The organism is Plantibacter sp. ME-Dv--P-122b (assembly GCF_030209375.1).
In the GTDB taxonomy this organism is placed as follows: domain Bacteria; phylum Actinomycetota; class Actinomycetes; order Actinomycetales; family Microbacteriaceae; genus Plantibacter.
In genome coordinates this window covers 114015-197559 of record NZ_JARVSC010000011.1, presented here as the reverse complement: position 1 = coordinate 197559, position 83545 = coordinate 114015, and the positions used below count along the sequence as shown (strand labels likewise).

Sequence of the window (83545 nt, the reverse complement as noted above, 5' to 3'; positions counted from 1 at the left end):
GCACACCGCGTGATCATCACCGCACTCACCTCCTTCCCCGTACTCGCGCCAGGTCTCCTGGCGGAAGGGCTGTCATAAACCATGTCCACCACGCACACGCTTCCCGCCCCGGCGGAACCCGAGCAGGAGCAGGACCACCACCACGAGCCCGCGAAGGCCGCATTCGGTCCGGCGCAGCTGCTCGCCGCGACCCCGGGCGCCTTCCGCAAACTCGACCCGCGGCTCATGGTCAAGAACCCGGTCATGTTCATCGTCGAGGTCGGCGCGGCGCTGACCACCGTCCTCGCGATCGCCGAGCCGTTCCTCGGTGGCGCGCAGGAGTCGGGCGGCTCGGCCGTGCCGGCGTCGTTCACCTGGGGCATCGCCATCTGGCTGTGGCTCACGGTCGTCTTCGCGAACCTCGCGGAGTCCGTCGCCGAGGGTCGCGGCAAGGCGCAGGCCGACAGCCTCCGCAAGACGCGCACCTCGACCATGGCGAACCAGGTCACGGACTACGACGCCTCGGCGGATCCGTCCGCGGAGCACACGGCCACCGGCCAGGTCTCCTCGGCGGACCTCACGCTCGGCGACATCGTCGTGGTGACCGCCGGCGAACTCGTCCCGGGCGACGGCGACATCGTCTGGGGCATCGCCTCGGTCGACGAGTCGGCGATCACGGGCGAGTCGGCGCCGGTCGTCCGCGAGTCCGGCGGCGATCGCAGTGCCGTCACGGGCGGCACCCGCGTGCTGTCCGACCGCATCGTCGTCCGCATCACCTCGAAGCCCGGCGAGACCTTCGTCGACCGCATGATCGGCCTCGTCGAGGGTGCGGCGCGGCAGAAGACGCCGAACGAGATCGCGCTCAACATCCTGCTCGCGAGCCTGTCGATCGTGTTCGTGGTCGTCGCGCTGACGCTCAACCCGATCGCCTCCTATGCGGCGGCTCCCGTCAGCGTCCCGGTCCTCATCGCCCTCCTCGTCTGCCTCATCCCCACGACCATCGGCGCCCTGCTCTCGGCGATCGGCATCGCCGGCATGGACCGACTCGTGCAGCGGAACGTGCTCGCGATGTCCGGCCGCGCGGTCGAGGCCGCCGGCGACGTCACGACCCTGCTGCTCGACAAGACCGGCACCATCACCTACGGCAACCGCCAGGCGGTCGAGTTCATCGCCCTCCGCGGTGTCACGCCGGAGGAGCTCGCGCAGGCCGCAGCCCGGTCCTCGCTCAGCGACCCGACGCCCGAGGGCAAGTCGATCGTCGACCTCGCGGCCGAGCGTGGCATCCACCTGGACGGGTCCGGGGCTGGCGAGATCGTCCCGTTCACCGCGCAGACCCGCATGAGCGGCCTCGACCAGCCGGACGGCGCACAGATCCGCAAGGGTGCCGGCTCGGCCGTACTGGCCTGGGTGGAGTCGTTCGGCCCCCTCGCCGAGGCGACCCGCGCCGAGCTCCAGGAGCACGTCGAGGCGGTGTCCGCCGGCGGCGGCACCCCGCTCGTCGTCGCGCAGACCGACACCACCGGCACTGCGCGGGTGCTCGGCGTCGTCCGCCTGAAGGACGTCGTCAAGGCCGGCATCGCGGAGCGGTTCGCCGAGCTGCGCGCCATGGGCATCCGCACGGTCATGATCACCGGTGACAACCCGCTCACCGCCAAGGCGATCGCCGCCGAGGCCGGAGTCGACGACTTCCTGGCCGAGGCGACGCCCGAGCAGAAGCTCGAGCTCATCCGCAAGGAGCAGGAGGGCGGCAACCTCGTCGCGATGACCGGTGACGGCACGAACGACGCTCCGGCGCTCGCGCAGGCCGACGTCGGTGTCGCGATGAACACGGGCACCTCCGCTGCGAAGGAGGCCGGCAACATGGTCGACCTCGACTCCGACCCGACGAAGCTCATCGACATCGTCCGGATCGGCAAGCAGCTGCTCATCACGCGAGGCGCCCTCACGACGTTCTCGATCGCGAACGACGTCGCCAAGTACTTCGCGATCATCCCGGCCATGTTCGCCGGGGTGTTCCCGGGGCTCGCGCTGCTCAACATCATGCAGCTGCACTCCCCCGCGTCGGCGATCCTCTCGGCGATCATCTTCAACGCGATCATCATCGTCATCCTGATCCCACTGGCCCTCCGCGGTGTGAAGTACCGACCGCTCAGCGCCTCGAAGGTCCTCAGCCGGAACCTGTTGGTCTACGGACTCGGCGGTGTGATCGCGCCGTTCATCGGCATCAAGCTGATCGACCTCGTCGTCACTCTCATCCCCGGCTTCTGAGCCCCACCCAGCACACGAAAGCAGACAGATCATCATGAGTGCCTCCCGCAGCGGCATCGCCCAGTACTGGGTCGCCATCAGGGCCATGCTCGCCCTCACCGTCGTCCTCGGCGTCGGCTACCCCCTCATCGTCACCGGCATCGGGCAGGCGACGATGTCCTGGCAGGCGAACGGATCCGCCGTCACCGAGGGTGACAAGACGGTCGGCTCGGCGCTCATCGGGCAGTCGTACACCGACGCCGACGGCAAGCCGCTGCCGCAGTGGTTCCAGTCGCGTCCGTCGGCGGCCGGCGACGGCTACGACGGCGGTGCGTCGAGCGGCAGCAACCTCGGGCCGGAGAACCCCGACCTCGTCGCCTCGATCGAGGAGCGCCGCGCCGCCATCGCGTCCTTCGAGGACGTCGATCCGTCGAGCATCCCCGCCGACGCACTGACGGCCTCCGCGTCCGGTCTCGATCCGCACATCAGCCCGGCCTACGCACTGCTGCAGGTGCCCCGTGTCGCCGCCGAGCGCGGCCTCGACGAGGGCGAGGTCCGTGCCCTCGTCGAGCGCCTGACGCAGGGCCCCGACCTCGGCTACCTTGGGGAGTCCACGGTCAACGTCCTGCAGCTCAACCTCGCCGTGGCCGGACTGAACGGATAACACCATGCAGCGCGGACGACACAGCGCGGCCCGAGGGGCCGGCAGGCAGAGCGCCATGCTCCAGGAGAACTGAACACCATGCAGCGCGGACGACTCCGGGTGCTCCTCGGCGCGGCCCCCGGGGTCGGCAAGACCTACGCCATGCTCGAGGAGGGGCACCGCCTCGCCGGGGAGGGCGTCGACGTGGTCGTCGCGGTCGTCGAGACCCACGGTCGGGCCGCGACCGCCGCCCTGACGGAGGGGCTCGAGACGCTGCCGCGTCGGGGCGTCGAGCACCGGGGTGTGACGCTCGACGAGATGGACCTCGAGGCCGTCCTCGCTCGCCGCCCCGGACTCGCGCTCGTCGACGAGCTGGCCCACACGAACGCCCCCGGCTCCACGAACGACAAGCGTTGGCAGGACGTCGAGGCCCTGCTCGCCGCCGGTGTCTCCGTGCTCTCGACGGTGAACATCCAGCACATCGAGTCGCTGAACGACGTCGTCCGGCAGATCACCGGGGCGCCGCAGCGGGAGACGATCCCCGACGCCGTGCTGCGGGCGGCCGACCAGATCGAACTCATCGACCTCGCTCCACAGGCCCTCCGCGACCGGCTCGCCGGCGGCCGGGTCTACCCGGCCGAGCGGATCGATGCCGCCCTGTCGAACTACTTCCGCCTCGGTAATCTCACGGCCCTGCGCGAGCTGGCGCTGCTGTGGCTGGCGGACGAGGTCGACTCCGCCCTCCGCGACTACCGCGCCGAGCACGGCATCGACAGCACCTGGGAGGCGCGCGAGCGGGTCGTCGTGGCTCTCACCGGCGGTCCGGAGGGCGAGACCCTGCTCCGACGCGGCGCCCGGATCGCAGCCCGCTCCTCCGGTGGCGAGCTCATCGCGGTGCACGTGACGACGCAGGACGGCCTCCGCACCGCGAACCCCGGCGCGCTCGCGCAGCAGCGAGCGCTCGTCGACACCCTCGGCGGCACCTTCCACCAGGTGGTCGGCGATGACGTACCGCGCGCGCTCGTGGACTTCGCGAAAGCGGCGAACGCGACGCAGCTCGTCATCGGTGTCAGCCGACGCAGTCGCCTGTCCGCCGCCGTCACGGGGCCCGGCATCGGCAACACGGTCATCCGCGAGTCGGGGAACATCGACGTCCACATCGTCAACCACGAGGCGGCGGGCGGCCGGTTCCGTCTGCCGAAGCTCGGCGGCGCTCTGAGCGCACGGCGTCACATCGCCGGCTTCGCGCTCGCGCTCATCGGCGGTCCGCTCGTCACCTGGCTGCTCCACCTCGCCCGCACCGAGGAGTCGATCACGAGCGAGGTGCTCTCCTACCAACTCCTCGTCGTGCTCGTCGCGCTCGTGGGCGGGTTCTGGCCGGCGGTGTTCGCGGCCGTCCTGTCCGGGGTCACACTCGACTTCGTCTTCGTCCAACCGCTCTACACCGTGACCATCGACGATCCGGCGCACCTCGTCGCACTCGTGCTCTACGTCGTCATCGCGGTCATCGTGAGCGGGGTCGTCGACCTCTCGGCGCGACGGGCTCGCACGGCCAGGCGCGCGGCGGCGGAGTCCGAGCTGCTCGCGACGGTCGCGGGCAGCGTGCTCCGCGGCGAGGGTGCCCTGCAGGCGCTCGTCAGCCGGACCCGCGAGTCCTTCTCGCTCGCCGGGGTGCGCCTCGTGACGGGTGAGCAAGTCCTCGCGGTCGACGGCGAACCGACCCGCGGCGGCGATTTCACGAGCATCCCGATCGGCACCCGCGCGGTGCTCGAACTCCACGGCGGGGTGCTCGCCGCGTCCGACCGCCGTCTGCTCGCCGTCATCGCGGCGCAGCTCGACGCCTCGCTCGAACACACCGATCTCCGTGCGACCGCCCAGGAGGTCGGCCCACTGGCCGCGACCGACCGGGTGCGGAGCGCGCTGCTCTCGGCGGTCAGCCACGACCTCCGGCGCCCCCTCGCCGCTGCGACCGCCGCCGTCACCGGCCTGCGCGCGACCGACGTCGAGCTCACCACGGCGGACCGCCGCGACCTCCTCGAGACCGCGGACGACAGCCTGCGCACGCTCGCGGCCCTCGTCACCAACCTGCTCGACGTGAGTCGTCTCCAAGCCGGCGTGCTCGCCGTGACCGTCGCGCCGATCGACGTCGAGGATGCGATCCTGCCGGCGTTCGACGAGCTCGGCATCGGGCCGCAGGACGCCGAGCTCGACCTCGCCCCCGGCCTCCCGCCCGTCCTCGCGGACGCCGGCCTCCTCCAGCGCGTCATCGTGAACCTCCTGACGAACGCGCAGCGCTTCAGCCCGGACGACACCCCCGTGCGGATCGCGACGAGCGGGTTCCGCGACGTCGTCGAGATCCGCATCGTCGATCACGGCCCGGGCATCGCGCCCGACCGACGGGAGGACGTGTTCGTCCCCTTCCAGCGGCTCGGCGACACCGACAACCTCACCGGTCTCGGCCTGGGACTCGCGCTGTCGAAGGGCTTCATCGAGGGGATGGGTGGCACACTCGAACCCGAGGACACGCCGGGCGGTGGCCTCACCATGGTGGTCTCACTGCCCGCAGCCCGAACCGAGGAGTCGACGCGTCGATGAAGATCCTGATCGCCGACGACGACCCGCAGATCCTCCGGGCCCTGCGCATCACCCTCACCGCTCGCGGCTACGAGATCGTCACGGCCGAGGACGGCACCGCTGCGCTCAACGCCGCGACGACCCACCGCCCCGACCTCTACCTCCTCGACCTCGGCATGCCTGGGCTCGACGGGCGGCAGGTGATCGAGGGCCTCCGCGGCTGGACCGATGCGCCCATCCTCGTGGTGTCCGGTCGCGCCGGCTCGACGGACAAGGTCGAGGCACTCGACGCCGGAGCCGACGACTACGTGACGAAGCCCTTCGCGATCGACGAGCTGCTCGCCAGGATCCGCGCGCTCACCCGACGGGTACCCGGCGCCGAGACCGAACCGACCGTGCGGTTCGGCGACATCGTGGTCGATCTCGCCGCGAAGCAGGTCACCAAGCAGAGCCCCGGTGCGTCCCCGGCCACCGTCCGCCTGACGCCGACGGAGTGGCAGGTGCTCGAGCTGCTCATCCGGAACGCCGGCAAGCTCGTGACCCGACAGATGCTGCTCACGGAGATCTGGGGTCCGACACACGTGACCGACACCGGCTACCTGCGCCTCTACATCGCGCAGCTGCGGAAGAAGCTCGAGCCGGAGCCCGCCACCCCCCGCCACCTGCTCACCGAGGCCGGTATGGGGTACCGCTTCCAGCTCTGAACGAGCGCTCGCGGCGAGCCGGCCAGGGTAACAGGTTGCAGCGCCCGAGGCCATGCCCCCGGAATCGCAGCTTGCACGCGTACCGTCGCAGTCGCGTCCGGGCTTTCCGGACGAGACCCATGCAGGTACCGCAGAACCAGAGAGGATGGCGCCCATGACCCAGGTCATCGAAACCATCGACGTCGACGTTCCCGTCTCCGTCGCCTACAACCAGTGGACCCGCTTCGAGGACTTCCCCAAGTTCCTCGACGAGGTCGACTCGATCACGCAGGTCACCGACACCCTCACGGAGTGGACGGTCAGCGTCGCCGGACAGACCCGCACCTTCGAGGCGGAGATCACCGAGCAGCACCCCGACGAGCGCGTCGCCTGGAACAGCACCGGCGGCGAGGCGGACCACGCCGGCGTCGTCACCTTCCACCGCCTGGAGGACGCCAAGACGCGTGTCACCGTGCAGCTGGACTGGGAGCCCAAGGGCCTCCTCGAGCACCTCGGCTCAGCCGTGGGTGTGGCCGGTCACGCGGTCAAGAAGGACCTCGGCAACTTCAAGCAGCTCGTCGAATCCGAGGGCCAGACCGGACAGGGATGGCGTGGCGATGTCGAGTGACGGCCCCCGCCCCGGTCCCCCGCCCACGCACGACGACGACGTGAAGCACGACGTGCCGAAGCCCGAGGAGGTCGACCCCGAGACGGGGACCGACGCCGACGGCGACCCCGTCGAGAACCCGTCGGGCTGATCGTCCGGCGTCGGCCCGTCCGAGGCGCGCACCGCCCCGAGACGGGGACCGACGCCGAGGGCGACCCCGTCGAGAACCCGTCGGGCTAGCAACACGCCCGTCACACCGCATCACCGCCTCTAGGCTCGGAGCATGAGTGCTCGCGCCGGTCAGGCGAACCCCCGCCCCGCGCTGTCCGCCCCTCTTCGGCGGCGGCGCGGGGCGATCTTCGTCTTCATGCTCACCGTCGGCGTCGGCCTGTCGTCCTTCATCGTGCGGACGCCCGCCGTCCGCGACCTCGTGCACGCGAGCACCGCCGAGATGGGTCTCATCCTCTTCGGCATCTCCGTCGGGTCGATGACGGGCATCCTGTCGTCCGCGGCGCTCGTGCGCCGGTTCGGCGCGCGTCGCCCGATCATCATCGGCGGAGCGGCGTTCGTCATCGGGCTCGCCCTCCTCGCCCTCATGGCGGGTGCCGGGCAGGGCGTCGGCGTCTTCCTCGGTCTGATCGGCATCGGCCTGGGCTTCGGTCTCGCCGAGATCGCGATCAACATCGAGGGCGCGATGATCGAGCAGTTGTCCGGGCGGTCCATCCTGCCCGTGCTCCACGGTTGTTACAGCCTCGGGTCCGTCATCGGCTCCGTGGCCGGCATCGCGCTCACAGCGATCGCCTTCCCCGTGACGATCCATCTGCTGATCGTCGCGGCCGTCGCACTGGCGGCGCTGCTGTGGGCGATCCCGAAGATCCCGGCCGAGACCGGACGACAGTCGGACACGGGTGCCGGCTCCCCCGGGATCCGTGCGCAGCTCGCGGTCTGGCGGCAGCAGCGCGTGATCTTCCTCGGGCTCATCGTGCTCGCCCTCGCGCTGGCCGAGGGTGCCGCCGGCGACTGGTTGCCGCTCATCATGGTCGACGGGCACGGCACCACGGCGGCCGTCGGATCGATCGTCTTCGCCGGGTTCGCACTCGCCATGACGATCGGTCGCTTCGCCGGCGAGCCGCTCCTCGCCCGCTTCGGCAAGGCCAACGTGCTGCGGGTGAGCGCGCTGGTGTCGGCGGTCGGGATCGCGCTCGTCGTGTTCTCCGACAGTGTGCTCGTCGCGGGGCTCGCGGTGCTGCTCTGGGGGCTCGGTGCGGCGCTCGGCTTCCCGGTGACCCTCTCGGCGGCGGGTGAGAGTGACGATCCGACGACGACCGTGGGGGCGGTGGCCTCGGCCGGCTACGTCGCGTTCCTCGTCGGTCCGCCGCTGCTCGGCTTCCTCGGGGAGCACTTCGGTCTGCGCGGCGCGATGATCGTCGTGCTCGCCGTCGTCGTCCTGGCGTCGTTCCTGACGTCCGCGGCGAAACCCCAGGAGCGGCAGCGGACGGCCTCCCCTACCGGCCCCTGAGGGGAAAACCACCGGTCCTTGAGCCTGTCGAAGGGCGGCCCCACCCCTGTCCCTGAGTAACAACCGCTGGTCCCTGAGCCTGTCGAAGGGCGCACTTCGACAAGCTCAGTGACCGGGGACCGCTCAGTGGCCGGGCTGCTCAGCGCGGGTGGCGCTTGGAGCGCCGGATGTACCCGGGCAGCAGCACGCGACCTGAGACACCCGTACGGCGCGCGAGCAGCTCGCCGAGTGTCACCCCCGCTGCGAGGGCGAGACCGGTGAGCCCCGCCTGCAGGAGCTGCTCGGACCCCTCGGATCCCTGCTCGCCGTTCACGAGGGCGAGCATGCCGCGGTAGATCGCGAGCCCGGGTAGCAGTGGAACGATCCCGCAGATCGTGAGGATGATCGCGGGGATCCGCAGCCGCGGGCCGAGGGCCTCCGCAGCGAACCCGATCACGAGTGCGGCGAGCGCACTTGCGGCCGCCGGGGCGACGCCGCTCCCGGAGACGAGCACGAAGACCGAGAATGCGATCGCCCCGGCCACCCCGGCGAAGAACGCCGCCCGCAGCGCGGCCTGCGACGCCATCGCCCAGGCGGCCGAGGCCACGGCGGCGCCGACGATCTGCACGGCGATCGGCCAGGGGCTGACGGGGACGTCGAACAGCACGAGCGAGATGCCCAGGCGCCGGGCGAGGTCGAGGACGCCACCGATGCCGACGACGATCCCGATGGTGAGGAGCATGACTTCGACGAGGCGTCCGCTGGCGGTGACCGGGAACCCGTTGATCGCGTCGTCGGCCGCTCCCACGAGGGACGCACCGGCGAGGAGGACGACGATGCCGGACGCCACGACGAGGGCTGGCGGCAGGGCCGAGAGGTCGGCCGGGACGTAGGGGCTGAGGATCGAGATGAGGACGGCGACCGTCGTGGCGATGGCCGCTCCGGTGAGCTGGAGGAAGAAGACGGGCAGCTTCCAGACGTTCAGTGCCCGGAACGCGCTGTCGATGAGCGCGGTGGTGGCGGCAGCGAGCAGCATCGAGACGACGCCACCGCCGAGGAGGACGGCGACGGCCGCCGCCATGGTCGACAGCAGCACGGTGACGAAGCCGCGGCGGTAGGTGCGACGTGCGGTGAGGATGCGGTCGAGCTCGCGATGGGCGGTGCCGAGGCGGGCGTGCAGTTCGTCGAGCACCTCCGCCTCCTCGTCGCGGGCGACGTCGGTGACGGTCATGATCGGCTCGGAACGCCGGGTGATCCCTTCGGCGACCACGACGACCTTCGCGAGCCGGTCGAAGTCGGCGGAGGGCGAACGGACGACGCGCAGCACCGTGACCCCCGGTGACCGCTCTGAACCGTCGTGGGCGATGAGGATGGAGGTGAAGGTCAGGTCGACCTGGCATTCGAGGTCGAACGCCCGGCACACGCGGCGGATGGCGTCGGTGACCTCGGCCGCTGCGGCTCCGAGCGCCAGCATCGACTCGCCGATCCGGCCGGCCAGCTCGAGCACTTCGCGCACGGGCCGTTCCGCGTTGAGGCGGACGATCGCCTGCTCGTCGACACCTTCCGGCGCCGCTCCTCGGACTCCCCCGGCCAGCTGACTCAGCAGCGAACGCATACCCACCCGCTCATCGTACGAGCCACCGGTGACGGCGCGATCGCCCTGGTGTTCGACGGTTGTCTGTGCGACGCGATGGGAGCGGCGGGGCAGCCCGGACGCTCCTGATCATCTCGAATGTCAGTGGTCCGTGGTGGACTGGAGTCATGACCGAGACCGCCACGATCCAGGGCCCCGAGGCGCACGAGCGCACGGGCCGTCTGGAGCACTCCGAGCACCCGAGCGACGTGTTCGCTGCTCGGATGGCGTCGTTCACCGATCGGTTCGTCGACCTCGCCCGGCGTCGCGCGGCACTCGACGCCGAGGAGGCGCAGTTGCTCGCCGAGGCGTCCTCGTACGCGGACGCGACTGCTCCGACCCTCGTCTCAGCGAACACCTCGTCGCACGACGCCCGCGACCTCGCGAGGCGCTCGATGTGCGCGTCGCTCGCGATCGCCACGAGGATGTCCGAGCCGACGCTGCAAGCGCGGGTCGGCGACGCCGAGGCGCTCGTCCACCACGCACCCAGCGTGCTCGAGGCGCTCGCGGAGGGTTCCATCAGCGGCGGTCACGCCCGAACGATCACCGACCAGCTGCGCGACGTCCCGGCGGAGGGCCGCGCGGTGTTCCTGGAGCAGGTGCTGCCCGTCGCCCTCCGATCGACGACCGCACGCCTGCGTCAGCGCGCGAGGGTCGTGCGGGAGCGGCTGCACCCCGAATCGATCACCGCCCGACGCACGCGCTCGATCACCGACCGTCGTGTCGAGCTCGAGGCCGCGGCCGACGGCATGGCTTGGCTGCACCTGTTCACCACAGCACCGCTGGCGCACGCGATCAGGAACCGCCTCGACGCCGTCGCCGTTCCCGCACGGGTCGCCGGCGACACCCGCACACTCGCGCAGTTGCGCGCCGACGCCCTGGCCTCCCTCGCCGTCGCCGGCACGGTGCGCGACGACGTCGGCCCCATCCCCGTCGACCCGGAGACGACCGGGGCGTTCACGTGGCTCCCCGGTTCCGCGCCGCTCGACGACGCTGCCAGGATCGCGGAGGAGGCGGTCGCCGCCGGAGCCGAGCCCCTGCTCGCCGAGCCCGTCGGCATCGAGGCCCGCATCCGGGCCACCGTCCAGATGACGGTCCCGGCACTGTCCACCCTCGGCGTCACCGACGAACCCGGGGAACTCGACGGCTACGGCCCGATCGACCCCCACACCGCCGCCCGACTCGCCGTCACGGCGCCGTCGATGATCCGCATCCTCACCCAACCGGAACGGGAGCCGTCGTGTCCGTCGGACGCGAGCAGTACCGGGTACCGGCCGACCTGGCGCGTGCCGTCCGCCTGCGAGACACCACGTGTCGGGCTCCGGGCTGCGGACGAGCCGCCCGGAGCTGCGACCTCGACCACTCGGTCGCCTGGCAGGACGGCGGCACGACAGCTGTCGACAATCTGGCCTGTCTCTGCCGACATCATCACCGACTGAAACACCTGCCGGGTTGGAACCTCGAACATCGTCCCGGCGGCATCCTCACCTGGACCACACCCGACGGCCGACGACACGAGACCAGACCGGAGCTCGCCGAGACGGGGTGAGGGCGAGCGCGCCGAATGCTCCTCGCACCCACGGTTACCATGGATACCCGTGACTGATCGCCGACTCCCGCTCCTCGCGCAGCTGCGCCGGCGCATGCCGCTCGTCCGACTCGGGACGGATCCCGCCGAGTCGGGGACGTCGCTCCGCCGATCGCTCGGCGTCTGGCAACTCACGATGATCAGCGTCGGCGCGACGCTCGGCACCGGCATCTTCGTCGTCCTCGGCACCGCCGTCCCGCTCGCCGGACCCGCCGTCTGGATCGCGTTCGCGGTCGCCGGACTCGCGGCACTCCTGTCCGCGCTGTCCTATGCCGAGATGGCAGGGTCGGTGCCCGTCTCCGGATCCAGCTACTCCTACGCCTACGCGACGATGGGTGAGGGCGTCGCCTGGGTGTGCGGGTGGTGCCTCGTGCTCGAGTACGGGGTCTCCGTCGCGGCGGTCGCCGTCGGTGCCGGGCAGTACGTGAACGAGGCGCTCGCGGTGTTCGGCCTGGGACTGCCGCCGGCACTCGCGAACCCGATCGGCGTCGCCGGCGGACTGATCAACCTGCCGGCCGCCGCCCTCGTCCTGCTCGCGATGCTGCTGCTCGTCCGCGGTGCGAAGGACAGCGCCTGGGCGAACACGATCATGGTGTTCGTGAAGCTCGCCGTACTGCTCGTCTTCGTCGTCATCGCGTTCTCGGCGTTCTCGCTCGGCAACTTCGAACCGCTCGCGCCCATGGGGGTCGCTGGCATCGCGGCAGCCTCCAGCCGACTGTTCTTCTCCTACATCGGCTTCGATGCGGCGTCGACCGCCGGCGACGAGGCGACGAACCCGCGTCGCGACCTGCCGCGCGCGATCATCCTGTCGATGGTGATCGTCACCGCCGTCTACATCCTCGTCGCCATCGCCGCGATCGGCGCCCGGCCATGGACCGAGTTCGCCGACGACGAGTCCGCGTTCGTCGGCATCCTCACCGAGATCACCGGACAGCCGATCGTCGCGCTCTTCTTCTCCATCGGCGCGGTCATCGCGATCGCGAGCGTGGTGCTCACCGTCTACTACGGGCAGACGCGCATCCTGTACCGGATGGCACAGGACGGCATGGTGCCGAGGGTGTTCTCGCGCGTGGGTCGCCGCAGCGGGACGCCCGTCGCCGGGACCGTCATCGTCGGTGCGGTCGTCGCGGTGGTCGCCGCCCTCATCCCCCTCGGCGAGCTCGCCGACGCCACGAGCATCGGCACGCTGTTCGCGTTCGCCCTCGTGAACCTCTCGGTCATCCTGCTGCGTCGCCTGCGCCCGGATCTCGACCGCAGCTACTCCGTACCGCTGTTCCCGGTGGTCCCCGCGCTCGGCATCGTCATGTGCCTCGGGTTGATGGTGTCGCTCGGCGGGACGACCTGGATCGTGTTCCTCATCTGGATGCTCGTCGGCGCCGCGCTCTATCTCGGATACGGGCGCCGGCACTCGACGGTGGGTGCGCTCAGCGACGCGGAGTACGCCGAGGCGATCGCGGCGGAGGACACCTCGCACAGGTAGCGCCCTGCGCCCAGATGACGCCCTGTTACGTGCGAGGCCGATTGCCAGGCGACGCCGGGGACTCGTGATGCAGGATCGTCCGTATGACCCGACAGATCCGATTCAACGCCTTCGACATGAACTGCGTCGCCCACCAGGCGTCGGGGATGTGGCGTCACCCCGACGACCGCTCGAGCACCTACAAGGACCTCTCCTACTGGACGGACCTGGCGCAGCTGCTCGAGCGCGGGAACTTCGACGGCATCTTCATCGCCGACGTCCTCGGCACGTACGACGTCTACGGCGACAGCAACGAGGCCGCGATCCGCAACGGCGCGCAGGTGCCGGTGAACGACCCGATCCTGCTCGTGTCGGCGATGGCCGCGGTGACGAAACACCTCGGCTTCGGGGTCACGGCCGGCACCGCCTACGAGCACCCGTACCCGTTCGCGCGACGCATGTCGACGCTCGACCACCTGACCAAGGGGCGGGTCGGCTGGAACGTCGTCACCGGCTACCTGCCGAGTGCGGCACGCAACATGGGGCACGACGACCAGCTCGAGCACGACGAGCGGTACGACGTCGCAGACGAGTACCTCGAGGTCCTCTACAAGCTGTGGGAGGGCTCGTGGGAGGACGACGCCGTCGTCCGCGACCGCGAGACGGGCGTCTTCACCGATCCGACGAAGGTCCACGAGATCGGCCACTTCGGCAAGCACTACACGGTGCCCGGCATCCATCTGTCCGAGCCGTCCAAGCAGCGCACGCCGGTGATCTACCAGGCCGGTGCGTCGCCGCGCGGCATCCAGTTCGCCGCTGGCAACGCGGAGGCGATCTTCGTCGGCGCGTCGACGAAGGCCGGCTTGAAGGCGACGGTCGGCCGCATCCGTGACGCCCTCGAGGCCGCCGGTCGCGACCGGTACTCGGCGAAGATCTACACGCTGCTGACGATCATCACCGACGAGACGAGCGAGAAGGCCCAGGCGAAGCACGAGGACTACCTGCAGTACGCGTCGCAGGAGGGTGCACTCGTGTTCATGTCGGGCTGGATGGGCATCGACCTGTCGCAGTACGACCCGGAGGAGCCGATCGGCAACGTGAAGAGCAACGCCATCCAGTCGGCGGTCGCCAACTACCAGGCGGCCAACGAGGAAGGAGGCGAGTTCAAGGTGAAGGACATCGCACGCATGGGGGCGATCGGTGGGCTCGGTCCGCGGATCGTCGGCAGTGCGTCGGAGATCGCCGACACCCTGCAGGAGTGGGTGGAGGAGACCGACGTCGACGGCTTCAACCTCGCCTACGCGATCACGCCGGGCACCTTCGAGGACATCGTCGAGTTCGTCATCCCGGAGCTGCGTCGTCGAGGTGCCTACCCCGAGGAGTACGTCGAGGGCAGCCTGCGGCACAAGCTCCACGGTCGTGGCGACCGTCTCCCCGAGGAGCACACCGGGGCCCGCTACCGCTACGCGAAGTAGGACGAGCCACCGGTCCCTGAACCCCAACCACCCCGGTCCCTGAGCCCCACCCCGGTCCCTGAGCCCCAGCCACCCCGGTCCCTGAGCCCCACCCCGGTCCCTGAGCCTGTCGAAGGGCACCACCCACCCAACCGACTACGTCCCGCTCCCCCAGCCCCCGGTCCCTGAGCCTGTCGAAGGGCACTAAGGACACACCCGGCCCTTCGACAAGCTCAGGGACCGACGAGCACTCCGATCAGCGCGCTTCGAGCCACTCCCGCACAGCCGCTTCGAACGCTTCCGGCGCGACGTTCCACTCCAACCCGTGCGGCGCCGCGTCGACCTCGACGAGCTCGAACGAGGGCGAGCGGCGAGCGACGGCTCGCGTGAGTTCCACGGGGATCGTCGTGTCACCGGGCGAGTGGATCGCGAGCGTCGGCAGACCGTCGATCGGCCCGGCGGACAACGCGCGGACCGGAACCGCGCCGCGCACCCCGGCCGATCGCGCGAGTACCGGCGTCGAGAGCACGGCGAGCGCCGAGTGCACGAGCACCCGCGGCACCCCGGCGACCGCGGCAGCGTGCAGCACCGTCTCACTGAGGCCGAGCATCGGCGAGACGAGGATCGCGCCCTGCACCGCCTCGGGTCGCTCGCGTGCCGCCGCGAGGCTCAGGGCGGCGCCGTAGGACCACCCGCAGACGATGACCCGTCGCGCACCGAGGGCCACGGCGTCGTCGATGGCCGCGACGACGCGCTCGACGTCCGTGGCGTCGGCCCCGGAGCGACGCTCGGCGAACGCGGACCCGAGGCAGGTGACGAGCGATGGCAGACCCGCGTGCTGCACGGCCTGCACGGAGCGGAGAGTCGCGAGCGGCGATGCCCCGAGCCCGTGGGTGTGGACGACCCAGGTGTTGTCATGGGCGGCGCTGTCGGCATCGCCGTCGAACCGCCATGCCCCCGAGGGCGTCCTCGGCACGCGCACCTCGTCCACCCCGAGGTCCGTGGGTGTCACGGCCGCGCCGGTGAATCGAGCACGAGTCACCCCTGCGGGAACGCGACCGCTGAGCACCGTCCGCATCACCGAACCGTCCGTCGTCTCGCGGCCGATCACCGGACCCACGATGACCCGCGACCCGTCGTCGAACTCAAGCCCGTATCGTCCCGGCAGTACCGCCGCTGCGTTCCGTTCGAGCCGCACGGTCATCGGCGACGAGGTCGGCAACACCTCGCTGTCGTGCACACGTCCTGCTCCGATGACGCGCCGGGCGACCATGGCACTCGCGGCTCCGAAGCCTGCGACCGCGACGGTGGCAAGGCCGGCCACGACGACACCTGCACTGCGCTTCACGTCACACCATCAATCCCGTCCCGCCCGGGGAACGGTGAACCAGCCTAGCTCCGAGTACTGGGCTGCTCACTGAGCCGACCCTCGTCACCGAGCCCGCCCCGTCTCTGGCCAGTACTCGCCCCGGTCCCTGAGCCAGCACCAGCCCCGGCCCCTGAGCCTGTCGAAGGGCCCACGACCACACCCCGCCCTTCGACAAGCTCAGGGACCGGACGGCGGCCGCACGCAGGGACCGGACGGCGCCCGCACGCAGGGTCCGGACGGAGACCGCACGCAGGGTCCGAACGGAGACCGCTCGCAGAGGCCGGACGGAGGCCCGCCGGGTCATGTACGATTACTCAGGACGCTCCGGCGCCACGCGGATGTAGTTCAATGGTAGAACTTCAGCTTCCCAAGCTGATAGCGCGGGTTCGATTCCCGTCATCCGCTCCAATTCCCGTGTGGGGGTTCGTCGTAGAGTCGACGACATGCCCTCGATTCGAAACATCTCCGTCGGCCTTCCTCTCCGAGACGGTCACGTTCTCGTCTTGAACGGCGTGGACACCGTGAAGAACCAGGCCTTCCATCGCGCGATCGGGGGCGGCATCGAGTTCGGCGAAACCGCTGAAGCCGCCGTGCGCCGAGAGTTCGTCGAGGAGCTCGGCGTCATGCTGGGCCGCGTGACCCTGCTCGACGTCGCGGAGAACATCTTCGAATACGAAGGTGAGCCGGGCCATGAGATCGCCCATATCTTCGCCGTCGAGTCCGCCGAGATCGACGCCATCCCGCTCGACGCTCAACTGCACGTCCTGGACGAGGGCAGTCCGGTTCGATGGGTGTCGATCAGCGAGACCGATCGCCCCTTCTACCCGGCAGGTGTCACACGCCTCCTCAGCTCGTCCACGAACTGACGACAAGCGGGCTGCGCAAGCTGGGAGGACTCCTGGGTGGCCGTTGCTGCGCTCGTCCGGCGCTCACGGCCTCATCGCGCCAGGTCGTTCTTCACGTCGACTCGCCGTGACAACACCTGGCCCGGCCACGCGTCAGCCCCGTCGCCGACCGTGAACGTCGCGTCACGCTCATAGCCGGAGGCCTCGTAGAACCGGACGAGATCCCCCGAGCCACCCGCGTAGCAGTCCACCCGCATGCGACCGACCCCGGCGGCCTGCGCACGCTCCTCGGCGAATGCCAGCAAGCGGCGACCGGTGCCCTTCACCCGTGGGTCGCGCGAGCCGATCAACACGCGGACGTAGACCTCCGGCTCGGTGGTGGCCGGCACGTACTCGAGCGCCTCGCCCAGCACGAGCGCTCCGCAAACCCCGGCCGTGGGGTGCTCGGCGACCCAGGCATCGGATGAGGCACACCACTGCTCGACACGCGTGATCCAGCGCTCCTGCCCAGATGCAGGTTCGGTACCCCACTGCCGTGTGTTGCCGATCCGCACGAACCAGGCGATTGCTGCGTCGAAGAGCGCCAGCACTGCGCCTGCGTCCGCCGGGACGGCCCGACGGATCCTCAACTCGTCCATCAACGCGCTCAGCTGTGCGTCGTGTTCGCCCGCATCTCCTCGACGGTCATCTCCGGCGCGCCGCCGGCGGCCGCCTCAGGGTCCATCCAGACGAAGTCCCAGTGGTGGCCGTCGAGGTCGTCGAAGCTCTTCGAGTACATGAAGCCATGGTCCTGTTCGCCGGCAGGTGTAGCCCCGCTCGCGATGGCCTGCTCAACGATCGAGTCGACGTCGCCCTTGCTCTCAGCGCTGAGAGCGAGCTGCACCTCCGTGGAGGTGGTGGCGTCGATGATCGACTTGCTCGTGAACTCCGCGAAGAACTCCCGCGTGAGCAGCATCGCCGTGATCGTGTCGCTGATGACCACGCTGATCGCGTTCTCGTCGCTGAACCCCTCATTGATCGAGTACCCGAGTGACTCGAAGAACGCACGTGACCGGGCCAGGTCGCTGACGGGCAGGTTGACGAAGATCATGGTGGGCATCGTGGCCGTCTCTCTCGAGGGTGCCGGCGGCCCGGTGCCGTCGATCGTTGTTGAATGATGGCGAGGATGGTCGATGTCGTCAAGAGTGACCCCACGCGATGCGGCTCGATCAGCGCAGGCGGGTGGTCACGACGGGACGCCCGCGCACGGATTCACGCCTACAGGTGGCGGACAGCAGCCGCCGGAACTCCGAGCACACAACGTCCACGAACGGTCGGGCCCGACGTCGGGTCGTGAGCGAGTGGGAGCCACCGTACCGATACGCGCTCAGCGCGACAACGGTCGCAGCTGGTCCTCGGCCACAGGGAAGGGCACCTCGTCGTACAGCTGCGTGGCGGTCATGTCACCCCAATCGTCCTTCTTCACCCGGATCCCGGCGGTCGAGACCTCTGCGATCCGAACCCGCAACCAGGAGCCGTCCTCCAGACGAAGCTCGTGCGGGTCGGCGAGATAGCCCATGCCGATCTCGTCGAGCGCCTCCTCGGCATGGAACCAGTCCAGCGCATCGGTTCGCTGACGTCCCAGGAGATCGATGACGACGAACCCCTCGCCGACTGGCTTCATCCACCCCAGCCGCTCTCGGTCCTCCGAGCGCCGATGTTCGATCCAGTCCGGTTCCATGCAGCGAGCGTAACGGCCACCCAGGAACAACGCCCGACGGACCGAACACCTCGCCGGGACAGCCTGAATCCTCGAAGACCCCGTTCGACGTCCGCACTACGCATCATCACCCCGACGATTAGGCTGGGCGACTGTGCTCGATGGACCGCTGATCGCCGAATGGCTCCCCGTCTCGGTGGCCGCGCTCGTCGTCCTGCTCCTCGCCGCGGGAGTGGCCGGCTGGGTCGACGCGGTCGTCGGCGGCGGCGGACTGATCCAGCTGCCCGCGCTGGTCATCGCCGTCCCGAGCGACGTCGCGACCCCGTTCATCCTGGGCACGAACAAGCTGTCCTCGTTCTTCGGCACCCTGTCGGCGAGCTGGGTGTACCTGCGCAAGATCAGGGTGCAGCTCGTCCTCTTGATCCCCCTCGTCGCCGGGGCCTATGGCGGATCGACCATCGGCGCCGCCCTGTCGCGGTACGTCCCGCGCGACGTGTTGACGCCCATCGTGCTGGTGGCCGTGATCGCCGTAGCGCTGTACACCCTCTTCAAGCCGACCATGGGCCTGCACCACGAGCCCCGACACGACCGCGCCACCGCCGTCGCCTGGCGGGCCGCGATGATCGGCCTACTGGTGGGGTTCTACGACGGCATCCTCGGACCGGGAACGGGCTCGTTCTTCGTCATCCTCATCGTCGGCGTGCTCGGGTACGGTTTCCTGCAAGCCAGCGTCAACGCGAAGATCGCCAACCTCACCACGAACCTCGCGGCTCTCGTCGTGTACGGGGTGCACGGCGAGGTCCTGCTCGCGCTCGGCCTCGCCATGGCCGTCATGAACATCACCGGCGGGTTCATCGGCGCCCGGATGGCGACGAAACGCGGAAGCGGCTTCGTGCGGATCGTGTTCCTGGTGACCCTGTCCATCCTCATCGTGAAGCTCGCCTGGGACACCGTGGTGCAGTTCACGGGTTCGTGACGCACACGGAACCTCCCCGCTCACCCTCGACCGACCGCCCTCATCGATCGGGATCGGTAGCGGCACCACCGCACTGCGATCGCCAAACAGCTCATTTTGACCCCCAAATGTGGGCCAAAAAGAGGACAGCCAGACCCTTGACCGACGTGTGAAGTATTTCGTACGCTCAAACTAAGGCGGGGGGCCGAGTAGAGAATCTCTCTCCACGCTCTGGGACCACAGGTCTCCCTGTCCGATTCTCTCAATCACGCACATCCTGCCTCGGGCGGATGTCTGCGTTCTCGCTGCTCGAGCGCACCTGGGTCGGACCACAGGAGTCGCTATCTCGTCGGCGACGTCCTGCTGACGTCGCCCTTCCCAGGATGTCTCATGCTCCACAACCGTCTCTTCCGCGCGCGCTCGCACGCAGCCGCCCGCAGCTCACCACCGCGGCGTGGCCGAGGCTTCCCGCTGGTGACGCATGGCGTGGTGCTGGCCATGACGGTCGGACTCTTCTTCGCTCCGGGCGCCTCGGCGGCGACGCCGACACCCCTCGATGAGCCGACGGCGGAACCGGCGCCGTCGGAGACCCAGCCACCCGCCGAGGCCCCGGTCCCCGCGGAGACCCCCGCACCCGCAGAGACGCCTCAGGCACCGGCGCCGGATGATGCAGACCCGTCGCCGGAGACCGAGCAACCGGCACCCGGCGCGGACGAGCCGGCCGATGGGCCGGGGCCGGCCGATGGGCCCGAGCAGGAGTCACCGCCGGACGCGGAGAACCGGTCGGCGGCACCGACCGACGTCTCGCTGTTCGCCGCCGGCGTCCCGGAAGCACCGGCGCAACGCTGGCTCGAGGACTTCGAATCGAGCACCACCCCGGCCCAACTCGGCCCCTACGCCTCGAACCGATTCACTGCCGCCGCGTACTGGCTGAACTACGCGAACTGCAACGGCGTGATCCTGAACTACGCGGTGACCTTCCCGTCCACCGGCTACTGCGGTGCCGCCACCGACGTCGTTCCTCGCAACCAGGCACGACGACTCGCCGACGTCCTCGGCCAGTTCCGACTCGGTGTCGTCGGCAGCACGAGTAACACGGCGCCGACCAACGGGTCGACGACGGGTGCCGCCGGGTCGCAGGCCAACCGCGCGGTGACCGCCCTGACGATGACGGGCGGGACGACGACGGCGAACCAGACGGTCATCGAGTCCACCGCGCCCGTCGGCCTGACGGCGTCGGCGGACCGGTACTACGCCGCCTCGATCGACGTCGCCGAGGATTCCTGCTCGGTGAGGACCGGCGGGGTGAACAACAACTCCCGTCTCGACATCTCCATCCTCCTGGGAGCGACCGCGCAGCCCCTCACCGCGTCGCCGATCGTGGCGTGCAACATCACCGGCGGCCGGTACACCTCTCCCACCCTCTCGAGCGGCTTCGGCACCGAGACCGCGGTCCGGGCCGGCCGGTTCTTCACCGACACGGCCGTCCGCCTCACACCCGCGCAAGCAGCGCAGGCGCGCATCCGGGTCAGCAACCAGATCTCCGCCTCCTCCGGCAACGACTTCGCCTTCGACAACCTGCGCATCGTCGACGCGACACCGAGCCTCGACAAGGCGTTCGCCGCCGACACCGGCACGACGGGCACCCCGACGACGCTGACCTTCACCGTCACGAACACCGCCGAGCTCGCCGCGAAGAACGACTGGGGCTTCACCGACAGTCTGCCGGCCGGACTGGTCGTCGCCCCGACCCCGGCCGTCGGCGGCACCTGCGTCAACGTCACCGGCGCAGCCTTCTCCGTGCAGGCCGGCGCCGGTGCGTCATCGATCGTCGTGTCCGGCGGCGATCTCGCGGCAGGCGCGGCGAGTTGCACCATCAGCGTGAACGTCGTGACGGACACACCCGGCACCTACGTGAACGGTCCGGCGAACGTCAGCACCGTGCTGAACCCGCCCGAGAACGCCTCCCTCGTCGTCGAAGCGTCGGCGCGCATCACGATCAGGACCTCCGTGACCGCTCGCGCGACCGTGGGTGACCAGTTCCGTCTCGCGCTGACGCTCGGCGCGACCGAGATCGCCAGCGCCACGACGACCGGCGCCAACACCGGCGTCCAGACCGAGCAGGTCGGTCCGGTCAACGTCACGCGGGGCAGCGTCTACACGATCGCCGAATCCATCGTGTCGACCGCGACCCTCAACACCTACTCGACGACGTATCAATGCATCCGCGGCACGACCACGGTCGCCACCGGAACGTCGGTCTCCGGTCCCATCACCATTCCGAACGAAGCCGGCGCCGAGATCGTCTGCACCTTCACGAACACCCCGCAATCGGCGACCCTGTACTGCGACGGCAACTACTACTACGCGGTGCGCAACAACGGGTCCATCGCCCAGGTGAACGCCTCGAGCACCGCCGCACCCGCCCAGCTCGTCGGGGCGGTGAGCGGCGCGACCGACATCAACGCCCTCGGGGTGAACGCGAACGGGACGAGCGCCGTCTCGATCGACCGGACCGGGACCAACGCGGTGAACGCCGGTGGCGTCGTCAACTACACGATCGTCAACGGCTCACTCCAGGGGACCCGCACCGCGTTCACCGGGACGCAGGGCTCGTTCCTCGACCGGACCGGCGCGGCCCTCGACGGGACCATCGTCGGCGGCGCGGTCGATCCGCTCAACGGTCGCTTCGTGGTGGGCAAGTCGGCGGCCGGTTCCATGCGCCTCTGGGAGTACACGCCGAACGCCTTGAACAACGGCACCCGCTTCCTCTACCTGGGACAGGTGCTCACGGGGACCACCGCCGGCGAGAACGGCGACATCTCCTTCGACGCGCAGGGCAACCTCCACATCGTGCAGGCAGCGGCCGACTCCAGCAACGTCGGCATGTTCAGCATCACCCGGGAATCCCTCCAGGCGGCCTCCGGCGGGACGCTCCCCTCCAGCGCGACCACCCGCCGCGCGCTGTCCGGCACCGACGCGGGAGCCGCGCTCACCGCCGTGAACGGCATGGCCTTCTCGCCGGCCGGCACGCTCTTCCTCGGGAACGGGACGACGGCCTACCAGTTCGACCCGACGACCTGGGCCCGGGTGCCGAACAGCCCCCGAGCGACCATCGGGACGACGACCATCACGTCCACCGACCTCGCCGGCTGCGCCTCACCGTCGACGCTGTCCGTCGAGAAGAACGTGGTCGGACGCATCAACGCGGCCGACCAGTTCCGGCTCGCCGTGTCGGCGGGCTCGCCGCCCGCTGAGACGACGGTCGCGACGACCAGTGGGACGGCGACCGGGATCCAGAGCACCCGCGTCGGTCCGACTCCGACGCAGATCAACACCACCGTCACCATCTCGGAGAGCATGGCGAGCGGGTCCTCGTCGCCCCTGACCTCGTACACCAGCGTCTACGAGTGCTGGGCCGACGGTGTCCGCATCTCCTCCGGTACCGCGACGTCGGCGGACATCACGATCCCGAACCGGTTGAGTGTGGGCGTGGCGTGCACCTTCTCCAACTCACCGGCGCCGTTCGCGACGGTCCGGGTGACGAAGATCGTCGAGGACTGGAACGGTGCCAACCGGACACCCACGCCCGGCTGGACGATGACCACCACCGCGACCGCCAACACCGGAAGCACCGTCAGCATCCTGCCGTCCCGTAACCCGGCGCAGTCCACCGGACCCGACGGCTCGGCCACCTGGCAGGTGCTGTTCGGTGCGGCGGCGCAACGGGGACGGATCACCGTCGCCGAGACGTCGCAGTCCGGCTTCCGCTACCAGAGCCTCGCGTGCACGGTGAACGGCACCGCCGGAGCGACGACGGTCACGACCGTCGGCAACCAGGTGCGCGGTGCCGTCAACGTCGACATCGGACCGGGCAACGTCGTGGACTGCGTCTACACGAACCGGCCCGTCGCCACGCTGACCCTCGTGAAGAACGTCTCCTTCGGCACCGCCGCTCCCTCGTCCTGGCAGCTGAGCGCCACCCGAAGCGCGTCCACCTCCCTCGCCGGACCGAGTGGCGCAGCCGGCAGCGGATCCGTGAGCGCGGTGGTCGTGTCGGCCGACAGCCCCTACCGGCTGTCGGAGGCGGGCGGTCCTGCGAGTTACGTGCAGGTCGGTGGCTGGTCCTGCGCGACGGAGACCGGCACCGCGGTGCCGGTGACCGCCGCCGGCGACGTCAGTCTGCAGCGGGCGACGAACGTCACGTGTACGGTCACGAACGCCACGGCGACCCTGACCCTGCTGAAGAACGTGCAGAACCCCGCGGCGGGGTTCCAGCCCTCCACCTGGAACGTGACGGCGACGCCGGCCGCGTTCACAGGGCTCGGTGAGACCACGGTCCGAGGCGCGGACTTCGTCGCCTCCGGCAACCCCGCCAGCACCTTCGACGTCCGACCGGGGCACTCGTACACCCTGAGCGAATCGCTCGCCCAGAGCGGGACCCGCCTCGCCTACCAGCAGTTGCGAATCGAACGGCGACAGCCTGACGGCACCTGGACGACGGTGACCTCACCGACGATCACCGCTCCACCCGCCGGGCAGACCGCCGTCTACCGGTTCGTCAACGCGCCCGTCCAACCGACGGCGTTGCCCCGGACCGGAGGCCCGAGCACCGACGCCTTCCTCATCGGCGGATCGACCCTGCTGGCCTTGGCCTTCGTCCTCGCCCTCTGGCAGGGACGTCGTGAGGCGCGAAGGAGGGCGACGTGACACCTTGACCGCCCGTCCGCGCATCCCCGAACCCACCCCGTGACCTCCATCCTGCTGTTCAGCACTCCACCTTCGACAGGAGAAACCATGTCCACATCCATCACCCGGCGTCTCGGCGCCGCGATCGGCACCGTCGTGCTGGCCGCCGCCGTGGCGCTCGTGAACGTCGCCCCCGCGCAGGCGGTGACACTGCCGGGCAACATCGACCCCAATCAGCCCCGCAGCTTCACGGTGCACAAATTCGCACTCGGCCCGAACAACGGGCAGAACGCGGGCACCGGTCAGCAGCTGCCGTCGACCGCCGGCCTCGGCACCCCGCTCCCCGGAGCCGTCTTCACGGCCACCCAGGTCGCCGGTGTCGACCTCACCACGCCTGAAGGGTGGACCATCGCGAACAGCCTCAGCCCGCAGGCGGCCTCGACCCGTCTGACCGGCGCTCCGTTCACGTCAGCACCGTCGGCCGCCGACGGCACGGCGACCTTCCCCGCGGACATGCCCCTCGGCCTGTTCTACGTGCAGGAGACCGTCCTGCCGGCCGCCGCGACCAACCCGACGGCACCGTTCCTCGTGTCGCTCCCGTTGCCGACCGGCCCGGTCGGCGCACCGGCGAACCAGTGGATCTACGACGTCCACGTGTACCCGAAGAACGCGGTCACCGAGACGACGAAGACGCGCGTTCCGGCACCGGCGAACTCCGCGGAAGCGCGCAACCCCGACCTCATCCGTTGGGCGATCGCGTCGAGCGTGCCGACCCTGGCCGCCGGCGACACCATCACCAGCTTCTCGCTCACCGACACGGTACCCGGCGCCCTGGTGTTCCCCGCCTCGCCGCCCGCAGGGGTGTCGCCGTCGACCGTGACCGTGACGAACGCCGGTGGGATCACGCAGAACTTCGCGCTCGGTGCCGACTACACGATCACCAACACCGACGCGACCTCGACGGTGGAGGCGACCTCGGTGCTGTCCTTCACCTCGGCCGGCCTCACCCGGCTCACCACGATGCAGGGCGGACTGGTGTCGTTCAACGTGCTCACGCGCGCCGTGTCGATCCCGTCGAACGGACTCATCACCAACAGCGCGACGGCCAACATCAACGGCGCTCTGGAAACGGTGACCGGCACGACCCCGATCGGCCAGCTGACGGTGTTCGCGTACGAGAGCAACAACGGTGGTCCGCGCACCGCACTGGGGGGAGCCGTCTACCAGGTGTACCTGAACCAGAACGACGCGAACAACCAGCAGAACCCCATCACCATCAACGGCAGCACGAACTGGACGACCGGGGCCAACGGGATCGTCGCGATCCCGATCATCACGCCCGGCAACTACTACGTGCGTGAGATCACCCCGCCGACCGGCTTCAACCTGCCGCAGAGCAACCCGGTCCAGGCCGTGGTCGTCGCCGGTCCGACGTCGACCGTCCCGCCGGTGCAGAACTACGTGGAGTTCAACCACACGCAGGTGTCCGCGTCGAACTTCCTGCTGCCGCTCACCGGTGGTGACGGTGGCCTGTGGTTCGGCCTCGGTGGTGGCGCCCTCGTGGCGATCGCCATCGGTGCCGCGATCGCCGCGGCTCGCCGTCGCGCGGGCGCTGTTTCCGTCTCCGCGTAACCTGGGATCATGACACAGAAGGCGGGGCGTCCTGCGGGACCCCCGCCTTCGTCGTCCCAGAGCGACACCGCGCGCCCCACGCTCACACGACGTGCTCGTCGTCGTTTGGAGCGGTGGCGGATGCCGAGGAGCTCCTTGGCGATCGCGCTCGTCGCGATCATCGGCGCCGGGATCCTGCTCTTCCCGATGACCGTCTCGTGGTTCAGCCAGTACGAGCAGTCCCAGCGCATCGACGGCCTGACCGACGAAGTCGCGGACCTCGGTGCCGCCACGCTGCAGCAACGTCTCGACGAAGCCCGTGACTACAACGCGCAGATCACCGGCGGCGGTGCGAACCTCCTGGCGAACGAGCGTCTCCCCCTGGCCGAGCAGCCCCAGCAGGACGGCGACTACGACCAGATCCTCCGTGCCGACGGGGCCGGTCTCATGGGGCGACTCCGGATTCCGTCGATCAAGGTCGACCTGCCCATCTCGCACGGGACGAGCAACGAGGTGCTCGAACACGGCGTCGGACACCTGCAAGGCACGGCCGTGCCGGTGGGCGGACCGTCGACGCATTCGGTGCTCACGGCACACCGGGGCCTGGCCACCTCGGAGCTGTTCACCCATCTCGACCGGGTGCGGGTCGACGACACCTTCACCATCGAGGTCTTCGGCGAGGTCCTCACCTATCGGGTCACCGACACCAGGGTCGTCGAACCCACCGACACGCAGTCCCTGTTCCCGGTCGACGGCGAGGATCTCGTCACCCTCGTGACGTGCACACCGCTCGGCGTCAACAGCCACCGCATCCTCGTCACGGGCGAACGCGTCATCCCCACCCCGCAATCGGATCTCGATGCCGCCGGTGAGCATCCGGAGGGTCCGTCCTTCCCGTGGTGGTCGCTGATCGCCGGCGGGGTGTTCCTGACCGCGACCGCCTACGTCTGGCTGTCCGGACGCCCGCCGAAACAGCACCGGGCCTCGACGGGTTCACCGTCACGCCCGGGCGAACCGGCTCACGGCGAGGTGGGGCCGCCGACCGCGTAGGCCCGTTCTCAGCGCCATCCTCGGTCTCGGCTTCGGCACACGAGCGACGCGAGCGCCGCCGAGGGCGTTCGTTCGCCCAAGATCGGGTCCCGCAACACACATTCGCCCAACGATGGGCGAATGAATCACCCAGCCGTCCGCGAGCGCTCGCGGAGAGAGCGCGACGCGCCGACGGCGACGAGGGCTGCGGCGAGCGCGGTGATGGCGATGCCTGCGACGAGGACCGCCTCCTGGAAGGACGCGAGCCGCTCCCCGGTGATGGCCGTCGTCGTGATGCCGCCGCCGACGAGTGTGGCGAGGATGGTGCCGGTCGCGGCGATGCCGACCGCGGTCGCGATCTCGCTCGCGGTGTCGATCAGGGCCGCACCGATGGACGTGCGGTCCGCGGGGAGGCCACGGAGGACGTTGTTACCGGCGACGACGCCGACCACCCGCATCCCGGCGGCGACCAGGACGAGTGCGACGAGCACCGACGGGTAGCCGAACCGGCTCAGGAGCGCGAACACCGCGAGCCCCGAGACGACGGCGGCCGCGCTCATCCAGGCGGCGCGGTCGAGCCCGACGCGCTGGACGAACGGCCCGACGAAGCGACCGCCCGCCAGGAGCACGACGACCTGCGGGAGCATCGCAACGGCGGCCAGGGCCGGCGGCCACCCCCACGCGAACTGCAGTTGCAGCGTCGCCAGATACGACAAGCCGGCCATCGCGAGCCCGGCGGCGGCCTTGTAGGCCAGACCGGAGGCGACGAGCGGTTGGGCGATGAGACGGAGGTCCAGCAGCGGGTGACGCGCCGTGCGCTCCCGCACGACGAACCCGATGGCGGCCGCCACAGCGATCGCCGCCGTACTCCAGGCCAGGGCGGGGTCGATGTCGGCGACGAACAGGGTGGGCGTGAGGAGCACGCCGACGACGGTCGCGGTCCCGAGGACGGCTCCGAACCCGTCGATGCGATCACCGTGCAGCTGCGACCGCTCGTCGGCACCGATCCCGGCGCGGATCCCGATCCAGGCGACGACCGCGATGGGGGCGTTGGCGACGATGAGCACCTGCCATGGCGCCACGGCGAGCACCAGGCCGCCGATCGTCGGGCCGGCCGCGAGGCCCACCAGTCCGGCGGTCGAGATGACCGTGAGCGCCCGGACGCGGAGGTCGTCCTGCGCGAACAGGCGGAACGCCAACGCCATGGATCCCGGCGTGGTCATCGCCGCAGCGACACCCATGAGCGCGCGCACGACGATCAGCTGTTCCACCGAGGTGACGCACACGGTCAGGACGCTCACGACGGCGAGCAACGTCAGGCCGACGAGCATCACCCGCCGCCGACCGAACCGGTCGGCGACCGCGCCGAACAGCAGCATCAGCCCGCCGAACGCGACCGAGTACGCACCCGAGACCCATTGCAGCGACGCGGTGGATGCAGCGAGCTCACGGCCGATGGTCGGGAGGGCGACGTTCAGGACGGCGTTGTCGAGCATCTCGAACAGGAACACGGCCGAGAGGCCGGCCAGCGCGACCCACGCGTCGCGGAGGCGTGGCGGCGAGACGGTGACCGCCGGGGAGGATGAGGATTCGAACATGGGCGCACTCCTTCGATGAAGAAGTGACGGCTCCCACGAGCCGCGTGCGCGTTTCCGTCGGCCGAGGCACGACGGGGTTTTTCCCTCTGCGACGAGGGTAGCGCATCATGGCCGCGCGGCTCCCCCGGGCTCATGCTCGCGAGAGTGCACAAAACGCTCCCAAACGCCGCTCATGGGAGCGTTTCGTGCACTCTCGCCCGCTGACGCGTCAGCGCAGGTACGCGTCGACCAACAACGGACCCCGGATCGCCCTGAGCGTGTCGATCAGCCGCACGAGGGCTCGCGCGTTCCACGAGGCGAGCTGGAGATCGTGGGGGCCGAGCGGTTCGAGCTTGCCGGTCCGGAGCCGGACGACCTCCCAGCCGGCCGATCGCAGCAGGCGATCCTTCCGTCGGTCGACCTCCTCACGGCGCCCGACGTGCTCGAGACCGTGCCGACCGATGCTGTCGTACTCGACGGCGACACGCAGTTCCGGGTAGACCAGGTCCGGCCACACCTCGAGGTGTTGGAAGAACGGACGCTGCACCCGCACGGCGTTCACCCCCTCGGTGAGCGCGAGTCGCTCGTGGACGTCCGCGCGCAGCCGGGCCTCAACCGCCGAGGCCGGCTTCGGCGCGCACTCGGAGGTGAAGGCCTCGCCCACCGGCAGCTCCGGGGTCTTCTCGCAGAGCGACGGCTTCGGCCGTTCTCGGCGTGCTCGGAGGGGCCCCGCGTCTTGGATCACCGGGTCGGTCACCGATTCGCGCATCGGCAACGCGACGACCCTGGACGGGTTCGCCTCATCGGAGCACTCCGGGCACCACGCGCTCCGGCGACGCTCGCGGCCCGGTCGCGCACGCTGCTCCGCGGGCGTCGCGACGAAGCGGTGCCCCCGGTCGCACTGCCACTGCAGGAGGACGTCGGCCGCCGGCGGCACCTGGCTGAGGACGATGCCGGCGTTGAGATCCGCGTGGTACTGACGCCACAGCGCAGGGAACGCCGCCCATGCCTGCCGGTAGGCGCCGACCGGGTACGGCGTCTCGAGGCCCTTCGACCACTGACGGCGGGCCCACCACGCTTCCACACGTTCCGGCACAGCCCGAACCTACGATGAGCCGCCGACACCGGGCGCGACCGTCGTCACCGCGTGCGAAGCGCGGGGCCCGTCAGCGCGTCACGTGGGCGGTGTCACCCCACCGGGACCTGGAAGTCCTCGTTGCAGGGGACGTTGTCCTGCCCGGTTTCGAAGTGACCCGTCGGCGCCTTGCGCTTGACGTCGTCGATGTAGTGGGTCTCGGTGCTCTGCGAGTAGCCGTCTCCACCCTGGAATTCGTAGACGGTGATGTCGACGCGGATCCGGCCGGTCTGCTCGACGTACTGGGTTCCCGCCGTCACCGCGTTCTTGTAGCCCGGAACCGCCGTCACCTCGGCCCGGCGTTCGTTGGTCGTGGTCTTGGTCTCCGTGTAACCGCCGCTGGCCTCGATGCTCACGACGTCCTTGATGTTGAGGGAGACGCCCCCGCCGGTGGTCCACGACTGGGCGAAGGACTTCACGTCACCCAGCGTGAGCTTGAGGTCGCTGACCGCGCCGTCGTTGCAGTTGGACAGCGGCTCGCCGTAGCGCACCCATTCGAGCGGGAGCGGGGTCTCGCCCTGCACCTCGAAGGTGCACGAGCCCTCCATTGCACCCGTCGACGCCGGCTCCCCGTTGCAGGTCTTCATCAGCATGTCGTCGTTGTAGGGGTCCTCCTCGGCGGATGCGGGGCCTCCGGCGATCAGTGCCCCGGTGAGCGCGAGCAGTGACCCGGCGGCCAGGAGGTTCCGCTTCCGACCTCCGCTGAATCGAGTGGCCGTCGCGTGTGTGGTCGTGGTCTCGGTGTTCATGGTTCCGTCCTTTCGCCGTACGTTCCTGTCGCTGTTCCGCGCCGGTCGTTCCGACGTGTCGTCAGCATGACGCGGACGGCTCGGGCTCGACAACGTGGACGGCGGTTGCTGAGGCGATCGCCTAAAGAGCCGCAGGGGTCGACGAATGCGTGATAGAGGCGCGGACCACCGTGGTCGTCACGCGAGCTGGTCGTCGTCCTCGCGCTCGCCGGGCTGCGCCAGGGCGATTTCGGGATGACGATGTGCGGCTTCGAGCTGCGCCGGAGTCGACGAGCGGCGGCGGAATCTGGCGGCGAGCACACCGCGGACGAACGCCACCGCCACGAGCGCGGTCCGGTTCTGCACGTTCCAGGCCTTCATGAGCTTGCCGAGGTGCCAGCTGACCGCCTGTCGGCTGTAGTTCGTCTGCTTGGCGATGTCATCGTTCGAGAGCCCGTACGCGGTGAGCGTCAGCATGTGCTGTTCGGTCTCGTCGAGCTCCGGACCGGTGGCGATCAGCTCGACCGGTGATTCGTCGACGCCCTCAGCGACGACCTCTCCGACCGGCACCAGCGATCCCTGAGCCCGATCGAGCCGCGCCCGCTCCTGGTTCCAACTCTCGACCCAGCAGGATCCGAGCTCGTGAGCCACCCAGGTCGCGCGCGTCATGGCGAGCACGACCTGCGAGGGTCGGGCGTGCTGGAGTTCGAACATGACGGCTGAGAACGTCGCCAGCGCCGGATACGACCCCCGCAGGGCCGTGGAGAAGGTCGCCCCAGGCTCGTTCGCCGAACGGATCGCCACACCTCTCAGCTCGGCGAGACACCTCGGCGAGATGGGTCCGCCGCGCTCCACGGCGCGCAATGCGGCCGGGAGGACGACGGGAACGATCTCGGCATACCTGGCTCGCAGCCACGCTCGCGTCTCGGGTTCGATGTCGTCGAACGGCGGGTCCTGGAGGAGGAGGCTGAATTCGTGGACGCGGTGGTCGAGGTGCAGTCCAAGATGTCGCCGTTCGCCCATGAGCCCCCGCCAGCCGTCGATTCGCCTCCGGTCCACAGTGCTCGGGGGCGCCGCCTCACACTGTATCGGCACGCGATGACGTCGACGCGCTCTGACGGGCCGCGCTCGACCGCTCTCGCCCCTCCCGACGTGAACAACGGGTGAATCCGCCCGCGCACCCGTTGTCGATCCCACGATCGAGGAGCAAGCTCGTCGCCGTGGACCCCATCATCCTGCTCTCGCTCGTCGTGATCACGGCGCTCGCCTTCGACTTCACCAACGGATTCCACGACACGGCGAACGCGATGGCGACCTCGATCGCCACCGGTGCGCTGCCGCCGAAGGTCGCGGTCTCGCTGTCGGCGGCGCTGAACCTCGTGGGCGCGTTCCTCAGTATCGAGGTCGCGCTCACCGTCACGAACGCGGTCGTGAAGATCCAGGACTCGTCGGGAGCCCCCGATCCGGCGCTCCTCGAGGGAGGCGGCTCGGCGCTCCTGCTGATCGTGCTCGCGGGGCTCATCGGCGGCATCATCTGGAACCTGCTCACCTGGCTGCTCGGGCTCCCGTCGAGCTCGTCGCACGCGCTCTTCGGCGGTCTCATCGGCTCGACGCTCGCGGGCCTCGGCCTGAACGGCGTGAACTGGGCCGGCGACGGCTCGAAGCTCGACGGCGTCGTCGGCAAGGTCATCCTGCCGGCCCTGATGTCGCCCGTGCTCGCCGGCGCGGTGGCCGCGATCGGTACTTGGCTCGTCTTCCGCGTCATCGGCAACCTCGCCCAGGGACGTCTCCACCGCGGCTTCCGGATCGGGCAGATCGGTAGCGCGTCGCTCGTCTCGCTCGCCCACGGCACGAACGACGCCCAGAAGACGATGGGTGTCATCACCCTCGCGCTCATCGCGGCCGGCGGCTGGGACGACACCGAGTCGGTTCCGCTCTGGGTGAAGCTCGCGTGCGCCCTCGCGATCTCGCTCGGCACGTACATCGGCGGGTGGCGGATCATCCGCACCGTCGGCAAGGGCATCGTGGAGTTGAACACGCCGCAAGGCATGGCCGCCGAGAGCTCCTCCGCCGCCGTCATCCTCGCCTCGAGCCACCTCGGCTTCGCCCTCAGCACGACGCACGTCGCGACCGGATCGATCCTCGGCTCCGGCGTCGGACGACCGGGCGCGCAGGTGCGCTGGCGGGTGGCCCTCCGGATGGTCGTCGCCTGGGTCATCACCCTCCCGGCAGCCGCGCTCATGGGCGCGGTGATGTGGTGGGTCGGTCACCTCGCGGGCGGGGCGATCGGCGGGATCCTCATGGTCGCGATCCTCGTCGGGGTCGCGCTCACCATCTACCTCCGCTCGCGCCGCGACAGCATCGGATCCCACAACGTGAACGACGACTGGCAGGACGCCCCCGCCCGTTCGTCGCAGAAGACCGCAGCGTAAGGACGTCGGACATGTTCATGCTCTTCCTCGAAGCCGCCGCCCAGGTGGCCGTCATCGCGCTCGTGCTCGGCGCGGGGCTTCCCGCGCTCTTCGCGCTGGGCGTCCGCTCGTTCGCGATCGCCGGAGGTGCCGGTTCCGAAGACCGGAGCGGGCAGAGCACGCCGGTGCTCCCACCGGTACTCCTCCGCTCGATCGGCGTGCTGTGCTTCGCCGTGGTCGTCGCCGCGGTGCTGGTGGGACTCACGATCATCGTGGCCACCGGTCTGGGGCAGGAAGTCAGCTTCGACCACGTGTTCCCGACCTTCACCCCGAAGGACTGAGGATGTCGAACGAGGACGGCGCAGACGCGATCGGAGTCGACGCGACCCGCGCACCGGCCACCGGCAGCGGGTCCGGGGTGGTGGCGCGCGTCGTCGGGTGGCTCCGCGCCGGATACCCGACGGGCGTGCCCGAGCACGACTACGTGCCGTTGCTCGGCATCCTCCGACGGAGCCTCACCCCCGAGGAGCTGGACGAGGTCGTCGCGAGCCTGCTCGTCGAGGCGGAGCACGCCGATGCCGCCGGCGAGCCGGTCGGCCACGATCGTCTGCGGGCGCGCGTCGAACAGCTCCTCCTCGGACCGGCGCTCCCGGAGGACCTCGTCCGGGTCTCCGCCCGGCTCGCGAGCGCGGGCTGGCCACTCGGCAGTCCGGACGACATCCGTGCCGTGGCGGCCGACGACACCCACGTCGGCGGGCAGGGGCGCACCCCGTTGCACGAGGAGCGCCAGGGGCTGGTCGCCCGCATCGTGCGTTGGCTTCGAGCCGGGTACCCCGCAGGATTACCCGAGCAGGACTTCGTCCCGCTGGTGGCGCTCCTCCGTCGACGGTTGAGCGACGCCGAGGTCGCCGAGGTGGGCGCGCGCCTCGCCGCGGAGGGTGACGCGTCGCTCAGTCGGGTCGACGTCGCCACCGCGATCGCCCGGGTCACCGTAGAGCTGCCGAGTGACGAGGATGTGGAGCGGGTCCGCCGGTCGCTCGCCGACCACGGGTGGCCGAGCGACTTCGCGGTCTGAACCCCGCTGTCTCCACCGCCGACGAGACCTCCTCCCGCGAGCCGCCGTCGGGTCGGGGCGCGCTCGTTCAGGCCCGAGAGCGCGCGAAACGCTCCCGAACGCGATGTTCGGGAGCGTTTCGCGCGCTTTCGCCTACGGCGCTTCCTACTTGCCTTCCGCTTCGCGGGAGACCGGCGCCCACTCGGCCCACTCGGCGAGGCGCTGCTGGTAGATGTGCGGGGCGATCTGGGTGGGCTGCTCACCGAAGAAGACCCGCAGTGGGGCCTGCTCGGCATCGACGACCTTGAGGATCGCGGACCCGAACCCGACGGGCTTCGGCTGCTCTCCGCCGGTGCGGGCCTGCATCGCGTCGTGCAGGCTCTGGTACTGCGGCTGGGCGTCGGCGACGACCGCCGATGCGCTGCTCCAGTCGGTGTCGAACCCGCCGGGCTCGACGAGGGTGACCTTGACGCCGAACCCGGCGACCTCCTGCGCGAGCGACTCGGTGAGCCCCTCGAGCGCCCACTTCGACGCGTGGTAGCCACCGAGCGTCGGGAAGGCCGCGATGCCGCCGATGGTGGAGATCTGGATGATGTGCCCCGAGCCCTGCTCACGCATGATCGGCAGGACCGCCTGGGTGACGCTGAAGACGCCGAACAGGTTGGTGTCGAGCTGGTCGCGCAGCTGATGCTCGGTGATCTCCTCCACCGCGCCGAACAGTCCGTAGCCGGCGTTGTTGATCACGACGTCGAGCCGGCCGAAGGTGTCGTGCGCGGTCTTGACCGCCGCGAACACCTGCTCGCGGTCGGTGACGTCGAGCTGCAGCGGAAGGACGGCGTCGCCGTACTGCTCGACCAGGTCCTGCAGCGTGTCGGTGTTGCGAGCGGTGGCGGCGACCTTGTCGCCCCGTCCCAGCGCGGCGAGGACGAACTCGCGGCCGAAGCCCTTCGATGAACCGGTGACGAACCAAACCTTGCTCATGATGCTCTCCTCCGTTGTGTGCGTCACGGTGACACCCGCTGGAAACTATATGCCTAAATTGTCACCAGGTGTCAACTTTGCATCCTGGGGATATGATGAGTGCATGCCCGACACCTCCCCCATGCCGATCAGGGAGCGCACCCGCCGACTCGCCCAGACTGAGCTCACGTCGGTGGCGCAGGACCTGTTCGTCGCCCAGGGCTACGACGGCACCACGGTGGACCAGATCGCGGCCGCCGCCGGGATGTCGAAACGGACCTTCTTCCGGTACTTCCCGTCGAAGGACGACCTGGTCATCGGGAAGTACGACCTCTTCGGCGACCGGATGGCCGAGGCACTGGACGCCCGACCTGCCGAGGAGCCGGTCTGGGAGTCGCTGCGCCGGGTCTTCGACATCACCCTCGACTACGTCCAGGACGACCACCAGCGCGCCAGGAACGATGCGATGGAGGAGATCGTCCGGAGCACGCCCCAGTTGTACGCACGCTACCTGGAGAAGATGGAGCGCATTCAGCAGCTCCTCATCGGCAGGGTCGCTGCGCGGCTGGACACCCGCGACGACGATCCGGCGGATCCACGACCGGGCGCGATCGTCGGTGCCGCGTTCGCGTGCATGCAGGCTGCCCGCCACGCGTGGTTCGCCTCCGACCGCACGGAACCGTTCGGGAGCTGTCTCGACGCTGCGATGTCGACCGTCTCCGTCGGGAACGCCGACTGAGGCCGAGCCGGAACACGGTCGGCGGGGCGCTCGGGCCCGGCTCGCTCCTCAGCTGAGGCCGGAGGTGATCACGACTCGCGTCACGTCGGGATCCTTCAGCAGCTCGTAGCCCGCGCCGACGCCGTCGAGGGCGATCTCACGCGACATCAGGTCGTCGAGGTTGAACCGGCCCTGCAGGTAGAGGTCGGCGTACAACGGGATGTCGTGCTTCGGCGTCGTCGAACCCATGTAGACGCCCTGGATGCGCTTCTGCGTGCCGATGAGGCCGATCGTGAGGAGGGGCAGTGTCGCCGAGGGGTCGATGATGCCGATCAGGTAGAGACCACCGCCGGGCCGGATCATCTCGAGACCGGAGGCGGTGACGGCGGGGATCCCGACGAAGTCGAAGGCCGCATCGGCGCCCCGCCCGGTGATGGACAGGACCTCGGCGATCGGGTCGACCTTCGTCGAGTTGACGGTGTGGGTGGCGCCGAAACGCTTGGCCTTCTCGAGCTTGTCGTCGGACACGTCCACCGCGATGATCGTCGTGGCTCCGGCGACGACGGCACCGTTGATGGCGTTCAAGCCCACACCGCCGGCACCGATGATCACGACCGCGTCTCCCGCCTGCGTGTTCGACGTGTTGATGACCGCCCCGGCGCCGGTCACGACGCCGCAGCCGAGCAGCGCCGCCTGGGCGAACGGGATGGCGTCACTGACCTTGACCAGCTGGTTCTCGTGGATCAGCGCCCGCTGGGCGAATCCACCGAGACCGAAGACCTGCTCGACGTGGTGTCCGTGAGCGTCGACGACACGGGCGGGCTCGTCCTCGCCCCGAAGCGTCGCCTCGGGGTGCTCGCACTGGAAGGTGCGACCGGTGAGGCATGCCTCGCACCTGCCGCACGACTGCACCAGACAGCCGACGACATGGTCGCCGACGGCGAACTCGGTGACGCCGGGACCGACCGCGCTGACCACGCCGGCGACCTCGTGACCGAGGAGCATCGGAAGCGGGGTGCCCATGTCGTTGCGGGAGTAGGTCAGGTCGGTGTGGCAGAGTCCGGAGGCCCGTACATCGACGAGCACCTCCCTGCCGATCGGCTCGGCGAGTTCGACGTCCTCGGTGACGAATCCTGCGCCGATCTCGCGGACCAGGGTGGCTTTCATGGGTGTTCCTTTCTTCGGGTGGAGCTGAGGCGTCGTGGCCTGGGCCGTTGTTCGATGTCAGTGGGTGCCGCTGAACCAGACCGGGAGGAGGCGGGTCAGATGGTCGGCCAGCGCCTGCTCGTCGAGGTCGATCTCGTCCGCGATCCAGGCGTCGAGCAGTCCGTACGCGGCGCCGGCGATGTACCGTGCGGTGGCCTCGGGAACGAGCTCGGCTGGTCGCGCCGGATGTTCGAGCAGCGCTTCCTCGATCACGGCCGCCATGGCGCGCACGCCCGCGAGATACCCCTCCTTCGTGACCGGGAGCGCACCGACCGCCGCATACAAGGCACGGTTCGCGGCGAAGTGGGCGACCAGACGGTCCTGAGCGGCACGCATGGCGTCGGGTCGCTCATCGTGCTGGTAGAGGTCGGCGATCGCCAGGAACGCGTCTCGCCGGAGGCTGTCGGCGAGTTCGTCGAGACTGGCGTAGTGCGCGTAGAAGCTGGCCCGGCTGATGCCGGCGGCGCGTGCAATGGCCGCCACACTGAGCTCCTCGTCGGCGTCCGAGAGGGCGTGCACCGCCGCCGCGATTCCCGTGCGGGTTCGAGCGACCCGCGGGTCGAGCGACTCCTGGAGGCCGCGCCGAAGCTCTGCATTCGATCCGGCCGCGGCGCTCATGCGAGTCACCATACTCCTGTTCTGGACAGGTGTACAGAATGCGGCCGGGAGCGTGCACCACTCGCTCGCGAACACTCTCGCGGTCGGAGCGAGCCCGTGCGATGAGTGCCATGCTCGATGCATGCCATGGCCCGCGATCGAACCACTGGTGTCCGACCGCCTCACGCTGGAGCCGTTGTCACTCGAGCATGCTCCGTCGATGGTCGACGTCCTCTCCGACCCCACCCTGTACACGTTCACCGGCGGAGAGCCGCCGACGCTCGACACACTTTCCACTCGATACGCCTCCCAGATCCGCGGGCCGGCCGACGAGTCGCAAGGCTGGTTCAACTGGATCGCGCGGCGGCACGACACCGGCGCGCCCATCGGGTTCGTCCAGGCCACCGTGGAATCCCAGAGCCAGGACATTCTGGCCGAGATCGCGTGGGTCATCGATCCAGCCCACCAACGCCAAGGCTTCGCCTCCGAGGCGACGGCCGCCTTGATCGATTGGCTGCACGCTCACGGGGTCACCCGGCTCACCGCCCACATCCATCCGGAGCACACAGCGTCGCAGCGGGTGGCGCACCGCCAGGGCCTCCGTCCGACATCGACCATCGAGGACGGCGAGGTCCGCTGGGAATCGCCGTCTCACGACGAGCGCTCCTGAAGCCGAGGGTCCAGCTCGGCACGCCCGATAGCCTGTCTCCACCGAATCCAGCCCGATCGCTCCCGGAGAATCGACCATGACGCACACGCTCGACGCACAGCTCGACAGCATCTTCGCGGCTGGCGACCGGGCTGACATGGGTCCGACCATCGAAGCACTGCTGCCCATCTACGACGAGCACCCTCACCACCCGAGAGTCCTCTACGAGCTCGGTGGCGCCTACGACACCGCGGGCGAGGAGGAGAGAGCACTCGACCTCTACGAGCGGGCCATGGAGAGCGGCCTGGCGGGAGACATCCGTCGCCGTTGCTACCTGCAGTACGGAAGCACCCTCCGCAACCTCGACCGGATCGATGAGTCGCTGGAGGTCTTCGCACGGGCGCGTGCCGAGTTCCCGGAGTCAGTCGCGCTCGGAGCATTCGAAGCCCTCACCCTCCATGCCGCCGGACGGTCGAACGCCGCGCTGTCGAGCCTCCTCGAACTCCTGGCCGAGCACGTAGACGCGGCTGAGCTCACGCGTTACAAGCCGGCCCTGCGAGGCAACGCCGAGTACCTCCGGTCACTGGACGAGGAGCCCCGGTCCACGACGGAGGACTGACGGCGCCGACGCCCCCAGACCATCGGCCTCACATCTTCACACCGCCTGGACGATGAGGGCGACACCGAATGCGACGATCAAGCCGTTGCCGACGATGGCTGTCCACCTCCGAAAGGACGCGCCAGTCCTCCGCCGGAGCCCGGCTCCGAGCGCGACCAGCAGCGCCTGCCAGCCGAAGGACGCGAGCCCGACGCCTCCGATGAAGGCGACCGCCGTCGGCCCTGACTCCGTGAACCCGTTCAGGCCGGTCAGGATCGCCGCGAAGTACACCAGGGTGGCCGGGTTGATCGCCGTCAGGCCCAGGAAGAGCAGGTAGCGCTGACGCGACGTGCCCGTGCGCCCCGTCGACCGCACTCCTCCTGACGACGTCGCACGCAGGCCCTGCAGGAGCCCGAGGGCTCCGAGCGCGATGACGGCGACACCACCGAGGAGCTGCGGCCACGGAGTCCAGCCGCTCACGACGGGACCGGCGAGCACACCGGCGGCGACGGCTGCCGTGCAATACGACACGTCCACCGTCGCCACGGCTGCGGCAGCTGCGAGCCCACGGCGCAGCCCCCGCGTGACACCCTCCTGGAGGAGCAGGATCCCGATCGCCCCGAGCGGAGCGGCCAGAGCGAGGCCGGCGACGGAACCGGCGAGGAGGGCGAGGAGGACATCCATGCCGACGACTCTGGTGCAGCACGACTGCCGCGACAGTGCGTTCCGGCAGTGAGACGGCATACTGTGTCGCGTGGATGCTCTCGACAGTGAAATCATCGATGTGCTGCGGGCCGATGGGCGGATATCGTTCAGCGAGCTCGGTCGCCGGATCGGCTTGAGCACGAATGCGACCGCGGCCCGCGTCCGTCGCCTGGAGCACAGTGGTGTCATCACCGGGTACCGCGCGATCCTCGGCTCCGATGCCCCGGTCGCCGAGGACGGCCTGGAGGCGTTCATCGACGTCCGACTCGACCCTGCGCGCAAGTCGGAGGAGTTCCTGGAGTGGACCCGTCGGATCCCCGAGATCCGGGACGCGGTGCACGTCACCGGCGCCTACGACTACCTCGTCCACATCCGCGTCGCCGGCACCAGCGCGCTCGACCGCCTCCTGCGCAGCATGAAGAACGACGGAGGCGCGACCCACACGCAGACGCGGCTGGCGCTCCGGTAGGCGGGAACCGCACGCGCCGTCGCATCGCGCTACCGCGGACCTACTGCCCTACACCGGCGCGAGCGGTTCGCGGGCTCCGTCCGGCAGCTCCACGGTGATCGGGTCACCGGGCTGCACGACACCGCCGACGAGCACCACACCCATGACTCCCGTCTTGCGGACGGTGCGACCCTCCGCGTCCGTGCCGACGACCTGCTTGAGCAGCCCGGGTTCGAAGCGGTCGATCTGCACACACGGGTTCCGCAGCCCCGTCACCTCGACGACGGCATCGGTTCCGAGTCGGAGCACGGCACCCGCGGGGAGGTCGAGCAGGTCCAGTCCTTCGGTGGTGATGTTCTCGCCCAGCTCACCCGGGGTGAGGTCGGCGTCCACCTCCGCGAACAGCTCCCGGTGGATGAGGTGGACCTGCCGGAGGTTGGGCTGCGAGGGGTCTCGTCTCACGCGGGACCGATGCTGCACCGTCGCACCGAAATGCGCGTCCCCCTCGACGCCCAGCCCGGCGACGAGCGTGATCGCGTCACGTCGCGGCTTGGAGAAACGGTGCTCATCGTCGCTGCTGACCGAGACGACACGGGCGTTTGTCATCACCCCAGTGTGCACCTCGACGGCACGGTTCACCCCGCGTTCGCCTTGCGGACAAACGTTCGCTTGACGTACGGTTGAGGCGGCGATCGACACGATGAGGAGCGACACCGTGGGCAGTGGACAGACAGCGTCTTCGAGCGGGTTCTCCGGGCGACGGTTCCTCGTCACCGGAGGCGCCCAGGGGATCGGTGCCGAGATCGTGGCCCGACTGTCGGCCGGCGGGGCGGACGGCGTCATCGTCGACCTGGCCGCGGCGGCGGACGATGCGCCGTGGCCCTCCCGGCAGCTGGACGTGACGGACGAGCCGGCCGTCGTCGAGGCGATGCGTTCGACACAGGCCGAACACGGACCCTTCGACGGCGTGATCGCCGCCGCCGGCATCGTGCCGCCCTGGCACCGACCGGCCGACGTCGACCTCGACATGTTCGACCAGACGATGGCCGTGAACGTGCGCGGCTTCGTCGTGACGGTCAAGTCCGTCGCCGAGTCGATGCCGCACGGCTCGTCCATCGTCGCGATCGGCTCGCTGAACTCCTGGCGCGGCGACCCCAACCTCCTCGCCTACGCCGCGAGCAAACACGCCGTCCTGGGCGCCGTGCGCTCGATGGCGATGTCGCTCGGCCCGCGCGGCATCCGGGTGAACGCCGTCGCCCCGGGCCCCGTGGCGACCGACGCCCTGCGCGGCCGCATGAGCGACCGCGCAGGGCGCGGCGGTCCGGCCCTCGGGGAGGCGCTGGAGGCCGCCGCCCGGCAGACCGCCCTCCGCCGACTCGCGACACCGGGCGACGTCGCCGACACCGCCCTGTTCCTCTCGTCCGCCCAGGCAGCGGCCATCACCGGACAGCTGATCCCCGTCGACGGGGGCCTGCTGTGAGTGTCGTGAACGGCGGTCCGACCCCGTCGCTCGCCGGGCGTTCGGTGCTCGTCACCGGGGTGTCCGGCGGCATCGGTTCGGCCCTCGCCAAGGTCCTCGGCCGCGAAGGCGCCTTCGTCGTCGGCACCTATCGCAGTCGCGCGGCCGAAGCACGCGCCGTCCTGGAAGCCGCGGCCCCGGACCGCCACGCCCTGCTCGAGGCGGACATCACCTCCGGCGCATCGGCTCGGGAGCTGTGGGATCGGGCGAACGCGATCCGGCCCGTCGACACGGTCGTGCTCAACGCGGCGGTCATGATGCGGACACCACTGCAGGGGCCGGTAGCGGAATGGGACGACGGGTGGGAGGCGTCGATGACGGTCAACGCCGTCGCCCCGGCCGCCCTCATGCGCCAGGCGGCCCACGACCTCGCCGAACGCTCTGGCGGCTCCATCATCGTCATCTCCAGCTGGGCCGCCGAGCAGGGCTCGCGTCTCCCCGAGGCGTCCGCGTACGCCGCGTCGAAGGCCGCCGTCCGCAACTTCGCCCAGACGCTCGCCCGCGACGTCGCACGCCGCGGGGTCCGCGTGTACACGATCGCGCCCGGCGTCGTCGACACCGGCATGGGGACGCAGGGGCTCTCCACCGAGCAGCAGAGCTCCGTCGCCGAGGGCCTGACGATGGGACGCCACGTCGCCGCCGCGGAGATCGCCGAGCTGGCCGCCTTCCTCGCGACCGACCGTACACCGAGCCTCACCGGGGCCACGCTCGACCTGAACGGCGCCTCCTACATCCGCTGATCGGGCAGGCACTCAGCGCTCGAGGACCACCGCCAGTGCCTGACCGACACCGATGCACACCGTCGCCACGGCGACCCCGCCGCCACGCCGCACGAGCTCGTGCGCGGCCCGCCCGATCACCCGGCCACCGGACGCCCCCAGGGGATGACCGATGGCGAGTGCACCACCGCGCGGGTTGAGCCGCTCGGGATCGAGGTCCGGCCATCCCGCGAGGCAGGCGAGGGTCTGGGAGGCGAACGCCTCGTTCAGCTCGACGACGTCGACGTCGGACCAATGACGCCCCGCCCGGGCGAGGGCCTTGTTCGCGGCCTCCACGGGCGCGATCGGGAAGTCGTCCGGATCGACGCCGTGCGCCGCTCGTCCGGCGATCCGGGCGAGCGGTTCGCCGTCGACGGCGCCTTCTCTGGCGAGCAACACGGCCGAGGCGCCGTCGTTGATGGAGGAGGAGTTGCCCGCGGTCACGGTGCCGTGGCCGTCACGGGGGAACAGTGGACGGAGCCCCGCGAGCCGCTCCACCGTCGTGTCGTCGCGGATCCCCTCGTCCCGCCCGAGCTCGACCCCGGGGACCGGGACCACCTCGCCGTCGAAGACCCCGTCGGCCCAGGCGGCCGCAGCCAGCCGGTGCGAACGGACCGCATAGGCGTCCTGCTGCTCCCGCGTGACACCGCGCTCCTGTGCAACCTTCTCCGCGGCCTCACCGTTCGAGATCGTCCACGCCTCGGGCAACGCGGGGTTCACCATCCGCCAGCCGATCGAGGTGTTCCAGAGCGTCGGATTGCCGATGCTGGGGAAACCCCTGGCCGACTTCTCGAGCACGTAGGGCGCACGACTCATAGACTCGACGCCGCCGGCCAGCACGATGTCGGCGTCGCCGGCAGCGATCGCCCGTGACCCCTGGATGACAGCGTCCATCGAGGAGGCGCAGAGCCGGTTGACGGTCACACCGGTCACCGAGGTCGGGAACCCGGCGAGCAGGGCGGCGAACCGCGCGACGTCCCGGTTGTCCTCACCCGCCTGGTTCGCGTCCCCGAGCACGACGTCGTCGATGCGAGCCGGGTCGAGTCCGGTCCGGTCGACGATCGCGCGGAGCACCACGGCGGCCAGATCGTCGGGTCGGACACCAGCGAGCGCTCCCCCGGACCGCCCGAACGGTGTCCTGACCGCGTCGTAGAGGTAGGTCTCGGTCATCCTGCACTCCGTTCCAGGGTCTGCTCGGCCGCGGGCGCGGTACCGGTGGTCGCATCGGTCAACGCGAGCCCGGTGAGGGCCCGCAGCTCGTCGACGGTCGTGTCTCCGAACGTCTCCACCACCGCGAACCCCTCCGGTGTGACGTCGAACACGGCGTGGTCGGTGTAGACCCGCGACACACAGCCGACCCCGGTGAGCGGGTAGGCGCACTCGGCGACGAGTTTCGACTCGCCGGACCGGGTCAGCAGGTCGGTCATGACGACGACCCGCTTCGCCCCGATGGCGAGGTCCATCGCCCCACCCACCGAGGGGATGGAACCCTCGCCACCGGTGGACCAGTTGGCGAGGTCGCCCTCCTGACTCACCTGGTAGGCGCCGAGGACGCAGAGGTCGAGGTGCCCGCCGCGCATCATGGCGAAGGAGTCGGCGTGATGGAAGAACGAGGCGCCCGCCACCGTGGTGACGGCCTGCTTGCCGGCGTTGATGAGGTCCGGGTCGAGCGCGCCGGGGCGGGGTGCGGCCCCCATGCCGAGCATCCCGTTCTCCGTGTGGAGGATGATCTCCGCGCCCTCCGGCAGGTGCTCGGCGACGAGCGTCGGCGCTCCGATGCCGAGGTTGACGATCGCACCGTCCTCGATGTCGGCAGCGATGCGCGCGGCGAGCGCGTTCCGGTCGATGCGGGTGGTCATGCGGCGTCCTCCTCGTCGGACGGTTCGTCGGGCACCAGCGGGCTACCGGCGAGGTCGACCCCGCCGACGAAGGCGCCGTCGCGCAACCAGCGGCGCTCACCGGTCTCGACGACCCGGTCCACGAAGAGGCCCGGCGTGACGACGGCCTCCGGGTCGAGGTCGCCGAGCTCCACCACGGCGTCGACCTGGACGACCGTCGTCCGCGCGGCGGTGCACATGATCGGACCGAAGTTGCGAGCGGTCTCGCGGTAGACGAGGTTGCCCCAGCGGTCGGCGCGGTAGGCGCTCACGAGGGCGAAGTCCGCGTGGATGGGGAGTTCCAGCGCATGGGTCCGCCCGTCGAATTCGCGGGTCTCCTTCCCCTCGGCCAGCGTCGTGCCAACCCCGGTCGGGGTGTAGAAGCCGCCGATGCCGGCACCGGCGGCGCGGATGCGTTCTGCGAGGTTGCCCTGCGGGACGAGCTCGAGTTCGAGCTCGCCCGCCCGGTACAGCCGGTCGAAGACCCAGGAGTCGCTCTGTCGTGGGAAGGAGCAGATGATCTTCCGCACCCGTCCGCGGTCGAGCAGGGCGGCCAGGCCGTGGTCGCCGTTCCCCGCGTTGTTGTTGACGATGGTCAGCTCGGACGCGCCCTGCTCGATGAGCGCGTCGATGAGTTCGACCGGTTGTCCCGCGCGGCCGAAGCCGCCGATCATCACCGTGTCCCCGTCACGGACACCCTCGACGGCGTCCGCCGTCGAGGCGACTCGTTTGTCGATCACGCGTGTTCCTTCCTCAGTGTCCGTCGGTGGTCCGATGCGGCGTCACGACGTGGCATGCTTGCGCCGATAGGCGGCCCAGGTCGTGGCCCACCGCTCGGGGTCGTCCAGCCCGGAACCGTCGATCTGGGCGACGACCTGACGATGCGGTGCCGTCCGGACGAGTTCCGGGTCGTTCCGGCCCTCCTCGAGGACGTGCTCGAGGACGTCGATCCACTCGTCGAGGTCCTCCTTCGACCACATCTCGCCGGCCTCCGGGGTGAACGGCTCCGGTACGATCCACGGTTCATGCGCGAGCCAGTAGGCGTCGATGCCGAAGTCCGTCATCCGGTTCTGCACGTCCACGGTCGACAGCCCGGTCTCGGCCGCGTACTCCTCGAGGGAGTACCGGGTCATCTCGAGCCGGGGCAGCGCCTTCCCCGCGAACGACATGGTCACGCCGGGGATCGCCATGAGCCGGTGCTCCATGTAGTTGTTCGCGAGGACCGAGAGGTCGGCCGCCTCGCGCAGTCCGTCGGTGCCCATGGCCCGGGTCCACGAGTACGCCTTGAGGAGCTGTGGGACGTTGCCGAAGAACTCGCGGACGCGACCGACGCTCTGCTCGGGCTCGATGAACACACAGGCGTCGTCGTGGCGTTCGACCCGCGGGCCGGGCAGGAACGGTGCCAGCTCATCCGAACACCCGTAGGCACCCACCGACGGCCCGTTCCCGCCCTTCGGTGCCCCGAAGGTCTTGTGCAGCATGTACATGCACGCGTCGAAACCCAGGTCCCGTGCGCGCAGCCTCGTCATGACGCCGTTGAAGTTGGCACTGTCGTAGAAGGCCAGGCCACCTTCGGCGTGGACCGCGTCGATGACCTCGGTGATGAACGGGTTGTAGACCCCCATGTCGTCGGGGTTGTTCAGCACGATCGCAGCGGTCTGCGGGCCGATGACCGACCGGAAGGCCTCCAGCGAGGGGTAGCCGTCCTCCTCCACCGGCAGGGTCACGACCTCGAAACCCGCGGCCTTCGCCGTAGCCGGGTTGCACGGGTGCGCCTGGGCCGTGGTGATGACCTGACGGCGCTGCCCCAGCTCACCCTTCGCCTCGAAGTGGGCCCGCGTGATGACCATGTTCAGGTACGCCGCGTCGGCCCCGCCACCGGGCTGGAAGCTGAACGCAGACATCCCGGAGAGGTTGCAGAGCTCGGCTTCCAGGTCGTGCACGATACCCAGCAGTCCCTGCATCGTCGAGGCGTCCTGCCGCGGGTGCACGGCGGCGACCTCGGGTCGCGCGGCGAGCTGTTCGTTCACCGTCGGGCTGTGCTTCATCGTGCAGGTGCCGAAGAGGCTGATGCCCATCATCCCGAGCGTCTGCTGCGCGAGGTGGGTGAAGTGTCGGCGCACCTCGTACTCCGCCAGCTCGGGGAGGTCGGCGACGCCGTCGCGGCGCAGCCCCTCGGCGAACGTCGGGCCGTCGTCGGCCGGCGCCCACGACGTCGGCGGAATGACGCCGCGCCGTCCCGGTGCACCGAGCTCGTACACCACGCCCTCGTCCCACGACGCGGCGTGGTAGCGGCGGACCCGACTCGAACGGGTGGTCTCCTGGCTCATCCGATCACCTTCCCGGTTCATGCGAGCACCTCCGTCAGGGCGCCGACGAGGGCGCGTACATCGTCCTCGGTCGTGGTCTCGGTGACGCAGTAGAGTGCGCAGCCGTCGACCCCGTCCGCTTCACCGCTCAAATCGTGACCGCCCAGGATGCCCCGCTCGAGCAGCGCCCGGTTGATCTCGTCCACCGACCGTCCGGTGGCCGAGAAGTCGACCACGAACTCCTTGAAGATCCGATCGGCGTTCCGGACCGTCACTCCGGGAACGGCGGCGAGCAGCCCTGCGGTCGCACGTGCGTTCGCACCGACCGTCTCGGCCAGCTCGCGCATACCCTGCGGTCCCATGAGCGACAGGTACACGGCGGCTCGCACGGCCCACAGGTAGACCGAGTTGCCGGTCCAGTCGTTGCCGAGTTCGCGGGAACCGTAGGAGCTCTGCCCGAAGAGGGTCATCCCGAACGCCCGCTCACCGTCGGCGATGGTGGGCGAGAGGCTGACCTGCAGCGTCGGGAACTCGCGGGCGTAGCGCTCCTCGTCGCGCGAGGCGATGAATCCACCGACGCCGCCACCGGCGTTCAGGTGCACGCCGAGCGGCTGCAGGGAGCCGACGACGATGTCCGCCCCGAACCGGACGGGCGGAGCGAGCACGCCGAGCGAGATCGGGTCGACCCCGACGATCGCCTCGGCACCGACCGCGTGCGTGCGCTCGATGAGCCCGGCGATACCGTCCTCCACGACGCCCCACGAGTTCGGCGTCTCGACGTAGACCGCGGCGACGCCCTCGTCGAGGACGGCCTGCAGCGCGTCCGGCGCGATCGCCCCGGTGGCGGCGTCGACCGGTACGGTCCGGAGCTCGAGAGCTCCGCCGAGTTCGCGCGAGCCGCAGTAGGTCTCGATCACGAGTCGGCGCTCACGGTCGAGGTTGGCCGGCACGACGACGACGGAGCGACCGGTCAGCCGGGCCGCCATGCGGAGGGCGTGTCCGGCTGCGCATCCCCAGCTGTAGACGGGGAGACCGACGAACTCGAGCTCGAGGAGCGCGCCCAGCTGCGAGGTGAACTCGAACCAGGCCTGGTTGCGTCCGTGGTCCGAGCTCGGGGTGCCCCAGACGGAGGTGGAGATCTCCGGTCGTGCGGCGATCTCGTCACACAGCGCCGGGACGTAGTGGTTCCAGTATCCGCCGCCGAGGAAGGAGATGTGGCTCTCGGTGGAGACACCACCGCGGAGACGGTCCTCCAGGAGCCGCCGCAGCTCGTACTCGGAGCGGATGCCGGGGCGGTGCTCGATGCGGTCGTCCGAGCGGTGGTGGGCGGGAATCTGTGCGAACAGTTCGTCGGGGTCCTCGACCCCCACGGCGTCGAGGAGCGCCTGTCGGCTCTCGGCTGCCGAGTTGGCCATGTACGGGTGTGCCTCACGGGTCACGGTGGTCTCCTGTTCCATCGGTCGTCGGTCTGGTTCGGGTGGTGGCGGTCGTCAGCGGCGCGCCGGGATCGAAGTGGTCGGGAGGGTCTCGGCCGCGGCGTCGAGGACCCGCATGACGGTGCTCTCGCGTCGGCCGACGCGCACGCGCCGGTATCCGAGGAGCGGGTGTGTCCCGCCTGCGCCGTCGTCGTCGACGTAGAGGACGGGAGGCAGGAGCGCGCCGACCTTCTCGGTGGTCGCGACGATGTCGACGTGCTCGGCTCCGACGGCGTCCACGACGGCACGGCTCAGCTGCTGATTGCCGCGCCCCAGGAGGAACCCCTGGCCGCCGACGACCCCGAGGACGATGCGGGTGCCGGGGACGGTCCGGGCGACGTGGAGCAGTCGGGACTCGTCGACGTCGAGCTCGACCTCCCCCGAGGCGTGCCGGAGGTCGACGCCGCGAAGTGTCGCCGTGAAACCGAGCGCCTCGGCCACCGCTCCCGCACCGGTCCCCGGCCCGATGATCCAGGTGCTGCCGGGGTCCGCGCCGTCCACGACATCCTGCGCGACCGCGGCTCGACCCGCCGACGCCGGCGTCATCGACTTCGCGCGTTGGAGCGGCTCTCCGCCCCGGGGGACGCGGACCACCGCCATCGGGCGGGAGACGCCCTCGTCGTCGACGTCGAGCACCTCCGCCCAGACGAGGGTCGCGTTCCCGGACACGTACTGCGCCGCGAGCCGACCGGCGCCCTCCGGCGATCGCGCGAACGCTTCGGAGTGCATCTTGACCCCGGCCGGTACACCGATCATCGGCACCTCCGGCCCCAGTGCGCTGGCGAGGTCGAGCGCCGTGCCGTCACCGCCGGCGAAGAGGACGGCACGAGCTCCGGCCCGTTGCAGGGACTGAACCGCGGCGATGGAGTCGACACCGGTCGTCCGGCGCGCGGGCTCCGCACCCACCGTCCGATGCGGGATGTCCGCCCGCGTGAGCGCGTCGGACCCGAGCACACCCGCCGCCGCGATCAGCTCGACGTCGGTCGCGGCACGCAGGTGCCTGACCGCCCGGAGGAGACGCTCGGTCGAGCGTCCCTCCGAGACGGCCACGGCGTACTGCTCGTCCGTCAGCCCGTCGGTGCCGTGCAGCCCACGAGGGCCGCCGAAGCCCGCGATCGGGTTGACGAGGACACCAACGGGGACGGACATGTCGTCAGGCGCTCCGCAGCTCGCCGACGGCGACGTCGAGTGCCGCTCGGACGCCCTGGACCATGCGCGCGAGTTCGTCGTCGGTCGTCACGAACGGCGGGGAGAACGAGACCGTGTCGGCCGCCGGCAGTGCGCGGGTGATGACGCCCTGGTCGAGCGAGGCACGCGTCACCGCCGTCGCGAACGCACCCTGTGCCGCGAAGGGCCGCAGGGGCTCGCGCGACTCGACGAACTCGACGGCCGCCATGAGCCCACGACCGCGGACCTCAGCGACGTTCGGGTGGTCTCCGAACTCCGAGCGCAGCATCTCCTGGAAGACGGCGCCCTTCCGCGCGACCTCGTCGATCAGCCCTTCGCGCTCGATGATGTCCAGGTTGGCCATCGCCGCGGCCGCCGCCAGGGGGTGGGCGGAGTAGGTGTACCCGTGACCGAAGCTGCCGTACTTCGCGGAGCCGTCGAGGAGGACCTTCCAGACGCGGTCGTTCACAAGGACGGCCGAGAGCGGCACGTACGCCGAGGTGATGCCCTTCGCCACGGTCATGAGGTCGGGCCGCATCCCGACCGCCTGGCTCCCGAAGGGGACACCGAGCCGACCGAACCCGTTGACGACCTCATCGGCGATGAGGAGCACGTCGTAGCGGTCGAGGACCTCCTGGATCTTCGGGAAGTAGGTCTCCGGCGGGACGATCACCCCACCCGCGGCCATGACCGGCTCGGCGATGAACGCGGCGACCGTGTCGGGGCCCTCGTTCACGATGAACCGGTCGAGTTCGAGCGCGAGTTGGGTGGCGAAGTCGTCGTCCGTCTGTCCGGGCTCCCGCTCCCACAGGCGGTGCGGCGGTCGGACGTGGCGGATCATCGGCAGCGGCAGGTCGAAGCCGTCGTGCAGGTTCTGGAGTCCGGTCAGGCCACCGGAGAGCACGGTGACACCGTGGTAGCCGCGTCGGCGCGCGATGATCTTCTTCTTCTGCGGACGGCCGAGGACGTTGTTGTAATACCAGACGAGCTTGGCCTGGGTGTCGTTCGCGTCCGAGCCCGAGTTGCCGTAGAAGACCTTGCTCATCGGGACGGGAGCCATCTCGATGAGGCGCTGGGAGAGCATCGCCGGGAGCTCTGTGCCCATTGAGGAGAAGGCGTGGAAGTACGGCAGACGCAGCGCCTGGGCGTGGATCGCCTCCGCCATGTCCGGGTGGGAGTAGCCGACGTTGACGCACCAGAGGCCCGCCATGGCGTCGAGGTAGTCGCGTCCCGTGTTGTCCGTGACCGTGGCCCCGCGACCCTGGACGATCGTCATGTGGGGGCCGTTCCGATCGTGGGCAGCCAGGTTGGTCATCGGGTGGAACAGGAAGTTCCGGTCGAGGTCTTCGATGGTCATGTAACCCCTTCGTTCGTTCGCATCGCGCACTAATGGTCGCATTTCGCACATTACCCCGTATGCTGGACGAGGTTCAAACGGATTCGTGTTTTTCGCCGGAAAGTCGAGGAAGACCATGGGCATGACCCGACAGCAGCTCTTGGAGGGCGACCTCCTGCGCACCCAGCTCCACTTCGGTGGGCGGTGGCGAGACGGCTCCGGAGGTGAGCGGAGACCCGTCACCGACCCGGCGACGGGAGAGGAGATCGTGTCGGTCGCCGTCGCCACCGCGGACGACGTCACCGAGGCGATCGATGCGGCGGCGGAGGCCTTCGCCACCTGGTCGAAGGTGCCGGCCCCCGAACGGTCCCGCATCCTGCGCCGCTGGTACGACCTCGTGGTCGAGCACGTCGACGAACTGGCCGAGATCCTCACCTGGGAGCAGGGCAAGCCTCTCGCCGAGGCCCGCGGCGAGATCCTCTACGGCGCCGGCTTCATCGAGTGGTTCGCCGAGGAGGCCAAGCGCCTCTACGGCGAGGTCATCCCCACCAACAACCCCAACCGCCGGATGCTCACCACCCGGAACCCGGTCGGGGTCACGGCCGCGATCACACCCTGGAACTTCCCGAGCGCGATGATCCTGCGGAAGGCCTCCCCGGCGCTGGCCGCAGGCTGCACCATGATCATCAAGCCCGCCGGCGAGACCCCGCTGTCGGCCTTCGCCCTCGTCGCCCTCGCAGAGCGCGCCGGTGTCCCCGCCGGCGTCCTCAGTGTCGTGAACGGCTCCGGTGCGGAGATCGGCGCGGTCCTCACCGCGAGCGAGGTCGTCCGCACCATCAGCTTCACCGGCTCGACCGAGGTCGGCCGGACGCTGATGGCCCAGTCGGCCGACACCCTCAAGCACCTCGCCCTGGAGCTCGGCGGCAACGCGCCGCTCATCGTCTTCGACGACGCCGACCTCGACACGGCGGTCAAGGGGGCGATGGACTCGAAGTTCCGCAACGCGGGCCAGACCTGTGTGTGCGCGAACCGCATTCTCGTGCAGGACGGCATCCACGACGCGTTCGTCGAGGCCTTCACCAAGGCGGTCGCGGCACTCCGCGTCGGCGACGGCCGCGAGCCCGGCGTCACGCAAGGTCCGCTCATCTCGCAGTCGGCCCTCGCGAAGGTCCGCTCGCACATCGACGACGCCGTGCAGCACGGCGCGACCGTCGCCCACGGTGGCGATGTGACGGAGCAAGGCGGAACCTTCTTCACCCCGACGGTGCTCGTCGGTGCGACTCCGTCGATGCTGATCGCCTCGGAGGAGACCTTCGGCCCGGTCGCCCCGATCTTCCGGTTCAGCACCGAAGCGGAGGCGATCGCGCTCGCGAACGACACCGAGTTCGGCCTCGCCGGATACTTCTTCAGTCGGGACATCGGTCGGGTCACCCGGGTCGCCGAAGCGCTCGAGGTGGGCGTCGTCGGCGTGAACACCGGCCTCATCTCCTACGAAGGCGCTCCGTTCGGAGGCGTGAAGCAGTCCGGCATCGGTCGAGAGGGCTCCCTGCACGGCATCGACGAGTACACCGAGATGAAGTACATCTGCATCGAGGGCGTCGCATGACTCCGCGCCTTACCCGCGAATGGCCGGATTGGTAGTGTTTACCATTACTCCAGGTCCGGTAGGGGATGCAACGATGACCGATGTCGAGAACGAGCGCAAGTCCAGCGAGTTCATCCAGTCCCTCGATCGGGGACTCGCCGTCATCCGGGCGTTCTCCGATGAACGGGACCTGCTCTCGCTCGCGGACGTCGCGAAGATCACGCATCTCAGCCGCGCGTCGGTACGCCGGGCGCTCCTGACCCTCGAGACGCTCGGCTACGTCGGCAGTCGGCAGAACCGCTTCTACCTGCGGCCGCGCGTGCTCGACCTCGGCTACGCGTTCCTGTCCTCGTCGACGAGCATCGACATCACCCAGGACCACCTGCGACGTCTGTCCGGCCGGATCGGTGAGTCGGTGTCCGCCTGCGAGTACGACGACGGTGACGTCGTCTACGTGGCGCGGGCGGCGGCCGAGACGATCATGCCCATGCGGCTCGGTATCGGTCGGCGCCTGCCGGCCTTCTGCACCTCGACCGGCCGGGTGCTCCTGTCCGAGTTCACCCCGTCCCAGCTCGACGCCTACTTCGCCACCTACGCCCGTGAGAAGCTCTCCCCCGCCACCATCACCGACGAACACGTCCTCCGCGACGCGATCGCCGAGGTGCGTGAGCAGGGCTGGTCCCTCAACAACCAGGAGGTCGACCTGGGTGCCAGGTCGATCGCCGCTCCGGTCGTCGGCACCGACGGCCGCTTCGTGAACGCGGTCAACATCTCGGTGTCGACCTCCCGCGTCTCGGTGGACCAGTTGCTCGAGGAGTACCTCCCCCAGCTGCTCGCCGCGACCTCGAAGATCAGCGCCGACATCGCGCTGCTCAACCGCCGCAAGTCCTACGAGTAGCCGGTCGCCGCGACGACCCCTCGTCGCGGTTGACCCGCCCCGTCCGTTCCGCACATCCGTCCCCTCCCCGAGGAGCACCATGCCCCGCGCCACCCCACGCCTGTTCGAGCCGATCACCATCAACGGCCTCACCCTCCCCCACCGCCTCTGGGTCGCCCCCATGTGCATGTACTCGTCCGTCGACGGCATGCCGAGCAATTGGCACCTCGTCCACCTCGGCTCCTTCGCCATCGGCCGCGCCGGGCTCATCATGACCGAGGCGACCGCCGTCTCGCCCGAAGGCCGGATCACCCCGGACGACGCCGGGATCTGGAACGACGAGCAGGCCGAGGCGTGGAAGCGCCCGGTCGACTTCGTCCACGGGATGGACTCGGCGATCGGGATCCAGCTGTCGCACGCCGGCCGGAAGGCGTCGACGTGGCCGCCCACCCGGGGCCGTGGTTCGGTGCCGGAGGCGGAGGGCGGCTGGCGGACGGTCGGCCCCTCGGCGCTCGCCTACGGCGACTTCACGGCACCGACCGCCCTCGACCTCGACGGGATCCGTCAGGTCGTCGACGACTACGCCGCGGCCGCCCGACGCTCCGTCGCCGCCGGCTTCGACCTCGTCGAGGTGCACGCCGCGCACGGCTACCTGCTCGGCCAGTTCCTCTCGCCCCTGTCGAACGAGCGCACGGACGAGTACGGCGGTGACGCCGAGGGGCGCGCCCGTCTGCTCGGTGAGGTGATCGCGGCGGTCCGGGCCGAGCTGCCGTCCGGGATGCCGCTCGTGCTGCGGGTCTCCGCGACCGACTGGGTGCCGGGCGGTGTCACCGAGGAGGACACGGTCCGCACCATCGGTCTCCTGCCTCCCGTCGATCTCGTGAGCGTCTCCTCCGGTGGCAACGACCCGCGCCAGCACATCAACGCCAGTCCCGGCTACCAGCAGCCGCTCTCGCGGCACGTCCGGGCGAACATCGACGCGCCGGTGGGCGTGGCCGGCCTCATCACCACGCCCGAGCACGCCGAGTCGGCCATCACCTCCGGGGACGCGGACGTCGTCTACGTGGCCCGCCAGTTCCTCCGGGAGCCCACCTTCCCCCTCCGCGCCGCAGCGGCGTTGCAGGGCGAGCTGCCGTGGGCCTGGCAGTACAACCGGGCGAAGTACATCGAGAGCATCCCCTGAGCCACCGGCCGAGGTCGGCCCGGACATGAGGAGAGGCGGTCCCCGACGGGGACCGCCTCTCCTGTTCCGGCGCCAGGCTCAGTGGGACGGCGCGTCGCGTGCTCCGGCCGGTCCTGCACCGTCCTGATGCTCGACGACCATGCCCTCGCTGACCCAGGTCACACAGCTCCGCGTGTTCGGGACTCCGTCGACCACCATCACGCACTCGAAACACACGCCCATACCGCAGAAGTACCCCCGCGGCTGATCGTGCTCGGTCCGGCGCAGACCGAGATCGCGTGCCGCCATGACGGCGGCCGACACGGACTCACCCTCGTACGCCCGGGCGGCCTGCCCGTCGATGGTGAAGTCGACCCGGGTCCCCCGCTCGAGGCCGTGCCCGCGGAGCCGCTTGCCGGTCATGCGGGCAGTGCGGCGGGATCGAGCAGCCCCTCCTCGACCAACACCGCCCGCAGTGCGGCCAGGCTGTCGGGGTCCGTGATCGGCAGGCGGGGTCTGCGGACGTGACCGGCTGGCTGGTCGAGCATGCGCATGAGCTCCTTGAGCTGTGCCTGGTACGAGCCGTAGATCCCCGCCCATCCGCCGGGCAGCCACAGCTTCGGGAAGAGCGCGTCGGCCTTGGCTGCATACGCCCGCATCGGTTCCGTCTCGCCGGCCCAGTAGTGCTCCCAGAACTGCGCGTCCGGCCGGCCGTTCAGCGATCCGCCGCCGACGAAGCCGTCGCCACCCTCGCTGAGCAGGACGTCGACCCCACGGGCCGACATGTACGGTCCGAACACCCGCACCCGGTCTCGCACCCGGCGAGAGGTCTCGAAGAACTGGTCGGCGTCCGGGGTGCTGTCCTTGATCGCGACCACCGAGTCGATGTCGGCCAGCCGGTCGGCGAGGTCGCTCCCGATGTCGACGCCCGTGCCGTGCGGCCAGTTGTAGACGACAAGTGGCGCTTTGACGAGCTCGCTGATCTCCTCGTACCAGGCCACCACCTCGTTCGGAAACAGCTTGATGTACGGCGGCGCGGACGCCAGCACCCCGTCGGCGCCGGCTCCCATCGCGTGGTCCGCGAGGTCGCGGACGTGTTCGGCCCGGTTGGACGTGCATCCGACGAGGACCCGGAGTCGGCCTCGCGCGGCGGCGACCGCCGTCTCGGCCACTGCCTTGCGCTCCTCCACGGTCTGCGAGAACCACTCGCCGCAGGTGCCGTTCACGACCGCCCCGTGCATGCCACGCTCGGCGTACTGGTCGATCAACGCGGCCAACGTGTCGGTGTCGAGTTCACCCGACTCGGTGAAGGGGGTGACGACGGCGGGGAAGTACCCGGCCCAATCGATGTCATCGCGGTTCATCGGCGACGTGCTCCTTGTCTCTGTGGGTGGTTCGGTGTCACGCGGAGGCGGGGGCCGGCGCGCGGTCGAGCGAGTACCGCTCGGGGAAGGGCGACGAGGAGCCGCCGGTGACGATCTGCTCCGCGAGCTGCCTGGCGAAGATCGGGGTGAAGGTGAAGCCGGTGGTGGACACGCAGGCGAAGTACCCAGGGACGCGCCGTGACTCGCCGACGATCGGCGAGAGGTCGTCGGTGAAGGCGATGACGCCCGACCAGGTCCGCACGACGCGCACGTCCTCGAGGGCCGGCACGACGTCGAGGGCGACGCGGAGGTTCCCCGCGGCGCTCTGCCAGGTGGTGGGGAACCGCCGGGGATAGCCCGTCGCCGATGTCGGCCAGCCTCCACCGATGATGAACGAGCCGTGATGCGACTGCTTGAGCGTGAGTCGGCGCCCGATGTGCTGCACCATCGAGGGGAGCAGCGGGTCGCGCGCCTCGGTGACGTTGACGTGCAACCCCTCACGACGGATGGGGAACCGCAGACCCACCATGTCGGCCAACTCGCCGGCCCAACCGCCGGCGCAGTTCACGAGCCGACGGGCTCGGATCGTGCCGTGGTTGGTCCGGACGGTGAAGCGGTGCGCGGCGGGTCCGTCGGACACCTCCACGCTGAAGACCTCGGCTCGGGTCCGGATGCGCGCGCCGAGTTCCGCGGCCCGCTGCGCGTAGACCGGGGCGGCGACGAGCGGGTTGGCGTGCCCCTCGAGCCCGCAATAGGTCGCCCCGAGCACGCGGTCGGAGAAGTAGGGCGCACGGCGACGCAGCTCGTCACCGGTCACGACCTCGGTCTCGATACCGGCTGCCGCCTCGAGCTCGTGCTTCTCGAACAGCAGACGGACCTGCTCCTCGGTCTCCGCGACCATCCAACCGCCCGTCTGATGCAAGCCCAGGTCGGCGTCGAGTTCGGCGCCGAGGTCCTTCCACAGGCCGTACGCCTCCACGCTCGCGCGCGCCTCGCTCAGCAGACGGTCGCGGTCCGCGCCCGTCCCCTGTCCGGAGAGCTGATGGATCGCGAGCTGGAAGTGGAAGCTCCCCGCGTTCGTGCCGGAGGCCTCCCGGTTGAGCTCCCCGCGCTCCAGCAGTTCGACCTCGACGCCCTCCTTGGCGAGGTAGTACGCGACTGCCGCGCCGGCGATACCCCCACCGACCACCAGGACGTCGGTGTCGGTGACGGGGCCCTCGTCCAGCCACCCGTCGTTCGGCGAGGTCAGGTCGGTCCGGGCCGGCTCGACGGGGGTGCCGTCCTTGGCCTTGAAGAGTCCCGGGTCGGCGACGCGTTCGTCCGCGATCGCGCCGATCGCGGTCGGCCGGACCGGCATCCGCGGAGTGGCGACCTCGACCTGGTCCGTTGCGACACCGCGCTGGGCGGCGACCATGGCGGCGATGTGTCTGCCGCACATGCGCCCCTGGCATGGGCCCATACCGGCGCGCGTCGCCCCCTTCGCCGCACTCACGTCCGGCGCCTGTGCGACGGCCTCCGTGAGCTGCGCCGCGGTGACACCCTCACAACGGCAGACGACCGTGTCGGGTGCTGCCAGGCCGTAGATGCCGGACCCGACGCCGTACATGCGCTGCGTGGCCTTCGTGAGCGCACGACGACGACCGATGCGCCGACGCAGGGGCATGGCCCCGTCGGAGGCGGTGCGCTCGGAGATCCGTCCCGCGTCGAGCGCGGCTGCGAACGCCGCGAGTCGACCCTCGTCGACGGCGACGGCAGAGCCCTCAACCCCGGCCCCGTCCCCGACCGCGTAGACGCCGGGGGCGTCGGTGCGACCCCAGTCGTCGCGGCGCACCACGGCACCCCCGAGGTCCTCGTCGACATCGAATCCGCACCCCAGGAGTCGCAGGAGTTCGGTCGACGGTGCGAAGCCGTACCCGACGCACAGCACGTCGGCCTCGACGGTCTCCTCGGTGCCGGGAACCGGTCGCCAGTCGTCGTCGACGCGGGCGTGGACGACGCGTTCGACGCGCCCGTCGCCCTCGGCGCGGATGACCATCCGGCGATACCGCAGCGGGATCCGGTGTCGCAGTAGCGCCGCCTGGTACCGGGCCGCGTCGAGCAGGAGTCCGCTGTTGCCCGGGGCGACCGCGGCGATGCGTGCGAGGTCGCCTGGACCGGGCGCGGGGCCGGCCTCGAGCGCGGAGACGATGTTCGCACCGTAGCCCGCCAGCTGCGCGGGGAACGCGAGCGCGACGGGGCCCGAACCGGCGAAGACGATGCGCTCGCCGGGGACGTAGGACTGGGTCTTGGCGAGCGTCTGGAGACCGCCGGCGGTCATGACGCCCGGCAGGGTCCAGCCGGGGAAGACGACGGGACGGTCGTTCGCACCGGCGGCGACGACCACCCGTCGAGCCCGGACCGGGGCGACGGGTGATCGGTCGGTCTGTGCCATGGCGAGCCAGCCGTCGCCGTCCGGCTCGAGGTCGACGACGGCGGTGCGCAGCAGGACGGTCGCGCGGCTCGCCTCGACCTCGTCGATCAGGGCGCGACCGGCCCGGTACTGCTTGCCCATCTCACCGGCGTCGGTGACGGACATGCCCGGCCCGGGCTGCTTGTAGACCTGCCCACCGAGCGTGGGCCGTTCGTCGATGAGCACGACGTCCAGCCCCAGCTCAGCGGCGGACGCGGCCGCAGCCATCCCGGCGGGTCCACCGCCGACGACCAGGAGGTCGAACGCGTGCTCATCGACGGTCATCGGTCAGCAGCCCTCCGGCATCGCGGGCATACTCGGCGCCATCCACTTGGTGTACAGCTCCTCGAGTGTCCCGTCCTGCTGCGCCGAGCAGAGGAACGCGTCGATCGCCTCGGTCAGTTCGGTGTTGCCCTTCTGCACCCCGTAGGAACCGTAGTAGAGCGCGAGCGGTTCGTCGGTGTCGAGTGGCACCACCTGGTCGGGGTTGCTCCGGTCGAACTCGGCGAGGATGTAGTCCTCGACGACCGTGGCGTCGGCCCGGCCTGTGGCGACCTCGAGGAGCGCCGCGTTCTGGTCGGGGAACGTCGCGACGGTCGCGTTCGGGAAGGTGTCGCGGACGAGCTGCTCGCCGGTCGACCCCTGAAGCGCCGTGATGGTCACACCCGCCTTGTTGTACGAGTCGACCGCGGTGCCGAGGTTGGAGTCCGGCGACGCCGCGAGGACGGTCGCGTAGGGGACGTACCCCCGGCTGAAGTCGATGACCTTCTTCCGCTCGTCCGTCGCGCCGAGACCGACCGACACGACGTCGAACTGCGACGCCTGCAGCCCCGGGATGAGGCCGTTGAAGTCGAGGTTCTGGATGTCGAGCTTCACGCCGAGTTCGTCCGCCATGGCGTTGAGGAGGTCGACGTCGTACCCGGTCGGCTTCCCGGACTCGTCGAGGTACATCTCGGGCTTGTACTGCAGGTTCATACCGACGACGAGGGTGCCGGGCGTCATGAGACCGAGATCGTCACCGCCGGCGGACGCGTCTGCGCCGGAGGAGCCGGCGTCTGCGCCACTGCACGCGGACAGCGCCAGTGCTGCCACGGCGAGGGCCGCCACCAGGGGAAGTCGGAGGGAGGTGCGCATTCGGGATGTCACGGGTGTCTCCATTCGGTGTGGGGGTACGGATGGGTGGAACAGCGGGTGCCGGGCGGATGCCGGACGGGTTCGGGTCAGGACGGCGTCGGGTCAGTGCAGCGTCGGGACGGTGGACGTGGCGATGCTGCCGGCATTCACGCGCTCGACGATCGTGTCGATCCGCTTGTTCTGGCGCCGACGCAGCATGCGTCCCACGCCCCCGAGCGGAGGACGCACGTAGGTGCCCTCGATGAGCCGGAAGATCAGGTCGATCGCAAAGGCGGCGAGCACGTAGATGAGGGCAGCCGCTGTGTAGAGGACGAACGGCTGGAAGGTCGTGGCCACGAGGTTCTGCGTGACGCGCACCACCTCCAGCAGGCCGATCACGGTGAACGTCGACGTGTCCTTCACCATGCCGATGAACATGCTGCCGATGTTCGGCAACGCGATCTTGAGCGCCTGCGGCAAGGTCACCGAGAAGAAGATCTGGCTCGACTTCATCCCGAGTGCCCATCCGGCCTCGCGGTGTCCGGGCGACACGGCCTCGAGGGCCGAGCGGAAGATCTCCGCGAAGAACGCGCTGTACAGCAAGGACAGGGCGATGACACCCGCCTGGAAGACCGAGAAGCGCACCCCGAGCAACAGCGCGAGTCCGAAGTAGACCCAGATGACGCTCACGAGAGCGGGCACGCCACGGAAGATGTTGATGTACACGAGCGCGATCCAGTTGAACGGCTTCGGCGCCGAACGCAGGACGGCCAACAGCAGGCCACAGACGACGGAGATCAGGAGCGCGATCACCGCCACGGCCGCCGCCGTCCACAGGCCGCCGAGCAGGGCGTCCCGGTTGTCCCAGATCAGGCTCCAGTCGTAATCACCGATCGACATCACATCACCGCCTTGAGGAACTCACGAGCGCGGTCGCTCGTGCAGTTCTCGTAGAAACCTCGAGGTCCGGACTCCACGATCCGTCCGTCCTCCATGAACACGTTGAGATCGCCGATCTCCTTCGCGAAGCCGAGCTCGTGGGTGACGACGACCATCGTCATCCCCGTCTCAGCCACCTCGCGCATCGTCTTGAGCACCTCGCCGACCAGCTCCGGGTCGAGGGCCGAGGTGGGCTCGTCGAACAGGATCACCTCGGGGTCGAGCGCGAGGGCCCGAGCGATCGCGACCCGCTGCTGCTGTCCTCCGGACAACTCGGCCGGGTAATGCCCGGCGCGGGCGATGAGGCCGACCCGACGCAGGGCGACCGCGGCACGTTCCCGGGCGGCGTCCCTGCTGAGCCGGTGCACCTTGCGGAGCGGGAGCGCGACGTTGTCGAGCGCGCAGAGGTGGGGGAACAGGTTGAACTGTTGGAACACCATGCCGACCCGACGGCGCAAGGCGAGCCGACCGCCGCGCTTGACGCCGGTGTCACCCGGCAGCCCCGGACCGAACTCGACCCCGTCGACCTGCAGCGAGCCCGAGTCCGGGTCGGCGAGCAGGTTGATGCTCCGGAGCACCGTCGACTTCCCCGAGCCCGACGGCCCGAACAGCACGACGTGCTCGCCACGCTGCACCTCCAGGTCGATGTCGAACAGGACCTGGGTGGGCCCGAAGGACTTGTTGATCTGCCGCAGCTGGATGATCGGTGCCTTCGGCTGATCGGCCGACGCCTCCATCCGGCTCGTCGTCGTCGCCGTCACGCGCGTACCTCCGTCACACTCACGTACAGTCCATCCGGGTCCTCGATGTGTACAAACCGCCAGCTCGCACCATCCGGGAGCTGCACCTCGGCCGGTTCGTCGACCAGCGGCACGTCGATCGAGGCCAGGTAGTCGATGGCCAGGTCGAGGTTGCGGGCGCCCAGCGCGAACTCGAAGGTCCCGAGGTGCCCCCACTCGCCGCGCAGGTCGGGCCCGGCCGGAGTCTGCTGTACGGGCTCGAGCGAGCCGCCGTGCGGGCTCATGAGGAGCATCATCCGTTGCTCCGGTGGCTGCCGGCCCACGGCGTGGAACCAGGGGTCCATCGGCTCGTTCACGCCGGACATGTCGAAGAGCTTCGTGCTGAATCCGAGTCGCCGGTAGAAGGCTTCGGTCCGTTCGGAGTCCCGGACGCCGAACGCGACGTGGTTGACGCCCTGTGGGCCACTGGGGTGGGGCCAACCCGCCTCCAGGGAGCTCCATTCGATGAACTCGATCTTGGCTCCGTCCGGGTCCTCGACGTAGGAGAGGCCGCAGTGCGTGCGGTAGGGGTCGAGCACCTGCTCGTTCGGCTCCATGAGGCTCCGGTGCCCGCTGGCGACGAGCGATTCGTGGAACGGTTCGTAGTCCTTGACGTGGACGCACACCTCGCAGATGCCCGGTTCACCGTAGGCGAAGCCATCGGGTACCGGCGGCTGCTCGCGGTTCGTCAGCTGGACGAGCTTGATGCCGGACCGACCCAGGACCGTCGGGTTACCGCTGCGCAGATAGACCACGCGCGCCTCGGTCTCCGTGTGGCCGGCGACGCGGGACAGGCCCGGCAGCGGACCCTCGTAGTCGAACACGACGTCGACGAAGCCGAGCTCGGCGTAGAAGTCGAGGGAGGTGGCCATGTCCGACACCCCGACCCCGATGTGGTCGAGGCCGAGCAGGGTGCCGAAGCCCTGACGTGGTGGTGCACTCATGGTCTGGTTCCTCACGACATCGTGGTCTCCACGGGACGGATGCCCCGGGTGCGTACAGCTACGTTTGTTGCCCATGATCGTATGCATAACGAACACTTGATCGCAATACGCACGATTCGGTGCGTATTGCGATCGTGTGTTCGCAGAACGTACACTTTCGACGCAGGGTGGCATTCACGACGGATTCGCCCGACATAGAGGTCATCGACGGATCGGATGAGCATGGACCTTCTTCTCCCCCCTCCTGGAACCGGCGACGATGAGAGCGGGTCGGTGGCCGTCGTGGGCGCAGGCAGCATCGGGGCGGCGTGGATCGTCGTCTTCGCCTCCGCCGGACGGCACGTGCGGGTGTACGAGTCGAACCCCTCCACCCGCGACGCCACCCGGGCGACGGTGCACGGGAAACTCGTCGAACTCAAGACGGCCGGCCTGCTCGACGACGAACCCGAGGCCGTCCTGGCCCGAGTCCTGGTCTGCGAGACACTCGCCGAAGCATTGCACGACGTCGTCTACGTGCAGGAGAGCGTGATCGAGGATCTCGAGGTGAAGGTCGCCCTGTTCCGGGAGATGGACCGATTGACCGAACCGCACGCGGTGCTCGCCAGCTCGACGTCCACCATCGTCGCCTCCGCCTTCGCCGCCGACCTACCCGGCCGCGCACGCTGCCTCGTCGTGCACCCCGGTAATCCGCCCTACTTCCTGCGAGTCGCGGAGATCGTGCCGGCCGACTTCACCTCCGCCGAGGCCATCGCCGTCGCCCACGACCTGCTGGCGGAGGTGGACATCGCCCCCATCGTGTTGGACCACGAGGTCGAGGGCTTCGTGTTCAACCGGCTGCAGGGCGCCCTGTTGCGGGAGGCCTACTGTCTCGTGCGAGACGGCGTCATCAGCGTCGCCGACCTCGACGTCCTGGTCCGTGACGGACTCGGCCGGCGATGGTCGGTGATCGGTCCCTTCACGACGAGCGAGCTGAACACCCGTGGCGGCCTGCGCCGCCACGGCGAGGTCATCGGACCGGTCTACGCTCGACTGGGCTTGGAGCGTGGCCAGGAGAACCCGTGGACCGCCGAGACCATCGAGCGCGTCGCGACGGAGGTGCAGGCACAGCTACCCCACCCCGACTGGGAGGAGAACGTCCGGGAGCGCGACCGGGCGATGACCAACCTGGCCGTGCTCCTCAAGTCCTTCGAGAACCCGCTCGTGCGCCGGCGTGAGCCCGCGCACCCTCGTGCGTCGGTCGTCGACAAGCCCTGAGCCTCCGGGACACGATCACGCGGTCAGCCGTTGCGGTTCCGAGACTCACCCGTGCAGGATCATCTGATACAGGTTGTGGTCCTGCCAGGTCCCGGCGATCCTCAGGTACGACGGAGCCATGCCGATCTGCTCGAACCCGGCTTTCCGGAGCACCCGTTGCGAACCGTGGTTGTGCAGCAGCGTGCTCGCCTCGACCCGATGCAGGCGGAGGTCGTCGCGCGCTACCCGGACGATCGCCTGCACGGCGGCCGTCGCGAGGCCCTTACCCGCGTAGTCCGCATCCACCCAGTAGCCGAGCGCGGCGTTCTGGAACGGGCCGCGGACGATCCCCGACAGGTTGAACCGGCCGACGACCGTCGCGCCATCGAACAGGCCGAGCGAGTACGCGCTCCCGGCGGCACTCGACGCGAGCTTGCTGGTGAGGTCCGCCGATTGCGCGGCCTCGGTGAAGAACTCCTCGGATCGAGCCGGCTCCCACGGGGCCAGATGGTCGCGGTTGCGCGCGTACGCCGCAGCGAGCTCCCTCGCATCGCCGAGTTCCAAGGGCCGCATGTCGATGCCGTCGGCGAGGTTGATCACGGTGAACACCCGTCAACGCTAGTCGCCGCCGGGTGCACTCGACCACCCCGATGCGACGTCTGTTTCCCGCCAGCTCAGGGTGACGCGACTGAGGAAGCTGAGAGGTGACCGCCCCGCTTCCCTGACGTCTGGACACCCGTGCCCCACTCCCATGTCGACATCGACCCCGCCATCCTCTACTTCGGGACACCCGTGGTGCTGCTCAGCACGGCGGACGCCCACGGCCGCCCGAACCTCGCCCCGATGTCGTCGGCCTTCTGGCTCGGCCACACGGCCGTCCTGGGCATGGGGATGCGGTCGCAGACGGCGTCGAACCTGCTCGCGACCAGGGAGGTCGTGATGAATCTACCGTCGGTCGCCCAGGTCGACGCCGTCGACCGCCTCGCGCTCACGACCGGCCGGCATCCGGTGCCCGCGGCCAAGCAGCAGGTCGGCTACCGGCACGCCGCCGACAAGTTCGCCCTCGCCGGCCTCACCGCGGTGCCCTCGACGACCGTCGCTCCCCCGCGGGTCGCCGAGTGCCCGGTGTCGCTGGAAGGCCGCGTGACCGCCGTTCATCCACTCAATGTCCATGATCCCGCCGAGGCCGGTTCAGCCTCGGTCTTCGAGGTGACCGTCACGCGGGTGCACGTCCACCCCGGCATCCAGGACGCGGCCCACCCGAACCGGATCGACCCGCTTCGGTGGCGGCCCCTGATCATGAGCTTCCAGAAGTTCTTCGGTCTCACCGACCAGGTGCACCCCTCGCGCCTCGCCACGGTCGATGAAGAGTGGTATCGATGAGCGACACTCAGCGGCTGGCGATGGGGTGGGCCGGGTACTCGCGCAGTACCAGGGCCGTGCTCACCGGGCCGAACCGGCCGATGGCGTCGATGATCTGCTCGAGGCGCTCGGGCGAGGGAGCGTGCACGTCGAGGACGAAGCAGTCCTCGCCGGTCACGCGGTAGATCCGGTGGATCTCCGGCAGCTCGTCGAACTGGGTCAGTGCCGGTTGGATCTGTGCGTGGGTCGTCCGGAGCCGGACGACGGCGTGCGTCGTGAGCCCGAGCTTCTTCGGTGACACCCGAGCTCCATAGCCGGTGATGTATCCGGCGAGTTCGAGCTTGCGGACCCGCGCCGACACCGCCGGCTGGGACAGGTGCACGAGCCGGGCGAGGTCGGTCATCGTGGTTCGCCCGTCGACCTGGAGCACGTCGAGGATCGTCTGATCCGTTCGATCGAAGGAAAGCGAAGCATCGTCCGTCATCTGCTTAGTAAACAACGGATGATGACGCTCCAACTGCTGACACCGATGGTTCAGCGGGCACGCTGTGGACAGATCACCCGCCCACGACGAAGGAATCCCATGTCGATCATCACCATGCCCGGAATCGGTGGATCCGACGACGCCCACTGGCAATCCCACTGGGAGCGCGAGACGCCTGCGATCCGACGGTTCGCGCCGGCGTCCTGGGACGAGCCGGATCTCGACGACTGGTCCGCTGCGCTCGACCGGGCGGTGGCGGACCAACCGGCGATCTTGGTGGCCCACAGCCTCTCGTGCCTGCTGGCCGTCCGCTGGGCTGCGGCGAACCCCACTCGAGTCGCCGGGCTGTTCCTCGTCGCCGCCCCCGATCCCGACGGGCCGCGGTTCCCGCGGGTCGCCGCAGCGTTCACGGAGGACCTCGATGTCCGGCCATCCGTGCCCGCACTGCTCGTGACCAGTGACGACGACCCGTACTGTTCGGAGGCACGCGCGGCCGCGTTCGCCGCGACGTGGGGCGTGCCTCGAATCAGCATCGGGCGGCACGGGCACGTGAACTCCACCAGTGGACTCGGCGCCTGGCCGGAGGGCCGGCGACTGCTGACCGCGTTCAGCGCGGGCACCGCGAACGCCTCCCCGCCCCGAGGGAGCTGAGCGCCGGGATTGGCGGCAGGAGCGAGCTGCGCGGTGCCGCTAACCGTTGTCGCTTACGCGGACTTCTTCACCAAGCGAGTCGATGGACCGGCGAGCTGCTGAACGCGCTGGTAGCTCACACCGAGAATGGCCCCGGCCGCTTCCATCGGGTAGCCCTCTTCGCGGAGCTTGCGCGCTGCCTCGCGCCGCAGTGCGTCGGCGCGCTCGATCGCGGCCTTGCCGGCCGCATTGGCGTCGTTGCTCTCGGCCACGAGCCGGACGATCGCACTGGGCGCCTCGACCGTCACCGTCACCTCGAGTTCGGAGGGCTCGATATCCAGCCAAACGGACGCAAGGTCCGATGCAGCCTTCTTCACTCCTCGGAAGGTGAGTGCGGAACCGGTGGCGATGATCGTCGCTCCACTTGGCGCGGTGGACGTGAGTTCCGGGATCGTGATCGTCCACGTGCCGTCCTCATCGCGGGTGGCGTGTGCTGTGACCTGCGTCGTCATGGCGGTTCCTCTCAGTTCCAGCTGCTCGGGGTGTCGGTGAAGGCGACCTGGACCTGACGGACGATCCCTGCCTTCACCGTGTCGCCGTGGACCGGGATCGAAATCTTCATCATGCCGTCCTCGGATGACCAGATACGGTGGCTGCCCCGCGTGCGAACGTGCACCCACCCTCGCGCGCGGAGAAACCTACTCACGTCCCGGTACTTCTGCGGCTTCGTCGCACAGGGCATACTATCTACCCTTGTACTGTCGATACTAGCGACAATTGTAGTTTATCGATGCATGGTCGAACAGGATGTCACTGCCGCCTGGCGACACGGCTCGTCGGCGCCGTCCTGGGCTGCGGTGGATCCTGCCGTCCGGTCGGGCAGACTTGAGCCGTGACCCGAGCCGACACGACCCGAGCAGCCCTCCTCCGCGACCGCATCGTCCAGCAGGTCGCCGAACAGGGCTTCGGCGCGCACGGCCTCCACGTGCTCGCCGGTGACGACGAAGCCGGGCATCGCTGGACCGAGGACGTCCGTGAGGACATCCACTCCGCGGCGAAGGGCGTCTGCGTGCTCGCCGCCGGTCTCGCCATCGACGACGGCCTGATCACGGTGGACACCACGCTGGGCGGGGTCTTCCCGGATGCCGAGTTCGGCGAGGGCACCGCCGACGTCACCCTCCGATACCTCCTGAACATGACGAGCGGCGTCGACCTCCCCTGGTCGCCGACCCTGTTGTCCGACTGGCCGGACCTGGCTCTCGAGTTCCTGAGCAGGCCGTCCCGAGGCCGGGTCTTCCAGTACTCCAACGCCAGCACCTACACGGCGATGCGCGCGCTCGAGACCCGGATAGGCGATGTCGGCGACTACCTCGAGCAGCGACTCCTCGCACCACTCGGCATCCACGACGCGCCCTGGGAGCGGTGCCCCCGCGGATTCATCGCGGCCGGCGGCGGACTGGCCCTCCGCACCACGGAACTCGCGCGCATCGGACGCCTCATCCGCGACCGCGGACGGTGGGTAGGCGGACAGCTCGTGTCGCCGGACTGGATCGACGCCATGCACACCGACTGGGTGCCCTCCGGAACCGGTGCCGGGTACGAGCGGTATGCGCTCGCCGGATGGGATGGTCCGGGCGCGGCCTGGCGACTCCACGGCGCCTACGGGCAGCTCGTCATCTTCGCCGGCGACGCCGTGGTCACCATCACCGCCGTGGACCATGAGGGGGCCGACCGCATCGCGGCCTCCGTGTCCTCGCTCCTCACCGACACCACGGGCTGAGCCCGGCTGCAGGCGCTGAGCCCGGCTGCACGCGCGGATCAGCTTCCGGCGCCGAGCGCTCCCGCCGCCGCTTCGACGGTCGAGACGAAGGTGGCGCCGACGCTCCGGTGCCCCGACCGGATCTCCTGCTGCGGAGTGTCGGAGAGCACGACCACGTCGATGTCGAGGATGCGACAGACACGCGCTTTGTACGCGATGTCGACGCGGTCCCCGACTCGCGGGCACAAGACGACCGCGCTCGGTGGGAAGCGCTCGTTCGTGAGCATCTCACCCCAGGACGACGCCGCGATCGTCACCTGCAGATGAGGCGCGTGGGAGCCGAGCCACGACACGGCGGACGCGCGGGCGCGGTCGTCACTGTCCAGTACGCCGACCGTTCGCATCGATACCTCGTCACTCGTCACCGCATCCGGAGTCACACCCCGATGTGTGTCGGCGCCATCCGTAAGATACCAGTGCCGGGACACGCTTGCCTTCACCCAGTCCTGGCGGGCACGATGGACGGGTACCGCGGTGTCGTGGTGATCGTCGAAGCCCAGGCCGACTTGTCTGCCGACCGATCCCCCGCTCCGCCTCGGAGGCATCGTCCATGACGACTGCTCGCTCATTCCCGCCCTCCATCCTCGGCCCCCTCCGCGCAGCCGCCAGCCGGTATCGCGGCGTCCTCGGCCGCCCCGGGGCGCCACAGTTCTTCCTCGCTGCGGCCCTCGCCCGGCTCGGCGTCGCCATGACCGGACTCGGGCTGCTGTTCTCGATCCACCACGCGACGGGGTCGTTCGCGGCCGCGGGCGCGGCGACGGGGTCGTTCGCCCTCGCCGAGGCGGTGGTCGGTCCGCAGATCGCCCGACTCACGGACCGGTGGGGGCAGACGGCGACCGTGCCGGTGGCCGTGCTCGTGCACATCAGTGGAGTCGTCGTCGCGATCACCACCGCAGGACATGCGCCGATCGGCGTCACCCTGGCGATCGTCGTCGTCGCGGGTGCCGCGATCCCGCAGCCCGGCGCCCTGTCGGCGGCACGCTGGTCACGGCTCCTCCCGGAGCCCGAAGCGCTCCGGACCGCCTTCTCCCTCGAGGCGAACGTGAACGACGTCGTGTTCCTGTCGGGACCGATCCTGGTCACGCTCATGAGCTCCTTGCTCGCGCCCTGGGCGGGATCCACAACTGCGGGGATCCTCGTGGTCGCCGGATGCATCGCACTCTCCTTGCAACACGCCACCACACCGATACCGCGACGTCGACCGGAGCGCGGGACGGACACCCACCGCTCCACCCTCCTCGCCCCACCGTTCCTCGCGGCGCTCGGCGTGAACCTCGGGCTGGGGTGCTTCTTCGGGGCGGTTCCACTCCTCGTCACGGCAGCGGCGACGACGGAGGGACGGCAACCGCTCATCGGACTCGTCCTCGCGCTCTCCAGTGCTGCGAGCATCGTCGCCGGCGCGCTGTACGGGGCGATGCGATCGACCCCGCAGCCTCAGATCGTGCAGCTGATCGCGTCCGTCGTCCTCACGCTCGCCGTCCTGGTCGGCGCCGTCTGGCCGACCCTGCTCGGACTGGCGATCATGCTCCTCGTCGGCGGGACCGCGATCGCACCGCTGCTCGCCTCGTCGTCGCAGATCGTGCAGGCGACGGTCGTCCCACAGGAACTGACACAGGGGTTCACCTGGATCAACTCCGCTTCTGCCGCGGGTATCGCGGCGAGCGCCGCGCTCACCGGTTGGCTCGTCGCACAGGGAGGCGTCGAGGACGCGATACCGACGCTCATGGCCCTCGTCCTGATCGCGGTGGTGTCGGCAGCGCTGCCGTTCCGGAGACGCGCGGCGACGACCGTTTGACCGGAACTCCGAGCGGGCTCCGATGTGACAGCGACACCCTCGGAGCACTATGGTATTGATAACCATTATCAATACACAGGTGCTCATGAAGGTCGGGAATCCAGTGAAGACTCTGCAACGGCCGCACGGGTCGAGGGCAGCACGACGGCGCACACGGGTCATCGGCAGCGACACGCTCAACCCGTGCTTCACGGGGCCACAGCGTTGAGCGGGGTCGTCGTCGCGTCCATCCGGCGCGACCGCAGGCGCGACGCGGCGACGACCATCGGGCTGATCCTGCTCGCTGTGGCGACGACGCTGACGGCGGTCGCGATCGGTCCCGTCAGCATCGACCCGACGACGGTCGCCGGCGTCCTCGCCCGACACCTCCTGGCGACGACACCCGGCCCCTGGCCGGACTCGATCGATCAGATCGTCTGGGCGACCAGAGCACCGCGGGTGGCCATGGGACTCGTCGCGGGCGCCGTGCTCGCGTCAGCGGGCGTCATGCTGCAGGCCCTCGTCCGGAACGCGCTTGCGGACCCCTACCTGCTCGGGCTCAACTCAGGTGCCTCCACGGGTGTCGCCCTCGTCGTCCTCGTCATCGGCGGTGGAGGCGCTCTCCTCACCGCGGGCGCGGCGTTGGCCGGAGCCATCGGCGCCGTCTTGCTGGTCGTCCTCCTGGCAGGGGTCGCGAATCGACGTGGGCCCCTGCGGTTGGTCCTCGCCGGGCTCGCCGTCGGGTACGCGCTGAACGCGACCACGAGCTTCCTGGTCTTCTCCAGCGACGCACCGGAGGCCGCCCGTTCCGTGCTCTTCTGGTTGCTCGGCTCGCTGGCTTCGGTGCAGCCGGTCGCCCTCCTCGCCGCGGCGGTCTCGGCGGTGATCGGCCTCAGCGCGCTCGTCGCCCTCGCACCCTGGACCGACGCATTGGCGTCGGGTGACGACTCGGCCAGGTCGGTCGGGATCGATCCTGAGCGAGCGCGGGTCGGGCTGATGGTCGGCGTCTCGGCGATGGTCGGCGTGACGGTCGCGGCCGTCGGCGGTGTCGGGTTCATCGGACTCGTGATCCCGCATCTCGCACGGCGACTCGTCGGCGGACGTCACCGGGTGGTGCTCCCGGTCGCCGCACTGCTCGGCGGCATCGTCCTGGTCGCCGCCGACACCGTCGCCAGGACCGCGTTCGCACCCCAGGAGATCCCCGTCGGCGTGATCACCGGGATCCTCGGCGCCCCCTTCCTGCTCGTCCTCCTCCGACAGGGCCGAGGCGCCCGGTCCGAGACCTGACCCCTCCACCACTCATCAGAACGGAACACACCCGATGACCACACCCCGACTCCGGCGAGCGCTCCTCGCCGCGACCGCCCCAGTGCTCGCGCTCAGCGTCCTGAGCGCCTGCACCGCCCCCACCGCCGCCGAGACGTCCACCGCGCCGAGCGACGTCGGCTTCCCGGTCACCCTCGACAACTGCGGCACGACGATCACCCTGGACGCCCCGGCACGACGCATCGTGCTCGTGAACGACGACGAACTCCCCAACCTGGAGGCCCTGGGAGCCGTCGACCGGATCGTCGCCATCACCGCGACCCCGCAACCGGGTCTCTACGACGATGCGACCTACGCCGCGCTCGACGCACTGTCGCCGCTCACCACCGAGCGGAACGCGACCGGCGGCTCCGTCGTCTCCCAGGAGAGCATCCTCGGCGCGGCACCCGATCTGGTCATCGCCCCTGAGAACGCCGTGGACCGCGGTGCGCTGGCGGCGAGTGGTATCCCCGTCTACTCCCCCACCGCGTACTGCTCGAACCCGGATCCGGAGCTCAGCACGACCGCGACCTTCGACCGGGTCTGGGACGAGGTCCGGTCACTCGGAAGCCTGCTCGGCGCTGACGACCAAGCCGAACAGGCCATCGCCGCCGCCAAGGCGTCGGTGGAGTCACCGGCCCCCGACGCGGGGACCGCAGCCGCACTCTACGTCTCCTCCGGCGGCGCCGTGCTGTCACCGTACGGCGGCCCGAGCATGGTCACGCCGGTGTTCGCCGCCGCGGGACTCACCAACGTGTACGCCGATTCGGACCAGCGGGTGTTCGACGCCAGCGTGGAGGACATCCTCTCGCGCGATCCCGGCACGATCGTGCTGCTGTACTCCAGCGGCGATCCGCAGAGCACGATCGACACCTTCCTGGACACGCCGGGCGTCTCCGGGCTGAGCGCCGTCCGCGACGATCGGGTCATCGCCCTCCGCTTCCCGTACACGGATCCCCCGAGCCTGCTGTCGATCCAGGGGCCGGAGGAACTCGTCCGACTCCTCGACGATCTCGGATGATCGAGGCCACTGCGGTGACCGTCCGTGCGGGCACCCGCACCCTGCTCGACGGTGTCTCCCTCACCGCGGCGACCGGCACCGTCACCGGGATCGTCGGGCCGAACGGCAGCGGGAAGACCACCCTGCTGCGCGCCCTCGTCCGGGCGGTCCGGGTGGCCGGCGGCCGGATCGTCGTGGACGGTCACGACCTCAGTACTCGTCGGCGGCGGTGGATCGCCCGGAGGGTCGCCGAGGTCGGTCAGCGCATCGACCCGGACCCGGGGCTGCGCGTCGTCGACGAGGTGTCGCTGGGCGGTCTCGCCGAACGCGGGGTGCTTCGCGGCGGCGGCGGCGCGCTCGACGAGGAGGTCGCCGCCGCGATCGACACGGTCGGGCTGACTCCGCGGGCGTTCGATCGCCTGGCCACGCTTTCCGGAGGAGAGCTGCAGCGGGTCGCCCTCGCCAGGGCACTCGCTCAACGTGCACCGCATGTCCTGCTCGACGAACCCACGAACCACCTCGATCTCAGACATCGACTCGAGGTCGTGGCACTCCTGCGCACGATCGCGCCCACCGTCGTAGTGGTCCTGCACGATCTCGACCTCGCGGCGCAGGCCTGCGACCACCTCGTCCTCCTCCACCACGGCCGCGTCGCCGCTGCAGGCCCACCTCGCGAGGTCCTGCACCCCGAGCTGATCGACCGCGTCTACGACGTCAGCACCACACGGCACGACGACCCGGCGGGCCGGGTCCGTTTCGACTTCTCGCTCCCTCCGCAACGACACCATCACCCCGACACCAAGGAGTCCACATGACCGGAACCACTTCGCCCGAAGACGCGACGGCACTCGCGACCGCCCGGAACCTCGCATCGCGCTGGGACGCGCAGCAGACCGGGTACATCAGGCACCGAGCCGAGCGGTTCGACACGATCGCGCGGGTCGTCGCGGCGATCTGCGCGGATTCGCCCACTCCTCGCATCCTCGACCTGGCGGGTGGGACGGGGTCACTCGCCGAGCACGTCCTCGCGGCCGTTCCGAACGGTCGGGCGGTCGTCGCGGACAAGGACCCCGCGCTGCTCGCCATCGCCACCGACCTCGCGGCCGCCGACCCCCGGATCTCGGTCGCCGAGATCGACCTCGCACGGGCCGATTGGACCACCCATCCGAGCATCGCCGACACCCCGTTCGACGCGGTGATCTCGTCGACCGCGCTGCACTGGTTGCAGCCCGCCGAGCTCGTGGAGGTCTATCGGGTGTTGCCCGACCTCCTCCGGCCGGGCGGCATCGTCCTGAACGGCGACCACCTCTCGTACAGCGGACACCACGAACCGACCCTGGCCGGCATCGCCAGGGCCGACGACGAGCAGATGCAGCGGGAGACGTTCTCCGGTGACACCGACACGTGGGATGAGTGGTGGGAGGCTGTCGCCACCAGCCGGCGATATGCCGACGCACTCCGCCGCCGCGACGAGGTCTGGGGCTCGTCGCTGCACGAGGCACCACCGAAGGTCACCCTGGGGTTCCACCTCGAGACCCTCCGTTCCGCCGGTTTCGCGGAGACCGGGACCGTCTGGCAGTACCTCGACGACTACGTCCTGTACGGCGTCACGGCACCCTGAACGCCCGGGGCGCAGCGTGCGTGCTGCGCCCCGGCTTGTCACCCCGGGGACGAACGCTCATCATCCGCTGAGCGGACGCGGCCACCGCCGGCCTCCGGCTTGACTGATGCGATGCCCGATCTCAACACGCCTCTGAGCGCCCCACCGATCAGCGTCCGTCCGACGAGCGTTCGAGCCCGACTCATCGGTATCGACATCGCCCGTTTCATCGCCATCCTCGGGATGGTCACCGAACACGTCTGGCCCCGGGTGCCGGGCGAACCGTGGTCGATCCGTGATCTTGCCGCCGGGAACGCCTCGACCCTGTTCGCGGTCCTCGGCGGTGTCAGCATCATCCTCGCGACCCAGAGCGCCGTCGACCGCGGCCACCCTCGTGGCGCGTACCGCTCACTCATCGCCCGCAGCCTGGCGATCATCGTCATCGGACTCACCCTCGGCCTGCTCCCGGCACCGGCGATCAACGTCCTCGTCTACTTCGGGGTCGCGATGCTGTTCGCCGTCCCGTTCCTCCGTGCGCCGTCCTGGCTCATCGGAACCGCCGTCGCCGTCCTCGCTGTCGGCGGTGGAATCCTCACCGCCTGGTCGCGCATCGGGATGGACGCGCTCCAGGAGTACGCCTCCATCTCCTGGCTCGATCTCGGCCAGCCGCTCAGCGCCCTTCGCGGCGTCCTGGTGACGGGCACCTACCCCGTGGTCACGTGGCTGACCTACCTGCTCATCGGCATGCTCGTCGGGCGGTCCCTCCTCCGCCAGCGGACGGCCCGCACTCCGATCACGATCGCGTCGATCGGGCTCCTCGCCGCCGCCGCCGCCATGATCATCGCCACCGCGCTGTACACGCTGGTCGGTCGGGACGCCCTCCTCGCCCTGACGCCGGGTCTCGCGCGGCAATTGCCTCCCGGGTTCACCGTCGACGCCGTATTCCGGAGTGCCGGGATGGGCGCGGCCGCGTTCCGCTGGCCGGACCTGTTGCTCGACAGCCCGCACACCGGGACCCTGTTCGACATCGGTCGGGGCGCGGGTGTGGCGCTCCTCGTAATCGGCATCACCACGCTCCTGTCGAAGCCGCTGTCGGTTCCGGTCCTCGCGCCGATCCGTCGTGCCGGGGCCGCTCCCCTCACGAGCTACACCTTCCACCTGATCGTGCTCACCGTGCTCCTCGTCGCGGCCGGCACGGGGCAGGACACGACGTGGACCTACGGTCCGGTGGCGTTCGGCGCTAACCTCGGCGCCATCCTCGTGGTCGGAGGGTGTCTGGCGCTCCTGCGCCGTCGCGGCCCACTCGAGACCCTCGTCTCCGCCGTCTCACGCTCAGCCGCCGGGGGCGGCCGACGTCGCGAAGATGTCTCACTCAAGCCTCACCGGTGAGGCCCGAGGACTGTCAGCTCAGGATGCGACGTCGACCGGATCCCACGCTAGGCCGGACCACCGACACCGAGCAGGAGACACCGGCCTCGGGCATCGCGTGCGAGCCTGATCTTGCAGAGCCGGTCGCCCTCGTCAAGCGGGCTCGTGAGGTCGGTGGCCGGAGGTACCGTCTCGACATGGGTTCCTCGCGCACGTCCACCGGCTCCATCGATCGCATCGCCCGCGACGACTTCGGATGGGACACCTTCCTGCCCGGACAGCGGGAGGCGATCCAGTCGGCGTGCGCCGGTCGTGACACGCTCCTGGTCCTCGCGACCGGCGGCGGGAAGTCGGCGGTCTACCAGATCGCCGGCGCCCAGCGCGGCGGGGTGACCCTGGTGGTCTCCCCGCTCGTCGCGCTCCAGGCCGACCAGCTCGCCTCGATCGACGCGGCACCGGACGCCCCTCCGGCCGTCGCCCTCAACGCCTCGGTGGGCCCGGCGGCGATGGAGGAGGCGTGGACGCTCATCGACGCGGGCGGGCCCGTCTACGTGCTGCTGGCTCCTGAGCAGCTCGCGAACGAGGAGACGGTGGCGAGGCTCCGGACGGCCGGCGTCCCGCTGCTGGTCGTCGACGAAGCGCACTGTGTGTCCTCGTGGGGGACCGACTTCCGCCCCGACTACCTGCGCCTGGCCGACGTCCGCCGCGAACTCGGCGATCCACCCGTCCTCGCGATGACCGCGACCGCGTCCGGCCCCGTCCGCGCGGAGATCATCGACCGGCTGCGCATGCACGACCCGGACGTGCAGGTGCACGGCGTCGACCGGCCGGAGATCCGGCTCGTCGTCCACCGTCACGAGAGCGAAGCGGAGAAGCGCGCCGCGGTCGTCGACGAGGCCCGAAGCTGGACCGCACCCGGCCTGGTGTACGTCGCGACGCGGCGCGAGACGGAGCAGTACGCCGACGAGATCGCGGCCGAGGGTCGTCGGGTGGCCGCCTACCACGCGGGTCTGAAGACCACGGAACGTCGTGCCGTCCACGATCGCTGGCGCGCCGGCGAACTCGACGTCGTGGTCGCGACCTCCGCGTTCGGCATGGGCATCGACCGCGCCGATGTGCGTTTCGTCCTGCACGCCACGACCACCGAGTCGCTCGACGCCTACTACCAGGAGGTCGGGCGCGCGGGACGGGACGGTGAGCCGGCGACCACCGCGCTGCACTACCGGGCGGAGGATCTCGGACTCCGCCGCTTCTTCACCAAGCGGTCGGTGTCGGAGTCGGCGTTGCGCGCCGTGTGGCGGGCAATCCGCGCGACCCCGGGCGTGACCGTCGGCGACCTCGCCGAGCAGCTCGATCGGCCGCGGCGCACGGTCGCCCGCCTCGTCAACGACTTCGCGGACGCCGGACTCGTCGACACCGCCGACGGTGTCCGCGCCGTCGACGAGGTCGGCCCGAAGCGCGCCATCGGTGCCGTGCGGGAGACGCTCGAGTCACGCGAGCGGATCGCGGAGTCGCGGCTGGCCATGATGCGTGCCTACGCCGAGACGTCGCACTGCCGCCGGCGGGTCCTGCTGGAGTACTTCGGTGTCGAGGCCCCCGAGTGGTGTGGGAACTGCGACGGCTGCGAACGGCACGAAGCGCAGCTGGAACACGAGCAGGAGCACGCTCAGCAGCACGCCGGGACGGACACCGCCACCGGTGCGTCGCCGCTGCACGTCGACCAGGCGGTGCAGCACGAGGAGTTCGGTCCCGGCACCGTGATGGGTGTCGAACCCGACCGCGTCACGATCTTCTTCGACGCCGAAGGGTACAAGGTCGTGGCACTCTCAGCGCTCGAGACCGGCGTGCTCACCGCCCGCGAGCTCGCCTCGGCCTGAGCACTGGCGTACGAGCACTCCCGCTCAGCGGAGCGGTACGCCTGCCTCGTCGAGGCGATCGCGCAGCTCCCCGACCGTCGTGAAGTGGTGGGTGTGCATGGACAGCCTCGCGGCTCCCGTGAGTTTCGCAGGCGAGTCGTCGGTGAAGAACACCTCCTCGCCTCGCACGTCCAGCGCATCGAGCACGTGCTGGAACGCCCGCACGTCGGGTTTCGTGAAGCCGATGTCCGCCGAGTTGAAGATCGCGTCGACCCGGTCGGCGATGCCCGAGGTCATGAGTTCCGCAGCGATGGTGTCCGTCCCGTTGGTGAGGACCGCGGTCGTGAGCCCCGCGGCTCGGATCCCGTCGGACAGTTCCAGCAGCGCTTCGTCGACCGACCACGTCTGAGCACCCCACTCCTCGGCGGCCGAGTGGTCACCGACGAGACCGCCGATCCGGCTGATCCATTCCGCTCTCGCGATCCGGCCGGTGGTGACCTCGTCGATGAGCGGCGCCGCGAAGGCGGTCCCGGCGAGCGTCCCGGGCTGCAATCCGTGCCTGGTCTCGATGTCGACCACCCGCGCAGGGTCGAAGTGTCGGATCACGCCGTCGAGATCGAACAGGACGACACGGATCACGACCCACCCCGTCCCTCGTCGGCCGTCGGATTCTGTCCGGGAACGTCGTCGACGACGCGATCGATCCAGTCGCGGCGCGGCAGCGACGGGATCTCGTCCCGGGCGAACCACCCGAGTTCGAGGAGCTCCTCGGGGTCGGCGGTCGCCTCGCTGAGGAGTTCGCAGTCGTAGGCGGTGGTGACGTACCCGACGTGGTCGCCGTTGGGATAACGCACCATCATCGGTTCGCCGCCGTACACCCCGACGATGCCGCGGATGCGGACCCGGGCGCCGGTCTCCTCGAGGACCTCGCGAAGCAGCGCGTCGGCGGGTTCCTCGCCCGGCTCGACCCCGCCGCCGATCAGACTCCAGAGACCGGAGTGGTGATGGCGACCGAGGAGGAACCGGTCCCCGTCCCGGATCACCGCGGTGACGCCGGGGAGCATGAGGAACCCGGTCCCGATGTGGGAGCGGATCGAGGCGACGTAATCGGACATCGGCATGCGGGGAGTCTACGGAACCGGCCTGACCGCTCGGCGAGACTCAGTCGAGGATGGCCGTCGCCTCGACTTCGACGAGCACGTCCGGCTCGAAGAGGTAGTCGACGCCGATGAGCGATGACGGCGGCATCGGCACCGGAAGGCCGATCTCCTCGGCGACCTCGTGGACACCGGACATGAAGGCGTCGATCTGCTCCGGCGACCAGCCGGTGACGTAGAACGTCAGGCGGAGCACGTCCTGGAATCCGGCACCGGCGCTGACGAGGCCGGCGTGGGTGTTGCGCAACGCCTGCGCGACCTGACCTGCCAGGTCACCCGGAGCGACCGGCGTGGCATCGGCCGTGCGAGCGATCTGCCCGGAGACGTGAAGGTGACGGGTGCCGGTCCCCACGGCGACGTGGTGGTAGGGGACGGGCTGCATCAGGCTGTCGGGTGAGGTGAGACGGACGGTCATCGAGGACTCCTTCGATCGGTTCGGTATCTCAGGAATACCTGGTGTCGGGAGGGCACTTCAACGAGACTGGGTAGCGTGACGGATACCACCCACTCCGCGTCGAGCCGGTTCGAGATCGACGCGCCCCACCGCGAACTGCTCGACCAGGTGCTCGACAAGTGGTCGCTCCAGGTGCTGAACGAGCTCTGCGAGCGCCCCCTGCGATTCAGCGGACTCAGACGCCTGATCCCCTCGGTCACGCAGAAATCGCTCACCGCGACACTTCGTCGACTCGAGCGGAACGGCGTGATCGAACGCGTTGTGCTCAGTACCAGGCCTGTCGCGGTCGAGTACCGGATCACGCCGCTCGGGAAGACGCTGCGTCCACCGGTCGAGACGATCTTGGCCTGGGCGAACGACCACCTGCCCGCGATCGAGGCGGCGCGGAACCGGTTCGACGACGAGCAGGACGGCGGGATCTGAGACGATCCCGCGCAGGGCTCAGCGCAGGCGACCGCCGGTGAACGCGCTTGCAGCCGCGGACACGGTGTCGAGCGGTGCATCGATCGCGACCTCGCCGATCTGGAACCCGAGCTTGCCGAGCGCGGCGAACGACCGCGGCGTGAGGGTCGTCGTGACGCCCGGTGACTGCGGCGCGAGACCAGGCACGAGGTGGAAGGTCAGGATCCGCCACTTGCCGCGGGAGCGGACCGAGACGCGCTCGATCGCACCCCACGGGAGGAAGACCTCGCCCTGCGGGATGACGCCACGAAGGCCATTCGCGTCGAGTGTGAGCACCGTGCGCGCCACCGACTGCGCACCGCGGACCGTCGCGAACTGCACGACCGCGAACAGCATGAGCCAGGAGATGACGCTGAAGGACAGTCCGGACAGCATGCCGAGGGCGAACCCGCCGGACGTCGTGGTCAGCACGGCGAGCAGCATCCCGAGCACCGGGATCAGTGCCGCTCCGATCAGGGTGAGGACGAACGCCGGGCGGGTCGCCCGCTCCGTACGCATCGGGTCGGAGCCGACGATGAGCGGGGGGAAGGACTGCGGTACACCGTTCATGTGGACAGTATGCCGTTCAAGCGCCTGGCTCCGTGGCTTCAGCGAGCGGTGAGACCGGAACCATCGGCGGCGGCGACGAAGGAGGTGCTGCCGTAGTCGTCGCCGATGCTGAAGGTGACCTGCGGTGGCCCGGCCGGACGGGCGAAGGTGGGGCTGTCGACGTCGGTGTCGGTCGAGCGGACGACGTATGCGAGCGCGTCACCCACCGGTAGGTCGACCTGCTCCGCGCCGTCCTGCATCAGCGCCCACACCCGGTCGAGCGCGACGTCGGACCAGGAGAACTGCTCGGCCGCCGATTCGGGTTGGATGCTCGCCGCGCCGTCGTCGGTGACCTGGCCGTACCGGTACTCCCACCGGTCGGTCTTCGTGTCCCCCACGGTGAGCGGCGCCTCGACGATGACGAAGTCGGCGGCGACCGTGATCGACACGACCCGGTCGTGCCCGATCGCCTCCTGGAGCGCCCGTTGCGCCTCGGCGAGCGCCTCCGGACGACGGAGGTCGGGTCGGAGGCGTCCGTCCTCGAGGGCGACGATCGTCTGGGCGACGGACTGGTGGTACGGGACGACCACGATGGCCGCTGCGGCGACCGCGACGATCACGAACAGGGCGATGCGGGCGGGACGACCGGCCCGGCCGACACCGAGCAACGGTCCGCGTCGTCGTCCGTCGACGATGCGCCGGTGCGGGTCGACGGGGAGGAACGGGACGGATGCCCGAGCCGGGACGCGCACCCGCGAACGCTCGGCGGCCGAGAGCTCGCCGGCGTCGATGAATGCGACCTCCGGCCCGCCGTCGAGCAGGATGGCGACATCGCGCTCCGTGCCGGGCTGGAACATCGGGATGGCGGTCACCGGTACGACGGTGCGCATCGTGCTCGCGAAGGCCGGGCCGTTCAGCGGCTGGACGGTGAGGTCGAGCTCGCACAGCGGCTGGTCGTTGATCTGGGTGCCGGTCTGACGGAGCGCATCGACGCGGGCCACCCCGAGCCGACGAGCGTCCTTGGCCTGCTGGACGGCCTGTGGCGAAGCACCGACGGCGTTCCCCACCGACCGGGCCACGAGCGTGAGCACCGAGGTCATGATGAAGACGGGGAGTGCGACACCGGCGACCGCGTACCCGACGTCGGGAGGCCCGACGGCGATCACGATGACGCCGCCGAGCAGAGCACCGAGAGCCGCGAAGGCGATCAGACGAAGCATGCCTTCGACCCTATCGGGAAGCGGAACGGTCTGGTCAGGACGTCCCGGGGGCCGGCCTGGTCGACAGGGCGTCACGGGTCGCGGCGATGACCGCCTCAGGGAACCGCCGGAGCTGGTCGACGTCCACCCATTCCTCCGCCGCGTGCAGTCCACCACCGGCGGGGCCGCACACGACGGTCGGGATCCCAGCCGCCTGCCAGAGCGCCGACTCCATCCAATACGGTGCTCCGACCGCCGCCGGCGCAGCACCGGCGCGGGAGAGCTCCATCGCGAGGACATCGGCGAACCGCGCAGCCGGCCCCTGCTCATCGGCCTCCCAGGCCTCGCGCTGATGGGTCAGCCGAGCGCTCGTGCGGAGCCCGGGCGTCTTCGCGGCGACCGCCTCGAGCATCTCCTGGACCTCGATCAGGGCGTTCTCCGCGCGTTCACCCGGCAGGATGCGCCGTTCAATGACGAGGGTCGCGTCGGCGGCGATCGTGAACGGGGCGCTCCCCGCCCGGACCACGGTCGTGGTGAACGAACCGTGGTCGAGCAACGGGTGCGCCGGTCGCCGATGGAGCTCGTCGTCGGCCCGCTCAACCTCCTGCAGCAGAGCGTCCAGGGCACGGATCGCATCGACCGCCAGACCGGGCTGTGACGAGTGCGCGGCCGTCCCCTGCAGTGTGACCTCGACGACCGCGTACCCCCGGTGCGCCGACACCCGGTCCAGCCAGGTGGGCTCGGCGATGAGGCACACGTCCGCCGTCACACCACGATCGGCGAGGTGTCGGAGGACGGCTGCGGCCCCCACGCTCGCATCCTCCTCGTCGGCGACGCCCGTGAAGACGACCGCGCCGGGGTGGTCGGCCGCGGCGAGCCGCTCCGCGGCGACGATCAGCCCGGCCAAGCCGGACTTCATGTCGCTGGCGCCGCGCCCGTACAGCTTGCCGTCCGCGATCCTCGGGTTGAGGGGGTCGACCATGCCCTCGACCCCGACGGTGTCGAGATGGCCGTTGAACACGACCGTCGGCCCCGGCTGCGATCCCGCGTGCACGGCGACGACGCTGACGCGCTGCGCATCCTCCGGCGCGGGGACGAGGTCGACCACGAAGCCGGCTCCCTCGAGTCGCTCCGCGATCACCGCCGCGATCCGCCCTTCACCGGGAGCCCCGGGGACGAGGCTCGGACTGACGGAGTCGATCGAGATGATCAGGCGGGCGAGCTCGAGCGCGTCGTCGCCGGGGCTGAGGTCGGACATCTCACGACGATAGCGGGATGCTCTGCCCGGGCGTGAGTGGTCAGCGCCTCGGCGTCACTCCGCCGACGGCGCGCGCCACGTGCCCGCTCCACCGAAGGAGACCGACTCGAGCGTCGCCCCCTCCGGCACCATGATGAGCTGGCACCCCTCTGCCTTGCCGTCGGCCACCTCGCCGAGACCGGTGCAGTCGAAATCCCCACCGAACTTGAGGACGTTGATGGGCGACGCCTCACCGTTCGACGCCTTGGCCTTCCAGAAGTTCTCGTTGAGGTCGCCGTCCGAGCCGTCGTTGAACTCCACCTCGTACGTCACGAAGTAGGGCGTCTGGCCGGCGAGTTCGTCGAGCTTGAGATCGGCGACATCCTCCGCGGTCCGCTGCTCGATCCCCGTGACCGTCATCATGCCCTCGGAGATCCGGACTTCATCGCCGATCTCGCCGCCCGAGCTCCCGCACGCGCTCAGGAGCAGCAGTGCCGGAACGGCCAAGGCTGCTGCCGAGGTGCGGATGATGCGCTGCCGGAATGTGTGCCCCATGGTGATGCTCCCCCTGATCGACGGTTGTTGCCCTCAGGGTCCAGCTTGGGGCACGCCACGACGACGCTCAATGGGGACTGCTCCCCACCGCCGGCCCGTCGAGGTCGACACCTGGGCGGATCGCGGCGCTGACGGCGAAGAACAGAACAGGCGCCCGTCTCCCTGAGGGAACAGGCGCCTGAGCGCATCACCGACCGCGACGGGCCGCCGATCGGGACTAGCGGTTCTTGACCCGCGTGACGGCGTCGGTGTTCTCCGAACGCGCATTGCCGGCCTTCTTGTCGGCCTTGGCGGTGCGCTTCTCCTTCAGCGTCTTCGCCGGTGCGGTCTTGCCGCCTTCTTTCCGTGCGGACTTCTCGCCCATGATGGTGCTCCTTTGCGAGTCACGGTGACCCGGTACCGCTGAGGGTACAGCCACATCCTGTCCCCCGGTCCAGCCGGCGCATCCTTGTTAGCATTCGGGGATGACGAACCCGGCACAGATCACCGACGTCCCGATCGGCGGCGAGGGCATCCGACTCGGCCAGTTCCTGAAGTTCGCCGGCCTGCTCGACTCCGGTGGCGATGTGAAGGCCGCGATCGCCGACGGCGCGGTAACGGTCAACGGCGAGGTCGACCGCCGACGCGGCCGGCAGCTGCAGCTCGGCGACGTCGTGTCGCTCGAAGGGCGCAGCGTCCGCGTCCGCCCCTGAGCGACGACGCCTGCGCGCTCAGCCCGCACCGTACCGTCAGCGCTGGAACGTCAGCCCTGCGCGGCACCCGATCCGGTCACCTGGGTCGTCTGGAGCGACGACGGGAACGTCAGCGTCGCCGCCCACCACGCGTCGGTGTCGGGCAGATGGAGGATGACGATCCCGTCCGTGATCGACCGCGCACTCACCCGGTAGCCGAGGATCCGCGGCGGGAAGGTCGCCACCGGGGGCGTCTGCTTGACCGCCGACGACAGGGTGGCGCGTTCGCCGACCCGCTGCTCGCCCGCGCTCGACTCGATCCCGCCGGCGAGCTCCAGGAGCTGCAGTTTGCCGTTGCGGCCACCGTTGACGGCGGAGACGCCACTGAGCGCGAACACGAAGTCGGGCTTCCGCGCGTCAGGGCGGAAGGCGAGCAGTCGGAAGCTGTTGCGCACGGTGACGAACAGCCACCACGCGAGGAGCAGGGTGAGGAGCGTCGTCGTGACCGCCCAGAACCACTGCCAGAAATCGGGACCGGCCGGAGCCTCCAGGGCGACCTCGCCCGTCTGGTCGCGCACCCACACGTCGAGGGTCTCACCGACCTGGATCGTGTCGCTGCGGATCTCGTCGGACCCGGCCGTCCCCGGGACGTCGTAGGTCACCGTGACGGTGCGGTACTCCTCCCAGTGCTTGCTGCGACGGGACCCTTCGAGCACCCGCTCCGTCCCTTCGTCGACCACCTGCCCGGTGGTCGTCGTGTAGCTCGCCGTGAGGTCGGCGGCGAGGTCCCGGACGTTCCCGAACCCGACGAACCCCGCGAGGGCGGTGAGGAAGACGAGGGCGATCACGAGGACGGTGCGCCCTCGCACCGCGCGGTTGATGTACCTCCGGTCGATCGTGGTCGTGCTCACTGATGCCCTCCGGTCGCGGCCCGCTCAGGACCGACGACGATGCTACGAGATCGCGGGCGAGCCCCGCGATGGGGAGGACTCCCCTGGTCGCGGCCGGTGTCAGGCCGGACCTCAGAGGCCGTAGAACCCCAGCTCCCAGTCGATCGTCTCCGTCGGGCTGAGGTCGACGTGCGTCGACTCGGACACGTCGTTGGTCGTGAAGTAGATCGACGTCCCGGGACTCACGAAGACGCTCGCGAAGTCCTCACCGACGACGTCCAGGTCGACGAAACCGCCTCCGGACAGCGCGGTGCGCTCCATCGTGTCCTTCAGGGTGGTGATGACCGTGCCCGGGTCCAGGTCGTAGACGAGCCCGCCGAGGGTGAGAGTGCTGCTTTCCATCGTGATGTCCTCAATGAGGTCATGGTGCGCGAACGGCAACCGTACGCCATCGGGCGGTGCGAACCCGTCTTACGGGTCCGCGGCGACGCGTTTTCGGCGGAACTAGGGCAGATGCCCGAGGTAGGCATCGGGCCTCAGCGAGGAACGTGAGTGGTCGAGCACGGACACGAGCACCGTGCGCAGCGGAGGGACCATGTTGATCACGAGTGCGAGCTACAGCCCGTTCACGTCCGTCGAGACGAGACGCTTCATCGAGCAGGAATTCCAGCGGGACCTCGAGCGGGAGCGTCGCCGCCGCGAACGACGACGCGAGGAGCAGCGGCAACTCGCGGAGGCCGCGGCCGATCGTGACGAGGGTGGGACCATGGAGTGGTGAGCCTGCCCACCACCAGCCCGACGATGATCGGGCGCGCCTCCGACCTCAGAGTGCTGCAGGCCGTGTTCGACGCCGTCGCCGCCGGCGAGTCACGCAGCGTGGTCCTGAGCGGCGAGGCCGGTATCGGCAAGACCCGCCTGCTCACCGAGTTCGCGCGGTCGGCCCGGTCCTCGGCACTCGTG

85 protein-coding genes and 1 tRNA gene (1 of these 86 running past the window's edge) are annotated in these 83545 nt (G+C 69.9%); 43 read left to right on the top strand and 43 right to left on the bottom strand.

Translation table 11 applies throughout. The features are described 5' to 3' along the window. The first annotated feature begins 81 nt into the window (after positions 1-81). From kdpB to QRN19_RS18105, 7 genes are all read left to right on the top strand, one after another. Positions 82-2247 (top strand): potassium-transporting ATPase subunit KdpB, encoded by a 2166-nt coding sequence (gene kdpB / locus QRN19_RS18135; RefSeq protein ID WP_285028626.1) that lies wholly within the window; start codon positions 82-84, stop codon positions 2245-2247. Positions 2248-2281: 34 nt separating this feature from the next. Then, the gene (gene kdpC, locus QRN19_RS18130) at positions 2282-2890 is read left to right on the top strand and encodes a potassium-transporting ATPase subunit KdpC (protein WP_285028625.1); all 609 of its coding nucleotides are present in this window, start codon (positions 2282-2284) and stop codon (positions 2888-2890) included. Between the two features lie 78 nt (positions 2891-2968). Further along, positions 2969-5464, top strand: coding sequence for a sensor histidine kinase (locus QRN19_RS18125; protein WP_285028624.1), 2496 nt, complete (start codon positions 2969-2971; stop codon positions 5462-5464). Next, entirely contained in the window at positions 5461-6147 is a 687-nt protein-coding gene (locus QRN19_RS18120) for a response regulator (RefSeq protein WP_285028623.1), read from the top strand. The genes QRN19_RS18125 and QRN19_RS18120 overlap by 4 nt, the downstream gene beginning before the upstream one ends. Positions 6148-6301: 154 nt before the next feature. Beyond that, positions 6302-6754, top strand: a complete 453-nt coding sequence (locus QRN19_RS18115) for an SRPBCC family protein (RefSeq protein WP_138946135.1) — start codon at positions 6302-6304, stop codon at positions 6752-6754. Beyond that, on the top strand, positions 6744-6884 hold the full coding sequence (locus QRN19_RS18110; protein ID WP_285028622.1) for a hypothetical protein: 141 nt from the start codon (positions 6744-6746) through the stop codon (positions 6882-6884). The genes QRN19_RS18115 and QRN19_RS18110 overlap by 11 nt, the downstream gene beginning before the upstream one ends. Before the next feature lie 132 nt (positions 6885-7016). Next, positions 7017-8252: an MFS transporter gene (locus QRN19_RS18105; protein WP_285028620.1), complete on the top strand. Its 1236-nt coding sequence runs from the start codon at positions 7017-7019 to the stop codon at positions 8250-8252. A 139-nt stretch (positions 8253-8391) separates the two neighbouring features. Here the strand turns inward: QRN19_RS18105 and QRN19_RS18100 are convergent, their stop codons facing one another. Then, a complete protein-coding gene (locus tag QRN19_RS18100; protein ID WP_285028636.1) occupies positions 8392-9846 on the bottom strand; it encodes a threonine/serine exporter family protein in 1455 nt (484 codons plus the stop codon). Positions 9847-9992: 146 nt separating this feature from the next. Between QRN19_RS18100 and QRN19_RS18545 the strand changes: the two genes are divergently transcribed. From QRN19_RS18545 to QRN19_RS18085, 3 genes are all read left to right on the top strand, one after another. Further along, on the top strand, positions 9993-11303 hold the full coding sequence (locus QRN19_RS18545; protein ID WP_285028619.1) for a DUF222 domain-containing protein: 1311 nt from the start codon (positions 9993-9995) through the stop codon (positions 11301-11303). Positions 11304-11507: 204 nt separating this feature from the next. Next, complete coding sequence (locus tag QRN19_RS18090; RefSeq protein WP_285028635.1) at positions 11508-12932, top strand: APC family permease; 1425 nt, start codon at positions 11508-11510, stop codon at positions 12930-12932. An 83-nt stretch (positions 12933-13015) separates the two neighbouring features. Then, a complete protein-coding gene (locus QRN19_RS18085) occupies positions 13016-14386 on the top strand; it encodes an LLM class flavin-dependent oxidoreductase (RefSeq protein WP_285028618.1) in 1371 nt (456 codons plus the stop codon). Between the two features lie 235 nt (positions 14387-14621). On the opposite strand, the gene QRN19_RS18080 is transcribed toward QRN19_RS18085, so the two are convergent. Beyond that, positions 14622-15713, bottom strand: coding sequence for an alpha/beta fold hydrolase (locus QRN19_RS18080; protein ID WP_285028617.1), 1092 nt, complete (start codon positions 15711-15713; stop codon positions 14622-14624). A 355-nt stretch (positions 15714-16068) separates the two neighbouring features. Here QRN19_RS18080 and QRN19_RS18075 point away from each other — a divergent pair. Together QRN19_RS18075 and QRN19_RS18070 are read left to right on the top strand one after the other, a co-directional pair. Continuing rightward, positions 16069-16142: transfer RNA gene (locus tag QRN19_RS18075), tRNA-Gly, on the top strand. Between the two features lie 35 nt (positions 16143-16177). Further along, entirely contained in the window at positions 16178-16600 is a 423-nt protein-coding gene (locus QRN19_RS18070) for an NUDIX domain-containing protein (protein ID WP_285028616.1), read from the top strand. A gap of 71 nt (positions 16601-16671) precedes the next feature. Here the strand turns inward: QRN19_RS18070 and QRN19_RS18065 are convergent, their stop codons facing one another. From QRN19_RS18065 to QRN19_RS18055, 3 genes are all read right to left on the bottom strand, one after another. Continuing rightward, entirely contained in the window at positions 16672-17217 is a 546-nt protein-coding gene (locus QRN19_RS18065) for a GNAT family N-acetyltransferase (protein ID WP_285028615.1), read from the bottom strand. Positions 17218-17225: 8 nt separating this feature from the next. Continuing rightward, positions 17226-17678: a VOC family protein gene (locus QRN19_RS18060; RefSeq protein ID WP_285028614.1), complete on the bottom strand. Its 453-nt coding sequence runs from the start codon at positions 17676-17678 to the stop codon at positions 17226-17228. Between the two features lie 267 nt (positions 17679-17945). Beyond that, positions 17946-18299, bottom strand: coding sequence for a hypothetical protein (locus QRN19_RS18055; protein ID WP_285028612.1), 354 nt, complete (start codon positions 18297-18299; stop codon positions 17946-17948). 133 nt (positions 18300-18432) lie between these two features. Here QRN19_RS18055 and QRN19_RS18050 point away from each other — a divergent pair, with 133 nt between their 5' ends. From QRN19_RS18050 to QRN19_RS18035, 4 genes are all read left to right on the top strand, one after another. Further along, the gene (locus QRN19_RS18050; RefSeq protein ID WP_285028610.1) at positions 18433-19254 is read left to right on the top strand and encodes a sulfite exporter TauE/SafE family protein; all 822 of its coding nucleotides are present in this window, start codon (positions 18433-18435) and stop codon (positions 19252-19254) included. A 453-nt stretch (positions 19255-19707) separates the two neighbouring features. Continuing rightward, entirely contained in the window at positions 19708-23943 is a 4236-nt protein-coding gene (locus QRN19_RS18045) for a DUF7933 domain-containing protein (RefSeq protein WP_285028608.1), read from the top strand. Between the two features lie 87 nt (positions 23944-24030). Continuing rightward, complete coding sequence (locus tag QRN19_RS18040) at positions 24031-25554, top strand: SpaH/EbpB family LPXTG-anchored major pilin (protein WP_285028607.1); 1524 nt, start codon at positions 24031-24033, stop codon at positions 25552-25554. Between the two features lie 120 nt (positions 25555-25674). Further along, positions 25675-26583, top strand: coding sequence for a class C sortase (locus tag QRN19_RS18035; protein WP_285028606.1), 909 nt, complete (start codon positions 25675-25677; stop codon positions 26581-26583). Positions 26584-26708: 125 nt separating this feature from the next. On the opposite strand, the gene QRN19_RS18030 is transcribed toward QRN19_RS18035, so the two are convergent. From QRN19_RS18030 to QRN19_RS18015, 4 genes are all read right to left on the bottom strand, one after another. Next, the gene (locus tag QRN19_RS18030) at positions 26709-28160 is read right to left on the bottom strand and encodes an MFS transporter (protein WP_285028605.1); all 1452 of its coding nucleotides are present in this window, start codon (positions 28158-28160) and stop codon (positions 26709-26711) included. Positions 28161-28368: 208 nt separating this feature from the next. After that, positions 28369-29235: a putative endonuclease domain-containing protein gene (locus QRN19_RS18025; protein WP_285028604.1), complete on the bottom strand. Its 867-nt coding sequence runs from the start codon at positions 29233-29235 to the stop codon at positions 28369-28371. A 92-nt stretch (positions 29236-29327) separates the two neighbouring features. Next, on the bottom strand, positions 29328-30023 hold the full coding sequence (locus tag QRN19_RS18020) for a hypothetical protein (RefSeq protein ID WP_285028603.1): 696 nt from the start codon (positions 30021-30023) through the stop codon (positions 29328-29330). Positions 30024-30200: 177 nt separating this feature from the next. Further along, entirely contained in the window at positions 30201-31025 is an 825-nt protein-coding gene (locus tag QRN19_RS18015; protein WP_285028601.1) for a helix-turn-helix transcriptional regulator, read from the bottom strand. Between the two features lie 197 nt (positions 31026-31222). Here QRN19_RS18015 and QRN19_RS18010 point away from each other — a divergent pair, with 197 nt between their 5' ends. Genes QRN19_RS18010 through QRN19_RS18000 form a run of 3 tightly spaced genes read left to right on the top strand, consistent with a single transcriptional unit; the run spans position 31223 to position 33488 of the window. After that, the gene (locus tag QRN19_RS18010; RefSeq protein ID WP_285028600.1) at positions 31223-32434 is read left to right on the top strand and encodes an inorganic phosphate transporter; all 1212 of its coding nucleotides are present in this window, start codon (positions 31223-31225) and stop codon (positions 32432-32434) included. An 11-nt stretch (positions 32435-32445) separates the two neighbouring features. After that, positions 32446-32754, top strand: a complete 309-nt coding sequence (locus QRN19_RS18005; protein ID WP_285028599.1) for a hypothetical protein — start codon at positions 32446-32448, stop codon at positions 32752-32754. A gap of 2 nt (positions 32755-32756) precedes the next feature. Continuing rightward, entirely contained in the window at positions 32757-33488 is a 732-nt protein-coding gene (locus QRN19_RS18000) for a DUF3349 domain-containing protein (protein WP_285028597.1), read from the top strand. A 144-nt stretch (positions 33489-33632) separates the two neighbouring features. Here QRN19_RS18000 and QRN19_RS17995 read toward each other — a convergent pair whose 3' ends face one another. After that, a complete protein-coding gene (locus QRN19_RS17995) occupies positions 33633-34448 on the bottom strand; it encodes an SDR family oxidoreductase (protein WP_285028596.1) in 816 nt (271 codons plus the stop codon). Positions 34449-34551: 103 nt separating this feature from the next. On the opposite strand from QRN19_RS17995, the gene QRN19_RS17990 reads away from it, so the two are divergent. Continuing rightward, the gene (locus tag QRN19_RS17990) at positions 34552-35166 is read left to right on the top strand and encodes a TetR family transcriptional regulator (RefSeq protein ID WP_285028595.1); all 615 of its coding nucleotides are present in this window, start codon (positions 34552-34554) and stop codon (positions 35164-35166) included. Positions 35167-35214: 48 nt separating this feature from the next. Here the strand turns inward: QRN19_RS17990 and QRN19_RS17985 are convergent, their stop codons facing one another. Together QRN19_RS17985 and QRN19_RS17980 are read right to left on the bottom strand one after the other, a co-directional pair. Then, complete coding sequence (locus QRN19_RS17985; RefSeq protein WP_285028594.1) at positions 35215-36312, bottom strand: zinc-binding dehydrogenase; 1098 nt, start codon at positions 36310-36312, stop codon at positions 35215-35217. A gap of 57 nt (positions 36313-36369) precedes the next feature. Then, entirely contained in the window at positions 36370-36969 is a 600-nt protein-coding gene (locus QRN19_RS17980; protein WP_285028593.1) for a TetR/AcrR family transcriptional regulator, read from the bottom strand. A gap of 121 nt (positions 36970-37090) precedes the next feature. On the opposite strand from QRN19_RS17980, the gene QRN19_RS17975 reads away from it, so the two are divergent. Continuing rightward, on the top strand, positions 37091-37618 hold the full coding sequence (locus QRN19_RS17975) for a GNAT family N-acetyltransferase (protein ID WP_285028591.1): 528 nt from the start codon (positions 37091-37093) through the stop codon (positions 37616-37618). 76 nt (positions 37619-37694) lie between these two features. After that, the gene (locus tag QRN19_RS17970) at positions 37695-38216 is read left to right on the top strand and encodes a tetratricopeptide repeat protein (protein WP_285028590.1); all 522 of its coding nucleotides are present in this window, start codon (positions 37695-37697) and stop codon (positions 38214-38216) included. Between the two features lie 36 nt (positions 38217-38252). Here QRN19_RS17970 and QRN19_RS17965 read toward each other — a convergent pair whose 3' ends face one another. After that, positions 38253-38879 carry a LysE family transporter gene (locus QRN19_RS17965; protein ID WP_285028589.1) on the bottom strand — a complete coding sequence of 209 codons (627 nt, stop codon included), beginning with the start codon at positions 38877-38879 and terminating at the stop codon, positions 38253-38255. Positions 38880-38949: 70 nt separating this feature from the next. Here QRN19_RS17965 and QRN19_RS17960 point away from each other — a divergent pair, with 70 nt between their 5' ends. After that, positions 38950-39369 carry an Lrp/AsnC family transcriptional regulator gene (locus QRN19_RS17960; RefSeq protein WP_285028588.1) on the top strand — a complete coding sequence of 140 codons (420 nt, stop codon included), beginning with the start codon at positions 38950-38952 and terminating at the stop codon, positions 39367-39369. A gap of 48 nt (positions 39370-39417) precedes the next feature. Here the strand turns inward: QRN19_RS17960 and QRN19_RS17955 are convergent, their stop codons facing one another. Continuing rightward, positions 39418-39954 carry an MOSC domain-containing protein gene (locus tag QRN19_RS17955; RefSeq protein ID WP_085512137.1) on the bottom strand — a complete coding sequence of 179 codons (537 nt, stop codon included), beginning with the start codon at positions 39952-39954 and terminating at the stop codon, positions 39418-39420. A 109-nt stretch (positions 39955-40063) separates the two neighbouring features. Between QRN19_RS17955 and QRN19_RS17950 the strand changes: the two genes are divergently transcribed. Continuing rightward, positions 40064-40828, top strand: a complete 765-nt coding sequence (locus tag QRN19_RS17950) for an SDR family NAD(P)-dependent oxidoreductase (RefSeq protein ID WP_285028587.1) — start codon at positions 40064-40066, stop codon at positions 40826-40828. Next, entirely contained in the window at positions 40825-41607 is a 783-nt protein-coding gene (locus tag QRN19_RS17945) for an SDR family NAD(P)-dependent oxidoreductase (protein ID WP_285028586.1), read from the top strand. Before QRN19_RS17950 ends, QRN19_RS17945 begins: the two co-directional genes overlap by 4 nt. 12 nt (positions 41608-41619) lie before the next feature. Here the strand turns inward: QRN19_RS17945 and QRN19_RS17940 are convergent, their stop codons facing one another. From QRN19_RS17940 to QRN19_RS17910, 7 genes are read right to left on the bottom strand one after another with little or no spacing between them, the layout of a single operon-like run. Then, positions 41620-42795 carry a thiolase family protein gene (locus tag QRN19_RS17940; protein ID WP_285028585.1) on the bottom strand — a complete coding sequence of 392 codons (1176 nt, stop codon included), beginning with the start codon at positions 42793-42795 and terminating at the stop codon, positions 41620-41622. Continuing rightward, positions 42792-43484: a 3-oxoacid CoA-transferase subunit B gene (locus QRN19_RS17935; protein ID WP_285028584.1), complete on the bottom strand. Its 693-nt coding sequence runs from the start codon at positions 43482-43484 to the stop codon at positions 42792-42794. The genes QRN19_RS17940 and QRN19_RS17935 overlap by 4 nt, the downstream gene beginning before the upstream one ends. Then, a complete protein-coding gene (locus tag QRN19_RS17930) occupies positions 43481-44242 on the bottom strand; it encodes a 3-oxoacid CoA-transferase subunit A (protein WP_285028583.1) in 762 nt (253 codons plus the stop codon). The genes QRN19_RS17935 and QRN19_RS17930 overlap by 4 nt, the downstream gene beginning before the upstream one ends. Before the next feature lie 42 nt (positions 44243-44284). Next, positions 44285-45832: an aminomethyl-transferring glycine dehydrogenase subunit GcvPB gene (gene gcvPB / locus QRN19_RS17925; RefSeq protein WP_285028582.1), complete on the bottom strand. Its 1548-nt coding sequence runs from the start codon at positions 45830-45832 to the stop codon at positions 44285-44287. Between the two features lie 17 nt (positions 45833-45849). Beyond that, positions 45850-47250, bottom strand: coding sequence for an aminomethyl-transferring glycine dehydrogenase subunit GcvPA (gcvPA, locus tag QRN19_RS17920; protein WP_285028581.1), 1401 nt, complete (start codon positions 47248-47250; stop codon positions 45850-45852). A gap of 51 nt (positions 47251-47301) precedes the next feature. Then, positions 47302-48435 (bottom strand): ATP-NAD kinase family protein, encoded by a 1134-nt coding sequence (locus tag QRN19_RS17915; RefSeq protein ID WP_285028580.1) that lies wholly within the window; start codon positions 48433-48435, stop codon positions 47302-47304. Between the two features lie 4 nt (positions 48436-48439). Next, positions 48440-49810, bottom strand: a complete 1371-nt coding sequence (locus tag QRN19_RS17910; RefSeq protein WP_285028579.1) for an aminotransferase — start codon at positions 49808-49810, stop codon at positions 48440-48442. A gap of 121 nt (positions 49811-49931) precedes the next feature. Here QRN19_RS17910 and QRN19_RS17905 point away from each other — a divergent pair, with 121 nt between their 5' ends. The 3 genes from QRN19_RS17905 to QRN19_RS17895 all read left to right on the top strand — a co-directional run bounded on the left by QRN19_RS17905 (position 49932) and on the right by QRN19_RS17895 (position 53434). Beyond that, entirely contained in the window at positions 49932-51395 is a 1464-nt protein-coding gene (locus tag QRN19_RS17905) for an NAD-dependent succinate-semialdehyde dehydrogenase (protein ID WP_285028578.1), read from the top strand. Between the two features lie 73 nt (positions 51396-51468). Further along, positions 51469-52272 carry an IclR family transcriptional regulator domain-containing protein gene (locus QRN19_RS17900; protein ID WP_285028577.1) on the top strand — a complete coding sequence of 268 codons (804 nt, stop codon included), beginning with the start codon at positions 51469-51471 and terminating at the stop codon, positions 52270-52272. Positions 52273-52351: 79 nt separating this feature from the next. Then, a complete protein-coding gene (locus QRN19_RS17895) occupies positions 52352-53434 on the top strand; it encodes an NADH:flavin oxidoreductase/NADH oxidase (RefSeq protein WP_285028576.1) in 1083 nt (360 codons plus the stop codon). A gap of 78 nt (positions 53435-53512) precedes the next feature. Here QRN19_RS17895 and QRN19_RS17890 read toward each other — a convergent pair whose 3' ends face one another. The 7 genes from QRN19_RS17890 to QRN19_RS17860 form a co-directional block, all read right to left on the bottom strand. After that, positions 53513-53836 carry a (2Fe-2S)-binding protein gene (locus tag QRN19_RS17890; RefSeq protein ID WP_285028575.1) on the bottom strand — a complete coding sequence of 108 codons (324 nt, stop codon included), beginning with the start codon at positions 53834-53836 and terminating at the stop codon, positions 53513-53515. After that, entirely contained in the window at positions 53833-54777 is a 945-nt protein-coding gene (locus QRN19_RS17885; RefSeq protein ID WP_285028574.1) for a dihydrodipicolinate synthase family protein, read from the bottom strand. Before QRN19_RS17885 ends, QRN19_RS17890 begins: the two co-directional genes overlap by 4 nt. 37 nt (positions 54778-54814) lie before the next feature. After that, on the bottom strand, positions 54815-57511 hold the full coding sequence (locus QRN19_RS17880; protein WP_285028573.1) for an FAD-dependent oxidoreductase: 2697 nt from the start codon (positions 57509-57511) through the stop codon (positions 54815-54817). Between the two features lie 3 nt (positions 57512-57514). Then, positions 57515-58360: a transporter substrate-binding domain-containing protein gene (locus QRN19_RS17875; RefSeq protein WP_285028572.1), complete on the bottom strand. Its 846-nt coding sequence runs from the start codon at positions 58358-58360 to the stop codon at positions 57515-57517. A 102-nt stretch (positions 58361-58462) separates the two neighbouring features. Continuing rightward, positions 58463-59239, bottom strand: a complete 777-nt coding sequence (locus tag QRN19_RS17870) for an amino acid ABC transporter permease (RefSeq protein ID WP_285028571.1) — start codon at positions 59237-59239, stop codon at positions 58463-58465. Further along, a complete protein-coding gene (locus QRN19_RS17865; RefSeq protein WP_350224050.1) occupies positions 59239-60039 on the bottom strand; it encodes an amino acid ABC transporter ATP-binding protein in 801 nt (266 codons plus the stop codon). Before QRN19_RS17865 ends, QRN19_RS17870 begins: the two co-directional genes overlap by 1 nt. Then, positions 60036-61001: a VOC family protein gene (locus QRN19_RS17860; RefSeq protein ID WP_285028570.1), complete on the bottom strand. Its 966-nt coding sequence runs from the start codon at positions 60999-61001 to the stop codon at positions 60036-60038. The genes QRN19_RS17865 and QRN19_RS17860 overlap by 4 nt, the downstream gene beginning before the upstream one ends. Positions 61002-61223: 222 nt before the next feature. On the opposite strand from QRN19_RS17860, the gene QRN19_RS17855 reads away from it, so the two are divergent. Further along, positions 61224-62255, top strand: a complete 1032-nt coding sequence (locus QRN19_RS17855) for a 3-hydroxyacyl-CoA dehydrogenase (protein ID WP_285028569.1) — start codon at positions 61224-61226, stop codon at positions 62253-62255. A 45-nt stretch (positions 62256-62300) separates the two neighbouring features. Here QRN19_RS17855 and QRN19_RS17850 read toward each other — a convergent pair whose 3' ends face one another. Then, positions 62301-62807 carry a GNAT family N-acetyltransferase gene (locus QRN19_RS17850; RefSeq protein WP_285028633.1) on the bottom strand — a complete coding sequence of 169 codons (507 nt, stop codon included), beginning with the start codon at positions 62805-62807 and terminating at the stop codon, positions 62301-62303. A gap of 165 nt (positions 62808-62972) precedes the next feature. On the opposite strand from QRN19_RS17850, the gene QRN19_RS17845 reads away from it, so the two are divergent. Next, entirely contained in the window at positions 62973-63617 is a 645-nt protein-coding gene (locus tag QRN19_RS17845) for a flavin reductase family protein (RefSeq protein WP_285028568.1), read from the top strand. Positions 63618-63624: 7 nt separating this feature from the next. On the opposite strand, the gene QRN19_RS17840 is transcribed toward QRN19_RS17845, so the two are convergent. Next, positions 63625-64080 (bottom strand): Lrp/AsnC family transcriptional regulator, encoded by a 456-nt coding sequence (locus QRN19_RS17840; RefSeq protein ID WP_285028567.1) that lies wholly within the window; start codon positions 64078-64080, stop codon positions 63625-63627. Between the two features lie 99 nt (positions 64081-64179). Between QRN19_RS17840 and QRN19_RS17835 the strand changes: the two genes are divergently transcribed. Then, positions 64180-64731, top strand: coding sequence for an RBBP9/YdeN family alpha/beta hydrolase (locus tag QRN19_RS17835; protein ID WP_285028566.1), 552 nt, complete (start codon positions 64180-64182; stop codon positions 64729-64731). Between the two features lie 53 nt (positions 64732-64784). Here QRN19_RS17835 and QRN19_RS17830 read toward each other — a convergent pair whose 3' ends face one another. Then, on the bottom strand, positions 64785-65222 hold the full coding sequence (locus QRN19_RS17830; RefSeq protein WP_285028565.1) for a hypothetical protein: 438 nt from the start codon (positions 65220-65222) through the stop codon (positions 64785-64787). A gap of 11 nt (positions 65223-65233) precedes the next feature. Continuing rightward, positions 65234-65452 (bottom strand): type II toxin-antitoxin system HicA family toxin, encoded by a 219-nt coding sequence (locus QRN19_RS17825; protein WP_285028564.1) that lies wholly within the window; start codon positions 65450-65452, stop codon positions 65234-65236. A 150-nt stretch (positions 65453-65602) separates the two neighbouring features. On the opposite strand from QRN19_RS17825, the gene QRN19_RS17820 reads away from it, so the two are divergent. Then, complete coding sequence (locus QRN19_RS17820; RefSeq protein ID WP_285028563.1) at positions 65603-66490, top strand: serine hydrolase domain-containing protein; 888 nt, start codon at positions 65603-65605, stop codon at positions 66488-66490. A gap of 38 nt (positions 66491-66528) precedes the next feature. Here the strand turns inward: QRN19_RS17820 and QRN19_RS17815 are convergent, their stop codons facing one another. Continuing rightward, entirely contained in the window at positions 66529-66873 is a 345-nt protein-coding gene (locus QRN19_RS17815; protein WP_285028562.1) for a hypothetical protein, read from the bottom strand. Between the two features lie 206 nt (positions 66874-67079). Between QRN19_RS17815 and QRN19_RS17810 the strand changes: the two genes are divergently transcribed. The 7 genes from QRN19_RS17810 to QRN19_RS17780 all read left to right on the top strand — a co-directional run bounded on the left by QRN19_RS17810 (position 67080) and on the right by QRN19_RS17780 (position 75453). Further along, entirely contained in the window at positions 67080-68324 is a 1245-nt protein-coding gene (locus tag QRN19_RS17810; protein ID WP_285028561.1) for an MFS transporter, read from the top strand. Positions 68325-68507: 183 nt separating this feature from the next. Then, the gene (locus tag QRN19_RS17805) at positions 68508-69590 is read left to right on the top strand and encodes a FecCD family ABC transporter permease (RefSeq protein ID WP_285028560.1); all 1083 of its coding nucleotides are present in this window, start codon (positions 68508-68510) and stop codon (positions 69588-69590) included. A 34-nt stretch (positions 69591-69624) separates the two neighbouring features. After that, positions 69625-70629, top strand: coding sequence for an ABC transporter substrate-binding protein (locus QRN19_RS17800; RefSeq protein WP_285028559.1), 1005 nt, complete (start codon positions 69625-69627; stop codon positions 70627-70629). Then, positions 70626-71423, top strand: a complete 798-nt coding sequence (locus tag QRN19_RS17795) for an ABC transporter ATP-binding protein (RefSeq protein WP_285028558.1) — start codon at positions 70626-70628, stop codon at positions 71421-71423. Before QRN19_RS17800 ends, QRN19_RS17795 begins: the two co-directional genes overlap by 4 nt. Then, complete coding sequence (locus QRN19_RS17790; protein WP_285028557.1) at positions 71420-72229, top strand: class I SAM-dependent methyltransferase; 810 nt, start codon at positions 71420-71422, stop codon at positions 72227-72229. Before QRN19_RS17795 ends, QRN19_RS17790 begins: the two co-directional genes overlap by 4 nt. Before the next feature lie 111 nt (positions 72230-72340). Beyond that, positions 72341-73597: a heparan-alpha-glucosaminide N-acetyltransferase domain-containing protein gene (locus QRN19_RS17785; RefSeq protein WP_285028556.1), complete on the top strand. Its 1257-nt coding sequence runs from the start codon at positions 72341-72343 to the stop codon at positions 73595-73597. 176 nt (positions 73598-73773) lie between these two features. Continuing rightward, positions 73774-75453: a RecQ family ATP-dependent DNA helicase gene (locus QRN19_RS17780; protein ID WP_285028555.1), complete on the top strand. Its 1680-nt coding sequence runs from the start codon at positions 73774-73776 to the stop codon at positions 75451-75453. Between the two features lie 24 nt (positions 75454-75477). Here the strand turns inward: QRN19_RS17780 and QRN19_RS17775 are convergent, their stop codons facing one another. Genes QRN19_RS17775 through QRN19_RS17765 form a run of 3 tightly spaced genes read right to left on the bottom strand, consistent with a single transcriptional unit; the run spans position 75478 to position 77004 of the window. Continuing rightward, positions 75478-76071, bottom strand: a complete 594-nt coding sequence (locus tag QRN19_RS17775; protein WP_285028554.1) for an HAD-IA family hydrolase — start codon at positions 76069-76071, stop codon at positions 75478-75480. Then, positions 76068-76553: an NUDIX domain-containing protein gene (locus QRN19_RS17770; protein WP_285028553.1), complete on the bottom strand. Its 486-nt coding sequence runs from the start codon at positions 76551-76553 to the stop codon at positions 76068-76070. The genes QRN19_RS17775 and QRN19_RS17770 overlap by 4 nt, the downstream gene beginning before the upstream one ends. A gap of 40 nt (positions 76554-76593) precedes the next feature. Further along, positions 76594-77004, bottom strand: coding sequence for a RidA family protein (locus tag QRN19_RS17765; RefSeq protein ID WP_285028552.1), 411 nt, complete (start codon positions 77002-77004; stop codon positions 76594-76596). Positions 77005-77079: 75 nt separating this feature from the next. Between QRN19_RS17765 and QRN19_RS17760 the strand changes: the two genes are divergently transcribed. Next, a complete protein-coding gene (locus tag QRN19_RS17760; protein ID WP_285028551.1) occupies positions 77080-77466 on the top strand; it encodes a winged helix-turn-helix transcriptional regulator in 387 nt (128 codons plus the stop codon). An 18-nt stretch (positions 77467-77484) separates the two neighbouring features. On the opposite strand, the gene QRN19_RS17755 is transcribed toward QRN19_RS17760, so the two are convergent. The 5 genes from QRN19_RS17755 to QRN19_RS17735 all read right to left on the bottom strand — a co-directional run bounded on the left by QRN19_RS17755 (position 77485) and on the right by QRN19_RS17735 (position 81388). Continuing rightward, positions 77485-78054 carry a hypothetical protein gene (locus QRN19_RS17755; protein WP_285028550.1) on the bottom strand — a complete coding sequence of 190 codons (570 nt, stop codon included), beginning with the start codon at positions 78052-78054 and terminating at the stop codon, positions 77485-77487. A gap of 38 nt (positions 78055-78092) precedes the next feature. Then, on the bottom strand, positions 78093-79253 hold the full coding sequence (locus QRN19_RS17750) for a hypothetical protein (protein WP_285028549.1): 1161 nt from the start codon (positions 79251-79253) through the stop codon (positions 78093-78095). A gap of 34 nt (positions 79254-79287) precedes the next feature. Then, positions 79288-80490 carry a M20/M25/M40 family metallo-hydrolase gene (locus QRN19_RS17745; RefSeq protein ID WP_285028548.1) on the bottom strand — a complete coding sequence of 401 codons (1203 nt, stop codon included), beginning with the start codon at positions 80488-80490 and terminating at the stop codon, positions 79288-79290. A 54-nt stretch (positions 80491-80544) separates the two neighbouring features. Then, positions 80545-81024: a hypothetical protein gene (locus QRN19_RS17740; RefSeq protein ID WP_285028547.1), complete on the bottom strand. Its 480-nt coding sequence runs from the start codon at positions 81022-81024 to the stop codon at positions 80545-80547. Between the two features lie 217 nt (positions 81025-81241). Continuing rightward, positions 81242-81388: a hypothetical protein gene (locus tag QRN19_RS17735; protein ID WP_157579891.1), complete on the bottom strand. Its 147-nt coding sequence runs from the start codon at positions 81386-81388 to the stop codon at positions 81242-81244. A gap of 100 nt (positions 81389-81488) precedes the next feature. On the opposite strand from QRN19_RS17735, the gene QRN19_RS17730 reads away from it, so the two are divergent. Further along, positions 81489-81716 (top strand): RNA-binding S4 domain-containing protein, encoded by a 228-nt coding sequence (locus tag QRN19_RS17730; protein WP_285028546.1) that lies wholly within the window; start codon positions 81489-81491, stop codon positions 81714-81716. Between the two features lie 50 nt (positions 81717-81766). Here the strand turns inward: QRN19_RS17730 and QRN19_RS17725 are convergent, their stop codons facing one another. Together QRN19_RS17725 and QRN19_RS17720 are read right to left on the bottom strand one after the other, a co-directional pair. Further along, complete coding sequence (locus QRN19_RS17725; protein WP_285028545.1) at positions 81767-82606, bottom strand: hypothetical protein; 840 nt, start codon at positions 82604-82606, stop codon at positions 81767-81769. A 111-nt stretch (positions 82607-82717) separates the two neighbouring features. Next, entirely contained in the window at positions 82718-82987 is a 270-nt protein-coding gene (locus QRN19_RS17720) for a hypothetical protein (protein WP_285028544.1), read from the bottom strand. A 193-nt stretch (positions 82988-83180) separates the two neighbouring features. Here QRN19_RS17720 and QRN19_RS17715 point away from each other — a divergent pair, with 193 nt between their 5' ends. Continuing rightward, positions 83181-83363, top strand: coding sequence for a hypothetical protein (locus QRN19_RS17715; RefSeq protein WP_285028543.1), 183 nt, complete (start codon positions 83181-83183; stop codon positions 83361-83363). After that, positions 83360-83545: the 5' portion of a helix-turn-helix transcriptional regulator gene (locus QRN19_RS17710; protein ID WP_285028542.1), read on the top strand. Its footprint extends 2796 nt past the window's final position; only the first 186 of its 2982 coding nucleotides appear in the window; the start codon lies at positions 83360-83362; its stop codon lies beyond the right edge, outside the window. The genes QRN19_RS17715 and QRN19_RS17710 overlap by 4 nt, the downstream gene beginning before the upstream one ends.

Coding starts and splice junctions, on each gene's coding strand:
- kdpB (WP_285028626.1), top strand. CDS start 82: ATGTCCACCACGCACACGCTTCCCGCCCCGGCGGAACCCGAGCAGGAG.
- kdpC (WP_285028625.1), top strand. CDS start 2,282: ATGAGTGCCTCCCGCAGCGGCATCGCCCAGTACTGGGTCGCCATCAGG.
- QRN19_RS18125 (WP_285028624.1), top strand. CDS start 2,969: ATGCAGCGCGGACGACTCCGGGTGCTCCTCGGCGCGGCCCCCGGGGTC.
- QRN19_RS18120 (WP_285028623.1), top strand. CDS start 5,461: ATGAAGATCCTGATCGCCGACGACGACCCGCAGATCCTCCGGGCCCTG.
- QRN19_RS18115 (WP_138946135.1), top strand. CDS start 6,302: ATGACCCAGGTCATCGAAACCATCGACGTCGACGTTCCCGTCTCCGTC.
- QRN19_RS18110 (WP_285028622.1), top strand. CDS start 6,744: ATGTCGAGTGACGGCCCCCGCCCCGGTCCCCCGCCCACGCACGACGAC.
- QRN19_RS18105 (WP_285028620.1), top strand. CDS start 7,017: ATGAGTGCTCGCGCCGGTCAGGCGAACCCCCGCCCCGCGCTGTCCGCC.
- QRN19_RS18100 (WP_285028636.1), bottom strand. CDS start 9,846: ATGCGTTCGCTGCTGAGTCAGCTGGCCGGGGGAGTCCGAGGAGCGGCG.
- QRN19_RS18545 (WP_285028619.1), top strand. CDS start 9,993: ATGACCGAGACCGCCACGATCCAGGGCCCCGAGGCGCACGAGCGCACG.
- QRN19_RS18090 (WP_285028635.1), top strand. CDS start 11,508: ATGCCGCTCGTCCGACTCGGGACGGATCCCGCCGAGTCGGGGACGTCG.
- QRN19_RS18085 (WP_285028618.1), top strand. CDS start 13,016: ATGACCCGACAGATCCGATTCAACGCCTTCGACATGAACTGCGTCGCC.
- QRN19_RS18070 (WP_285028616.1), top strand. CDS start 16,178: ATGCCCTCGATTCGAAACATCTCCGTCGGCCTTCCTCTCCGAGACGGT.
- QRN19_RS18065 (WP_285028615.1), bottom strand. CDS start 17,217: ATGGACGAGTTGAGGATCCGTCGGGCCGTCCCGGCGGACGCAGGCGCA.
- QRN19_RS18060 (WP_285028614.1), bottom strand. CDS start 17,678: ATGCCCACCATGATCTTCGTCAACCTGCCCGTCAGCGACCTGGCCCGG.
- QRN19_RS18055 (WP_285028612.1), bottom strand. CDS start 18,299: ATGGAACCGGACTGGATCGAACATCGGCGCTCGGAGGACCGAGAGCGG.
- QRN19_RS18040 (WP_285028607.1), top strand. CDS start 24,031: ATGTCCACATCCATCACCCGGCGTCTCGGCGCCGCGATCGGCACCGTC.
- QRN19_RS18035 (WP_285028606.1), top strand. CDS start 25,675: ATGCCGAGGAGCTCCTTGGCGATCGCGCTCGTCGCGATCATCGGCGCC.
- QRN19_RS18030 (WP_285028605.1), bottom strand. CDS start 28,160: ATGTTCGAATCCTCATCCTCCCCGGCGGTCACCGTCTCGCCGCCACGC.
- QRN19_RS18020 (WP_285028603.1), bottom strand. CDS start 30,023: ATGAACACCGAGACCACGACCACACACGCGACGGCCACTCGATTCAGC.
- QRN19_RS18015 (WP_285028601.1), bottom strand. CDS start 31,025: ATGGGCGAACGGCGACATCTTGGACTGCACCTCGACCACCGCGTCCAC.
- QRN19_RS18005 (WP_285028599.1), top strand. CDS start 32,446: ATGTTCATGCTCTTCCTCGAAGCCGCCGCCCAGGTGGCCGTCATCGCG.
- QRN19_RS18000 (WP_285028597.1), top strand. CDS start 32,757: ATGTCGAACGAGGACGGCGCAGACGCGATCGGAGTCGACGCGACCCGC.
- QRN19_RS17995 (WP_285028596.1), bottom strand. CDS start 34,448: ATGAGCAAGGTTTGGTTCGTCACCGGTTCATCGAAGGGCTTCGGCCGC.
- QRN19_RS17990 (WP_285028595.1), top strand. CDS start 34,552: ATGCCCGACACCTCCCCCATGCCGATCAGGGAGCGCACCCGCCGACTC.
- QRN19_RS17985 (WP_285028594.1), bottom strand. CDS start 36,312: ATGAAAGCCACCCTGGTCCGCGAGATCGGCGCAGGATTCGTCACCGAG.
- QRN19_RS17980 (WP_285028593.1), bottom strand. CDS start 36,969: ATGAGCGCCGCGGCCGGATCGAATGCAGAGCTTCGGCGCGGCCTCCAG.
- QRN19_RS17975 (WP_285028591.1), top strand. CDS start 37,091: ATGCCATGGCCCGCGATCGAACCACTGGTGTCCGACCGCCTCACGCTG.
- QRN19_RS17970 (WP_285028590.1), top strand. CDS start 37,695: ATGACGCACACGCTCGACGCACAGCTCGACAGCATCTTCGCGGCTGGC.
- QRN19_RS17965 (WP_285028589.1), bottom strand. CDS start 38,879: ATGGATGTCCTCCTCGCCCTCCTCGCCGGTTCCGTCGCCGGCCTCGCT.
- QRN19_RS17955 (WP_085512137.1), bottom strand. CDS start 39,954: ATGACAAACGCCCGTGTCGTCTCGGTCAGCAGCGACGATGAGCACCGT.
- QRN19_RS17940 (WP_285028585.1), bottom strand. CDS start 42,795: ATGACCGAGACCTACCTCTACGACGCGGTCAGGACACCGTTCGGGCGG.
- QRN19_RS17935 (WP_285028584.1), bottom strand. CDS start 43,484: ATGACCACCCGCATCGACCGGAACGCGCTCGCCGCGCGCATCGCTGCC.
- gcvPB (WP_285028582.1), bottom strand. CDS start 45,832: ATGAGCCAGGAGACCACCCGTTCGAGTCGGGTCCGCCGCTACCACGCC.
- QRN19_RS17915 (WP_285028580.1), bottom strand. CDS start 48,435: ATGTCCGTCCCCGTTGGTGTCCTCGTCAACCCGATCGCGGGCTTCGGC.
- QRN19_RS17910 (WP_285028579.1), bottom strand. CDS start 49,810: ATGACCATCGAAGACCTCGACCGGAACTTCCTGTTCCACCCGATGACC.
- QRN19_RS17905 (WP_285028578.1), top strand. CDS start 49,932: ATGACCCGACAGCAGCTCTTGGAGGGCGACCTCCTGCGCACCCAGCTC.
- QRN19_RS17900 (WP_285028577.1), top strand. CDS start 51,469: ATGACCGATGTCGAGAACGAGCGCAAGTCCAGCGAGTTCATCCAGTCC.
- QRN19_RS17895 (WP_285028576.1), top strand. CDS start 52,352: ATGCCCCGCGCCACCCCACGCCTGTTCGAGCCGATCACCATCAACGGC.
- QRN19_RS17890 (WP_285028575.1), bottom strand. CDS start 53,836: ATGACCGGCAAGCGGCTCCGCGGGCACGGCCTCGAGCGGGGGACCCGG.
- QRN19_RS17885 (WP_285028574.1), bottom strand. CDS start 54,777: ATGAACCGCGATGACATCGATTGGGCCGGGTACTTCCCCGCCGTCGTC.
- QRN19_RS17880 (WP_285028573.1), bottom strand. CDS start 57,511: ATGACCGTCGATGAGCACGCGTTCGACCTCCTGGTCGTCGGCGGTGGA.
- QRN19_RS17875 (WP_285028572.1), bottom strand. CDS start 58,360: ATGCGCACCTCCCTCCGACTTCCCCTGGTGGCGGCCCTCGCCGTGGCA.
- QRN19_RS17870 (WP_285028571.1), bottom strand. CDS start 59,239: ATGTCGATCGGTGATTACGACTGGAGCCTGATCTGGGACAACCGGGAC.
- QRN19_RS17860 (WP_285028570.1), bottom strand. CDS start 61,001: ATGAGTGCACCACCACGTCAGGGCTTCGGCACCCTGCTCGGCCTCGAC.
- QRN19_RS17855 (WP_285028569.1), top strand. CDS start 61,224: ATGGACCTTCTTCTCCCCCCTCCTGGAACCGGCGACGATGAGAGCGGG.
- QRN19_RS17850 (WP_285028633.1), bottom strand. CDS start 62,807: ATGCGGCCCTTGGAACTCGGCGATGCGAGGGAGCTCGCTGCGGCGTAC.
- QRN19_RS17840 (WP_285028567.1), bottom strand. CDS start 64,080: ATGACGGACGATGCTTCGCTTTCCTTCGATCGAACGGATCAGACGATC.
- QRN19_RS17835 (WP_285028566.1), top strand. CDS start 64,180: ATGTCGATCATCACCATGCCCGGAATCGGTGGATCCGACGACGCCCAC.
- QRN19_RS17830 (WP_285028565.1), bottom strand. CDS start 65,222: ATGACGACGCAGGTCACAGCACACGCCACCCGCGATGAGGACGGCACG.
- QRN19_RS17825 (WP_285028564.1), bottom strand. CDS start 65,452: ATGCCCTGTGCGACGAAGCCGCAGAAGTACCGGGACGTGAGTAGGTTT.
- QRN19_RS17815 (WP_285028562.1), bottom strand. CDS start 66,873: ATGCGAACGGTCGGCGTACTGGACAGTGACGACCGCGCCCGCGCGTCC.
- QRN19_RS17810 (WP_285028561.1), top strand. CDS start 67,080: ATGACGACTGCTCGCTCATTCCCGCCCTCCATCCTCGGCCCCCTCCGC.
- QRN19_RS17800 (WP_285028559.1), top strand. CDS start 69,625: ATGACCACACCCCGACTCCGGCGAGCGCTCCTCGCCGCGACCGCCCCA.
- QRN19_RS17795 (WP_285028558.1), top strand. CDS start 70,626: ATGATCGAGGCCACTGCGGTGACCGTCCGTGCGGGCACCCGCACCCTG.
- QRN19_RS17790 (WP_285028557.1), top strand. CDS start 71,420: ATGACCGGAACCACTTCGCCCGAAGACGCGACGGCACTCGCGACCGCC.
- QRN19_RS17785 (WP_285028556.1), top strand. CDS start 72,341: ATGCCCGATCTCAACACGCCTCTGAGCGCCCCACCGATCAGCGTCCGT.
- QRN19_RS17780 (WP_285028555.1), top strand. CDS start 73,774: ATGGGTTCCTCGCGCACGTCCACCGGCTCCATCGATCGCATCGCCCGC.
- QRN19_RS17770 (WP_285028553.1), bottom strand. CDS start 76,553: ATGCCGATGTCCGATTACGTCGCCTCGATCCGCTCCCACATCGGGACC.
- QRN19_RS17765 (WP_285028552.1), bottom strand. CDS start 77,004: ATGACCGTCCGTCTCACCTCACCCGACAGCCTGATGCAGCCCGTCCCC.
- QRN19_RS17755 (WP_285028550.1), bottom strand. CDS start 78,054: ATGAACGGTGTACCGCAGTCCTTCCCCCCGCTCATCGTCGGCTCCGAC.
- QRN19_RS17750 (WP_285028549.1), bottom strand. CDS start 79,253: ATGCTTCGTCTGATCGCCTTCGCGGCTCTCGGTGCTCTGCTCGGCGGC.
- QRN19_RS17745 (WP_285028548.1), bottom strand. CDS start 80,490: ATGTCCGACCTCAGCCCCGGCGACGACGCGCTCGAGCTCGCCCGCCTG.
- QRN19_RS17740 (WP_285028547.1), bottom strand. CDS start 81,024: ATGGGGCACACATTCCGGCAGCGCATCATCCGCACCTCGGCAGCAGCC.
- QRN19_RS17735 (WP_157579891.1), bottom strand. CDS start 81,388: ATGGGCGAGAAGTCCGCACGGAAAGAAGGCGGCAAGACCGCACCGGCG.
- QRN19_RS17730 (WP_285028546.1), top strand. CDS start 81,489: ATGACGAACCCGGCACAGATCACCGACGTCCCGATCGGCGGCGAGGGC.
- QRN19_RS17720 (WP_285028544.1), bottom strand. CDS start 82,987: ATGGAAAGCAGCACTCTCACCCTCGGCGGGCTCGTCTACGACCTGGAC.
- QRN19_RS17715 (WP_285028543.1), top strand. CDS start 83,181: ATGTTGATCACGAGTGCGAGCTACAGCCCGTTCACGTCCGTCGAGACG.